Origin of the sequence: Mesorhizobium sp. B283B1A (assembly GCF_020165735.1) — a bacterium.
Taxonomy (GTDB): Bacteria; Pseudomonadota; Alphaproteobacteria; order Rhizobiales; family Rhizobiaceae; genus Mesorhizobium; species Mesorhizobium opportunistum.
Map to the genome: position 1 here is coordinate 57,672 of NZ_JAIUIQ010000003.1, position 115,343 is coordinate 173,014.

Below are 115,343 nucleotides of genomic sequence, written 5' to 3' on the forward strand. Positions count from 1 at the left end.
TCGAGGCAAGGAAGCTTCCCGACTAGGGCTGACGCTGACCCTCAATGAAAGGCGTCAAGAGGAAAAAGAGCATGAACACGATCCCGACCTCGGGCCACCTCTTCGTCGTCCGCGACAGTTTTGCCCGAAAGCTGCTTGAGCTGGCCAGACGAGCGCTCGTCTACGATCAGATGATCCCGTATCTCGGTCCGGGTCTGCTGCGGCTAAGCTCAGCGGAGCCGCCTGTACCGTGCACCCCGGAGGCCGTCGCCGCCGCACTCAACACCCGTGCCACAGCTCCCTCGAAGATCCGCACCAACATGTGGTCGGTCGCGCAATTCATCGAGCAGCGCCGGCATCGCCGCACACTTCAAGCCTGGATGGCAGATATATTCGCGGGGCCGACGGCGCCGACGCCCCTCCACAACTGGCTCGCAAAGCTCCCGCTCTCCCTCATCGTCGACAGCTGGTACGAAGGCGCCATGAGGGCGGCGCTGGCTGAGGCCGGCCGAACCGACGTCGCCGAGATCCAAGGCGTCACCCGGGCGAACGAAACTCGCGACATTTGGACCAGAACCTACGACTTGTTCGGGACGGAGCTCGAGCCCGGAGCAGCGACAAAGACGACGGTTCTCTATGCGCCTCATGGCAGTATCAGGCCGGCCGCAAATTTCCTCATAGCCGATTCCGACTATGTCGAAGCCCTGACCGAGATCGACATCCAGACCCCTATCCCTGACGTGGTCAAGGAACGGCGCACCGACCGGGGGTTTTTTTTCGTCGGCTGCCGCTTCAATGATCAGATGCTGCGTACTTACGCCAGGCAGATCATGAAGCGCTCAGAAGGCCCACGTTACGCGATCATGGACGGACAAACGCTGACCAGAAACGAAGCGCGTTTCCTTGGGGCAAGCGGGATCACGGTGATTGACATGCCAGACAGCGATGCCGTGGCGCAACTCGCCGGGTCAACGACTTGAGCCAATGCCCTGGATCAACTTGAGGACCTCGTTGGTGTGAGTCGACGGCTTGCTTTTGAAGGCGCTAAGTTCAGTTAGGGACACACTGTGAGCAGTGATGCTGTTGGCACGACCTCTCTCAAATCGTCCGCGCATGTGAAAGCGGCCGGGTGGGGCCGGGGCTTGAGCACGCTGCTGCGCATCACGCGCATGAATCTGAGGCATCCGCGCCAAGCCGCGCTTGCGATCGGGTCGACAATCGCAGCCGTAATCCTGCAGGTGCTCATTCCTCAGCTTCTCGGCGACGCTATCGACCAGACCAAGGTAGTCCTCGGGGGCGGTGCCACGGGGGCGGCTGCAGAACAAGCGCTCTGGATTCCGGCTCTCCTGCTGCTCGCCGCGAGTACGCTACGCGGCCTTTTCACGATGGCGCAAAACTATTTTGCCGAGGCCGTCGGACATCACGTCGCGTACGAACTGCGGCTGGCTTGTTACGACAAGGTCCAGCGCCTCAGCTTTTCCTTTCACGACCGGGTGCATTCAGGCGACCTGATCACCCTCGGCATCCTCGATCTCGATGGTGTGCGGATGTATTTTTCCACCGCCCTGGTTCGCTTGCTTCTGCTCACCATGCTGATCGGGATCGGCGGCTACAGGATGATCTCAACCGACACGCTGCTCGGTCTCATGGCGCTGAGCTTCGTGCCTTTCGTAGCCTGGCGATCGTCGATCACGCAGGTCAAGCTACGCGCCATCTGGCTCCACCTGCAGGAGCGGCTTTCCGTCCTCGGCCGTGTGATGGAGGAAAATCTCGCGGGTATCCGCGTTGTCCGGGCCTTTTCGGCACAGGCCTACGAGATGGCAAAGTTCGACCGCGCGTCGAAAAACGCGCTCGAAGTCGCTCACCAGCAGGTTGACGTGTACGTGCCAAATACGTCGGCAATGACCCTGGCCTTCTTTCTCGCCATGGGGTTGGTCCTCTGGCTCGGTTGCAACAAGGTCATTGTCGGGCAGATCAGCGTTGGGACGCTCACCATGTTCCTGGCCTTCATGACGATCCTGCAAATGCCCGTCCGGCAGATTGGCCTGATGGTCAACGGCTTCGCCCGCGCTTATACTTGCGGTTCGCGCCTCTTCGGTCTGCTCGATCATGACAATACGATCAGGGATGTTCCCACCGCCCGACCACTTGAGATCGGTGAAGGCACTCTGCGCTTCGACAATGTCTCGTTTGCATATCCCGGCACCGGAAACCGGGCCGTTCTGGAGAATGTCACTTTTTGTGCCCGTCGGGGCGAGACGATCGCGATCGTGGGTCCGCCGGGTTCGGGCAAATCGACAATCGCTCACCTGATCCCCCGCTTTTACGACGTCACTGGCGGCGCCATCATGCTTGACGGGCAGGACATCCGTGGGATCACCCTCGCCACGCTTCGCAAGGCGGTCGCTGTCGTACAGCAGGATGCATTCCTGTTCACTACCACGATCGAGAACAACATCGCTTATGGCGACCCTTGGGCAAAGGAACAGCGGATCGAGCGCGCTAGCGAATCCGCCCAGTTGCACAACTACATCCTGGACCTCCCCGCAGGTTACAAGACGGTCGTCGGCGAACGCGGCACTTCTCTGTCTGGGGGCCAGCGGCAGCGCCTCACCATAGCTCGCACCATGATGTTACGTCCATCAGTCGTCATTTTCGACGACTCAACGGCCGCGATCGACGCCGCCACCGAACAGCGCATTCGCGTGGCGATACGGCGTTTCGCCAAGGATAGGGTGACGATCATCATCGCCCACCGGCTAAGTTCGCTCAAGCACGCCGACCGGATCCTGTTTGTCGACAACGGCAAGATCGTGGAACGTGGTACCCATCAAGAGCTTTTGGCCAAGCAAGGACGCTACAAGGCCCTTCATGATCTGCAGTTGCGCCCGGGAGATGACATTGTGACGAAGTATAGAGGCGCGCCCTGATGGCCCAGGAGCACGCCAGCGAAATCGAAATCGAACCCAATGACGGCGGCAGACGTCCCCCGCGCGCGGTCGTTGGTTCCCATCGCGCCGAGGAGGAGATATTCGGCCGGGCCTTTGACCAAAAGATCATTCGGCGCATCTGGGCCTTCGTTCGTCCCTACCGGGCCACGGCAGCCATCTCCGTCGCCGCATTGCTGATTTTCACTGGCACGCAGCTTCTCATCCCGCTGATCATCCGCTACGCGATCAACGAGGCCATAACCCCGGCAGGCGTTGATCGCTCCGCCCTGCTTGAGGCCGCCGGCGCGTTTGCGCTCGCCATTCTGGTTAATTTCGGCGCCGCTTACGCACAGGAAGCCGTGATCGGGAAAATGGCCGGAAACGTCCTCTTCGACATCCGCCGCGCCATGTTTGCGCATCTGCAGATGGTATCGCTCTCCTTCATGGACAAGACCGAGATCGGACGCCTGATGTCCCGCCTCCAAGGCGACGTCAACTCTATCCAGGAATTCCTCGAAAGCTCAATCTACTCTGTAGGCGACATAACGCTTCTCTTCGGCATCATTGTCGTTATGCTGTGCGTCAACTTCAGGCTCGGCCTTCTGACGCTCTCTGTCTTGCCGGTCCTGTTGATTATCCGCATCGTCTGGCTGCCGCGTGCTCGCGACGCCTTCACTGCTGCACAAGACACCAATTCAGTTGTTAACGGCGCGTTGGCCGAAGCCATTCACGGCGTGCGCACCGTTCAGTCCATGGACCGCCAGCAGGTAAACTTCGCATTGTATGACGACAAGGCACATGCTGACCTCACAACCCACCTGATCGCTGCCAGGTATACACAGATAATGGTGCCGATCGTGGATGGCCTCACGGGCCTCGCCATGGCTGTCGTAATTGTGGTCGGCGGCTCCATGAATGGTCGCATCGAAGTAGGAACGTTGGTTGCCTACATATTCTATATCCAACGCTTCTTTGACCCAATTCGCTCACTTACCCTGCAATATTCGGTCATGCAGAGGGCGATGGCCTCCGGCAAGCGCCTGACCGATGTGCTCGACGTCAAGGTCGAAATCCAGGACAAACGGGATGCGAGTGTCCTTTTGCCGGAAATGGCCTGCTCAGTCGAGTTCAGGGACGTCACGTTCGGCTACGACCCCAAAGATCCGGTGCTGAAGAATGTCTCCTTCGAGGTCAATCCCGGCGAGACGGTCGCCTTGGTCGGGCCGACTGGCTCTGGTAAATCCAGCGCGATGGCCCTCGTCCACCGCTTCTATGATGTTCAGCAAGGTCAAGTGCTGGTCGGCGGACATGATGTGCGCGATCTCACACAGGAATCGCTCGGCAACCAGATCGCTATGGTGCTGCAGGAGCCGTTTCTGTTCACCGGAACGGTTTTCGAGAACATCCGCTACGGCAACACGGAAGTCTCGCGCGAGAAGGTGATTGAGGCCGCCAAGGTGGTCGGAGCCCACGACTTCATCATGAACCTTCCCGACACGTACCAGACTCAACTCGGCGAACGCGGCGGCAATCTTTCTCTCGGCCAGCGTCAGCTTGTCAGTTTCGCCCGCGCTCTCGTCGCCGACGCCAAGATCCTTGTTCTTGACGAGGCCACCGCCAGCATCGACAGCTACACGGAAATGCTGATCCAGAAGGCACTCGGAAAGCTCCTTGAAGGCCGTACCGCGCTTGTCATCGCTCACCGTCTCGCAACAATCCGGGGTGCCGATCGCATCATCGTGCTTCAGAACGGCCAGGTTATTGAGACCGGCAACCATGACAAGCTGATGGCTATGGGCGGGCTCTATTCCAAACTCTACAATCTGAACTACTCGTCATTCGACGACATTCCCGATGAGGAGGCCGATCCGACTGGACAAGCCGCCTCGCGTACCTGATGCATGCATCGCCGGCAGTATCCGCTTTAGGCGCGTCGGCGAACGCCGCGGATGAAGCGGGCAGCGAAAACCGCTCGCACTCAAGGAAGCCAACTGCGTGACGGCCGTATGATGAGCGGGATAACCCTGTCCGTTTCCAATCAGACGAACGCTGCCTGGCCTCCAGCAAGCCCTGGACAAGAGGCCGTGCGAACGAGACCGATCAGAAAACGGCGGCAACCATTGGCTCCAAGCGTTGAAGAAACGCTGATAGACCTGACGCAGGGGCCATAAGCCCCGACGGGTGGGCAATTGTCCAGCGGATGATGTTTGATCTGCGGTCACTTCAGGTTTTTCCCCGGTAGCATACTGTCCCGCAACAGGCGTGTAGCTCTGGTCTAGGCAAAAACCGGCTGCCGCGCGCCGAGCGTGTGGCGCGTGGCATCGACGGTCCACGCTTCCAAGATCCCACCTCTTCCTGTTCCACACCAAGGCTCGCAAAATCGTATCAACTCACCCATCGACCCGACATTCGTTTCCAACAGTTAGCCTAAGCCCCAGAAAAGAAAGTGCCTAAACCAAGAGGTTTGTCGCGGCCCCGACAATCCCCACACTCCGTGTCGGACGGCGATCATAAACGCTATCGTACTCGGATACCGGAAAAGTGGGGCAGCGAGTGGGACGCGATTGAGCACGAGACCGCTGGAGGCCATTCGGATAGTCGGTTCGGATGCCATTGATCCCGCGGATCCGGCGCCCAGCCGTCTGGTGCAATGCACCTCCCGCTGCTTGTGGGACGCATCAATCGACGAACCCGCGACCAGTCTATGTTCGCGCCAGCCGCGTTCCAGTAGCCGCGTCGCTCAACCATCATTGCCGAAGCTGGCCGTCTTCGACGTGTTCATCGCCAGTTTCTAAGTTCTGCCTGCTGGACACTCGACACAGCCGTCAGGCCAATATCGAGGCCAGCCCGCCTTTTCCAAGTTCGGCGACGGCCGCTACGACTCACCCGGACGAGGCCGGCAAGTCTGCAGGCGTCAGTGTGAGAACTCATTCTTCGGGCATAGTTCGAGCACTCCTTCGCAAGAGATCGCGACAACAGCAGACGGCACGTGTTGTGCAGCATTGGCGAATGCGGTCCGACTACCGGCCTTTCGTTAAGGGCGGGGCGTTCCCGACCATGGCAGGAGCACCAATTGCGCAATCCCCTCGCCTTTTTCCTCTCGAGTGCCACAGATGCGATCGCTCCGTCTCGCCGGCGTCTCCATCTAAATGCTGGGCGCGAGTTGACGATCTCGCGCAAGCAGGCGCTCGCTTTTCCGGCCGATCCCCACGCCTACCTCAACGAAAAGCCGCTATGTGCTCGATGATACCTCAGCGCTACGAATACGAGACCTTCGGGGCACAGCATCATCCCTCGCGGAACGTGGCCACGGCGCTCTGGCCTACGCCAGCAAGGGCCAACTCAGATAGCAACCCAGAGACGAAAACCACGTGAACCTGCACACGCTACAGCCGGCGACGACTGCGCAATCGACAAATGACCTGCACGCCCGGCATTTTGCTGTTGTCGGCGCTCTCCTTGGCACGAGGATTGCTCTGACCGTCACCGAACTAGCCAGGAATTCGAAACCGTTAACAGGAGTAAAGATGGATACCGCACAATTGGACCGGGAGATCCACAAGATCGCCAACCAATGCGTGAGCGAGGCCAGGGCAGTCGTCACGAAACGAGGGCTCCAGCCCCAGGAACTAACCGCGAAAACCGTCGCTGCCGGCGTCGACACTGTCGAGATCGTGTGCTCGGCCGACGCGGCCATGAGCAAGGTTGACGAGGGGACGTGGCTGTGACGACGATCGCCTACAAACACGGCGTAATGGCCGCCGACAGCCGTGCCTACGGCGCCGGCCTGGGATCAATCGGCTCCAAGCTCAAAATCCGCCGTCTTCCGGATGGACGCCTGATTGGCGCAACGACTCCCCAGGTTGGCGCCGGTGAGGCCATTCTGGACTGGTACGCCGCTGGCGCTGACGTTCACAACACGCCAGAGGGTGTAAAAGGCTCCAACGTCGGTCTGCTGGTCGTTCATCCCGACGGGCGCGCTCAAGTGGCGTCTGGCGCCTGGACACTGACCGGCATGCTCGAAAGCCCCTATTTTGTTATCGGCAGCGGCTCCCATTACGCGGAGGCCATTCTCGAATCCGGCGGGACCTCACAGCAGGCTGTAGAGATCGCCTGCAAGTTCGATTGGTGCTCCGGGCTCCCGGTCGTGTCCCTGATGCACGGAGCGCCCTGCCCTTCCCCGCGCCACCCCAGGCGGGCCAAGTGGCTGTCGTGGGTCGGCAGGAGGTTCAAGATTTCGGGCTAGCTATCGTCGCAGCTGCCGGCCGTGACAATAGGATGAAGGGAGTTTGATGGGGTACAAACCGACGCGGCACAAGCCGCGCGAGGCAGCCCTGATCCGCTGGATCATCAACGGGTTCGGCGGCCCAGCGCCGGCCCCGCTGGTAGCGATCGCGCTGCTGGCGACGTCGGCCATCCAGTTCGCCGGGGTACCGGTCTCAATCGTGGCGCTATTGTTCTTGCGCCGCCAGCTGGAGGAATCTTTCAGTTAAGGGCCCAAACCGTCAGTGGGCCGCTGCAACGATCCATTGCTCTGCGAGCACCGATCCACCGCACAAGTCCTCGTCAATAAGGAGTGCGGCCTGCCAAGGATTCTCTTCGATCCTGGTCGGCACGCCCTTCCAGATTTTCCTTTCAAAAGACATCGTGGGCTCCTGCGAAAAGGCGGCCCGCAATTTACAGGAGTTTTTAGCATGGACGTGTTGTACACCAAAAACGATAACGAGCGCACAGAGCTCATGTCGGGTGGTAGCACCGGTTCCTCGTTCTATTTTGCTTTACATAAAGGCCGCCTGTCGTTGGGGCCAACTAGGTCGAAACAGCTTAAAATTGGCCTCCTGCCTGCCAATCTCATTGCTAGGTAGCAAAGCGTCATCTCGGGTGAGGCCCCATGTTCTTGCCTGGGTCGAACGAATCGAAATGGCGACGCGGGGACCCCACATCGCTCGTCTCAAGGCGCCAAAGCAGCAAGGCTTCATCGGGTTCGGTTGACTCTTCACAGACGCTTGATCTCAATGCCGTACTTCCTCAGCGTGTAGCCAATCTGGCGCGGCGTCAGTCCAAGCAGGCGTGCCGCCTTTGCCTGGACCCAGCCACATCTTTCCATGGCCGCGATGACAGCTTCAGCACCGGTCGTTCTCGTACCGTTCAAGTGAGCTATCCTGCTCAGTGGCGGCTCCCCTGTGGTCTCAGGCGGGACTGCGACGGAGGGAGACGTACCGGCAGCAGCCGGCGTTATGGCCGCACCCCCTGGCGCCGGCAACATCGGCCGCGATTGCAGCGCCAGGCTGTCGGATCTGACCTTATGCAGCGCCGCTGCGAAGCATTGGCCTTGGCAGCATGCAAAGTCGCCTCTCCCTATCGATGCACCCATCGCCAGAACCGCTGTCCGATACACGCAGTTTTGGAGCTCGCGAATGTTGCCGGGAAAATCACAGTTCATCAGCACTTCAACCGCACCGGGATCGAGGGTCATCGTAACGCCGTTCTCATCATTGAAATTTTTGAGAAACTCGGCTGCGAGGAGCGGAATATCACTGCGCCTTTCGCGCAGCGCCGGCACCCGCACCGTAAACACATTGATGCGGTAATAGAGGTCCTCCCGGAACTCATTTCTGGCAACTGCCTCTTCCAAGTTCTTGTTCGTGGCAGCGATGATCCGAACATCGACTTTGACGGTCTGGTTGCCGCCGACGCGCTCGAACTCCTGCTCCTGCAGCACACGCAAGAGCTTTGCCTGGAACGATGGCGAGATCTCGCCGATCTCGTCCAGGAACAGCGTCCCTTTGTCGGCGAGCTCAAAGCGCCCCTTGCGCGAGTTGAACGCGCTTGTGAACGCGCCCTTCTCGTGACCGAACAATTCGGATTCCAGGACTGTCTCGGATAGCGCAGCGCAATTGAGCTTGATGAAGGGGCGTTTGGCGCGCGGCGACAAATCATGGAGGGCCTTGGCGACCTTCTCCTTCCCGGTACCCGACTCGCCTCGCAACAGAACCGCAATCTTGAGCTTGGCTACGACCTGGATATTCTCAATCAGACCGCGAAACGGCAAACTGTCGCCAATCATCCCCTCGATGTGAATCTTGTTACGCGGCCGCGCCGGTTGGTTCTGCTTTGGCTGCAAGTCGTGCTGGGCCAGGGGTTGCTGGCGACTGCCCCCTAGGGAGCGACGAAACTTGACTGTCTGACCTACCAAGTTAGCGATTTGGTTGAGCAGATAGAGGTTGTGATCGAGCCAAGCTCTTGGGTCTTCGCCCAGTACGTGGTCGATGGTCAGTGTGCCCACGACATCCGCATCGACGCGAATGGGAACGCCGATGAAGGACACTGCTGCGTTGTTGGAGACCCCGAGCACGTCCGTGTCGGCGGCGGTGAAAGCCGAATGAAAGGCGATGTTCTCGGTGACCAGGGGCGTGCCCGCCCTCATAATCTGGTCGATCGCCTTCTGCGGCACACGGCGGCTCTCGCTCGAGCCGGCGCCGAAGATTTCCAGTTCGCCATGACTGTTAAAGAGAGAGATGATGCCGTGCCGCATCGGCAGAAACGATCGCAGAATATCTACGACCTTTGTCAACGTGACATCGAGCGCGGAGGGGGCGGCAAGTGCTGTAGTAAATATTTCCACTACGCCGGCAAGCTCGCTCTCACGTGACGGCAGAGTAGCGGATTCAACGTCGTCCCTTTTGGCGTCGTGAAGCGATGGGCAGCATGACGGCGTCTGCTCAGCACTTTCTTCAGATTGGCGATTGTTGTCCTGATTTAGCATGTCATCCTCCATTCCGGGCCGCGACAGCAACGCCGCGCCATGTGGGCCTGCGACCTCGCCGGGCGTAGAGGCCCTCGTCAAATGGCATCGGCGCCCCAGCCACCGTTGGCCGGGACCGGCATGAGTTTCTTCGCCCCGTAGGCCGCCGCAGATTGGCGCACTTGCTCGCGCGTCGGAGCCACGAGTGTTTGGGACGTCGATAGAAACAATCGTGACGCGGGGTTGGCGGCAGCACGCCGGAGTTCCGCAGGAGGCATAAGACGAAAAGTAGGTCTCGGTTTTTGGCTTGGGTCAGGGCCCGATGAAAGGCAGGCGCAAAAAATGCGGGAGGCGATGCTCGATGCATGGCTGGACTATCCTTACTGAATCGGGGCGCTCTACAGGCTCTTTCCGGTGGCCACCACTGCTGCTCGGAACGAGATGGGCAGTCAACAGCTGCTCGGAACGAGGTGGCCAATCAACCGAACTTCCTTGCATTTCTGAAAGGATGAGAGAGGCTTTGATAGAATCCATCATTCAGATTCTTGCCAGGAGATCGATTCGGAACGGCAAAGATGTTTGCCCCGGCGTCTCGAGGGTGCCTGGCGCGCTGAGCGAGCCGACGCATTGCGCGCTTCTATCGCCGGCAATCGCTGCCGACGTCCTCCTGGCTCGAGTTGATCGCGACAATCGTTCATTCCTCGCTATTTGATGCCTTCCCTCGAGAGCAGGCGGCGCGTGCCGTGGCGCGAAGTTGTCGTCGTGCGGGGCTGCAGTGTTCGTGCTGCAAAGTATCTCCTCAATCACACGGTTGCACCAGGACCCGCGGGATCAATAGGTCTGTCGACGGCCCCTTCGAGACGCTCTGCTTCGGCGGGAGCACGGCAGAGCACGCTCGTGTAGGTGATCCTCCACTCCGGTGCGCGGTCGGTCGCAAATACGACAAGGAAGCGGGGACATCGGGGCGCCAGAGACACAACCGGCGGCCGCTCTGCCAGGCAAAGCAATTACTGCACGGCGCCCTGTCAATCCTCTTTCTTCACCGGACCGTATTGCTTCGACCCGGCACAATTCCGAGCCTAAGTGCGGGATTTCGCCCAGGATGAAGGCAGCCAGTGCGGAAACCCGCACAAACGTCAGGGACACCGGTTGACCGAGCGTCTGAACCTGCACGATTGGGCGCGGGATTTCCACTTGGCACGACGCTTGCAGCCGAGACGACAGCAGCGCTCGACCGGAGCGCCGCGATGGGAGAAGCGCGGGAAGGGAGGAGGCCCACCCCGATCCGGTCAGGGAGAGAAAAGCTGTTGGCTCCACCGATTCGAAGCGCCGGTCCCCCAGCCCGCAAGGCCTTCTACGCCCAACTGTACGTGCAGGTGCTTACCGCCATCGCCCTCGGTGTCGCAGTCGGCTATTTGTATCCGGGCACCGGAGAGGCTCTGAAGCCGCTGGGCGATGCTTTCATCAAGCTCGTGAAGATGATTATCGCACCTGTGATCTTTCTAACCGTAACGACCGGCATTGCGGGCATGAACGATCTCAAGAAGGTCGGCCGGGTCGCCGGCAAGGCGATGATCTATTTCCTGACCTTCTCGAGCCTCGCATTGATCGTCGGTCTCATTGTCGCCAATGTCGTTCAACCCGGCTCTGGCCTCGATATCGATCCGGCCTCGCTCGATGGCCAGGCCGTGCAGGGCTATGTGGCCAAGGTCCACGATCAGTCGGTGACCGGCTTCCTCATGAACATCATCCCGTCAACTATCGTTGGTGCCTTCGCCGAAGGCAACATCCTGCAGGTCCTGTTCTTCTCGATTCTGTTCGGCAGCGCTCTGGCGATGGCCGGAGACACCGGCAAGCCTGTGCTTTCCTTGCTTCAAGCGCTCCTCGCGCCGGTGTTCAAGCTGGTCGGCATCCTGATGCAGGCCGCGCCCGTCGGCGCTTTCGGCGCCATGGCCTTCACAATCGGCAAATATGGCATCGGTTCAGTGGTCAACCTCGCCATGCTGGTCGCGACGTTCTATTTCACCGCATTCGTCTTCGTGTTCGGGATTCTCGGCGCGGTGTGCCGATACAACGGTTTCTCAATCTTTTCTCTCGTGCGATACATCAAGGAAGAGCTGCTGCTGGTCCTGGCAACGTCCTCCTCGGAGGCTGCGCTGCCCTCGCTCATGGAGAAAATGGAGAAGGCAGGCGCCAAGCGTTCCGTCGTGGGTCTCGTCATCCCGACGGGATATTCCTTCAATCTGGACGGTACCAATATCTATATGACGCTTGCCGCCCTGTTCATCGCCCAGGCAACGAACACGCATTTGTCGGTTGCCGATCAGATTCTCCTGTTGGTCGTCGCGATGCTTTCCTCGAAGGGTGCCGCAGGTATTACGGGGGCTGGCTTCGTCACGTTGGCCGCCACGCTTTCCGTAATACCAACTGTTCCCGTTGCTGGGATGGCTCTGATCCTTGGTGTGGACCGCTTCATGTCCGAATGCCGAGCGCTGACGAATGTAGTGGGTAACGCGGTGGCTGCGCTCGTCGTCGCCCGCTGGGAAGGCGAATTGGACGAAGCGCGCATGAAAGCCGCCTTCTGCGGGAGCTTGCCGAGAGATTAAACCGGCCACCCCGCCCCAGCAAGATTGCTGCAGCGCGACCAATCAAGTCGCCGCGCTGTCATCAGCAGGAAAGAATCGGCTCGCGGCTCTAAACAGCGCGTCGCGAGACACAAGATCAGAAGCGCCAATGCGGTGAATCAAGAAACATGGATGCCTTACGCAAACGAAACCGAGAGCGACGAATGCTCGGTTGCTCCTTGAGCGCTGTTCATTGGATAGGTTGCCGATCGTGGAGCATGTCGAAATCTTCATGTTGCCGCCCGGAACCGTCGCCGGGACAGGGCCGATGACACAGGGACAGCCGATCAGAATTGGCGCGACGGCCAAGCGCCCCACAATTGCCGATCTCGCCCGCGAAGCCGGAGTGAGCGTAGCAACGGTCGATCGCGTCCTGAACGATCGTCTTCCGGTGCGGGAGCGGACCGCGCGGCTGGTCCATGAAGCCGCCCACGCGATCGGCTATCATGCGGCGGGCCTCATCAAACAGCGCTTGCAACGGGACCTGCCGCAGTACCGGCTAGGCTTCATCCTGAGAAAGCCGGCCCAGCATTTCTACCAAGATTTCGCGCGCGAGGTCAAAGCAGCGGTTACTTCGGCCGAGACCTTCTATGGCATTCCGGTTATCGAATTCGCGCCTTCGCATTCGCCCGGGGAGCTGGCGGCTAGCCTCAAGAATCTTGGTAGGCGCTGTCACGCGATCGGCATGGTGGCGCCAGACCACCCTAAGATCACGGCGGCAGTCGAGGAGCTCAAGGCAAAAGGCATCCCGGTTTTCTCGCTGCTTTCTGACTTCGCCGCTGGCGTGCGCGAGGGCTACGTAGGTCTCAACAACCACCGGGTCGGGCGCACGGCAGCTTGGATGTTCTCCAAAGCCGCTAAACGGCCTGGCAAAGTGGCGGTGTTTGTGGGCAGCCACCGTTTCCAGAGTCATGAGCTGCGGGAAAGCGGCTTCCGTTCCTATTTCCGTGAGAACGAGCCAGCATTCGAGGTGCTCGATACGCTCTTGAACTTTGAGAAACGACAGATCACTTACGAGGCGCTACTGCATCTTATGCAGCGGGAACCTGAGCTCGTCGGGTTCTACGTGGCCGGCGGTGGCATGGAGGGTGCCATCTCCGCGCTCCGGGACGAGTGCAACGGTCAGGATCTCGTCGTGATCGTGAATGAAATCACGCCGGAGTCACGGGCGGCTCTCGCGGATGACATCGTCACGATGGCGCTCGCCACACCACTGCGCCGACTTTGCCAGGAGCTGATGCTGCTGATGGGCCGCGCCCTCAAGAACGGCACGGCGGAGACATCGGGCCAGACATTTCTGCCGTTCGATATCTATGTGCCGGAGAATATCTGAATGATGTGATTCCATCAGTGCGTGCCAATTTCCTATCATAAATGCAAGAATCGCTCGATTGACTAGCCTGCTCTAATCAGCTTTGTGCATCCGCCTGCGGTGGGGCGCGCGGAGAAGCCAGACAAGACTGGCGCCGCACTTGTTGAAGGAAAAGCCAAGCCCATGCGCCAGGTATCTCCCCGCTTTGCGCTGCAAGACATGGCGGCGCCTTCTGTCGACGTCAGTGCCATTTTCGCAATTGCGCGTGATCAGGGCCTGACCGATGTTCAAATCCGTGACCATCGTTTCAGCAATCCTGTTGCACGCGCCATTCCGGCTGCTGAGGTCCGCTCGGCCGCTACCGAAGCCGGCGTCACGATAATTTCGATGAACGCTTTGCAGCGCTTCGACGACTGGACTGCCACCCGCCGGGCGGAGGCGAGCAAGCTGGCCGACTACGCTGCGGCCTGCGGGGCCAAGACGGTCGTGCTGGTGCCAGTCAACCACGGCTCGCGCGCCAGCGCTGGCGAGCGCCATGACGGTCTCCGCCTCGCTCTAAACGCGCTCAAGCCGATCCTCCAATCGCGCGGCCTTATCGGCCTGATTGAGCCGCTGGGCTTTCGAACCTGCTCGCTCCGATCAAAGCGGGAAGCGGTCGAGGCCATTGCCGCGGTTGACGGCCAGACCGTGTTTCGCCTGATGCACGATACGTTCCACCACACGCTCGCCGGCGAGACCTCCTTGTTTGGCGAGCTTACCGGACTGGCGCACATTTCAGGCGTGAACGACCCGATGTTCTGGATTTACCCGGATCGCCTTCCTGGAGGTTCTGACAATGCCAGTCAGATCCAGGCGCTGCTTGACCATGGCTATGCGGGACCCTTCTCGTTCGAACTGGTAGAGGAAGTGTGCACGATGGACGAGCTCGCTGGCGCGCTTGCCGCCAGTATTGCTTTCATCCAGCGCGTGCTGTCGACGCGAAAGCAGTTGGTCGAAGAGGTAGAAAGCGAAATGGACGTGTAAAGCCTTGCGTGTTGTCACAGCGGAACAGCCATGCGAGCTGCCTCCTGCATCATTACCTCGCGCATCCAGACGCTTGCCGGATCGGTATTATGGAGTGCTGGCCATTGGACCGCTTCGGTGAAAGCAGGAAGCGGCAGCGGAAGTTCCACAATCTGAAGGGGGAAGGTTTTTTCGAAGTACTTAACCAGCCGGAAGGGCATGGTCGCAATACGAGCCGTGCCGGACACCATGGGTGGGATCATGCTGAAGCCCTGCACGGCCACCTCGACACGTCTTTTAAGACCATGCTCGAGTAAGAACCATTCCTCGACGGACGGCATCAGCGAACGTCCGAACCTGACCGAGACGTGCCTCATCGACAGGTATCTCTCGAATGTAAGCTGCCGTCTCAGCTGCCTGTTCGTGGGACAGCCGACGCATACGAGCCTCTCGTCGAACAAGGCCACGCTCGAATGCGCGCTCGACGTGAACAAATCTGGAAGAACTACAAAATCGACGTCGCCGCGCCCGAGGAGCTCATCGGGGCTATCGTTGACAGGCAGCAATTCGAAACTGACGGCGGGGGCTTCCCGGGCAACACGCTCCACGACTTTCTCAAAAAAAACGAGCGTGGCGAAATCGGAAATAGTGACCCTGAAGCGACGATCGGATCGAGCCGGGTCAAACGGATCGGAAGAAATAATCGTACGTTGGATGTGCAGCAGAGCGTCGCGGACTGCGGGGCCAAGTGCTGCCGCACGTGACGTCAGAATACGTTCGCGGCCGTTCATGCTGAACAGTTCATCGCCGAAAAAATCGCGCAGTCGGGCGACGGCCGCACTCATCGCCGGCTGACTGAGATTGATCCGGCGTGCCGCCGCCGAGAGATTGCGCTCGGCCAGCAATGCGTCCAGCACGACGAGAAGATTGAGATCAAGCCCCCTGAAACGCATTTCTGCGGCTATCCATCGAGTGGATACCTTCCATCGAAACAAACGATTTTATCATTGTGCTGAAATCTCGCATGGACAAACACCTGACGCACCGATCACCCGCTGCCTCTATGCCGTGATGAGCGTCTTAAGGACAACCCGAAAGGAGAAATTCTTCCATGCGCTCTGCCGTGCAGTGGAGGTTATGCTGGGAAAATAACTTGCAAGTGGCCGACCATGTCGAGCTCTCCGATTTCTTCCGAAAGACCTATGGACGAAACGGGGCCTTCGGCGCAAAGCCATTCGAAGGTAGCCGCAGTTGGGCCGGCGCAAGACCCGAACTCCGCCTTATTGCCAGCGACCCTGAGGGCGTAGCGGCACACATCGGCATACTGCGCCGCTTCATCAAGGTTGGCGACGTCGATGTTCTTGTGGCTGAGTTGGGCCTGTATGGCGTTCGTCAGGATCTTGAGAAGCTTGGAATCAGCTTTTCTATGCGCGCCGTATATCCCGTCCTGCAGCAGATGGGGGTTCCCTTCGGTTTCGGCACGGTTCGGCACGCCATGCGGAATCATGTTGAGAGGTACTGCAGAGAGGGCATAGCCACCATTGTGCCAGGTGTCCGGGTCCGTTCGAGCCGCGCAAATGTGCATCACGACCTACCGTCCACGCGCCTGGATGACGTGCTCGTGTTGGTATCGCCAATTGGACGCTCGATGGACGAATGGCCTTCTGGCACGCTGATCGACCGCAACGGTCCGGAGCTGTGAACTTCGGGGCTGCATATCCGTCCCGAGTGGCTACGGCCTCCCAGCAACATTCTTCGCCATCGCAGCCTGCGCCGCAGGCCAGCCGGACTTATCCGGCTCTATGGGCGTTAAGCTTCTTCAGTTGCAGAAGTTTAATGGCTGGTTCCCCGACGCGCGGCTTAAGGAGTTATGTCGCGCCACGTAAAAAACAAGCTGAAATGGAAAGAAACAAAATGTCTGATCAACTTATAACGGAAGTCATTGAGATAATCAGGAAGCGCATCGAATCGGAGAACGCCGAGGGAACGACTGCAGCATCCGTCGGCGAAATAACCACTGCGACGGAAGTGACTTCGCTCGGGATCGATTCACTGGGGTTGGCGGACGTGCTCTGGGACCTCGAGCAGGCGTACGGCATCAAGATCGAGATGAACTCGGCCGATGCGTGGTCTGATCTCCAAACTGTCGGGGACATGGTGGAAGCCATCCGCGGCTTGCTCAACAAGGCGGCTTGAATGGATCGCCGGGTCGTCATCACTGGACTAGGCGGGCTGTGCGGGCTGGGCACCGATGTCGGCTCCATCTGGCAAGGCATGCGCGAGGGCCGATCGGCCATCGGTCCGATTATCAATGCACAGCTTCACGGGCTAGAGGGCGCGATCGGCGCCGAGATCAAGACGCTGCCTGAGCACGACATTGAGCCCCGGCAGCTGCTCTCCATGGGACGTTTCAGCCTGCTTGCCGTGCTTGCAGCACGCGAAGCCATGCGACAGTCCGGACTCTCCTGCGATGAAGGCAATGCCCATCGCTTTGGCGCAATAGTGGGTGCCGGCTTCGGCGGCTACGATGCGACCGAGAAAGGCTACCGCGACGTCCTTTTGGGGGGAGCGTCCCGCGTTGAACTGTTCTCGGGAGTAAAGGCGATGCCGAGCGCGGCTGCGTGCCAGGTCAGCATGAGCCTCGGCCTTCGCGGGCCGGTCTTCGCCGTCACCACCGCCTGTGCATCGGGCAATCATGCGATTGCCTCGGCCGTAGACCAGATCAAGTATGGCCGAGCCGACGTGATGCTTGCGGGAGGCAGCGACGCGGCGTTCGTGTATATGATGATGAAGGCATGGGAAGCCATGCGCGTGCTCGCTCCGGACACTTGCCGGCCCTTCTCCGCGGACCGGAAGGGAGTGGTGCTGGGCGAAGGTGCGGGCATGGCCGTACTGGAAAGCTATGAGCATGCTACCGCCCGGGGTGCAACGATTCTTGCCGAGGTCGCGGGCATCGGTCTGTCTGCCGATGCCTCCCACATCGCCGCGCCGGCAGTTCACGGGCCGGAAGGCGCGATGCGCGCCTGCCTTGCCGATGCGAAACTGAATCCAGAGGACGTCGAGTACCTGAACGCGCACGGCACCGGCACCAAGGCCAACGATCAAATCGAAACGGCGGCGATCAAGCGAGTCTTCGGTGAGCATGCTCATTCGATGTCCGTCTCTTCCACCAAATCCACCCACGGTCACTGCCTAGGTGCAGCCAGCGCGATTGAAATGATCGCCTGTGTGATGGCGATTCAGGAGGGCGTGGTACCTCCGACCGCCAACTATCGCGAGCCAGACCCCGATTGCGATCTCGATGTCACGCCCAACGTGCCGCGCGAGCGTAAGGTGCGTGTGGCCATGAGCAACGCGTTTGCCATGGGGGGCACGAACGCAGTTCTAGCGTTCAAGCACGTATAGTGAGCGTCCATGTCGCCGCAAAGTCCTTCCGCGCGCCTTGCTGGACAGTCTGAACGCTCTCCCAGTGTCCACCAGTCAGCTCCAGGTGGTCAGATCGGTCGAGCCGCGTCTGGTCGTGCGGCCGATGCCGCCGCAACCCAATTGGTGCGTGAACTCACCAAGGCCGTTTGGCCAGGAAGCCAACCATCGAGCCGTTCCGGAAAAGGCGAAACCGAATTCGCCGGCCTGAAGAGAAGAGGACAAGATATGTTCGAACTGACCGGCCGCAAGGCGCTCGTCACCGGGGCATCGGGAGGCATCGGCGAGGCGATCGCCAGGATACTGCATGCGCAGGGCGCCATTGTTGGCCTGCATGGTACGCGCATCGAGAAGCTGGAGACGCTGGCCGCCGAGCTTGGGGACAGGGTCAAGCTGTTTCCGGCCAACCTTTCGAACCGCGACGAGGTCAAGGCGCTTGGCCAGAAGGCGGAGGCCGATCTCGAAGGGGTTGACATCCTGGTCAACAATGCCGGCATCACCAAGGACGGCCTGTTCGTGCGCATGTCGGACACAGACTGGGATACGGTGATGGAAGTGAACCTGACCGCAGTGTTCAGGCTGACCCGGGAACTGACCCACCCGATGATGCGCCGCCGCCATGGCCGCATCATCAACATCACTTCAGTTTCGGGTATCACCGGTAATTCGGGCCAGACCAACTACTCAGCTTCCAAGGCCGGCATGATCGGTTTCTCCAAATCGCTGGCGCAGGAGATCGCCACCCGCAACATCACGGTCAACTGCGTCGCCCCCGGTTACATCAAATCAGCGATGACCGACAAGCTCAACGACAAGCAGAAAGAGGCGATTATGGCAGCGATCCCGACCCGGCGCATGGGCACCAGCGCTGAAGTCGCGTCCGCGGTCGCCTACCTCGCCTCCAACGAAGCCGCCTACGTCACCGGCCAGACCGTCCACGTCAATGGCGGCATGGCCATGATCTGAGCACGGGGTAACCGGAGCCTACCTTGTCGTAGGCATCGCGCGACAGGCCTCACCGCCGGGGTTTGCAGGGCAAGTGCTGCTGCATGCGGATCAAAACTCTGCGGCGCTTGTCGTAGACGGTTTATCCCGCAGCCGGGCCACGGCTGCACTCATGGCCGGGCGAATGAGTTTGATACGCGTGCCGCGGCAGCGCAACAGGGACTCAAAGCCAGGCCACAGGCCTTTCCGGTCGGCATGGCGACCAAGATCCTTGCGCTCACCGATCCGCTCGGCACTTGTGTGCTTCGTCCCCCCTGTCAGGAGGCCGCTTCGATACGGGGTTTCGCCCGTCCATCGAGGGCGTCGCCTTCGGCGATCCGACGCCGACAAGGGTTCAACATCAACACCATCATTGCCGATCTGAACGACCGCGTCGCCAGGATCGTAATCCAGCACGATCCGAGGCGCGCCTTGCCGCCTCCTCTCGATCTGGAAGCGTCTGATCGAGAACTTCTTCTGCACCCAAGCGTATGCCAGGACAACTCCAACCAGAGCTTCGAAGCGAGCATCGACCGCAACCGCGGCATAACCCACCATGGGGCTCAGCAAACCTAGACCAAGGCCAGCCAAGCTGCGAATCCGGATGAGGTACCGACCCAAAACATGCACTTCGAGCTCCGCTCCTCGCTTCGGGCGTCTCACAGTCTGCAAGCGCAACACCTGCCGATCAGCTGACGATCCGTCGCCTCAGGCAACATGAGTGTGGGCGGTAACGGCCGACACAAGTCCAGGAGCGCTGGGGGCCTCTCGTGGATTCGCAGGAGTAGCAAGCCGGGATGCTTCCTGCACCATTATCTCCCGCATCCAGATGCTGGCCGGATCGCTGTTGTGGTTGGCCAGCCATTGGACGGCTTCGGTGAAAACGGGAAGCGGCAGTGGAAGTTCGACGACCTTAAGGGGGAACGTTCTTTCGAAGTGCTTAACCAGCCGGAGGGGCACGGACGAAATACGAGCTGTGCCGGACACCATTGGCGGCACCATGCTGAAGCCCTGCACCTCGACTTCGACACGTCTTTTTAGGCCGTGCTCGAGCAAGAACAGTTCCTCGATAGAGGGCTTGCGCCAACGTCCGAACCTGACGCAGACGTGCCTCATCGACAGGTATCTCTCAAATGTAAGCTGCCGTGGCAGTTGCTTGTTGGCGGCACAACCCACGCATACCAGCTTCTCATCGAAAAGCGCCACGCTTGGATGCGCGCCCGACATGAACATATCCGGAAGAATTACAAAGTCGATGTCGCCGCGCCGGAGGAGCTCGTCCGGGTTGTCATCGAGTGGCAGCAATTCGAACGTGACGGCGGGGGCTTCACGAGCGACACGCTCCACGACTTTTTCAAAAAAAACGAGCGTGGCGAAATCGGAAATAATGATCCTGAAGCGTCGATCGGATCGAGACGGGTCAAACGGATCCGAAGAAATAATCGAGGACTGGATACGCAGGAGAGCGTCGCGGACTGCGGGGGCAAGTGCAATCGCTCGTGAGGTCAGGATGCGCTCTCGACCGTTCATACTGAACAGTTCATCACCGAAAAAGTCGCGCAGCCGGGCGACAGCCGCACTCATGGCCGGCTGGCTTAGGTTTATGCGGCGTGCCGCCGCCGAGAGATTGCGCTCGGCCAGCAATGCGTCCAGCACAACGAGAAGGTTGAGATCAAGCCCCTTGAAACGCATGCCTGCGGCCATCCATAGAGTGGATACCTTTCATCGAAACAAACGATTTTACCAGTTTTGCGGAACGTCGCATAGGGACCTCACAAGAGATGTAAGCAAGCCCTAAAGGAACTTGATGCTTGCGTGGGTGCCGGACAGCATTTCTGGCGTACGCCTTCCGGTGTCGACCGGATCGCATGTCCAGTGCGGCTAAAGTTCACCGTGACCTGCGAAAGCCATATCGCGCCGGCTCGACGCGACAAGCTCCCCGTCATTACGCGCTTACCTCAGGAAAACAGGAACGGACAGAGGTCTTTCCATGCGCTCTGAAGTGCAGTGGAGGTTGTGTTGGGAAAACGAGTTGCAACGGCATGAGCATGTCGAGCTCTCAGACTTCTTGCACAAAACCTATGGAGGGACTGGCACCTTCTCCGCAATGCGATTCGAAGGCGGGCGCAGTTGGTTCGGCGCGAGGCCAGAGCTCCGAGCAATTGGTAGGGACACGCACGGTGTAGCGGCACATCTCGGTCTACTGCGCCGTTTCATCAAAGTTGGCGCAATCGACGTGCTGGTGGCCGAACTCGGATTGTACGGGGTGCGTCGGGATCTTGAGGGCCTCGGCATCAGCTCGTCCCTGCGCAGTCTGTATCCGGCGCTGCAGCAGATGGGCGTTCCATTCGCTTTCGGCACGGTTCGGCACGAAATGCGAAATCACATCCAGAGGCTCTGCAAGGTGGGGCTTGGGAAGATTGTGCCGGACGTTCGCATCCGCTCAACCTTGGCAGACATGCATCCCGACCTGCCGCCCACGCGCTTGGAGGACGATCTCGTCTTTGTCTCGCCGATTGGGCGGTCGATTGACGAGTGGCCGTCCGGCACCTTCATCGAGCGGAACGGTCCGGAGCTATGAAACATCTGGACTGCATATGTGAAATGTCCAGTCACTGCGCAGACGGCACCCAAGAGCGCAGCGTCTATCTCACGTTTGACGACGGTCCCGATCCCGTTTGGACACCGGAGGTCCTCGACGTGCTGGCGCAACACCGGACACCGGCGACATTCTTCCTGATCGGTGACGCGGCTGTAGACCGGCCGGAGCTTGTCCGGCGAATTATTGCGGATGGGCATGAAGTGGCCAATCACACGATGACTCATCGGGATCTGTCCAGATGCGAACCCGGCGAAGTTGAACGTGAAATAATTGAGGCCAACAGCGCCATCAGGATGGCGTGCCCGCAAGCTGCGGTGCGGTACTTTCGTGCGCCCTATGGGAGCTGGACCAAAGAAGCTCTCAAAGCCTCGGCGAGCACTGGATTGGCACCCCTGCATTGGTCAGTCGATCCGCGAGACTGGGCTCGCCCCGGAGCGGACTTGATTGTCGATGCAGTTCTCGCCGGGGTCCGCCCGGGCGCGATTGTGCTCCTTCACGACGGGTGTGAGTGCTCTCGAAGCGATCCGCGCGACCAGACCGTTGTGGCGCTGTCCCGCCTGATCCCAGCGCTCCACGACCGCGGATTCACAGTCCGACCCCTTCCTCAACATCATTGAACAAACGAGATCCTATGGACCCGCTTACCACAGCCAGTACCGTCGCCGTTTCGTGTTACGCGCTGCTCTCGACCGTTTATAAAGGCATGCAAGCGGTTTATGCGCAGCCGGGACACGTTGCCTCGAGCTCGGACGACTTGCTCGCCTTCGACCTTTGGCCGAGCGTGGATGTCATTATCCCCTGCTACAACGAGGAGCCGCGCACACTTTCGGCCTGTCTGGCTTCGGTTGCAAACCAGGAATACGCCGGAAAGCTGCATGTCTATGTGGTTGATGACGGTTCTGGAAATCGCAACGCCCTCATGCCGGTGCATCACGCCTACGTGGACGACCCCAGATTCACCTTTATTCAGCTCCCCCACAACGTCGGCAAACGCAAAGCACAGATCGCCGCGATCCGTGGTTCGTCTGGAGATTTCGTGCTCAGCGTCGACTCTGACACGACTCTAGAGCCCGACGTGATCGCGAAACTTACGGCACGGATGCGGGATCCAGCGATCGGCGCCGCCATGGGCCAGCTGACGGCATCCAACCGGAGCGACACTTGGTTGACCCGGTTGATTGACATGGAGTACTGGCTCGCTTGCAACGAGGAACGGGCTGCGCAGGCCCGCTTTGGTGCGGTCATGTGCTGTTGCGGCCCCTGTGCAATGTACCGCCGCTCTTGTCTGATGTCGCTGCTGGATCAATACGAAACCCAGCTGTTTAGGGGCAAACCTAGTGACTTCGGCGAGGACCGCCATCTTACCATCCTGATGCTGAAAGCAGGCTTTCGGACCGAGTACGTTCCGGACGCCGTCGCAGCGACAGTCGTTCCGGACAAGATGGGGCCCTATCTGCGCCAACAACTACGCTGGGCACGAAGCACTTTCCGCGACACGCTGCTGGCACTGCGCCTGTTGCCGGGCCTCGATCGCTACCTCACGTTGGACGTGATTGGACAGAATGTCGGTCCATTGTTGCTCGCGGTCGCTGTACTAGCCGGGCTCGCAGAGCTCGCATTGACAGATACGGCGCCTTGGCCAACGGCAATTATCATTGCCGGCATGACGATCATTCGATGCACCGTGATAGCTTTCCGTGCACGCCAAGTCCGATTCTTCGGCTTTTCTCTGCACACGTTCATCAACATCTTTCTCCTACTTCCCTTGAAAGCTTATGCGTTGTGCACCTTGAGCAACAGTGATTGGCTGTCGCGCAAAAATGCCATCCAGCCCCATGTGAGCAAGAAGCCGATCATCGTCGCAAACCCGATCACCAGGGCAAATGGTACAGGCAGTCCGGGAATTGCCGGCTCGAATCGTACGGATCGTTCTCGCGATTCTGCACAGCTGGTTGAGCCTGGCGTTCTTCACAGCTCCGAGTGACCGAGTACTTGGGTAGAGAATACGTCGTGAGCTTAGGCATACATCCACGATCAGACCGAGAACCAGCCGAAAGCGACCGTAGCCTTCGACCCTATTTTGCGCGGCTGCGACACTCGTTTTCTCTCATTCCTCAAGGACCAGCACAGGTACCAGCTGCTCTGGACCAGAACCTCGAAAGTAAGCTGCCGGCCGGCCGATTGGCCTGTTTTCAGCCTGAGATAGACGTATGTCCAATGTAGCAATCGACCTTGACCAGGTAACCAAGTCATTTGGCAGCAAACTCGTTGTGAACGGGTTGTCCTTCACTGTGGGTACGGGAGAGTGCTTCGGCCTGCTGGGGCCGAACGGTGCAGGCAAGAGCACCATTGCGCGCATGCTCCTCGGCATGACCCGGCCCGACTCCGGTAAGATCACGGTGCTCGGAGTGCCGGTGCCGGGTCGAAGTCGCTTGGCCCGCAAGGGCATAGGTGTCGTTCCGCAGTTCGACAACCTGGACCTGGAATTCACGGTCCGCGAGAACCTGATGGTGTTCGGGCGGTACTTCGGCATGAGCACACGGAAGATTCAAGAGGTCGTTCCATCTCTCCTTGAGTTTGCCCGCCTTGAGAGCAAGGCGGACGCACGTGTGGGCCAGCTATCAGGCGGCATGAAGCGGCGTCTAACGTTGGCGCGCGCGCTGATCAACGACCCCCAACTTCTTATAATGGACGAGCCGACTACCGGCCTCGACCCGCACGCCCGCCACCTGATCTGGGAGCGGCTCCGTTTTCTGCTGGCGAGCGGAAAGACAATCATTTTGACCACCCACTTCATGGAAGAGGCTGAGCGGCTATGCGATCGGCTGTGTGTACTGGAGCGGGGACGCAAGATTGCCGAGGGCAGCCCTCATGCTTTGATAGACGAACATATTGGATGCAATGTGATCGAGATCTTTGGCGGCAATCCGCAGGAGCTGACTTCGCTAATCAAGCCGTACGTTCAGCGCATTGAGGTAAGCGGTGAGACCCTCTTTTGCTATGCGCCCGATCCAGAGCAGGTGCGTGTCCAGCTTCGCGGGCGCGCAGGTCTGCGGATTCTGGAGCGTCCACCAAGTCTGGAGGACGTCTTCTTGCGGCTAACCGGACGCGAGATGGAGAAGTGAAAAATGCGTGAAGGTCTTGCGGCGGCACTGCCCGCCAACGCGTGGAACTGGATTGCGGTGTGGCGCCGTAACTATCTGGCGTGGAAGAAGGTCGCATTTGTGTCGCTTCTCGGCACTCTTGCCGATCCTATGATTTACCTTTTCGGGCTCGGTACGGGGCTTGGACTGATGATAGGTCGGGTTGAAGGCGCCTCGTACATTGCCTTCTTGGCAGCCGGGATGGTCGCGACAGGCGCGATGACCGCATCGACGTTCGAAACAATATACGCGGTTTTCAGTCGCATGCGCGACCTGGGCACCTGGGAAGCAATCCTTCATACACAACTCACCCTGGGCGACATCGTTCTTGGTGAATTGGCATGGGCAGCCACCAAGGCCTTTCTGGCAGGTACCGCAATCACCATTGTTGCTGTTATGCTGGGCTATGCCGATTGGACGTCCCTGCCCTATGTGCTGCCGGTAGTCGCTCTCACCGGCTTCGCCTTTGCCAGCCTGGCAATGGTCGTCATCGCGCTCACCCCCAGCTATCACTATTTTATATTCTATCAGACGCTCGTCATCACACCTATGCTGTTCCTGTCTGGCGCGGTCTTTCCAGTCGGCCAGTTGCCAGGCGCCTTTCAGCGCGTGGCGGCCTTCTCCCCCCTGGCGAACTCTATCGACCTGATCCGCCCGGTAATGCTTGGCCATGTGGCAGACAACGTCGGGCTGCATATCGGCGCACTTTGTATGTACACGGTTTTGCCGTTCTTCCTCTCTGCTGCGCTCTTTCGCCGACGCCTGATGCGTTGACGCTGCTTACGACGGCACGAGAACGAGGGCCGCAATGCATCTTGAATTGGCCACCATCAAAGCTGTAGCCGAATTGAGTCCGCGTTCAAGACATAGCAGCCGAATTTCTGGTGCCCTGGTCTGCCCTAACCTTCGCGACCGCTACTAGCTGGAACCATATAGCAATGACACACCGCACGCCGATGCCTCAGCCTTTTGTTATCCTTGCGATGCCAAGGACTGGCACACATTATTTGGAGGAACTGCTAAACGAGCATCCGACCGTGCTGAGCAACGGTGAGTTGCTCAATGAGTACGACACCAATTGGCCCGGAAAGGATCGCCTGCTACGCACGGATCGTGAGCTCCTCGAACAAGCTTATTGGCGTTATCCCACGCCAGACTACAAGAACGTGACGCATATTGGCTGCAAGATCAACGAGCCCCAATTTCACGAACGTCCAGGTTTTTTTGCTGAACTGACTCGTTGGCCAGCACTCAAGGTCATACTCGTAACTCGAAACATATTGGAATCGCTTCGGTCCTTTGCACAGGCAAGGCAAAGCGGCCAATGGCTGAAATTCAGTTCGGACGCCGCTCGGCCGCCGCGCGTAAGATTGTCAATCGCTGATTGCGAGGCTTACTTCAAAGCCGCGGACAATTTCCACGCTCGCATCGAGCACTCCTTCACGACGAGCCAGCTGCTTGTAGTCGAATACGAGAGCCTCCTTCACGAACCCGCTGCTTGCTTGGGAAAGGTTTGGCATTTTTTGGGCGCACCGGCCGTTGGGCTATCTGATCGCGCCGTCCTTCAGCGCCAGGAAACGCGAGCGCTGGACCAGACAGTGCAGAATTTTGATGAGTTGCAGCTCCACTTCGCGCATGGACCATACGCCCGGTTCTTTGACGTGGGTGGTCTGTGATTGGCCCGCTCCGCCGACGGCAGTTCGCTTGCTGCGGGGCCACTCGATCCCTTCCATTGAAGGTTGAAATTACGAACCACCCGATGGCGCCTGCCGCAGTTCTCAACAGGAATGGCGGCCTTAGCGGGTGCCTCCCTTCCTTGGGCATACCGCGTCGGCACCACGCGGCTTTTTCTCGTCAGTGGGCCACGCTGGCAATTTCGAAACGTTGGGCCGGATTTTGGCACAGACGACACCCCTGCCAGAGTTTGACGATGTCTGATTGCGGTTGCAGGCGAGAAAGATAATGGAGCCCGTTCTAAGTCGAACGGCCTTGAGCCGGGCCAGCTGGTCCTTTTTGTCATAATAACATGGAGATCGAGATGTTGTGTCTAGGAGTGAGTGGCGGATTGGACAAAGTCCATGAAAACCGATTCCAGTTTGCGAATACATTTTTGCACGATGGTGCTGCGGTGCTCGTCCGAGACGGAGACGTAATAGCGGCCGTTGAAGAGGAGCGCCTCAACCGGATCAAGCACTCCAACAAGCTCGCGAGTGGTGCGATTCAATACTGCCTTTCAGCCGCGGGAGTTCAGCTCAAAGACATCGATCGTGTAGCGTTTTACGCTACCGAAGCCTATTGTAACGCCGCCCTGGAGAAGATGCTTATTTCCCAGCCGGACGCCTCCATCCCTGTGGACGCTAAATTGATGGTACAGAAGCTGTTCGCGCAGGAGTTCGGCACCGAACTGGAGGCTTCGCGTATCTCATTCGTAAGTCATCATCAGGCGCACGCGGTAAGTGCTTTTGCAATGTCGGGCTTCGAACAAAGCCTGATTTTCGCGATTGATGGCTCTGGTGATTTCTTGTCGGGCCTCTTGGCGGTCGGGTCTGGCACAGAAATCCGGCAGATCGAAAGTTTCCCAGAGAATAACTCTCTAGGCCTGTTCTATATAGAAACTATTCGGCATCTGGGCTACGGCATGTTCGACGAATATAAGGTAATGGGGCTTTCCCCATACGGCGATGCAGTTCCCTATCGCGAGCTCTTCGAGCAGTTCTATGAACTCTTGCCCAACGGTGGCTACCGCGTCCATCTGGACCGCATCGGCCCGACGCTGCTCCGCAACATCAGTGTCAGGCGAAAGGGAATGCCATTCACACAGCAACATCGTGATGTGAGTGCCTCATTGCAGGAAGCGCTGGAGCGGATCGTGTTCCACATTCTCCGCCATCATCGTGAGGCGACCGGGATGAAGCGGCTGTGCCTGGCTGGAGGCGTAGCCCACAACTGCTCGATGAATGGCAAACTGCTGTATTCAGGGCTTTTCGAAGATATTTTTGTTCAACCCGCAGCGCATGATGCTGGGTGCGCATTGGGCGCCGCACTCATGGCATCTGCTGAGCTGGGGCACCCTGCGCCTCGCAAGCGGTTGCGGGAGGTCTATTGGGGGCCTGATCTCGGAAGCGACCAGGCCGTCGAGCAGGAACTTATTGCATGGGCCGGGCACATCGAGGTCGAACGCACCGATGATGTGGCCAGCAGTGCAGCCGACTTGATGGCCAATGGCGCGGTGATCGGCTGGGTGCAGGGCCGTTCGGAGTTCGGTCCACGTGCGCTTGGCAACCGAAGCATTCTTGCAGATCCACGCCCTGCCGCAAACAAGGAGCGGATCAACGCAATGGTTAAGAAACGCGAAGGGTATCGGCCCTTCGCGCCATCGGTACTGGAGGAGGATGCGGCCGAATTTTTCGACCTGCCGGACACTGAATGCGAATTCCCTTTCATGAATTTCGTCGTTCGTGTGCGCGACTCTATGCGTGGCTTGCTCGGCGCCATCACGCACGTCGACGGTACCGCGCGGCTGCAAACCGTATCGCGCAAAGCCAATCCGGCCTACTGGGACCTCATTAATGCTTTCAAGGAGCGGACGGGCATCCCAATTTTGCTGAACACATCATTCAACAACAACGCCGAGCCGATCGTGGATTCAGTTGCAGACTCGATTGCGACCTTTTTAACGACAGAATTGGACGGACTTGTGGTCGGCCCGTTCCTCGTCAAGAAACGGGCTACCGCGCTGGAGGATTGGACTGCGCTCGCGGTTTCATTGCCTCCTCAGTTTAGTCTGCATCAAGTACGTGCTTATACAACGCAAGATCGCCAAGAGACGGTCTGCGAGATTCGCGCAGTCCACTCCCCTCGCGACCGTGTGCGCATTTCAAGTGAAGTGTACGCTCTGCTCATTCAGATCGAGGGCGAAGCCGTGCTGGGGGATCTCCTCAATCCAATCACGCTAGATGAAGCTAAGCGTCAAGCTCTCACAAAGGAGCTTCGTCAGTTGTGGGAGCAGCGCTGCATTCGGCTGCACCCCTCACAAGCTGCTCGCGTCCGTCAAGGCCCCGATCGTTTGCTGGAGCAGGCATAACAGGCCCACCAAAATGGCTCTTTTGGCTCCATGCCTTGGTCTGAACAGGAGCGGTGCGTTGTCCAGAATCGGACTGCTCACCAATGGGTGAGGCGACACCAAAGCCGGTTGGGGGTCAGTTTTTAGTGCCGTTTAACAGCAATGCTTGCTGATGCCTTGTGAAGGCGTCCGTGGTCGCCGGGTTGCCGGAGAGGCAACCAGGCGCGCGTCCTTCAGCATTCCCAAGCCCGACCGTCGACATCAACGCCAATCGGCCTTGAGAACGCGCCATCGATCGAACGCGAAAAGCGGGCTGGCCGGCCTTCAGGAGAAGGCCAGGGTAGCAAACTCGCACAAGAGGTGAAGCGGACGGCTAAAGGCTCAGGGAATTCATGTGCGTACCATGCCACTAAGTGAATCCGCAAAATTTCCTCGGTCAATACCGGGACGACGTTCCGACCAGATGACCGCCGCGGTACTCATTGGAAGAAGGATTGGCCCCAGCGGTGGCCGCGGCGAGGAGTAGCTCCGGTCAACGCTCTGCCGCTGCCGGACGAAGCTCGATGCGAGTTCGACTCGGCTCGTGCCCTCCACTCTCCATGCGCGCCATTCTGCGCAGCTGTCCGCGTTTCGCCGCCAACTCAAGTCGGTTCACGTTTTGATAAGCCGGGCTAGCGTCGCTAGCACCGGCCTTTCGGATGTAAGCCGTCCTGCACTGCCAGCGCAGATTGGATCGGCGCCCTTGAGCAGCTCCTTTCAGTCCGGATGCCAGCCGTCGCTGCGTCGAAAACAAGGAAGATGGCTTTTGCATGCTGCGAGGAAGCACCACCTCCTCGGTCTCGAGATGAAATAGCCTGCTTGCTTTTAGGTGCTCGTAGGCTGTTTTAGGATGTGCGTCGCCAGCAGGGCTTGCTCAAGCGATCGGATGCATATAGCTCGGCTACAGAAGAGCCGGCCAGACCTTCATTCCGTCGTCTGCCGCGACTTCCTGTACAATTCGTCTTCAACAAGGAACGACCTATGAGGCGGCAGCCCCGAGCATTCACGGTGGAGATCAGACAGAAGCGCAGTTCTCAAAAACGGAGTCTTTCAATCTGGAGCGATGTCGATCTCACCGCAGCAATGGCCGAGACAAGAAGGGAACTCGAGAAGATGGAGTTGCCAAATGGTCGCCCTGTTGACTCGAGTGTAGTATCGCTCAATGCTGAACACATGCACAAACCGCGAGCGGAGCATCTCATGACGAATTCCCTGGACGCAGGATCAGGAACAACTGCAACGCAACCGGCAGCCAAAGTGGAGACGCCTCTGAAGAAGAAAGCACAACGGTCGCCGAGAGCTAAGGCTGAGCCCAGGCCGCCTGCTCGGAAGAACGCGCCCAATGCGGCGTCGCAGGCGCAGCAAATACCAGCGGCGGCCGTGCGGACCGGACGCAAGATCTACTCTCAAAAGGAGCGCGCTCAGATGCTTGCCCTTATACAGAAGTCTATCAGTGGCGGCGCCACCCATAAGAGCGCGGTCAAGCAGGCCGGCATCTCGGAACAGACCTACTATCAATGGAAGAGAGCTGCGCTGCCTGCATCGGTTGGTGATGATCTGAAGGACCTCGTCGCGCTTGAGGAAGAAAACAAGCGACTGAAGAGCCTGCTCGCAGAACGGCTGCGCAAGGAGAACGCGGAACTGAAGAGGAAGCTGGAGCTTGAATAACGCTGCGGTTGGGGTGGGCCACTCGCCCTTGGTCCGCCATCAGTTGCTCTTCGTCCGAAAACCGATAGCTCGCCGCCCTCCGCATCAGATCCGATCTTCGCCTTGCCGCCCATCGAACTGCCGCGGCCGCCCAAGGCGGTCCAATGGCCAGTTTTGACAATGGTGATGCGGCAAGCGCCTGCATCAGCGAAATACAGCGATCTCAAATGACTTCTCGGCTCAATCGCCTGCGCGAATTAGACTGGCACTCGCCTGAGAAGCCCGCGTCGGATGAGATCGATGCTGGAGGCAAATGCGCCTGCAAAGTCATTTAACGCATGGACCTCCTCCACAAGCTCAAAGGAGAAGGGGCCCGAATAGCCGCCATCGAGTAGCGTCCGGATTTGGCTGCAATTGTCCGAGCCGCCCAGGATGCGATCCGGGCGAATCCAGAAGGTTGGATCGTTTATGCTCGAAATGTGCACGAGACCGGTCAAGTCGCAGAAGAAGGACGTCTCGCGGGCAAGCGTGTGGTGGAATGTATCGTGGACAAGCCGGAAGGCGGACTGGCCATCAACCGAGGCAATGGCGATAGCCGCTTCTTTCTTCGACCGAAGTGAGGAGGTCTGGAACCCAAGCGGCTCGATAAGCCCAACAAGACCTCGCGACTGAAGTATTGGCTTTAGCGCCTTTAAGGCGACGCGGAGATTGCCTTGGCGCTCGGCATTGGCGGACCGCGAACCGTCGTTCACCGGCACCAGCATGAGCGCCTGGGCGCCGCAGGCGGCCGCATAATCGGCGAGCTTGCTGGCCTCGGCTTTGCGGGCGGGAGTCCACTCGTCGAATCGCTGCAAGGCGTTGACTGAGATAATCGTGACTCCCGCTTCGGCAGCGGCAGCCCGGATATCCGCCGACGGCTTGCCGCGCACAACAGCCTTACTGCAAGGATTAGTCCGGACTTGCACGTCGGTCAGACCGAGATCGCGGGCGAGTGCGAGGAACGTCATGACGTCAAGCCCAGGTGTCGCCATATGGTCGAGTGCAAACCGAAGCGGCGCCAGGCGCACGGAGTGGCGTTCTTTCATCAAGGCGGCCGCCATTCGCGGCTCACTGGCCGTTTGTCGATTTTCAAGACCGAAATGTTCGGCATAGGGAGGCGAGCCGGTCGAAGTCACCCGCTCTTTATTCATAGGATTGTCTATCATTGTGAGCCGACTTTCACGCAACGGGCACCACCGCGCCTCTTGAGAATTCATCTGCTAAGCGAAATGACCGAAGATGGATCCAGCCTACCCAGCCGCTTCTGCAGAGTGAGTACCAGGCCGCAAGGATGCTGAACCGCTCCGGAGCCAAACTGATGTGGCCGGCTGCTCCGCCGTAGCGAGGTGGACGGCCAGTGCAATCATAGCGCCTCCCCGACCAGAGTCGCCGAGCACCTGGCGTTATGGCCAGCCCAAAAGCCGCCGCAAGGCGTAGGGCGAGTTGCGTCAAATTTGTCATGGTGGTCGATACCAACGAAGTTTATGTTGCTAAGGGATGAAGGAGGCGACCTCACGGTCAGATGCCCGCTCGCTCGCTGCGAGGCCCGCAGCCACTCCGGCACGGTCGGCCGCGTTCCGATTCTGGCTCATCTTGCGCTTGCCCTCGATCCTCGTGATCGACATGCGCATACCCACAATTCCGCGGAGTTGGGCCTGCACGAAATCCGACGGCGCATCCGACACCGCCCAGGGCGAGACGCGCTCACCCTCGTGGTGGTCGGTCAGGCGATTCACGGCCTCCAGCAGCCTCCCGGTGTCCTCGAAGAACTCGACCGGGCCATAGGCGTGGACGGTGACGTAATTCCAGGTAGGCACAACCTTCCCGGTTTCCTGTTTGGTCGCATACCACGCCGGGGTCACGTAAGCCTCCGGCCCCATGAAGATGGCCAGACCGTCGCCAAGCGGGGGAACACGGCACTGTGGATTGGCCTTGGCGAGGTGGCCGTAGATCACGCCGTGCTCGCCCTCGCTTTCATCAAGCAAGAGGGGCAGCGGCGAGGCGAAGAGTCCTTCGGCCGTCGCGGTGACGAAGTTCGCCAGAGGAGATGCGCGGACGCTCGCCCGCAGGAAATCCATATCATCATCGCGGAAGGCGGGAGGGGTGTACATCGGGAACTCCGTGTGTGCGCTGCGGGTCGGGATACCGGCAATCTGACCCTCAGGAAACAGCCAGTTAATTACAATTGAAGTCGTCCAGTTGGTGAAGTGACTTGGCGAGCCCAGATCATCGGGCCAACTATCTTATTGGCCCAACAGTCGTAGGGGCCGTGTGTCCAGCTTGCGTAGCCCAGCAGGACCTGTGTGACGCCGAGCGCGCCATCCTCCCGGGTTGGCGAAATTATGACACAGCTGTGCCGCCGAGCCGCTGGCGGGGTCGGCGGCAAGCTCGCGACCCGCAGATATGGCTGCGTACAGATCTGCTCGGGAAGTTAGCCTTCGAACGAGGCGGAGAGCTCCCCCGACGGGTGGGCATGCGCCTCTCGATCGACATCTCTGATAGGCTTCCGTGCTGCCGGCCTGCCTATCAGGCCGCGCATGCAGGCCAGCTCAGCCTCGGCAGCTGAAGGTCACTTCAACGATCGAGCGCGCCACATGGTCGGTCGGGTACAGCAACTGCTGTGGTCGTCACACAGATAAGGAAGGCGGAAAAGACATCAACATCCGCATCCGCCCTTGGCGGAGAGTCACGCGTGTCTCGCGACCGGTTCGATCGTTTCCATCCGGCTTTCGCCACGCGATGACGGCACGTTCCTCAACCGACCCGCCTGGCGGAACTGGCGACCGAGGCTTTAGCGGTGCTGATTTCCTGTTCGTAGACCTTACACCCTGGTGCAAGCTCTTTCAGACCGCTCACGAGCATCTTAGCTGCCTCCTCGAGCGCTCCTTCCGGCATCGCTGCTAAGCTTTCCAAAATAAACCACATGCGGCCGCCCACCGTCTCCAACCGGGTGCGCGTGCCCTGCCGCCAGTTCCAGCGGCGACATGTAGCTGCCAGATCGTCGCGCCAGATGACCTCGCCCTTGGAAGGCTTTTCGACGACCGCTTCCCCATTCAAAACAGTGTGGAAGCACTCCGTTCCTTCCGCAATTGTGAGCCGTGGTTTGCCGACATATGCATCGAAATTTTCGCCGCCGACGGGTATTGCGAAACGCAGGCTCACTGCATTGTAGAGGTCAACGACAGGATTTATCGATGGGATGCGGCCGTCCCTCTCCACCCGTTTTTTCAATGCGTGCGCCGAGCACGGCGTCCGGTTTGGTTTCGCTCCGAATCGGACGTATGCCTCCGCCCAATTGGCCAAGTGCGCTTCTCCCCAGGAGGGTCCTCCCGCTCGGACGAAATCGCAAGCCTCTCCCAACACGTCTCGAGCCATGACGCCTCGTGCACTGTCCTGTGCATCAACAAGAATGCTGATAGCGCGAAAGTCAGGTGCGATCTCTGCTATTTCCTCGTCGATCAGCGGAAAATCCATCAACGCTTTCTCCTTTAAGCCGGCCGCACGGCGCCTTGCTTCCACTGGATGTAAGAGTCTCGTCGAGAACTCTCTTCGCCAGGTCGCAGGGTCAGAGTACTGCCCGGGACCCGGACTGGCCGACAGGGCCAGTCATGGCAAGTCTTGCTGATCCAGTCTGCGATCGCTGCCGGCGTGACTCTGGGGTCACGAGCCAGGCCTGTGCACCGTCAGGCCGGTTATTGAGGATGATGCCGAGTGCTCGCAAGGCTTTTTACCCGTTGGACAGCGCCAGTAAGGAGCCGAACGCCATTCTCGATCTGCCGAATGGTCAGGGCGGAATAGCCCATCACCAGTCCAATCCGGTCAGCACGGCCTTCATCTCGAATGTACAGTGATGAAATCGGATGGATGCCCACCCCGACCCGCCGCGCCTCTTCAACCAGGATGTTCTCCAGCGACCGAGAAAGATCCTTGAACCAGACGACGACATGCAGCCCTGCATCAGCACCCTCGATGACAATAGTGTCTGCGAACGCGCGTTGAAGGACGGCAAGCAGCGCCTCTCGGCGCTCGCCGTTGAGACGGCGGACGCGTCGCACATGGCTTTCATAACCACCGCTCTCGATAAGTGAGGCCAGGGCCTCCTGTTCGGCAACCGGAGAATGCCTGTCGAGAAGCTGCTTGGCCGTCGCAAAGACATCTTGCAACTCGGCCGGAACCACCAGGTAGCCGATGCGCAGCATCGGCGACAGTGTCTTGGAGATCGTCCCAACATAGATCACGGAACTGCGGTCTTCCAGCTTGTGCAACGGGGGCACCGGACGAATGTCGTACCGGTACTCGCCATCGTAATCGTCCTCGATGATATAGGCGTCGTTGCGCCGAGCCCATTCGAGGAGTTGATAGCGCCGCGAAATCGACAAGACGCCGCCGAGCGGGAACTGGTGCGACGGGGTGACATAGGCCAGCCGCGCCGGAATTTCCTGCAGCAGCTCCGTCTTCATGCCCTCGCTATCGACGGCGACGGCCACTGGAGTGGCTCCTGTGCTGGCAAAGACTAGGCGCGCCATTCTATAGCAGGGATCCTCGATCACGAAGCTGTCAGCAGGATCCAGCAGCAGACGCGCGCAAAGGTCCAGGCACTGTTGTGATCCACTCACGACGAGGATCTGCTCGACCCGGCAGGTAAGCGTTCGGGCGCGCCACAAATATCCCTGCAACGCCTGGCGCAAGCGATGCGAGCCGCGTGGATCGTGATAGGCCAGCCTTCCGGGACTTTGTGACATCGCCGCGTTCATCGCGCGCTTCCACGTCAATGCAGGGAAATCAGATGGTGCGAGGTCGCCGTAGCGGAAATCGACCTTGAGACGGTTCGGGAGGTAGTCGGGCCGTGGCGGACTGGCGCGCAGTCGCTCGCCGTAACTGGAAAGGTGAATCGGGCCAGTCCGTTTCGGCACCGCGCTGGTCGCTTTACTCCCGACTAGCGAAGCTGCAACGCGAGGTCTTGCGCCTTGGATGACCTCAATGAAACCCTCGGCGACCAGCTGGTCATATGCCACCGTCACCGTGGTTCGCGACACACCGAGTTCATTTGCGAGGCCCCGGGACGACGGCAGCTGGCTGCCCGTTTCATAGATGCCGCCCAGGATCTGCTCGCGAAGAGCTTCGCAGATCTGGCGCGCGCCCAGACCTTGAGGGCGAGCTGTCGAAGGGGCAGGAGAAGGCTGGACCATTTCTTCATCGCCAACTGAACGTTCCATCTGAGTTAGTGTGACGGCATTGTCCCCGAAATCAAGAGGGCTAAAGCCGATGGCCAGCGCCGGAGATCCGCTTGAAAACGAGGCAATATCAATGCCGTTCCGGAACGAGGTCGACCTCGCATTTGCCACCCGGGCCATCCATCACGGCTACGATCCGGCCGGCTTTTCCAATTCCGTTCAGACGCCTGTGTTTCTTACATCGACCTCCGGATTTGAAAGCGTGGCAGCAAACGAAGCCGCCGCAGCCCTTGGCGGAAGACTCTACGCACGCGAATACAACCCGACGACTGAGGTCCTCGAAACGGGGCTTGCCAATCTCGAAGGAGCCGAAGCTGGGCTGGTACTCGCCTCGGGGATGGCGGCCTTCGGCACGCTGATCCTTTCGCTGCTTTCGCAAGGTGACGAACTCATCGTCCACAACGCCGTTTATGCCAATACACTCGCCATGGTCGAACAGGGCCTGCCGCATTTTGACTAAGGTCGTTGCCCTCGACCTCTCAAAGCCCAGTAATCTCGATGGGGCCATCACCGAAAAGGACTCGGCTCGTTTTCTTCGAGACGCTGATCAACCCGTTGAGCCGTATCCTCGACATCGCTGCCATTGCCGAACACGCCCACTGTCGCGGCGTGAAGGTCGCGGTCGACAGCACCTTCGCCTCGCCCGCCCTCCAGCGTCCACTGGAACTCGGAGCTGACATCGTGATCCATTCGCTGACCAAGTACCTCAACGGACATGGCGATGCGCTGGGCGGTGTCACACTCGGCGATGCGAAGACATTGCACCTGTTGCGCGAAACTGGCCTGCGCTATTGACCCGGGCAGCGCTCTCGCCCATGTCCGCGTTCCTGATCTTGCGCGGGCTGAAGACACTCACGCTGCGTATGGAGCGTCACAGTGCCTCTGGGCTCGCGGTCGCCCAGGCGCTCGAGGCGCACCGGGCTGTGGCTTGGGTTAGCTATCCGTTTCTCCGCTCTCATCCCGGCCATGAGATCGCGCGCAGACAGATGTCGAACGGCTCAGGCATGTTGGCTCTCGGCCTTCAACGGGGTTCGAGGGCGCGCGCCCAGCGCGCTCACCGTGTGTGCCGAGGGAGCGCAGCACCTCCCGTCCCTCGGGATATGTGACCACATCCTTGCTCAGCGGCTTGCGAGGCCAGCTCTCACTGCGGCACAGTACCGGCAAAATGTCATCGTCCGAGCATGCTACTCCTCCTAATGTGTCAAGTTTAAATCAAATTGTCCTATGTATATTGACCGTTGCGCGACACTGACCTCGTAGAGGGCTGACGCGGCGGCTACTGAGAGGTTAAATGAAGAGCGATTTTTCCGCGGCCCGGGTGCATTTAGATCGGGCGTACCACTATCTTGGTGGTGATGACCCGATGAGCCAGACGGGGCGTGAAGCCTTGGACGCTATAATTGAGGCGGTCGCCTTCGAAGAATTCAAACAGCCCCGCCGACAGGCGGAGGTGATACCATTTCCGGATGTGCGTCGCTTCTGAGACGATCGCCCTAGCTATTAACCCGGGAGCAAATCCTCCCTGCTCCCCAGGCATAACCCGATGGGTAATAGCCATGAAGGCCTGGGGCGCGCATCCACGATGCCGGGCAGGCAGCGAACTCCATGGCCCGGGACCACGCGGTCGATTGGGCCAAGGTCCTGTCCGAAGCGCAGTGTTACGGCCCCGCGTTAGCCACGCGGTCGGCGATTTTTCTGTCTTGAACTTTACTATGCTTCCGGCGAGCGCCGAGATCGAGCGTTCAACCCGTAGGCCAAACTTCATCTTGGTGTTCGCTCCAAAAAGAAGACGGAGCGCCCCATGGATGCGCCGCCTGTATTGCGTTCGGAAAACGCCATGTGAACTGCTGGGCTAGGGACTGCACGGGTCTCGTAGATCGTCGATGTTAGGACTTCCTCTTCGGTTGTGGAGCGCGGGGCTCACAGCTGCGTAGTCGTAGGCATTGCGATGAATACGAATATTTTTGAGCAGCGCCGTCAGATTCTCATATGCGGCCTGCGTGTTGGACCAGATCGTGTCGCCCTCCGCCGCCGGAATGACGGCGCCACGTAGGACCGAGAATTTCGAATAGGCATCGACGAAAGCGCCCGAAGGCCGTGTGATCCATGTGATGGCCCCGCCTCATCGACTCCACAAGTCCCGTTGTCGGTAACGCGGGTGCGAGCCTTCGTCCCGTCATTGTCCAGGGGGCAGCCCGTGATCTTTCCGGCCGGCGCGTCGGATGAATTCGAAGTGCGCATTTGGCTCGATGCGCCGCCTAACCAATTGGCACAGTAGCTCAGATGTACTGAACGTTCCACCACAATGGTTGGGTCCGCAGCCCCGCCCCTCCAGATGACCGGCGGGGCGTCTCGTTGGTCCGTTTGGCGGCGACCTCGCCTCCGGTCTTCATGCGTATGCCGCGTAAGGCATAGCCAGATCGACGATTTCCTGCCTGGCTACGTCAACGAGCCCGAACTCAAGGCTTGGCCCTGAGAACCGCGTTACGGTGGATCGCCACGCGCGACAAGGTGATCGAGGCCGCCATGGCGGTTGGCGCACCACTTCGTCATGAATCTAACCGGCGGGTATGAAGCCCGGACCGAACAGAAGCTCCAGATTATTGAGGAGAGTTTCCTTTCGGGCGAGACCGTGACGTCTGTCGCCGACGAGGGGTGGTGCGCCGGCGAGCCTCGGCGTGGCGCGCCGAAGCGGTGCCGTACGTCGTTCGGCGGCCTTGTTCGTTGAGAATGCCGGCGATGACGGCGTCGGGGGTATGCGGTGCCAGCCCCCGCAGCAGCACCAGCGTATGCTCGTCCGTACGACGAGGAGCGGGCCAGCGGGCCGACGCACATATCTACTTTGAACGCTCCGGCTGGCCCCCGGTCTGGACAGATTCCCGAAAATTGGCGCGATCGAAGCTTTTGAGCGGTGTTCGCTATAACCTTCACATCAATCACCGCGCCAATCCGTCAGGCGCGAGATGTTGCATTTAGTTAATCCTCCGGGGAAACCGCAAAAGCGCCGGCAGCAACAGCAGCAAAAGTGAGCCAGAGCCACATCTCAGTGGAAACCGCCGGTCAGCTCTCGTCGAAATTCGACTGCAATGTCTTCAACCAGCTCTCTTTCGTATCCCCGGCACGAAGATTACCCTCCAGCACAAGCACGGGGACGGTTTCAATTATCGCACTGAATTGCCGACCAATATTTTCGATCGCCCCATTTTTGTCTCCTTTGTCAAGAAGCTCTACAAGCTGTCTCACATCACTTATAATACATGATAGACGCTCCGGCCGTTGCAAATCCAAAAGACGTACATATCTCGTTCGGATGTTGAACTCATGAACGAGATCCAGCATTTTTCCATTGTTTCCACCCTCTGCGATCTTCTCATAAAATACCTCGAGGAACTCCCCAAACAAAATACAGTCGTTTGAGCTGGGGATCGTAGGAAGCTTCGACCACAGCTTGGAATGCTCATCTGGACCTTCCCTGAAAACACCCTGAAGTATTGCGTTGACAACACCATACTCATCTGATAATTGCTTTGTATCCAGCTTTCTTGTGTAGTAACCATTGCGAGGAGATCCGACGATGTACTTTTCGGCTTCGATCTGAATCAATGCCTCGCGTAACGGGGTAACGCTCGTTTTCAGGGTAAGGCTGATTAGACGTGGGTCGAGTCGCGTATCGGGGGGCACCTTAAAATCAACGATAAGCTTCTTCAATGCTTTATAGAGTCGATTGGCCTTGGACCGATCCCATCCTGGTGTATCTTCGTGCTGCCTATACATGCCTTCTCCTGGGAGAATGGTGTCTGCTATTCAAAGAAGCTTGGGCTGCAGCCCCACTCCTGGTGTCCCTCGCCCGCCCGATCTGCCCTTACAACCCGGGGGAGCCGGTTAGATGGGGCTGATCCTCGTGCGTGCAAGTGACATTTTTGCCCCACGGGGGACATTTGAACCTCGCCGCCACATCAAACGGTGAGCCAAAGCGGCCGCTTCAAAGCTGGCCTCAGCGAGCTTCGCCATGCCATCGGTATCGTTCTTGTTTCGTTAAGTTTCGCTGAAGGCGCACAAGAACCTGGTCGTCGCCGGCCAGACCGGGATCGAAAGTCATGGCTGGCCTGTGCCTTCGACCGTCAGGCGGCACGGCTCGATCATTCCGTGATCTACCTGCGCGTTTTACGGCCCTCCGAGGGCCTGGCGTTCGCCCGCATTGATGGCCGCTGCCGCCGCCTCATCTACAAGCTCACGCGCGTGCGGCTCCTCATCCTCGACGACTTCGGAACGCACTCCCTCATTGAGGAGCAGCACTTCCATCTGTTCGAAATCGTCGAGAAACGCTATCGGCAAACCACCCTGATCACCGCCTGTGGCCAGATGGCATCATCGCCGAGCTAAATATCAGGGGCCGCCGCCATTCTCGACAGGCTCGCTCACAACGCCCACCGCAGCGCTCCAGTGCGAAAGCAAAGCCGCTGCGTCTCCTCATGAGTCAGTGCGTGTCGCAGCCTCACTTTGCCAGAACGCCGCCTCTATTCACTTCCTATGGTATCTTAGTGAACAAATGTCCGCCTACTTAGCATCTCGTCGTTCCCTGCCTGCGGTGCCTGCCCGTCACCTTCCGCCCTCCATTGTGGAGAATCTGATCCAAGTGGCCAGCCGAGGTGTTCATGGGGCGCGCGATTGCAGGGACGAACGATGCCATGCCGGCGAGGCATCCGCGCAGCATGCGCCACGACCTTCGCCGCAGCGGGAACTGGCTTCATGTACATGCGCAAATTAGCCCTAAAGAAGATTGAGCGCGCGATCAAAATCATCGTTGCCACCAGACGCGGGCACCAATCGCTAGATTCCTTCCACCGACATGATTGCTGACAACGGCCTTTGGCGTAGAAATTGGCCCGCCACTCGATCGGCGATCGAGACACTTGGACTGCGGATATCAGGTGCAACGCCTGCAGCAGGTCCAGGAACAGATACTCAGCCCGATCCCGGAATGAACCGGCGCCCGCTCAGCAGGTCGGATTCAGGACTACGTCGATGCCGTCATGGATGCGATGTTCGAAGGCCAATGTCAAAACGCCAGGCCTCCCTACGCTCTTGCTTATGCCCGTGACGCAGCAGAAATCGCGAAGATGTTCATGCGCTCGCGTCAATATCTGTCGCACGACGGGACTACACAGGCGATCAGGTCGCGCATGGCTTCGTGATCGTTATGGGCACCCAGACGGAGGGTCAACTCTCCGGCCCGATTGCGGCGGGCGAGCATGGTGGCATCGCGACGGTTTATCTTCACCCGATCGCCAGGCCGCCTCGGAATCAGCGATGACGCCACCACGTCGCAGCGATGACCCAGGCTTGTGAGTTGGCGATAACGGCCATAACCGCACGCGCCGGTCTCATAGCCAAACGCCAGCGGCTTGCCGGGATGCCTAGACGGTTGCAGAGCTTTTTGATGGCATCAGCGTCATTGGGAATCTCGCCGAATATTCCAGCGACCCGCCGCGTCAGCTCGCTGCCACCGCGATCGAAATCCGCTCCTTGTGAATATCCACATAGGGCCCGCCTCTTGTGCATGAGGCACTGCGCCGGCCAGCTGGCTTAACCCTCGGCCGTTGCTTATCGGATGACGCCCCCCCCTCAGGCCCAGCAGTCATAAGGAGTACGTGGAGTCGCCGCGGCTCCCGACACCGTCACATCAATCCAGAAATTGAACAATAAGTCAGACTATATTATTAAATATATGTTCGTATACCTCTTCACCTGTGGGCGACATGCCCGATTGCATCATGTTCCCGCAAAATACTCGGATATATTCGGAAATATACTTATATTCTCTTGCCTTCTAACTGGCACAAACCTATCTGGTGCAAATGCCGGTTCTACTGATCCAGGCATTCCACTCGACCAACATTCAAAGGAATATGTTTATGGCCGAACCTGAACCCGCTGCGTGGCAGAAACTTCGTCACCATTTCTCCCGCACTCCGAAGTCGAAGAACTGGGGCAAGCGCATCGCAATCGGCGGCATTGCGGTCGTCACGCTTGCCAGCGTCGGCGTCTCTGGCGCGCTCAGCCAGGGTTACGGACGCGTGCAGCGCTTCGACGTCGGCGGCGGCCACGGCGGACCCGACATGCACATGCAGACCAGCCTCCGCCATGGGACGGGCTACTGCGCGCATGACTTAGAGTCCAAGCTCGCTGAGCTTGACATCACGCCCGAGCAGGAAGAAGAGTTGGCGGCGATCACCGACGAGGTCCATAACCATATTCGCCTGATCAAACAGGGCTTAATCCAGGCGCACAATGATCTCGCCGAGCTGCTCAGCGCGCCAACCCTCGACCCCGACGCAGTGGAGGAGGTGCGCGCCGAGATTGTCGAGTGGGCCGACGAGGCTTTGCGCGCGCTGACGACCGATCTGCTGGATGCCGCCGAGGTCTTGACGGCCGAGCAGCTTGAGCAGTTGCTCGACGATTTCGAGGATCTCGAAGATCGCGAATAAGCTCTGTACGAGCGCAGGTTCGAATCGGAGCGGACAAACGAGCATGGCGGACCAGGTCCTCATCGTCGTTGAGGACAGGCGCCTGTCCGCCATGCTCGCGGAATATCTGACGGGTTACGGCTTTCGTGTGCTAACGGCGGACACGGCGGGGTGGGCATTGCCGACATCGCGCGGCAGTACCCCCCAAGCCGTAATTCTCGATGTCAGGCTGCCTGACATGGACGGCTTAGAGGCGCTCAAGCGCAGCCGCGCGAACAACGACGTGCCGGTTCTGATGCTGACGGCGCGGGCCGACGAAACCGACCGCATCGGGGCTGGAAACAGGCCCGGGCGACATTGGAGGCGCAGGCCAAGTAGACCTGTGGAAGGTTGTAACTCTCATCTGCATCCTGAAACGCCCACCTCAGAGGGAAAGCTGATCCGAGCCCTCATGCGGCGCGGCGATCAGGATGAGATTCGACCTGTCTCCCAGATAGTCTCGCCATGGAGCGCTCAAGCTCAACCTGCAACGCGAATAGTTTTCGACAGAATCGGAAAATAAGGCAAATATCTGATGCAACGGCTGTTTCTGACATCTGTGGCGCTTTGTGGCATGACAGCGGGCGCTACCGCCGCAGTGCCGGTGAACGCCGAGTCCGCGTCTATAGCCTGGGCAGCGGCCCCTCCAGTTTTTTCCTTCGAAGGTGGCCAGCGCTATTTCTACAGTACCGGCAAAACATCGAAGGACCTTTACAATCATGAAGGCTCGTCACTGCTCTCGCGGCTTACCTATGACGATTTAGACGCGTATTCAATTGACGTCTTCTTCAACGCGATCCACAATCCGACTGGCATTTTCGTCAAGGGCCTCGTCCGGGCGGGCTGGATTACCGAGGGTTCTCTCGTCGACGAGGACTTCAGCAACGGCTCCTTATAATGCGGATAGAGTTGCGTGTACCGCGCCAATGCAAAAAAGGCGGTTCAAAACATCCGAAAGTCGGCTTCTGTTACTACATTGTCAGCTATTAGACATCGCCGAAGGCGCCGGCCGACAATCCCAGCGAAGAGAGGGGCCGAGTCGTTCTCGGCATCAACCTGGCCCGTGAACAGGTACCAGCCCACACATCGTAAGCAAGGTGACGGCGGCTACACGGAACGTTGGCAGCCTGACGTATCGCGCGGACTAGCACGCCGGCACGAACAAGGGTCTGGCCCGGATACGCCGCCCCATAAACGTTGATCTCATCAATGCGCTATGGAGCTCAGCATTCCTCGGAGAGCCGGTCGACGGCGGGGAGTTCCCGCGAAAGACGACCGACATAATCGCGCAATTCCTCCTTCGCCAGTTCGAGCTCAGGTTTTCATGCATGGCCACAAGACCGCACATGCTCGACGGCGCATTGCTGAATGTCGTTGGAGCGATCGGATACCGAGCAGGGGCGTGCCGGCTTGTGCCATTTCTCCGAGCCGGTGCCCCCGGCGTGAACAGCCTCGGTAGATGAACAACAGATCAGCTCCCGACAGTCTGGTCCGACCAACTATTCGATTCTCCATTTTTTACTCAGTAAGAGTTTCTCGAAAATCGACGCAAATCAGCAGCACTTCCGTATCGCTGGTCGGTAATGTCAGGCTTGCCCTTGGCAAGTTGTGGCGGGCGGAGGAGCTATCATGAAGACTAGTGAAACTCATAGCAAAGCAGCGTACTCGAAATCCCGGAACCAGTCGGTGTTTTCAGATGAAGACGCCTTGCTCTCTAGAAAAGGTAGAAGCCAGATTGAAGCCGAAAATGCTTCTGCAAGCGCGTGCGGCAGATAACGATCCACGCGCGACCTTTTGCGACCGGTGGATCAATGATCGGGGCCTGCTTCTTGACGATGGTGCCATCGATCTCGCCAAGGCAGCCTACCTAGCACTTTTTCAGCAAGAACAACTCGTATCCGTCGATTATGAGGTTCGAGCACGAGCTGGTGACCATGGCACTCGAGTTGTCACGCGAGGCCAGAAGCCGTTGGAAGCCTTATTGCATCGGGTTGGAGGGCATCGAGCATGGCGGCGGCTTGCCTTCATGTGCCTGTCCGGCCGTCGGGACAAGGTCGATCGGCCGGCCTTCGGCATCGACGAGCGCGGGGATTCTTGGTCGCGAGGCCGCCGCGGGAACGTCCCATGCAGCCATCGTCAGCGCCCCTTTTTTTGCCGTGGCAGCGTGCTGGTGAACGCGGACACAGGAGCTGTCGATCATGATGATCTCGCCGTCAAACTTGGAAACCGCCGCCAGAAGCCGATCCCAGACCGCGGCTTTGCGCCATCGTACGAACCGGTTGCAGCAGGTGGTGTAGGGGCCATAGCGTTCCGGCACATCGGCCTAGGGTGAGCCGGTGCGGAAGCGCCACAGGATGCCGTTGAGCACCTTGCGGTCGTCAACGCGTGCCATGCGCGGACCTTGGTGGGGAGATGAGGCGCGATGATGCCCCATTCAAAATCGCTCAATTCATACCGACGGATCAAAGCCTCCAAAAGAAGCCTTGAATCAGAACTTACATCAGCACGATACCCAGTTTATGAGTTTGCGGCCTAGCGCTGTCGAACAGCCGATCGGCGCGTTGAGGCGCCAAGGGCTGCTGACCGGCAGTTGCCAACAACCAAATGCTGAAGGTGGCGTGCGGGTCGCCGTCACGAGAGGACGCAGACGGCAAGCTTGGCTCGGGTGGCTTGCTCAACAGAGCGCTGGGGCTCCGTGTCCACCATCTTCTAGATCACGCGGCAGACCTGATCATTCATCGCGCGGATGCCTCATATCCAAACAATCTAATTTACCGGTCCCGCATCATAGCGCATAGCGCGACATCAAAACCCACGACTATGTTTCCCAGCCGTTTTCAGCGGTTGCTCTACGGTCACCTCGACAAGGATCTACTATGCGCATTTGCGGTATTAAGCTGACGCACGACGGCGGAATTGCTGTCGTGGAAGACGGCAGATTAATCTTTTGCGTCGAGCAGGAGAAGCTTGATAATAACCCACGGTACCAACATATCGAGCGGCTTGAGACGGTCGTAGATGTTCTGGCTGAAAACGGGCTGGCTCCGGGCGATATCGACCGCTTCGTCATTGACGGATGGGACGGTGAGATCCAGTCGGAATTCCATGTTTTGAGCAAGGGCTCCCCGATCACTCTCAATGGCGCGCCATATGTGGAGTGGGACGCCGAAAACCCACTGAAGGCCTATGAAGGTTCCGGTCTCGTGCTCGACAACGGGGTATTTTCCTACGAAAGCTACCCGCATGTTCTTGGGCACGTGGCTTCTGCATACTGCACCAGTTCATTCGCGAAAGCAGAAGAACCGGCGCTTTGCCTGGTATGGGACGGCTGCATTTTTCCGCGGCTTTACTACGTCGAGCCAAGTGGAGTGAGATTTGTTGGCAGCCTGTTTCCAATGATAGGTCATGCCTATGCCGCCGCGGGTCAACATTTCGGTCCTTACAGGCAAGAACTGCGGGCTGGCTGGAATCTGGGCATCGCCGGCAAGTTGATGGCTTATATCGCGCTTGGAGTAGTCCGTGAACACATCGTGAATGTGTTTCAGGAGCTTTACGACGACCGTTTCGCCGGGGATACAGACCACGCGTCGGACTACAGGAACAACACTCACAGCGAAGAGGCGCTGCTCACTGCTGTACACGACTTCTTCGATGCTAGCGCCTCGGCGTTGATTTCCGAAACTCCCGAGGATATACTTGCTTCTTTCCATGCCTTTGTAGAGCGTCTTCTCGTCCGGGAACTGAAAAGCGCACTGCGTCGGTACTTGGTTCCGGAAACCCGTAACCTGTGCATCGCCGGCGGATGCGGGCTGAATATCAAATGGAATAGCGCCCTTCGGGCGAGCGGTTTGTTCGACGCAGTCTGGGTACCTCCGTTTCCAAACGACAGCGGATCGGCGATTGGTGCCGCTTGCTGCGCGCTGGCCGCCGATAAAGGTTTCGTGCATCTTGACTGGTCAGTCTACAGCGGGCCGAATGTGGGCCATGGCAAGATTCCCCCCGGTTGGCAATCTGCTGCTTTCAGCCTGAAAGACCTTGCCGGTTTGCTCGCCGACAACAAGCCTGTGGTGTTCCTTGCAGGCCGCGCAGAGCTTGGTCCACGTGCCTTGGGAGGCAGAAGCATTCTGGCGGCTGCGACTTCGCCGGAAATGAAGGACCATCTCAACAAGATCAAAGTGCGAGAGCCCTTCCGGCCGGTAGCGCCAATATGCTTGGAGGATCGTGCACCTGACATGTTTGACCCCGGCACGCCGGATCCTTATATGCTGTTCGACCACCGAACCCGTTCGGAGTGGAAAGAAATAATCCCGGCGGTCGTCCATCTGGACGGAACTGCGCGACTTCAGACGGTTTCGAGAGCTTCCGAACACCCAATTGCAGAACTTCTCACAGAATACGAGAAACTCACGGGCATTTCGCTGCTCTGCAACACGAGTGCAAATCTCAATGGACGTGGTTTTTTTCCGGATGCTGCTGCCGCCTGTGAGTGGGGCTGCGTAGACCACGTTTGGTGCGATGGGTTGCTTTTGACCAAGACAAGTCAATTCGAGGGTTGACCGAGCCGCAGCCAGGTTCCTGCGTCGCCGGCGTGGAGCGCGGCTGCGACAATCATCGGATCGCACATCCATGCGGAGCCTTGTTGGAGAAAGCGTGAGCCGCCACCTCCAGTTCGGCACTAACGTCGGCAGCTGTTGCTCCTTGGCTGGCGTCGATCACGACAAAGGTCAGGTGGGCACTAAGCTAAAGCGCGCCGTCTCCTTTTGAGCCGTGGGGTGACTTGCGACCGATCATTCCAACGTCGTAGTCAGCGTCATCGCAAGACAACCCAGCGGCCTGGATCTAGATCACAGCCTCCTCGAGGAACGGTTCGTTGCGCGAAATTCGCTGGTAGGAAAATGGCGACAGGTCGAGTGTCTGAAACCCGCCGTGGATGATCAGCTCCGACACTGCCCGGCCCACGCGGGGGGCTGCTGCAGCCGTGGCCTGAGAAGCCATTGGCGAACATGAAATTCGTCACCTCAAGGTGGAAGCCGACGATGCCCGTTGTGGTCGAGCATGTTGTACTCGCTAAGGGCCGGTCCAACTGGTTTGCACTTTTAGAGCAGCGAGGGCCGGAATGCGGTGCCACAGCGCCGGCCAGATATACTCGTCGAACTCATCGAAATGCATTTCGAAGTCGTCATAGCCGGCCGGGCCATCGCCCTGTGGCGTGTTGCCGGCGAGGAAAAGCTCGCCTTCCGGACGCAGGAATGTGCCGGAAAGATCGATGGCAATGGGCATTCGGCCTGGGATCGCATTGGGCTGGCGAAGACAAAGCTGTAGCGCTTATGAGGCGCTACGGGGATAGAGAGGCCGGCCATAGCGGCGACCTGCTGGGCCCGCGGGCGGCAGCGTTGACCAACGTTCCGCAGGTCACCGTTTCGCCCGTCGCCAGCCGGACCGACATGACTCGCCCGCCAATGACATCCAGCGCGGTCACGGCATTGTCGATAATTCGACGCCGCTGGCACAGCTTGCGCGGCGGAGCCATTCAGCATCCCCATGGAATCGAACCAGCCCTCATCGCGAGCGCCCCACGAGCCGCCGCCAAGACCACGCACGTTCAGCCACGGAAACTGTTGCTTTAAAGCGCCGGGCTCGAGGAACACGGTGTGGGCACCGAGGCTGCGCTGCAAGTTGACCCGTTCGCGCGCCGCTTGCACGCCTCCTGGCGAGCAGCAGTAAAGATATCCGTGTTCCTTGAAGCCGAGATCGGGCACCGGCACAGGCGTAGAATGGCGCCATTCGCTCCTGGAACCTCCGGATAATCTCGATGCCGAACTGGCTGATCTTCACGTTGATCGGATTGGAATATTGCTGGTGGATCGCACTGGTGGAAAGCGCCGTCGAAGAGAATTCATAGCTGCTGTCCCGTTCGACGACGAGGATCGAGGCGTCCTTGCCCAGTGCCTGGTTCAGCCAATACGCCGTCGACGAGCCGACTACCGCGTCACCAACGATCACGATATCATAGGCATTGCGCGAAGGAGCTGTGTAAGGAGGGATTGCCATGACTGCTCTCCGTTTTCGAGGTTGAAGACGGCGATCAGACCGTCCGGGTCCGCGCCAGCAGGCCGACATCAGGATCCATCCGAAGAAGGCGCACGAAGGCGCGTGACGGTCCGTCGGTGGCCATGCGTGTCCAGCGTTCGACTTCCTCGCAGCAGTCTGGCCGTCTACTTATCTGGGGTGGCGGTGGATCACCCTGCCCTGGATCAGTTCGCGACCCGCCTTGCCCGCCTACCGTTCGACGCTTAAGCAGGGACGGTACTTTCTTCCACAGATAGCCAGTGACATGACAGTGGCTCAGGAAGAGAAATTCAAGGCCGCTCAGCTCCCGTCATTCGCTTCGAGTATGGAGAGCAGGTCGTGCGTCACGCCAATGGCACGATTTACCGGGTTGCCGCCCAAGAACCGTATCCGTCCTGTGGCGGAAGCTTTGGAACAAGGGAGTTGGGATCAACACCGAGCGAATGTCTTCAAAGCAACTCCGTTGGTGGTACGAAGCAGGCGGTGTCGGGCGCGAGGGTGTCCGCCATGCGTCGAGGTGATCTTCAAATGAACCCTCTGCACCGGTCGAGGCGCCCTTCGGGAGTTCCAGGCGGCATTTCTGTTCAATAGCTGAGCCAAGTCTGCGGGCGTTGGAAGCTGTTAAACCTAGATCACCGGAGGCATGCTCCGCGCCATCCTGCTTGATCGCGCCATGATCACGCAGAGGGACTTCCCATTCTATGCTTCGATCGGGAGGAGGATTGAACCTGAATGGATATCCGGCCGACCTTCGCGCTAGTCTAATCGCCGCGTAGAATCTTCGCCTCGAGCGCGGCCGCAACGAATGCCCGCCTTGCAGTTGGCGGATGAGCCTCACCACGCAACACGTGCAGACAGGCATCCATCGCTGCATTCCGCTTCTTGGTCTGAGAACGAAGATCCCGCATCAAAATAGTTGCCGCGTCATTCACCTCAAGCACGATGCGTTCAGAGCTGTTACGGTTGACCTGAACGACGACTGGTCTCTCAAACCTGCTTAAGCCCATCGCCACGCTCCCCTCCACCCGGCGACGACAGGCCGCACTGTTTTCCTCAACCGAAATCCGCCTGAATCACCGCAGCTAATTTTCGGTCCCAGGCGACCCCTGCCTGGCCGTAAAGTCTCGAGAATGGTCGGTTCACGCTGAATAAAGTAGAGTGGGATAAGCAAGCCGAATGCAGCGACACTAGAAACAGGTATATGGTCATATAGCCCCCCGGCCATTTTCATAAACCATACAGCCACGCAAGTTCGCTAAAAGCAAGCGACCCCGGCGCGCGCACCTGCGTATACACGGCAATGTCATGTCGCCTCGTTCACAGCCGGGCGCGGCATGCTAGCCAGTGCCTACAGCACTCGTGATCTCGGACCGCGCCCATGCGTCGCGGACGCCCGATAACCACGGATGTGCGGTGCGGCACATTGAGGCCGAGCCTGCACAACATTCTCGCGGCAGCGCGAATGTAGATTGGCCGGGTGAATTCGCCAAAGTACCTCATGCTCCGTCATCAGCGGAAACTGAGCTCGAACAAAGGCAAGTCCGAACGGCCGCCCATCCTGCAGGATGTGGTGACGGCCAGTCGCCACAACATGATCATCGATGAGTTGGGATTCGGCGCTATCCGCGCGACATTGGACCAGACGGCCCCGGGCTGACATCACTCGATCCGGAAGTGTCCCCGCACAGAATAAATCCGCCAGCCGCCACTAGGGCATTTCTATCGGACACGCTGAGTGTTGCTGACGTCCCGCCGACGCAACTTTCCGAGCAATCGTAGATCCGAGCGATCGGCGAACGACAACATAAATCCTCCGCCCCCCAACGCGGCCGACCGGACGCGCTGCGGCCTTGGGGAGCGGTTACATCTAGCGGCATCCCCGAGCGCGAGGTGTCGTTCTCAGTGAACAGTTACGATTTGAAAGCGCGCCGGCTCTAAATGCCGGAGTTCGTGCGATTATCACGAAGCTCAAGGGAATCGGCGCGCTAGGACGACAGGTAACGGGAAAGAGCTGGGACTTCAGAATGTCGGTTTCGTACAAAGCTGAGTTTGGTACGTTTCCCACTCTGACATACTTCTCGCGTCTTTTGTAATCACGCGGCGGGGGCTCGCCGTGCATCGATTCGCATTCCGCTGTCATTGTCGTACCAAGGCGCGTAGTGTCACAAGATCGTCTGCACGTTTTTACGGGCGCGGACGGCAAGGAGATTGGAATGCTCTTGCCCCAAGTGGGATTGAGCCATGACCAATCCAGTGAATGCTTCCTACAAAAACGAATTGCTGCGACGGCTTAACGCGGACGACCTCGCGCGTTTGGAGCCGCATTTTGAGCGATGTGCCCTTGATCTGAGAATGCCGTTGGAGACTGCCGGTTCAAGGATAGAGGCGATTTACTTCCTCGAGGAAGGCATCGGCTCTGTTGTCGCGATGACTTCGGACGGCAAGGATGCCGAAGTTGGCCTCATTGGCTTAGAGGGAATGACTGGTTCCGCGCTGGTGATGGGTGCCGACTATGCCGCGCACGATTGTTACGTGCAATTCGCAGGCAATGCAGTGCGAATCGGAGTTGAGCCATTCAAGACGATTCTGGTGGACAGCCCGACGTTGCGTCTCTTCCTCTTGCGCTATGTCCACTATCTTCACATTCAGGCGAGCTATACGGCCCTTATGAACGCACGGGCGAGTCTTGAAGAGCGCCTGGCGCGGTGGCTGCTGATGTGTGACGACCGAATTCACGACAAACGCATTACGATCACACACGAGTTCTTGTCTGTTATGCTCGGCGTAAGGCGGCCGGGGGTCACCGTTGGGCTCCAAGTGCTCGAGGGCCGTGGCCTCATCCGTTCGCGACGAGGTGAAATCGTCATTCGAGACCGCCATGGCCTCGTTGCCCAAGCAGCTGGCACATATGGGCAACCGGAAGGCGAATATGTTCGGCTGATTGGGGAAATCGCCCGACGGTGACCATGGGGTCTGTCGGGGTCCGCAAGCTCGGTCCTCGCTAGCAGCTAAGCAGAATCTTGCTTCGAGTGCGGTCAGATGGTGTAAGGGATTCCTGGCTTGGACGAGCGTGCGACGGTTTTGCATTCCCAAGAATGGCTTGCCATACAGGAGAGCAGCCCTCCATCGTACACGGATTCCCAGTTCCGTTTTTTGCCAGCGCAGGTTGCGATTGGCAGCACGAATCGGGACGCCGACCACTAGGAGAAGGAGAAACCATGCCTTCGTATCTACTCGACGGGCCAACTCATTGGACGCAGAGACGGTCGCCCGTTTCATTCACGCGCTACTCGATGAACTCTCTGGCGGGAAAGCGCCCACGCCTGACTTCGTCGGCGACAGTGCTTGCCAACGCTGGCGCGGTCGCTGTAATCGCAAGTGAAGGTGGCGAGCCGGCCGGCATAATCGTACTGAATGAGTGCACAGCGATCTATGCAGGAGGCAAGTTCGGCCAGATCTCGGAGCTGTATGTTCGACCCGAGATGCGCTCCAAAGGGATTGCCCCTTGTCTGCTCGAGGTCGCCTTGCAGGAAGGCCGCGCTCGTGGTTGGAAGCGACTTGAGGTTGGAGCACCCGCGCAACCAAAATGTAAACGCACGCTCGATTTCTACTTACGGGAGGGGTTCGAGGAAGTCGGCCCTCGGCTCCGCCGGACTATTTAGAAAATCTGTCCCCAACCTACGCCAACTACACAGGTGTAATGAGGGTCACTTCGCCAGAAACGGTCGCGTGGGCGAAGTTCGAAGCCGGCATGTGGCAGATCAAGTTCGGCTGCGCATCTTCACCCTTGGACGAGGCGCGCTGCCTCGCGTACCGATGTCACTCGCGAGCCACTCCCAGACCTGTTCCTGGCGCCCCTGATTGGTTGGAGTTGAGAAAGGTCAGCCACCGTCTGGTCTGGCCGACGGAGCCGATCCTACCGGGGCGGCTCTAGTGTGAATCGACCGCGCCATGTCCATTCTGAGGGCGTCGGGTGCCGCGGCAGATTGAGCGCACCTGATGAGCTTGGCAGCGACAAAACCGCTTGCCGACTACCAGCACTGCGAGTGGGTTTGTTCTCGCATGGACTTCCTCGCGAAGCGCACCTGTGCGCAGGTGCGGTGATGCGGCGACAGCCGTGGTGGGCTGGCCGACCTAAGTTAAGCGGCAGCAACCCCTGCGTCCTGGTTTTGAGCAAACCACAAGCGAGATACGCCTTCAATCCGAATGCCTCCTGGCCCAAGCAGTTCGCAAGTCTCGCTGCCTGATCAGCCCCCCGCGCAGCATGCAGGCGTTGCAACGGATTCTTCAAAGAAATTCACAGGCTCTTAGCACTCCAAAGCCGCTGGGAATGGTAGGCGAACATAAATTGTCGAAACTTGTCGCACTGCTGAGAATGCCAAATGACGAAGTCAGCAGGAGTGTTCAACTGTTTCAATCGGCGGATGGGCAGATCACAATGGGCACGAACAATCCGCCGCTTTCGCCCGAGGACGTCGAACGCTTCGGGCCTAATCCCCTTACCCGCTTCCGCACCAATCTGGCGTCGGTTGAAGAGCGCATCACGCTTGCTTGCGCACGGGCCGGGCGCGACCGAGCCTCCGTGCGTTTGCTGCCAGTCACCAAGACGGTGCCGGCCCAGATCCTGCGATATGCCTTCCAGGTCGGCATCAGCACCTTCGGCGAAAACAAAATCCAGGAGGCAATGTCAAAGTGCGAGGCGCTTCACGATCTCGCCATCGACTGGAGCATCGTATGTACCGAGGCGGTTGTCGCGGCTGTCGAGATCGGCGTCTGCCAGTTGGCCGTCCCCTGCTTCTGCAACGGCTCGGCTGATGTTGCGGCGCCTATTCAGGCGCGCTTGTTTCCTTTGAGGAATCTCCGGCCGGCTGATGCCAGCTTCGCTCACGTGCCGTGGTCCCTTGCCTGAGAGCTTGATGAACTTTTGCTCGTTCGCCTGCCCTATTTCGTCTTGACTATCTCCGGCTTACCCCTTAATCCCCTCGTTGTTAGCACTCACTCGTGATGAGTGCTAACAACGGGTCCGGCAAAGCCGGGCTTTGCAGTTTGTCCGGCGTGGGCCGGACGGTGTTTCTCACCGCTCTCACCGAGGAAGAAAAAATGGCAAAGTCGAAGTTCCGCCCGCTTCATGACCGCGTGGTCGTTCGCCGGGTCGAATCCGAATCCAAAACCGCGGGCGGGATCATCATCCCGGACACGGCAAAGGAAAAGCCGCAGGAAGGCGAGATCATTGCCGTCGGTTCCGGCGCCCGCGACGAAGCCGGCAAGCTGGTCCCGCTGGACGTCAAGGCTGGCGACCGCATCCTGTTCGGCAAGTGGTCGGGCACCGAAGTCAAGCTCAATGGCGAAGACCTTCTGATCATGAAGGAATCCGACGTGATGGGCATCATCGGCTGACACGCCGTCGCCTTTCATCACATCCAATCTGAATTTAGGCCGAATTGCCCAGGAGCAAAAAAATGGCTGTGAAGCTCGTCAAATTCTCCCGTGATGCCCGCGAACGCATGCTGCGCGGCGTCAACATCCTCGCCGACGCGGTGAAGGTCACGCTCGGCCCCAAGGGCCGCAACGTCGTCATCGACAAGTCGTTCGGCGCCCCGCGCATCACCAAGGACGGCGTCACCGTCGCCAAGGAAATCGAGCTTGAAGACAAGTTCGAGAACATGGGCGCGCAGATGGTCCGCGAAGTTGCTTCGAAGACCAACGACATCGCCGGCGACGGCACGACGACCGCGACCGTTCTGGCGCAGTCGATCGTCCAGGAAGGCCACAAGGCCGTTGCCGCCGGCATGAACCCGATGGACCTGAAGCGCGGCATCGATCTGGCTGTGACCGAAGTCGTCGCGACGCTGATCAAGAACGCCAAGAAGATCAAGACCTCCGAGGAAGTTGCCCAGGTCGGCACGATCGCCGGTAATGGCGACGAGTCGGTCGGCAAGATGATCGCGGAAGCGATGCAGAAGGTCGGCAACGAAGGCGTCATCACGGTTGAGGAAGCCAAGACCGCCGAGACCGAACTCGAAGTTGTCGAAGGCATGCAGTTCGACCGCGGCTACCTCTCGCCCTACTTCGTCACCAACGCCGACAAGATGGTTGCCGAGCTCGAGGACGTCTACATCCTCCTGCACGAGAAGAAGCTGTCCAACCTCCAGGCCATGCTGCCGGTTCTCGAAGCCGTCGTGCAGACCTCGAAGCCGCTGCTCATCATCTCGGAAGACGTCGAAGGCGAGGCTCTGGCCACGCTGGTCGTCAACAAGCTGCGTGGCGGCCTGAAGATCGCTGCCGTCAAGGCGCCGGGCTTCGGTGATCGCCGCAAGGCCATGCTGGAAGACATCGCCATCCTCACCGGTGGCCAGGTCATCTCGGAAGACCTCGGCATCAAGCTCGAGAACGTCGGCCTCAACATGCTCGGCCGCGCCAAGAAGGTGTCGATCTCCAAGGAGAACACCACCATCGTCGACGGCGCCGGCAAGAAGGCCGAGATCCAGGGCCGCGTTGCCCAGATCAAGCAGCAGATCGAAGAGACCACTTCGGACTACGACAAGGAGAAGCTGCAGGAACGTCTGGCGAAGCTCGCCGGCGGCGTTGCGGTGATCCGCGTCGGCGGTGCGACGGAAGTCGAAGTCAAGGAAAAGAAGGACCGCGTCGATGACGCCCTCAACGCGACCCGCGCGGCCGTGGAAGAAGGCATCGTTGCTGGTGGTGGCGTCGCACTGCTGCGCGCTTCGCTGAGCATCAACGTTGTCGGCGTCAACTCCGACCAGGCCGCTGGCATCAACATCGTTCGTCGTGCGCTGCAGGCTCCGGCCCGCCAGATCGCGGCCAACGCCGGTGCGGAAGCATCGATCGTTGCTGGCAAGATCCTTGAGAACAAGGGCGCGACGTTCGGCTACAACGCCCAGACCGGCGAATATGGCGACATGATCGCCATGGGTATCGTCGATCCGGTCAAGGTCGTGCGCACGGCTCTTCAGGACGCGGCCTCGGTCGCCGGCCTGCTGGTCACCACCGAAGCCATGATCGCGGAGGCTCCGAAGAAGGAGTCGGCTGGCGGCGGCGGCATGCCTGGCGGCATGGGCGGCGGCATGGGCGGCATGGGCGGCATGGGCGGCATGGATTTCTAATCCACGCTACCTGCGCAATACGGAAAGGGCGGCAGCGATGCCGCCCTTTTTTTGCACAACTTCGCGGAACCACAGCTACATCGTCGTACTGGCCGCTTGATACCGCCTATTACCTCATGTCCATTTCCAGCACCCATCTCGTCCTTTGACGCTCTTCTTGATGCAGTCAGCAACAGCTGGTACCGGTCACAACTCTTTCGCGTGCTCCTTTACTGCAAATTCAAGTGATTGGGGCAGAGGGACCCCCGCTGAGAATAGGAAGCCCTGAGCGGTTCTGCAGCCAAGCTTGTGCAGAATTTGTCGGCTGCCTCTGTCTCCACGCCCTCGGCCATGACCTCGATCCCAAGCACAAGCAGCCGGTCGTCTCGAGACCTTGCCAGACCGCGAACGAAGCCTGCTCGCCGCATCACTGCTGTGAAGGGCGGGCCATTGGACGGTCAGCGAATCCTCCTGTGTCATCTAGGACCGGATCGACTCGGCCAGAGGCTTCTGACGACTTTATGCATGCGATTCCCACTTTTGTTAGCATTCGGCGCGAACCCGCCCCCTGCACCAAACCTGCGAAAGGACCTGATTCTCGCCTAAAGCTTGTTGTCATCGACTTGAGCGTTCTCTGCTTCTCATGGAAGATGCTAAATCCGCTCGTGCGTTATCGCCGGCCAGCAAAGGCTGCGGGTCGGCGGTGAGGGTGTCGGGAGACGGCAGTTCACCTTGACTCATTGGTGCCGCCGGCGCCTGGATGGTTTCCACGACGCCGCCCCCGCAATCATAGCGGTTGGGACGATCATCGTGCATGCGCTGCGCTGTTGGGGGCATGCTGATGGCGGTGCCGGAAGCACCGGAGACATGTGACATCTCGGCAGCGGGCGTCAGGGCGGCTTCTCTCTCCCTGCTGCACAGAAAATCGTGGAGCGCCTCCACGCAAATGCCGGCATTCTTCTTGTCTTTTCTAAAGGTCGGGACCACCTTGATATCGGCCTGTTGGTAGTCTGGCCCGCGCTTTTCTAACATGTTTTCGAGCTGCTGCTTTATGTCGGGGCCTTGCAGCAGCGGCCGGCCGGTGTCGCCCGTGGAGCGCTGCTGCAGGTGGAGGCGCCTGCCGATCTCATCCAGGTCGGTGTTGAGCCAGATTGACACCGCCTTCTCGCGGATCAGGTCTCGATTGGGCTGCTTGACAAAGCCGCCGCCGCCGGTTGCGATGACCATGGGGCCTTTCTTCAGCTGCTCGGCGAGCTCTCTAGTCTCCAACTCCCTGAAGTAGGGCTCGCCACTGCGCTCGAATATATCCTTAATATCGCCGTGCCCTTTGATGATAAGCTTATCGATGTCGACAAACTCCACCCCCAGCTCCCTGGCAAGGCGGGGGCCGATGCTCGACTTGCCGCTCGCCGGCATGCCGACGAGCACGACCGGCCTCGTACCGAGGGCCGCGAGGATCTTGCCGGCATGCGGCGAGAGAATGACCGCACTCTGTTGTCTTGCGACGGTGGGCGACCTGGAGGTCCCTGCCGCCCTCGACCTGCTTTCTCCTGACGAGCCCCAGTGTAATATGTCCCAGGCACCACGGGGAATGGGGACCAGCTCGCATTCGCTCTGCGCGCGCTGCGCGAGCTCGGCCCGGTAACTGGCCGGCGTATGGAACTCGACCTCGAAGCGATAGTTCTGTGCGGTTGTGAACGCCGTGTGAACGCCGCGTAACCCCTGCGTGTCCATCCTGATGAACCAGTTGGTGGTCTCGACCTCGCTGCAGTCACGCTCATCGAAGGCCAGTGCCGCCTTCCTGAAGGCGCGCGTAAAAGCCTCGTCCGGGATCTCAAAGACATGGCGCACTGCACTGGTGACCAGTTGGGCCTCCGGCGCCGCGCTCACGCCCTGGCCGGTCAACTCGTTGGCTGTCCAGATCTGCCCACGCGACCGTTGATCAAGATGCGGCACCTTCACCTCGATGCCGTCCTGCCGCAAAAGCTCGGCAACCGCATGCACAGTTTCGGTAATCGCGCTTTCTTGCGCTTCGGCGAGGGCGGCTTCGAGCCTGGCGCGCTCCACGGCCTGTTCGCTGTTCAGCGCTATCCTGCTGGCGGGGTCGTCGTAGGCCGGAATTGCTAAGGCGCTGGGCAGTATTCGGTTTTCGACGGCGAGTCTGATCGAGGCCTCCATGACCGAGGCCGCCAGCGTGGGGTTGTCCTTCAGATCCGCCAGGCTGCCATCGACGTCGAACCGGCCCTGGTGGAGCTTTGCCGCCTGCGACTTGACATAGGGCGCCGACTTGAAGCCCGGCCTCTGCTCTATGAGCCGCTGCAATTCGGTGGTTTTTTGCATGAACACTCGCGCACCGGTTTCGGACTTGTAGGCGTCCGTGCCGACCTTGATGCCGACGCTCAACAGATTGATCGCGCTTTCATGCAGATCGACCGGGTTGTAGCCGTCGGGCCGCGGATCAATGCGCGCCTGATAGCGGTTGAGCAGGAAGTCGATGCGTTTCCTGGCATCAGCGGTTGCCGGATAGGATTCGCTGAGTTTCGGGAAGAGCGCGGCGGCCTCGGCGCTGACTGCAGGCTTCGCGCCGGTTGAGGCCACGGATCGCGCAAACTTCTGCTTGACGTCCGACTGCTCATGAGCCGGCTCGCTATTGAGCTGCAGGTTCCAGTCCTGGAGCTCGGCCACTAGCAACGCGGCCAGTTCGCAGGCCACCGGATGCCGGGCGGCCTTGCTGTCTTCCCCCGCCCTGGCGATCAGCTCATGGAGGGTCTGGCCATTCGGCCGATCTTCCTGCAACAATGCACGGATGTCGGCCTTGAGCTCTTGATGAATGCCCTCGTAGGTGCCGAAGATGGCACGCTCAGCAAACCAGCGTTGCGCCTCCAGCGGCTGCGCCAGCACGTTGCGCTGCAGGCAGCTGTAGGTCTCCAGCACCAGCCCGGTGGCCGACAGGATCTGCTTGGACCGGCTGAACTGGTAGCCGCCTTTCTCAATGGCCGGCGTGTGCGACTTCGGCGGCTTCATCGAGGCGATGCCGCGCGCCTGCAGCTGCGCGTCGAACTGGCGCACATGCTCGTAAAGGCGAGGCTGGTCGCCGATGATGATGACGGCGTCGCCATCAAAATCGCCGTCGAGCATTTTTTGTTGGGCGGTCGGAACCGCAACCAAAGAGCCGGGCGCGAACACCTCCGTCGCCTGCAGGATGCCGACGCACTCGAGCGCGGTGTCGGTCTTGACCCGGTCCTTTTCCTCCAGCCAGCGCGAATGGCACTTTACGTCCTCGGCAGACATCACAATCCCGCGGTCGGCGAAGTCCGCCGGCCACATTTCGTCGGGCACAACGATCAAGACGCCTTTGGCAAAGAAGGTCGGATCGTCGGCGGCGAGCCTAGCCCCCGACCTGTGCGCGACGTTGAAGCTGTATTGGAAGGCCACGCACCGATCCAGGAACGCCGCGGTGCGGTCGCCATCGCGCGCCGACCTGACCCGCTCGGCGGCGAACGGGCGCAGGTTGGGCTTGTCATAGGGGGAGCGTCCGACAAGTACGCCAGCGTCACGGGTCAAGGTCTTGCTCTTGCCCGTCGGCACATACAGGCATTCGTCACTGGACGGCACGGCGATAGCGTTCGAACCCTCGATATGCCCGCCCGTGACCGTCCGAAACAGCTCCTCGGTGGTGAGGCTTTGATGGGTTTCCAGCCATGCCAGAGCCTTCTCGCGGGTCTCCTGTGCCACCTCGACGCTGCGCGGATAATGTTGCAGCGCCGTGGGCGGTACCGCCGATTGCCTTTTATCGGCAAAGGCAGGCATCCGCTCGGGAGCGTCGTGGCGAGCCCGGGCAACGGACGGCATGCGCTCGGCCAGCGACGCCCTGATGAAGCCGCAGCCGTCATGCGGCCGCAAGGCGATCTCGCCGTCTCGCCCCTCGAACCGGAAGGGATGCACCGCGCCTGCGGGGCGGTCGGGCAGAAGGGACAGCTTGAAGCACCCTTCCAGCGCATAATCATGCGGGCCAACGTCGGGGACGCCCGGCGGCGCGGCAAATCCGCGGCGCTGGGTATAGTAATAGGCTTCCTTGAACGGCGCCCAGGCCCGCGACAGCTGCTCAAAGGCCGTACCCGGAGCCGTCTCGGCATAGGGGATCGCCAAAAGCTTGCCGCTTGGGGCCTCTGCGGCCGTGAAGGGCAGGTCAGAGGCAAGCTGGTTAAGGCTCCTTTGCGGCGGCTTCAGTTTGCTGCCGCCGAACAGGTCCATGCGGTAGGGCACGCCCTCCACGGCCACCGTGCGTGTCAACATGGCGCCAGTCGGAGTTCCCTTTAGCTGCACCGCCACCACCTTCACCGCGCCCGAGGTCAAGCGATGGAAAATGGAATAGCGCAACTCGGCTTCGCTGGGCAGCGGCTGGCCTTGCATGTCGACCACCGGCAGCCGCATTAGTCCGGCATCGCCTTGCGGCGGTCTCGGGTCTTGATCCATGGCCTGAAGCACCCGATGAACATCGAAGCTGGCGGCTGCATGCTGGGCCTGGATCATCGATGCGTTCTGCGCCATGAAGGTGTCGAGCGCTTCGAGCGGTTCCTTCGCCTCGATATGGGCGATCACGTTCCAGCTCTTGTAGGAAAGGTCGGCGTCGATGAGGGTGCGGGCGCTCTTCAGTATCTGCCTAGTCTTGCCATGCAGCTCTTCCTGCCTGGCCCGCAATGCGAGCTCGTCGCCGTCGACATAGGGCCGCCGGTAGAGCGTCTCCAGCACCGCCCGGGTCTTGAGCACCTGATGGATCGAAAGCGCCGGGCTGCGGCTTGCATTGGCGCCGCTGGTACGCTCGGCCTGGCCTGCTTTGAGATAGGCATCGATCTTGTGTTCCACCACCGGCTGGATGGCGTTGAGCAGGTTCAGCGCCGACTTGCGGTGCCAGCGCAACGCCGGCTTCGGGCTGCGAGCTAGTGGCAGCAGGGAGCTGCAAAGATTGCCCATCGTCTCGAGGTTGTTGTCGAGCTTAAACCCGGGAGCGGCACGTAACACCTCGAGCCTGTCCAGCCCCGGCTGTGCCAGCATACCGAGATCATCCAACAACTGCGCCTTGCCCAACGCCTTGAATATACTCGCGACGGCATGGACATCGGCCTGCTGGAGCCGATCCTCGGCATATTGCAGGTAGTGCGCCAGCTGATGCAGCCGGTCCTTCAGCAAGGCCGGTTCGGCGACCTCGCCGGCGGTCTCTCCCGCCTCGATACCCCGCGACAGGCCATTGGCGATCCTGACTAGTGCAGGCGTGCCGAAAGCACTGAAGCGACGGCCCTTGGAACCGAGTTCGCTGGCGATGGCAACGATCGCCTTGCGTGCTTTTTCTTCTTCCGGCCACTTGCCGAAACCGTTCACCAGATTGGCCAATTCTTGGTCCGAAAGTCCGTCGAAATTGCCGTCGCGGGCAACCACCGCGCCGGCGATGGCAAGCGTCGCTTCGCGCGTCTCCTGCTGGTCCGGCCATCTGCTGAAGCCGTTCACCAAATTGGCCAACTCTGAATCCGAAAATCCGTCGAGATTGCCGTCGCGGGCAACCACCACGCCGGCGCTGGCAAGCGTCTCTTCGCGCGTCTTCTGCTGGTCCCACATTGCGTCGGAGACGCGGTGCGGGCCTTCTTCGCTATCAGGATGCCCTGCTTGTCCGACTAACTCTCCGGTGCTGCCCATATTCCCTCTCCGATCCAGCAAAACGCATCGCCTAAGCCTGTCAACAACAGGGCGTCATTGGTTGAGTGCGGTCACGCGAACCTGCAACGGCATGCTTGAAAGCTGCGGCATTCACGCGGCGGCAACTGCCTCGACAACGCCCCAGTGAAAAGCTTCCTCACCACTCGTTCTTCCGACATAAAGCGGAAGCACAAAGGGCTGAGCCCTGTACAAAATGCCAGTAAATCACTATGATCCCATGGGGGGATCTACGGTTCCTTCATTTGAGCGATCTCGATCAGGCAGCGTTCGAAATCCAGTTCAAAAGAGCTGTCTTCGGTTTGGCGCCGACCGAGAAATCGGCCACTTCGCCGCCCTTGAAGATCGCAAGCGTCGGAATGGAGCGCACGCCCAATTGGGCGGCGAGTTCCGGGTTTTCATCGATGTTAAGCTTGGCGACCTTGATCTTGCCTTCCATCTCGACGGAGATTTCCTCGAGGCTCGGAGCAATCATCTTGCAGGGATCGCACCATTCGGCCCAGAAATCGACGACGACGGGTGCTGCGGATTCCAGAACTTCCGACTGGAAGTTATCGATATCGACTTTCACGGTAGCCATGGCTGCTCCTTTGACCGAAGAAGATGTTAAATCAAATGTGACGGTTTCCGGCTTAGCCGAACGCTGTTTCCACTTTGACTGAGCCCGAGTGAGATGATGTAAGTTTTGCGAGCGGCAAATGGACCTTCGTTCAACATCGAATGCGCCGATTGGAGCGTGTCCTGCAATGAAGATCCAAAGTTCTGAAGCGTCAACGTCGAAACGGGTTACATTCGTAATGTGGATAGATCGGACATGCTGGACCGGCTCGCAAGCATGGGATCTCCGAAGCGACGATCTACAATTGGAAGCCAAATTCGGCGGCATGGAAAGCGACGCACATCCCAAAGGCCGCGCAAATTGCGCATCACGCCGCGTTGCTCAGCGAGCGGCAAGGCCTGGCAGATAGTCTGCCCCTGTCGCCGGACGGCATCGCGCACCATAACCATGACGTGACAGCGCAACCCGACGGTGCGACCAGATGATCTGCGAGGGGAAACGCCACGCCGGCTTGGCTTGCCAATACTTCAATGCCAACCCACGGCATAGAGTGGTCCGCTAAGCTTGGCGCCATTGTCATTGGGGAAGCCGTCGGCGAGCACCACGATTTCGTCGAGGACCGGTCGCGATAGCCCGCTCTATCGGAGTGGAACGCAGGGCAGCGGCGTTGCGACAAAAAAAGCTCGCGGCCTGCGGCCCGCGCCCGTCTCCCGTTCTGCCAAGCGAAATGTCGTCGAGATCCTCTTCGAACACCCCAGCCGCGTATAGCTGATCGAGCAGGTCGGGACGGCAAGGACCTCGCTGCGTCCGTGACCCCCATAACCAGCTCCGAGGCTGTACAGTTCCCGCTCGCGATTAGATGACCAATGGGAATCGGAACCACCCCGTCGAGCACTCGATGCTCAAGGTTCCGTGAGCGGAGATGGAAGCAGTGGTCCCCCGCCTCGTGTTGCAGGTCTCCGCGGAAGCGAATTGGCCGGTTGGGAGGCGGGTTTTCGAGCATATTCTCGTCGACGATGCTATCGAGACCCTCCCGGAACTCGTCGGGCGTGCTGAAGACACGTTGAGACATTATTCGGTACCCGAGAGGCCAGCGTTCGTTACCCGGTACCGGCGTCACCAGTTGTAAACGTCCCTGCCGCATACTTACCAGAAGGCCAGAAACACAGGCGATAGTCGTGGGACAGCCCTCCGGCACGGCGATTGCGGCATCTTTGCCGGACGCCCTTCTCCGCGCGCGTGGGCGCCCGGTGAAAGCCTTTGCGATCGGCCCGTCCTTGCCCTGCAGGATGAATTCGACCCCATCAGGTCCTCGGGCGAAAACGCCGCGTGTATCTGATTAAGGTGGTCCGTGCTTAGCACCGAGAAACGATTGGTCACGCGACCGTGGCGTTCAAACAGTTCGAGCACGCGGTTGGCAGTTCGCCCGTGATTGATGGTAGTCGAACAGAAAACGGTCATACTCCGAGTTGTCGATCGGGTCTGTGGCCCAGCAACAGAATCCAGCGCGGCACGCGACATGGGCCGAATTGCTGCCGATCACCATCACCATCGCAACGCGAGTTGGCGATCAGGTTGATCGTCAGGGAAAGTACGGCTCGAGTGAGGCGTTAGGCACTTCGACATCCCAGGTAAGAGCCGTCCATTGCCGAATTTGGTCTACGTGTCCGCGTCCAGGTGACCAACAGCCTCACTTTAATGGCTGCGATGAGGGGCGAAGCAGTCGTTCAGAATTTTGTCCGCAGGGGACACTCTGTCCAAGTTGCAACATCGCATGGCAAATACATGTGACCTGATTGTCGATGGATAGGTGATAAGTCGCTGCGATGCTCGACTGCATCTAAGGTCCGGTGGCGTCGGACCGAAAGGCAATGTTCGGGAACCGAACCAATCCACAGAAATATTTTGTTGGTATTTATGTTGGTCAGCGCTGCTGCTGCTTCATAGCTAGGCGATTGAGAAACCAAGTGCTATTTTCTCTGCTTGGATTCCGCCTCTGGGCACCATTTTTCCAAGCAAATTCAGGCACTTATCTCACCCAGAGCAGCCACCCTGGGTTTGGTTTCGTGTCGCCCTTGAGAAGGCACAGATGCAGGATCGCAGCTGAGCCTTCCCGTTTGGTCCCCGGGGCCGGTCGCGAAGCACCTGCCGGTACATCAAAGTTAAATGCAGAGACTGCCGCGGTAGTGTATGCAAGCTTCGGGGGGCTGCTCGGGAGGAGCGCCCATGGAGATACGAGATTTCGTTTCCAAGCTGTCGGCCGCGCTGCGCAAGCGTCAGGCTGCTGCCGTGCCATCGCTGCCCGGCAAGCCGGTGCGGGTATCGCTGGCAGATATTCCGCTCAAACCACGGCAGAGGCCGGAATATCGACCTCGGCCACCCATCAGGCCAGCTTCAAATATGTAATTCGCCATCCGTGATCAGTCGTTGTCGGAACCAACGCGATCAGCTGCGATTAACGAAGCGAAGGGACCGCAACCCAAATGGGAGCGGAAGAATGGATCTGCTGGAGATGGAACTGGCCAAGGCCAGGCAGAGTGTCAGCCGGGCGAAGCTGGATCTCGAACGCGCTGAAGAATTGCTCGGAGACGATTGCGGCGTCGGTATCAGCTTGGCGTTGTGCGGTCGGATACGGTCTGCTCAACGCCGGGTGAGCGAGGCCAAGCGACAGATGGTGAAGATCGATCCGCCAGCCCGGAAGGCTTCGGCACGACTCGGCGCAGGAAGTCGAGCACGCACTGGCAAAGCTGGCTGAGGCAACCATGGCCGACCGCGTGCAGCGGTTGGCCGGCGTCACGACTGTCGACCTTCTCCCCAAGATCTAGTTACGGCTTCGCCCGTGATCTGGCGGAACGGCTTTGCTCTGATCGGCCCGTATCCGGATTCAATTTGCTTGGCGCCCCCTCAACCCTAGGGCAAACTTCCCATGGGGCCGCAGGAGGTGAAATGAGAGCACGCGCAGCTACGCTCGGCGATCTCGAGGACGTCTTTCACGGCCTCTCCAAGCGGATGTCGGACGAATACGTCGCCGCCGGCAAGGACAGCAAGATCGCCTATGACAACCTGATGATGAATTTGAAGGAGGGCCGCGCGCACGCGCTGGCCGAGGGCGAGAAGACCGTGGCAATCATTGCCTGGCATGAAAGCAGCGACGCCGCCGATACGCTGTTCGCCGCGCAGGATGATTTCTTCCGGGCGTCGACCGTCCGTTTCTGCAAGCGGCATATAAGGCATATCCAGGCTCTCGCCGGTAACCTTCCCATCCACTCGCGCAGCTGGCTCCAAGGACCCGATGTCGCCAAGTGGTTTCACATCATCGGCTATGTCGAGCGCGGCAAGGAGAACGGCGCCAATCTGTTCGAACTGCCGCCGGCCCGCGCCGGCTAAGAAACCTGTCTGGCGGCAGGTGTCCTCCTTATCGCAAACGCCGCCTGCACCTCGCCAAGCCCGCGCAAATTCGTCGTCATCGCCTTCGGCTCCAAGCCCTTTAACTAGTGGCCTTGCGAGTTGTACACTACGCCACCTTTGGACCGCCTCAGCAAGCGGCTTGCGCAGGGCGACGATTGGCGGGATGTTGCGGGAGGGCAACCGGGGCCACACCGGCAGGCCGGGATCGATATGGCTGCTGGAAAATGTCGCGAGCTTGCTTCGCCTTTCTTGTCTTTGTTGCCTTGCTGACGCCGGTAGTGGCAAGCGAGCGTATGTCTCATCTGCTTGACCGCTCCAATATGGCCATCGCCTATTTTCGCGAACCGGATCTTGTAACCGCGTACACGACTGCAATGGCGCATTTCCGTCTGCAGTTCGCAGGGCGTGCCGGCGAAACCAATCTTGCGGTCCCTCTCGAACCATCGCTTTTGCGGACGGAATTCCGTGCGCGGACATGGCGCTCGGCGGATGGCAGCTTGTTGCAAGGCTTCGCCGGCAAGGGCGGCTTCCGGCTGACGATCGGTAACTGCCTGGCGCGCATCTGCGCCGCCAGCGAATGCAGCGATGCCGGTTGGCCGGTCTACGCCTGCAGCGACGGACGCCAGCGCAGGATGTCCGTAACGGATTTTGTGACGGCAAGATTCGATGGCATCCCCTATCGTCGATTGAGCGCGCCCCCTTCACAGGAATGACGGCGCCTCTTGCCGAGGCAGGCGTTCGGCAGCGGCGATATTCCCTTGCCGCACCGCGAACGCCGCCTGCACAGCTCGGTTGACGTCACAGGCAGGATCGACATGTGGCTTTTCACCGGCGTGCATTGCGTCAGCCGGCCGAACCATGGTTGCGGCCAAAGGCAGCACGAACAGCGCAAGTGCGCCGCGCCGGGTCATCCGACCGCAGGGGCGATCGGCTGCCTTGCCCAGCCGGTTATCCTGATCTGCTTTCAACGTGCGATGCCTGTCTGCGGACCCTGGCCTAGAGCGACCAATGCCGGTTGACTGTGAAACATGACCTTCATAGCCAAGATTTAAGATGCTCAGGAGGCCACCATTCCGGCGACAGACCCGGCGCTGCGACTCGCGGCCGCAGTCGCGAAGAGCGGAAAACGAATTCGTCCCTGGCATTGCCCAACGCGGGCGCTAATTGCCAGATCGTCAAGTCATGTGCCCGAAAAGACAGTGACGAGCGCCGCTGGAACGTGTTGAAGATGGCATTCAGCACCTAGGGGGACATACGATCGGGTTGCGCTCGGCAAGTGTTGATGGTTTGTTGCCGGTCAGCGGAGAACGAGTGATGCGAGAATCCTTAGGTCAAGACGAGTATGGGTCGGCCAACCCTTTCGATCCGGACGACCTGCCAAATCTGAACGCGATCGGGCCGGGGATCGGTAACAACGATTTCGAGAAATACGCGGTCGCCGTGATCATCGTGTTCGGCGCCCTGATCATTGGCGGGCTGATGGCCGCATCGATGACCTTCGGCCACCGCAACGGCTTCCTTTTCGCGCTGGGCGGCGCCACATCGGCGTGGATCTCCGGAAACGCGCTTCTGCTCGACCGGCCGCGCATCTACGCGCTGTTCGTCGCCATCGCCGCCCTGATGTTGATCGCATCGACCATCACGCTGGTGACCTGACGGCGGTTACTTGACGGCCGGGGCCGGGCCGCAAACCAGAGCGCAAACCCGAAATGCGAACCCGGTTTCGTCCGGGACGGGACAGGCCGCGGGCCTGTCAATATCCCAGCGCCTCGCCTGACACGGCACGGCTGTCGATGGCGCCATTATAGCGCGCGCCGCCGCCCTTCTCGATTTCCGCCAGGCTCTTGCCGCCAACGAGAATGCCGGCGGCCTGGCCCCAGGTCTTGTCGCTCAGATCGAGGTGATAGCCCATGCCGGCCAGCAACCTTTCGGTGTCGGGCGAAAGGCCGAATGGTTCGATGTAAACCGTGTCGGGCAGCCACTGGTGGTGGATGCGCGGCGCGTCGATCGCCTCCTGGATGTTCATCCCGTGGTCGATGACGTTGACGATCGCTTCCAGCGTGATGGTGATGATGCGCGAGCCGCCCGGGCTGCCGATGACCATGAACGGCTTGCCGTCCCTCGCGACGATGGTCGGGCTCATCGATGACAGCGGCGTCTTCTTCGGCTGGATCGCATTGGCCTCGCCCTGGACCAGCCCATAAAGGTTGGGCACGCCGGGCTTCTGGGTGAAATCGTCCATCTCGTTGTTGAGCAGGATGCCGGTGCCGTCGGCGACGACGCCGGCGCCGAACGAGCCGTTCAGCGTGTAGGTCACTGCGACCGCATTGCCGTCATTGTCGATGATGGAATAATGCGTCGTCTCCTTCGACTCGCCAAAGCCCTTCGGCATCAGATCCTGCGAGACGCCGGCGCGGAACGGATCGATCTTGTCGCGGATGTCCTTGGCGTAAGCCTTGTCGAGAAGCTTGGTGACCGGGTTGTCGACGAAATCAGGATCGCCAAGTGCCGAATTGCGGTCGACATAGGCGTGGCGCATGGCCTCGACCATGACATGAACCGTCTCGGCCGAGCCGGCGCCGAGATAGGACAGCGGATAGCCCTCCAGCACGTTGAGGATCTCGCAGATGATGACACCGCCCGAGCTTGGCGGCGGCGAGGATGTGATCTCATAGCCGCGATAGCTGCACGTCACCGGTTTGAGTTCGCGCACCGCATATTGCTCGAAATCTGGTTTGGCCAGGATGCCGCCCTTGGCGCCGCTTGCCTTGACGATGGCGTCGGCGATGGCGCCTTTGTAGAATGCATCAGGACCTTTGTCGGAAATCGCCGAGAGCGAGGCCGCAAGATCAGGCTGGACCAGCCGCTCGCCGATGCCATAGGGCTTGCCATCGGGCTTCAGGAAAATGGCGGCCGCGGCGGGATCCTTGGCCAGCCGCTGCGCATTGCCGGCAAGGGACGCGGCATCGCCCTGGTTGAGGACGAAGCCGTCCTTGGCATAGGTGATCGCCGGCGCCATCAGGTCTTGCCGGGACAGCGTCCCATATTTTTCACGCGCCATCTCGAAGCCGGCCACCGAGCCCGGCACGCCAACGGCGAGGTAGCCATCGAGGCTCGCGCCCTTCACCGGTTTGCCGTCCTTGTCGAGATACATGGTCTTGGTCGCCGCCAGCGGCGCGCGCTCGCGGAAATCGAGGAAGGTCGATTTGCCGTCCTTGAAGCGGATGGTCATGAACCCGCCGCCGCCGATGTTGCCGGCATTCGGGTAGACAACGGCGAGCGCATAGCCGACAGCGACCGCCGCATCGACGGCATTGCCGCCCTTCTTCAACACCTCGACGCCGACTTCGGATGCCAGGTGCTGGGCCGTCACCACCATGCCGTGTTCGCCCTTCGCCGGTGCGGGTGACGCGGCGAAAGCCGCCACCGACTGAAGGGTAAGCATCAACGATAGACCGACGGCGATCAGCATTCTGCGGGTGAGCGGCATGGCGTGCCTCCGGGAGCGTGAGGGGTGCGCCTAGAAGAGCCTCTTGGGGTGGGTTAGTCCAGCCAATAATAACGGGTGGCGATCCTTCACACCCCCCTCTGTCCTGCCGGACATCTCCCGCAAGGGGGGAGATCGGTTGTTGTCCCTGCTTTCGCCAATCTCCGTGTTGCAGGAAGAGCGCCGCCGATGAAGCGGCCAATCTCCCCCCTTGCGGGGGAGATGCCCGGCAGGGCAGAGTGGGGTGCTCAAGTGCTGTCCTCGCCCCTGTCGGATCGACTGAAACGTCGAATATGGGCTATACTATCCCGCCGCTCCCGCCGGCGATCGGCGGACGCTCTCCCGCGACCTTGGCGCGGTAGCCTGCCGCTCGGTAGGCGGCGACGGGATCGATGGCGCCGCCGGTCTTCAGCCGCGCCATGGCGAGGATCGGCTCGACGTCGGTGCGGTAGGCCGCTTTCAGCGTCTGCGTCGCCATCAGCGCGTCATTGGCCTCCTGGAAGCCTTCGAGCGCCTTGCGGTCGACCAGCAGCGCCTGCGCATAGGCGCGCTGCACCTCGACCGCCGACAGCATCAAGCTTTCGATCGGATCGGTGACGTTGTGGCTCTGGTCGAGCATATGGGCGGGGTCGAAACCTTCGGCGCCGGAGATCTCGGCATCGACCAGTTCGTTGAAGACCAGGAACAGCCGGTAGGGGTCGATCGAACCGGCATCGAGATCGTCGTCGCCATATTTGGAATCGTTGAAGTGGAAGCCGCCGAGTTTCCGGAACTGGATCAGCCGCGACACGATCATCTCGATGTTGACGTTGGGCGCGTGGTGGCCAAGGTCGACCAGGCAGAAGGCCTTGTCGCCCAGCTCCCTGGCGATGATGTAGTTGGTGCCCCAGTCCTGCACGACGGTGGAATAGAAGGCCGGCTCGTACATCTTGTGTTCGCTGAACAGCTTCCAGTCCGCCGGCAGCCCGGCATAGATTTGCTTCATGGCGTCGAGATAGCGCTCGAACGCTTTGGCGAAATTCACCTGGCCCGGGAAGTTCGAGCCGTCGCCGATCCACACCGTCAGCGCCTTGGAGCCCAGCGTCCTGCCGATCTCGATGCATTCGAGATTGTGCTCGACCGCCTGCCGGCGGGTGCCGGCATCGGCATGCGACAGCGAGCCGAATTTGTAGGACAGCTTCTGGTCCCTGGCATCCGAGAAGGTGTTGGAGTTCATGGCGTCGAAGCCGAGACCGAAGCGTGAGGCCGCCTGCTTCAGCCGGTTCGGGTCGGCCTTGTCCCACGGAATGTGCAAAGAGACGGTCGGCGTCGCCTGTGTCAATTGCTGGATGACGGCGCAATCCTCGATCTTGTCGAAGATGTCGCGCGGTTCGCCGGCACCGGGAAAACGGGCAAAGCGCGTGCCGCCAGTGCCGACACCCCAGGAAGGGATGGCCACGGCGAATTTCTCGACCTTGTCGCGGATGGCGTCGATGGCGATGCCGCGACGATCAAGACGTTCGCCAAGCGAGGCGTAGTCACGCTCGAGGTTGGCTTTGCGCGCGGCGTTGTCCTTTTCGACGATTTCGGCGGAGATGATGGTTTCGGACAACTGCTATTCCTCCCAAAATGCGTTCCGTCAGCGCTGCCCCTCATCCGGCCCTTCGGGCCACCTTCTCCCCGTGAACGGGGAGAAGGAAGAAGGCCTAACGCGTAAAGCTCTGCGCGTTGCCGGCGTCGACGTTGACGATGTTGCCGGTCGACTTGGCCGACATGTCGGAAGCGAAGAAGTAGATCGCTTCGGCGATGTCTTCGGGAAACACCGAACGCTTCAGCATCGAGCGCGAGCGGTAGTGCTCTTCCAGATCGTCGGTCGACATCTTGTAGGCGGCGGCGCGCTGTTCCTTCCACTCGCCGGTCCAGATCTTCGAGCCACGCAGCACCGCATCCGGGTTGACGACGTTGACCCTGATCTGGGCTTCCGCGCCTTCCAGCGCGAGACACCTGGCGAGATGGATTTCGGCCGCCTTGGCAGTGCAATAAGCGGCGGCGTTGGGCGATGCGGCAAGGCCGTTCTTGGAGGCGACGAAGACGACGTTGCCGCCGATCTTCTGCACCCTGAACAGCCGGAACGCTTCCCGCGAGACCAGGAAATAGCCGGTCGACAGGATGTCCATGTTCTTATTCCACAGCGCCAGCGTGGTTTGCTCGATCGGCGCCGAGGAGGCCAGCCCCGCATTCGACACCAGAATGTCGATGCCGCCGAACTCGACCGCTGTCTCGGCAAAGCCCGCGACGACCTGGTCCTCCGAGGTGACGTTGATCACCACGGGCCGGACGAAATCCTTGCCGTAGGCCTTGGCCAGTTCCTCATTGGCGCTGGCGAGCGCAGCCTCGTCGATGTCGGCCAGCACCACGCAGGCGCCTTCGCGCAGCAGGCGGTTGGCCGTTGCCCGGCCAATGCCGCCGGCGCCGCCGGTGACCAGCGCGATCTGGCCGGCGAGCGACTTCGGTCTGGGCATGCGCTGCAGCTTCAGATCCTCGAGCAGCCAGTATTCGATGTCGAAGGCTTCCTGCGCTGGCAAGCCGACATAGGAGGAGACGGTCGACGCGCCGCGCATGACGTTGATGGCGTTGACGTAGAATTCGCCCGAGATGCGCGCGGTGGCCTTGTCGCCGGCGAAGGTGAACATGCCGACGCCGGGCATCAGGTAGACGACGGCGTTGGGATCGCGGATGGCGGGCGAGTCCGCATGCTTGCAGCTGTCGTAATAGGCCTGGTAGCCGACACGATAAGCGGCAATGTCGTCGGCGAGGCGGGCGATGACGGCATCGACATCGGGCTTGGCCGGATCGAACTCGATGACCAGCGGGCGGATCTTGGTGCGCAGGAAGTGGTCCGGGCACGAGGTGCCAAGTGCGGCCAGCGAGCGCAAATCCCTGGAGTTGACGAATTCGAGCACGGCGGGTTGGTCGTCGAAATGGCCGAGCTTGTGGCTCTTCTCCGAGATCAGGCCGCGGATTTTCGGCATCAGTTTCGCCGCGATGGCGCGGCGTGCGGCGGCGTCGAGCGACTTCACCGCTTCGCCGCCGAATATGGCGAGGCCCTCGGAGCGGCGCTCGAACCACTCGATCGCCTGATTGATCACCGAGATCGTCGTTTCGTAGCATTCCTTGGGTGTGTCGCCCCAGGTGAACAGGCCGTGGCTTTCCAGGATCACGCCTTTGGCCTCGGGGTGTTCAACGCAGAATTTCTCCAGCCACAGGCCGAGTTCGAAGCCCGGCCGCTTCCATGGCAACCAGCCGATGGCGTCGCCGAATATCTCTTTCGTCAGCGCCTTGGAATCCTTCGCGGCGGCAATGGCGATGATGGCATCGGGATGCATGTGGTCGACAAAAGGCTTCGGCACATAGGCGTGAAGCGGCGTGTCGATCGAGGCCGCGCGCGGATTGAGATTGAACGTGCAGTGCGGCAGGAAGCCGACCATCTCGTCTTCATGCTCGACGCCGCGATAAAGGCTTTTGAGCGCGCGCAACTTGTCCATGTAGAGCGTGGCGAAGCCATCGAGCTTGATCGAGGCGCTGTCGCCGCCGGAGCCCTTGACCCAGAGCACCTCGACGGTCTCGCCGCTGAGCGGATCCTTCTGCCAGATCTTGGAGGAGGTGTTGCCGCCGCCATAGTTGGTGACGCGCTTGTCGGAGCCGAGCGTGTTCGAGCGATAGACCAGAAGCTCGGGATCGCTCATCCCCTCGGCTTTCGCATCATCCCACAGATTGGCCAGGCGCGAGCCGGAGCGCTTGTCGAGCATAGGTATCCTCCCTGGGACGCAAAAGGGCGCAGTCCATTTTGCCGGGAATGTCTACGCAAGCAGGCCGATTGTCAATCATAAACGATCAAGATCGATCATATTGCACTGCACAATGAAATTATATGATCGGAAATGATTGACACTGCTCGTTTTGAGTGCCTAGATGGCCAGGCAGGGAGGAACCATGCACGAAAAAGAGCGCCACAGGATCATTCTGTCCGCCGTCCAGGAAAAGCCTGTGGTGACGGTGCAGGAGATGGTCGACCTGACGGAGTCCTCCGAGGCGACGATCCGGCGCGATATCGCGGCACTGCATGTCCAGAAGCGGCTGCGGCGAGTGCGCGGCGGCGCCGAGGCAATCTCGCCGCCGCAGTTCATCGGGCTCGCCGGCCGGCCCTTTTCCGTGAACGAAACGATCAACGCTTCGCAGAAGCGGGCGATTGCGCGTGAAGCGGTCGAATTGTGCGGGGATGGCGAGCCGATCATCATCAATGGTGGCACCACGACGTTCCAGATGGTGCATTTCCTGACCGGCCGCCGCATGCCGATCTTCACCAATTCATTCCCGATCGCCGAGCATCTGCTCAAGCATTCCAAGAACACGGTGATGCTGTCCGGCGGCACGATCTACCGCGAGCAGAACATCATCCTGTCGCCCTTCGACAATGACGTGACGCGCAATTTCTACGCGCGCCGCATGTTCATGGGTGCTCAAGGGTTGGGGCCGCTCGGCCTGATGGAAGGCGATCCGCTGTTGATCCAGGCGGAGCAGAAGCTGATCGACCAGGCCGACGAGCTGGTGGTGCTGGTCGACTCCTCGAAATTCCGCAAGCGCTCCAGCCTGATCCTGTGCGGCCTGTCGCGCATCGCCACGGTCATCACCGACGACGGCATCGAGGATCGCGAAGCCAAGATGTTGGAGACCGCGGGCGTGACGCTGATCGTCGCCCGCAAATCGACAAAGGAAGAATCTTCGCTGCAGGCCTGAGACCAACTCACGCCGGCAGCGGCGATGGAATGCAACGCTCAAGGGAGGAAATTCGATGAGCTTTCTGAAGAAATTGATGGTTACGGCGGCGTTTTCCGCCGCCATGTTCGTGAATGCCGCCTACGCCGAGAACGTCAAGATCGCGCTGGTGGTGAAGTCGCTCGGCAACGGCTTCTTCGATGCCGCCAACAAGGGCGCCGAAGAGGCGGCCAAGGAACTCGGCGATGTCGACATCATCTACACCGGCCCGACCAAAGCGACCGCCGAAGCGCAGATCGAAGTGGTCAATTCGCTGATCGCGCAGAAGGTCAACGCCATCGCGATTTCCGCAAACGACGCCGACGCGCTGGTGCCGGTGCTGAAGAAGGCCATGGAGCGCGGCATCACCGTCATCTCCTGGGATTCGGGCGTCGCCAAGGAAGGCCGCCAGCTTCACCTCAACCCCTCCGATACCGGCCTGATCGGTGAGACCATCATCAAGCTTGCCGCCGACTATCTGCCGGAAGGCGGCGACGTCGCCATCCTGTCGGCCTCCTCGACCGCGACCAACCAGAACGCCTGGATCGACGCGGCCAAGAAAATCCTTCCGGAGAAATTCCCGAAGATCAAACTGGTCGCCACCGTCTATGGCGATGACGATTCGGCCAAGAGCACCGACGAAGCAAAGGGGCTGTTGAAGTCCTATCCGAACCTCAAGGCGATCATCGCGCCGACCACCGTCGGCGTCGTCGCCGCCGCCCAGGTCGTCACCGACGCGAACCTGATCGGCAAGGTCAACGTCACCGGCCTCGCGCTGCCGTCCGAGTTCAAGAAGTTCATCGACAACGGCGCCAGCCAGGCGGTGGCTCTCTGGAACCCGATCGACCTCGGCTACTCCGCCGTCTACCTCGCCCATGACCTGGCGGTGAAGAAGGAGGAGGCCAAGCCCGGTGCGACGCTGTCGATCGGCCGCGTCGGCAAGGTCACGCTCGACGACTCGAACTCGGCTGCGATGGCTCCGCCCTTCCAGTTCGACAAGTCCAACATCGAGAAGTTCTCCAAGATCTATTGATCTCGGACGCTCGCACCACCCTCCCCCTTGTGGGGAGGGTCGGCGAGCTGGCTTCGCGAAGCGATGCAGGCGAGACGGGGTGGGGGTGGCGACATCTCCATGCACCAGGACCTTGATATGCTAGTAGACCCCCACCCCGCTCACATTGGGATCGACCCTCCCCACAAGGAGGAGGGTAAGGCAGCCCCACGCCTCACGCTGTCCGGCATCTCCAAGAGCTTTCCCGGCGTGCGGGCGCTGCACAATGTCAGCCTGTCGCTCTATCCTGGCCAGGTGACAGCGCTCATCGGCGAGAATGGCGCCGGAAAGTCGACGCTGGTCAAGATCATGACCGGCATCTACCAGCCCGACGCGGGCACGATCAGCATAGATGGCCAGCCGGTCACCTTGCCCAGCGCGCATGCGGCCTTCGGCCATGGCGTCACCGCCATCCATCAGGAAACGGTGCTGTTCGACGATCTGAGCGTTGCCGAAAACATCTTTCTCGGCCACGCTCCGCGCACGCGATTTGGCACCATCGACTGGCGTACGATGCGCAAGAATGCGCGCGAAGTGCTCGATGCCATGCATGCCGGCCATATCGACGCCGATGCAAGATTGAAGGATCTCGGCATCGCCAACAAGCATCTGGTCGCCGTGGCGCGGGCCATGTCGATCGACGCGCAGATCGTCATCATGGACGAGCCGACCGCCGCGCTCTCGATGAAGGAGATCGAGGAGCTGTTTTTGCTCATCGAGTTTCTCAAGGAACAAGGCAAGGCGATCCTGTTCATCAGCCACAAGTTCGACGAGATCTATCGGATCGCCGACCGCTACACGGTGTTCCGCGACGGCGAGATGGTCGGCGAAGGCCTGATCAGGGATGCCGCCCAGAGCCAGATCGTGCGCATGATGGTCGGCCGTTCGGTCGATCACATCTTTCCGCAGCGCAAGGCCCAGATCGGCGCGCCCGTGCTCACCGTCTCCGGGCTTTCGCATCCGACCGAATTCAACGACATCGGCTTCGAACTGCACAAGGGCGAAATCCTCGGCTTCTACGGCCTTGTCGGCGCCGGGCGCAGCGAGGTGATGCAGGCGATTTCAGGCATCACCCGCATTTCGAGCGGCACCATCACGCTGGACGGCAAGGCGATCGCGCCGAAATCCGCGGCGGATTCGATCGAGGCCGGCATCGTCTATGTGCCGGAGGAGCGCGGCAAGCAAGGCGTGGTGATCGGCCTGCCGATCTTCCAGAACGTCTCGCTGCCTTCACTCAAGCGCACCTCCAAATCCGGCCTGCTGCGGCTGGCGGAAGAGTTTTCGCTCGCCCGCTCCTACACTGAACGGCTCGACCTCCGTGCCTCCTCGCTCAGCCAGGATGTCGGCACGCTGTCGGGCGGCAACCAGCAGAAGATCGTCATCGCCAAATGGCTGGCGACCGCGCCCAAGGTCATCATCCTGGACGAGCCGACCAAAGGCATCGACATCGGCTCCAAGGCCGCGGTGCACGGCTTCATGGCCGAGTTGGTGGCGCAAGGCCTGTCGGTGATCATGGTATCGTCGGAGCTTCCCGAAATCCTCGGCATGTCGGACCGCGTCGTCGTCATGCGCGAAGGGCTGGTCGCGGCGGTCTACGACAACAAGGAACTGGACGCCGAGACGCTGGTCCGGACGGCAGCGGGGATCGCGGCATGAAGGCTTTGTTGAAATACCGCGAAATCTGGCTGGCTGCGGCGATCGTCGTTTTGATCGGGCTGATCTCGACGCGCTTCCCGGCCTTTGCCGATCCCGGCAATCTGCGCCAGGTGTTCAACGACACCTCGATCCTGATGATCCTGGCGCTCGGCCAGATGGTGGTCATCCTGACCCGATCGATCGACCTGTCGATGGCGTCGAACCTCTGCTTCACCGGCATGGTGGTGGCGATGCTCAACGCCGCGCATCCGGCGATCCCGATCCCGCTGCTGATCGTCATCGCGCTGGCCGTCGGGCTGGTGCTTGGCGCCATCAACGGTCTGCTGGTGTGGCGGCTGAACATCCCCTCGATCGTGGTGACCTTGGGCACGCTGACCATCTATCGCGGCGCCACGTTCGTCCTGTCCGGCGGCGCCTGGGTCAATGCCGACAAGATGAGCCCCGAATTCATCGGCTTCCAGCGTGCGGCCTTCATCGGCATACCGGTGCTGTCCTGGATCGCTATCCTGGTCATCGCGCTGTTCTTCGTTGTGATGACGCGCACCGCGCTCGGCCGCTCGATCTACGCCATCGGCGTCAACCCGACGGCGTCGGTCTATGCCGGCATCGATGTCGGCCGCACGAAATTCATCGTCTTCTGCATCTCCGGCATGGTCGGCGGGCTATCCGGTTATCTCTGGATCTCGCGCTATGTGATTGCCTCGGTCGAGGTCGCCAACGGCTATGAGCTCAACATCATCGCTGCCTGCGTCATCGGCGGCATTTCGATAGCCGGCGGCATCGGCTCGGTCGGTGGGGCGGTGCTCGGCGCGTTGTTCCTCGGCATCATCTCCAACGCATTGCCGGTCATCAACATCTCGCCCTTCTGGCAGATGGCGATCTCGGGCAGCGCCATCATCCTGGCTGTCGTGCTCAACGCGCGCGGCGAACGCCAGCCGGGCCGCATCATCCTGAGAAAGGCGGAGGCAATATGAGCGACGTCCCTGCCGCGCGCCACATTCCCGACCGGCTCGACAAGCCGTTCCGTTCGGCGATCTTTTCGTGGGAAGCGCTGCTGGTCGTGGTGGCGGTCGCCATCTTCGCCATCAACAGCTTCGCCTCGCCCTATTTCCTCGACCCCTATTCGCTCTCGGACCTGACCTTCAACTTCACCGAGAAGGGGCTGATCGCCTTTGCCATGGCGCTGCTGATCATTTCGGGCGAAATCGACCTGTCGGTGGCGGCGATCATCGCGCTGGCCTCGACCATGATGGGCATGGCGGTGCAGGCCGGTGCCGGAACGCCTGTGCTGGTGCTGATCGGCATCGTCGTCGGGCTCGGCTGCGGCGCCTTCAACGGGCTGCTGGTGACAAGGCTCGGCCTGCCCTCGATCGTCGTCACCATCGGCACGATGAGCTTGTTTCGCGGCATCGCCTTCATCATCCTCGGCGACCAGGCCTACAAGGGCTATCCCGAGAGTTTTGCCTTCTTCGGCCAGGGCTATGTCTGGTGGGTGGTGTCGTTCGAACTGGTGCTCTTCCTCATCGCCGCCGTCATCTACTGGTTCCTGCTGCATCGCACGAGCTTCGGCCGCCGCGTCTTTGCGATCGGCAACAATCCGGTCGCCGCGCAGTTTTCCGGCGTGCGCGTCGGCCGCATCAAATTCACCCTGTTCTGCCTGACCGGACTGATGGCGGGCATTGCCTCGGTGCTGATCACTTCGCGGCTCGGCTCGACAAGGCCGTCGATCGCGCAGGGCTATGAACTCGAAGTCATCACCATGGTGGTGCTTGGCGGCGTCAGCATCCTGGGCGGCGCCGGCAGCATCCTGGGCGTCGTGCTCGCCGCCTTCATCATGGGACTGGTGACCTTCGGGCTCGGCCTGCTCAACGTGCCCGGCATCGTCATGTCGATCTTCATCGGCCTGCTGCTGATTATCGTCATCGCGCTGCCGATCGTGTGGCGGCGGCTGCGCGGGGGACGCTGATGCCTGAGAAATACGCGTTCAAGATGAAGCTCAGGCCCGGCATGAAGGCCGAGTACCAGAAGCGCCACGACGAAATCTGGCCGTCGCTGGTCGCGCTGTTGAAGCAGGCCGGCGTCTCCGACTATTCGATTCACCTCGACGAGGAGACCAACATCCTGTTCGGCGTGCTGTGGCGGCGTGACGACCACGGCATGGACGATTTGCCCGGGCATCCGGTGATGCAGCGCTGGTGGGCTGATATGGCCGACCTCATGGAGACCAAGCCGGACAATGAACCGGTGGCGGTGCCGCTGGAAACCGTGTTCCATATGGCATGAGTGCGATGCGCCACATCGCCGTGATCGACATCGGCAAGACCAACGCCAAGGTGGCGCTGGTCGATCTCGCAACGCTGAGCGAGGTGGCACTGCGCCGCGCGGCGAATGCCCCGGTGTGCCAGGCGCCCTATCCGCATCACGATGTCGAAGCGCTGTGGGCGTTCATCCTCGACAGCCTGGCAAGCCTCAACCGCGAACAGCGCATCGACGCCATCTCCATCACCACCCATGGCGCGACCGGCGTGCTGGTCGATGCCGCGGGCGAACTGGTGCTGCCTGTGCTCGACTATGAGTTCGATGGCCCCGACAGGCTGGCGGCGGACTATGACGTTGTTCGCCCGCCGTTCGCCGAGACCGGCACGCCGCGCCTGCCGCTCGGCCTCAATCTCGGCGCGCAATTCTTCTGGCAGCAGAAAGGCTTCCCGGCCGAATTCGCAAAAGCCGCCGCCATGCTGATGTATCCGCAATACTGGGCCTTGCGGCTGACCGGCATCGCCGCCAACGAGGTGACCTCGCTCGGCTGCCACACCGATCTGTGGAGCCCGTGGAAATCGGATTTTTCGTCGCTGGTCGACAGAATGGGTTGGCGCGGGTTGATGGCGCCGATGCGGCCGGCCAGGGACCGTCTCGGCCCGATCCTGCCCGCGCTTGCGGCGCGAACCGGGCTCGATCCGCAAACGCCTGTTTTTTGCGGCCTGCACGATTCCAACGCATCGCTGCTGCCGCACCTTCTATCCGACGCGCCACCGTTTTCGGTTGTCTCGACCGGCACCTGGGTGGTGTCGATGGCGGTCGACGGCAAACAGGTCACGCTCGACCCGGCGCGCGACACGCTGGTCAATGTCAACGCGCTCGGCGATCCGGTTCCCTCGGCCCGCTTCATGGGCGGGCGCGAATTTTCGTTGTTGACGGAAGGCCAGCCGGAGAACTGGACCGAGGAAGATGTCGACGCCGTGCTGGCGCGAAGGACGTTGCTGCTGCCGTCGACCCAGCAGGGGTCGGGGCCGTTCCCACATCAGGCGGCGGCATGGCTTGATGCCGACGACATGAACAGTGGCCAGCGCTTCGCCGCCATCTCGTTCTATCTGGCGCTGATGACGGCGACCTGCCTCGACCTGATCGGCGCTGAAGGCCCGACCACCGTCGAGGGGCCCTTCGCCCGCAACCGGCTGTTTGTCGGCATGCTGGCGGCGGTCACGGGGCGCACCGTCATTGCCTCGGAGGCCGCCACCGGCACCAGCATCGGCGCGGCGTTGCTGGCAACGAAACAGGTGACAGCGCACGGCAAAGGCGAGCGAGTTGAACCGCCGACCAGCGCGGCCTGGGCCGGCTATGTCAATGCCTGGCGCGCGGCGGTCGAAGCGCGGGGATGATCATAGGATCCGCTTGCCGAAGGCCGACATGACGAAGTTGACCAGGTCGGCACCGATCCTGGGCTCCAGACCTGCCGTCAGGCCTGAAACGTCCATGGACAGCAACTTGCCGGACACCGCGATTGCCTCCATCGCCTGGTGCGTCTCGCGCACGGTCAATCCGCCGGAACCGGCCGCCCAGCCGGCAAACTCGGTCACCGTGGGCGAATAGCTGACATGAAAACCTTGCGTTCCCGAGGTGGCGATGCGGATCGCCTCGTGCATCAGGTCGCGCATGCCCATGGCATCGATGTCGGTCATGGTGAAGGCCGAGACGCGCGAATCCTTCAGCACCCGCGCCTCGGCCGGATCGGCATGGCGCAGGCCAATGATGACGACATTTTCCGGCGACAGCTGCGGCTGCATCGCACCCGCCTTGTGGTCGAGGCCGAGCGCACGCGCCAGCACCGAGCCCTCCGGCAGGTCGATCCCCTCTTCGTCCTCGGGCATCAAGGCAGCGACCGAGTCGATCCAGATAAGGCCAAAGGAATGCGTCGCGCGCGCCGTCGCGGTCAGCGCCTTGTGCGCAACGCGGCGGTCGGCGCCGGCGGCGAGCCGGATCAGCCCCGAGGGCGGCCGCTCGATGTCGGCGAGCTCGACGACGTCGAAACTGATCGCTTCCAGCCGCGCGCCAGTGCCTTCCCGGGCCAGGATGCCGGCGGCTTCCCGTTCCGCCGAGATCGACACCATCTTGCGGCCGGAAAAATCCTCGACGTCGTGCATCGGGGCCTTTTCGACATATTCCGAAGTCATCGCCAAAAGCATGGCGCCATAGCTCATGCGGAAGGCGACCCGGTCGCCGACGGTGGGGCGCGGATCGGCGTCCTGCACATCCAGCAGCAGATGATCGCTCGAAGCGCCGAGCACCCGTATTCCCTTGGCGATCGGCGTCAGGCCCTCGACCAGCACATCCTCGCGGCCGATATTGGCGATGGCGCGCAGCCTGTCGCCCTCATCGGGGAAAACAGGCTGGTTGCCGAAGGCGTCATAGCCGGACGATCCGATCGGCCGCGACGGCTTGAGCTTGACCTCGATGATGTCGCTGGTGAGCCGGCAGGCATCGGGCTCGAGTTCAGCCCATGGCACGTCGCGGAAGGTCTCGATGCCGCCCTGCAGGATCGCCTCGCCGACCCTGAGATTATTGATGCCAGCGGGCAGCTTGCCGTCAAGCAGCAGTTGCAGCGACGACGAGGCGCCGCCCGAGATCCAGTCGAGACTTTTGCCGGACAGGCGCTCGGTCTTGTAGGCATGGGAGACGAGCTGTCCGAGGTTTTCCGGCGTCGGCATGATGGCGCCGAAACAGCCGAGATTGGTGCCGATGCCGGCAATGCGCACGCCCTTGAATTGCAGGATCTGCTCCACCGTCGGGATAAGGTCGTTCGGCCAGATGCCTTCCCGTAGATCGCCGAGATCGATCATCAGCATGATGTCGTGGATACGGCCCATGCGCTCGGCGATGCGCGATATCTCGCGGATAGTGGCGAGTTCCGACTGCAGGCTGATGTCGACGGTGCGCACCACCTCCTCGACACGCGCCATCGGCGGGCTGCGCAAGAGCATGATCGGCGCGTTGATGCCGCTGTCGCGCAGCCGGCGGATATTTTCGAAGCGCGATTCAGCGATGCCGGCAACGCCGCCCCGCAGCATGGCGCGCGCCACTTGCGGCATGCCGCAGGTGCCCTTGGTGACGCCGAAAACCTTGATGTTGGACAGCGCGCAGCGGTCGACGATGGTGCGGGCGTTGCGCTCGATGCGGCCAAGGTCGATGGCGACTTGCGGTCCCGACATCTCTAGCCCCTGTAAACCAGCCCTTGCGGGTCGATCTCCGGCTTGCGGCCGGCGACCAGGTCGGCAAGGAATTTTCCCGAGCCGCAGGCCATGGTCCAGCCGACATGGCCGTGGCCGGTGTCAAGGTAGAGGTTTTTGTAGCGCGCCTGGCCGATGACCGGCACGGAGTTCGGCATCATTGGCCTGAGGCCTGCCCAGAGTTCGGCCTTCTTCTCGTCGAAGGCGCCGGGGAACAGATCCTTGCCGGTCCTGAACATGGTGGCGAAGTCGCTGGGTTTGTGGGTGCGGTCGAAGCCGGTGAATTCGGCGGTCGAAGCCAATCGCAACCGATTGCCAAGGCGCGAATACGCCATCAGCTGATCCTCGTCGGCGCCGCCCATGGTCGGCCCCTTGCTCTCGTCTTCCAGAGGAATGGTCGCGGTATAGCCCTTCACCGGGTAGACCGGCAGGTCGATGCCGTAACGGCGGCCGAGCAGACCACTTTCCGGTCCCATAGAGATGACCACGGCATCGCCAGCAATCGGTCCAGCCGAGGTCATCACCGCGCGCACCCGGTCGCCCTCGATGTCCAGCCCCTCGACCGCGGTGCCATAGAGAAATTTCACGCCAAGCTTCTCGGCGGCATGAGCGGCGAGTTTTTCGACGAACTGGCGGGAATCGCCGGTCTGGTCGATCGGCGAATAGACGCCGCCGGCGATCTTTTCCTTCACGCCGGCAAGACCCGGTTCAAGCTCCACCAGCCGCTCGCGGCCGACGATCTCGATCGGCAGGCCATGCTCGGCGAGATAGCGGTAATTGTTGGTGCCGGTGTCGAGACTGTGCTGCGAGCGGAAGAAATAGAGGATGCCCTTCTTGCGCTCGTCGTAGCCGATGCCCGTTTCGGCGGAGATGGCGTTGATGCAATCCCTGGAATAGAGCGCCAGGCGCAGCTTGACCTGGCTGTTGGCGCGCAGGCGCGCCACGGTGCATTGGCGCAGGAAGCGCAGGCTCCAGGCAAGGAAATAGGGATCGAAGCGCAACCGCACCTTGATGCCGAGATCGTGGTTGTAGAGCGCGCGCAGGAACGTCTTCAGCGCCGCCGGCGAGGCCCAGGCGGTGGCGTCGCCCGGCGACACCAGGCCGGCATTCGACTGGCTGGTGCCGCGCGCCGGCGCCGCGTGGCGCTCGATCACGGTGACCTCGTGGCCATCGCCGGCCAGGTAATAGGCCGCCGCCGTACCGACAACGCCGGCTCCGAGCACCGTTATCTTCATGCCATCTCCCAAGCTCGACACGGTGCAGCGCTTCCGCGCCCTCCGCGAATGCCTTCCATAGCGCTTCGCCGGGTGGCTTGCGAGCCCTTGGGGAGTGACTCAGCCGCGCGAGGAGTTCTTGCCGGTCAGGATGCGTTCCCAGGCGAGCGCGTCGGCAACGATCTGGTCGAGATCGTCGCGCTGCGGTGTCCAGCCGAGTTCAGCCCGGGCGAGATCCGAATTGGCAACCACCGCCGCGGCGTCACCGGGGCGGCGGTCGCCCATCTTCACCTCGAAGTCATGGCCGAAGGCACGGCGCACGCTGTCGATGACCTCGAGCACCGAATAGCCATGGCTGTAGCCGCAATTGGCGACGAGGCTCTTGCCCCCGGCGCGCAGCCGCTGCAAGGCCAGGCGATGCGCCGCCGCCAGATCGCTGACATGGATATAGTCACGCATGCAGGTGCCGTCCGGTGTCGGATAATCGGTGCCGAACACCTGCATGAAGGGCCGCTTGCCGAGCGCGGTCTCGCAGGCGACCTTGATCAGGTGGGTGGCGCCGGGCGTCGACTGGCCGGTGCGGCCCTTGGGATCAGCGCCGGCGACGTTGAAGTAGCGCAGCGCGGTATAGCGGATGTCGTGCGCGAGGCTGGCATCGCGCAGCATCCATTCGCTCATCAGCTTGGACAGGCCATAGGGCGATTCCGGCGCCAGGCGGGCATCCTCGCGCACCGGCTCCAGTCCGGCGCCGCCATAGACGGCGGCGGTCGAGGAAAAGATGAAATTGGGAACGCCTTCGCGCACCGCGGTTTCGATCAGCGTGCGCGTCTTCGAAGTGTTGTTCTCGTAATAGGCGAGCGGGTCGGAAACAGATTCCGGGACGACGATGGAGCCGGCGAAATGGATAATGGCGTCGACCTTGTTGTCCCTGATGATCGAACCGACCAACTCCTTGTCCGCGACATCGCCGACGACCAGCTTTGCCTCCGGCGCCACCGCCCATTCGAAGCCGGTGGACAGACGGTCGAGAACGACCACGCTGTCGCCGGCATCCAGCAATTCCCAGACCATATGGCTGCCGATATAGCCGGCGCCGCCTGTCACCAAAACCGCCATCCCAAGTCCTCGCTTACCCAAGATTTATCGGAAACTGTCTCAACAACCGCCTTACTGGAAAGCCTGGCGGATGGCCATTAGTACCCTAGGTAACCGGCGTTCACTTGATGTGGCATCGAGCTGAAACAAAAGTGATCCAAAGGGGTACCGTGGAGGGAATAGGCCACGATCCGGGATCGTTAGGAACAGGTGCGGGGCGTGGCATTTTGACCAAAGCGGCCCGGTGGACGGCCAAAAGGGCAATGACTATGATCCCGCGCAAAATTGGGAAGCCGACATGAACTACCAGCGGTTCTTCGAAGAAGCGATCGACCAGCTCCATGCCGAGCGGCGTTATCGCATCTTCGCCGATCTCGAGCGCATCGCGGGCAAGTTTCCGCGCGCCATATGGCGTTCCAACGGCCGCGCCGAGGAAATCACCGTCTGGTGCTCCAACGATTATCTCGGCATGGGCCAGCATCCCGACGTCATCGCCGCGTTCCAGGACGCGGCCGGCAAGATGGGCTCGGGCGCCGGCGGCACCCGCAACATTTCCGGCACCTCGAACCCGCTGGTCGAGCTCGAGCACGAGCTTGCCGACCTGCACGGCAAGGAAGCAGGCCTGGTCTTCACCTCCGGCTTCGTCTCCAACGAAGCCTCGATCTCGACCATCGCCCGGCTTTTGCCCAACTGCCTGATCATCTCGGACGAGCTGAACCACGCCTCGATGATCGAGGGCGTGCGGCGTTCGGGCGCCGAAAAGAAGATCTTCCGCCACAATGACGTCGCGCATCTGGAAAGCCTGCTGCAGGCGGCCGGCCGCGAACGCGCCAAGCTGATCGTCTTCGAAAGCGTCTATTCGATGGATGGCGACATCGCGCCGATCAAAGAGATCGTCGAACTGGCCGAACGCCATAACGCCATGACCTATATCGACGAGGTCCACGCGGTCGGCATGTACGGGCCGCGCGGCGGCGGCATCACCGAGCGCGAGGGCCTGGCCGACCGCATCGACATCATCGAAGGGACGCTGGCCAAGGCGTTCGGCACGCTGGGAGGCTATATCACCGGCACCAGTGCGGTGATCGACGCGGTGCGCTCCTATGCACCGGGCTTCATCTTCACCACGGCGCTGCCGCCGGCGATCGCCGCCGCGGCCACCACTTCGATCCGCCATCTCAAGCGCTCGCAGGCCGAGCGCGACGCCCAGCAGCAGCAGGCGAGCCGCACCAAGCAGATCCTGGCGGCCGCCGGCCTGCCGGTGATGGAATCGCCGACCCATATCGTGCCGCTGCTGGTCGGTGACCCCGAACTGTGCAAGATGGCCAGCGACCGCCTGCTTGGCGTGCACGGCATCTACATCCAGCCGATCAACTATCCGACCGTGCCGCGTGGCACGGAACGGCTGCGCATCACGCCGACGCCGTTCCATTCGGATGAGTTGATCGCGGGACTGCAGGATGCGCTGGTCGAGACCTGGGATGCGCTGGGCATTCCCTATGGTTCCGCCGGCCGGCCTTCTGTCACCAAGAGCGACCGGATCGTGCCGCTGCTGGTGCCCAAGTCAGGCGGCTGAAAGCCCGTTTGAAACTCAACTCCGGCGGCATCTGAGGCACCAGAGCGACTTCCAGTTCGGGCTTCGCCGCCTGCTCAGACAGTTCCCATCCACTTCGCCAGCCGATGCGCGGCCTCCTCGATCTGGTCGAGGCGGCGGTGGAAGCACAGCCTGAGGAAGGCTTCGCCGCCGGGACCGAAGGCGGTTCCCGGAGCCAGGCCGACATTGGCCTTGTCAACGATGTCGAAGGCCGCCGCGCGCGAATCGGTGATGCCGTCGACCGTGAAGAACAAATAGAAGGCGCCTTGCGGCACGGTAAACCGGGCGCGGCCGGTGGCGCCGAGAATGCCGCAGACCAGGTCGCGCGCCTTCCTCGCCCGCTCCACCTGTTCGGCGACGAAACCATCGCCCTCGTCGAGAGCTGCGACAGCGCCGCGCTGCATGAACTGGGCGACTCCGGAATTCGAATACTGGATCAGGTTCTCGAACACCTGCTGCAGGCTCGGATGCGTCTTGATCCAGCCGACGCGCCAGCCGGTCATTGCCCAGTTCTTGGAAAACGAGTTGACGAACAGGATGCGGTCTTCCGCCGTGGCTATGTCGAGGAAGGACGGCGCGCGGCCATGGCCATAGTGGAACAGCGAATAGATTTCGTCGGCGATGATCCACACGTTCCTGGCGCGGGCGAGATCGAGGATCGCCCGCAAGGTCTCGTGATCGGCGGTCCAGCCGGTCGGGTTCGACGGCGTGTTGATGAACAGCGCCTTGGTGCGCGGGGTGATCGCCGCGGCGATCTTCTCGACGTCGCAGGACCAGCCATTGCCGGAATGATCGAGCGTGACCGCCACCGGAACGGCGCCCGACAGGGCGGCGGCAGCGTCGAAATTCGGCCAGGCCGGCGACAGATAGATCACCTCATCGCCAGCGCCGGCGAGAGCGGTAAGGGACATCTGGATGGCATGCATGCCGGATCCGGTGACGATGAATTGCTCCTCCGGGAAGGTCTTGGCGAAATGCCTGGCGTAGTAGCGGGCCAGCGCCTGCCTGAGGTCGGGAATGCCCCTCTGCCAGGTGTAGAACGTCTCGCCGCCGGCCAGCGCCTTCGACGCGGCATCGGTGATGAAGGCCGGTGTCGGCAGGTCGCCCTCGCCGGCCCAGAGCGGGATCAGCCCCTCACGCAGGCGGCCGTAATTGACGACGGCGACAATGCCGCTCTCAGGTGCGGCACGGGCTTCGGCGCGAAAGCTGTCGATCAGGCTCATGGGCAAATCCGTTTTCGATTAGGGTTGCCGCTCTTTACCAGATGCTTGAACGGAAAACCCCGGCCGAGAACGGCCGGGGTTTTGGTCCAGCAACGGTTGGCTACGTTATCGCCTGGCGAGCAGATCGCGGATTTCGGTGAGCAACGCAACATCGGCGGGGGGCGGCGCGGCGGGGGCCGCAGGCTTCTCGGCCTCGAGCCGCCTGCGCAAATTGTTCACCGCCTTGACCATGAGAAAGATGATGAAGGCGAGGATGAGGAAGTTCAGCACCACCGTGATGAAGCTGCCATAGGCAAAGACCGCACCCTGTTTCTTGGCGTCGGCCAGCGAGGTGGCGTTCACGGCAGAGGACAATCCAAAGAAATAGTTGTTGAAGTCCAGGCCGCCGAAAATCGCACCGACGATCGGCATGATGATGTCGTTGACAAGGGAATCGACAATCTTGCCGAACGCAGCGCCGATGATGACGCCGACCGCCAAGTCCATCACGTTGCCCTTGGAAATGAATTCCTGGAATTCTCTCAGCATTCGACCCTCCTTGTCATGGCCGGCCGCGCTGCCGCTCCGTCCTTGCGGCGTCGACCCGACGGCAACATAACAAAAACCTGCGGTTGCAACATGGGCAAAAAGTGGAAAACAACCGCTTTCTCCTTAGGCAGCGCCCGGGCTCGCTTCGTCGCCCCGATCATGCTGCCAAAGCCGCGATGGACTCCAGAGCCAAGCTGTGATTGCGTTCGCACAAGCCGGATAAAAAGGCGGCAAAGGAGGAAATTCCAGGCGTGCAGGGCTTGTTCATCGTCATCATCGCGATCGCCTATGTGACGCTGCTGTTCGCCATCGCCAGCCTGGGCGACCGCCGCTCGGCTGTCTCCGGACCCGGCCGCGCGCGGCCCTTCATCTATGCGCTCAGCCTTGCCATCTACTGCACCTCCTGGACCTTCTTCGGCTCGGTCGGGCTCTCCTCCGAGCGCGGCCTCGAATTCCTCGGCATCTATACCGGCCCGGTGCTGGTGTTCGTGTTCGGCTTCCCGCTGCTTAACCGCATCGTGCGGCTGGCCAAGACCGAGAAGATCACCTCGATCGCCGACTTCCTTGGCGCCCGCTACGGCAAGAGCTTCACCGTCGCCGCGATCGCCACGCTGATCGCGACCATCGGTGCGGTGCCCTACATCGCGCTGCAGCTGAAGGCGATCTCCGGTTCGGTCAGCCTGATGGTCGAGCACTATACGGGATCGCCGCCGTCCTTCGATCCGTTCGTCAGCGACATCTCGCTGGTCGTCGCCATGCTCTTGGCGCTGTTCGCGGTGCTGTTCGGCACCCGCCACGCCGACGCCACCGAGCACCAGGACGGACTGGTGCTGGCGGTGGCGGTCGAGACCGTGGTCAAGCTTGCCGCCTTCCTGGCGATCGGCCTGATGGTCACCTTCCTGATCTTCGGCGGCCCTGGCGACATGTTCGCCAAGCTGGCGCAGAATGGGCAGGTGCGTCAGGCGATGGGCTATAACACTTCGCTCGCCACCTGGCTGGTGCTGACGGGCTTGAGCGGCTTTGCCATCATCCTGTTGCCGCGGCAGTTCTACGTCACCATCGTCGAGAACCGCGGCGAGGCCGAACTGCGCACCGCGACCTGGGTGTTCCCGCTCTACCTCGTGGCGATCAACCTGTTCGTGCTGCCGATCGCCTTTGCCGGCCTTTCCCTGGTCGGCACCGGCACCAGCAGCGATCTCTACGTGCTGTCACTGCCCTTGTTCAGCGGCCATGACGTGCTTGCCATGGCGGCCTTCATCGGCGGCTTGTCGGCGGCAACGGCCATGGTGATCGTTGAAAGCGTGGCGCTGTCGATCATGATCTCCAACGATCTCGTCATTCCGCTGTTCGTACGCCGGCTGCTCAAGACCTCGACCTCGGAGAACGAGGACTGGTCGACGCTGATCCTCAATGTGCGGCGCGGGGCGATCTTCATCCTGTTGTTCATCGCTTTCCTCTACTACCGCGAGAGCACCAACAGCGCACGACTGTCATCGATCGGCCTGATGTCGTTCGCGGCCATCGCGCAGTTCGCGCCGGCACTGGTCGGCGGCCTGATCTGGCGCGGCGCCAACGGCAGGGGCGCCGCGCTCGGCATGGTCGCCGGCATCCTCGTCTGGGGCTACACGCTGCTTTTGCCCTCGCTTGTCGCGCCCGATACCGACATGGTCGTGCACGGGCTGTTCGGCTTCGAAGCGCTGCGGCCGCAGGCCCTGTTCGGCACTGTGGCCGAACCACTGAACCACGGCGTGTTATGGAGCCTTTCGATCAACACGCTGTTCTTCGTGCTTGGCTCGCTGTCGCGCGCGTCGGTGCCGCTGGAGCGCATCCAGGCATCGATCTTCGTGCCAAGGGATGCCGGCCCGATGCCGAGCCTGCGCCGCTTCCGCACCGCCATCACCGTCAACGACCTCAAGGATACGATCGGGCGTTATCTCGGCGTCGAACGCACCGAGCGCTCCTTCCAATCATTCGAGAAGACCAACGGCACCACGCTGCTCGGCAAGGAGCAGGCGAGCATGGACGTGATCCGCTTCTCCGAGCAACTGCTGGCAAGTGCTGTCGGTTCCTCCTCGGCGCGGCTGATCCTGTCGCTGCTGTTCCGGCGCCACGACCGCGAATCCAGCGATGCCTTCCGCCTGCTCGACGACGCCACCGAGGCGCTGCAGCACAACCGCGACCTCTTGCAGATCGCGCTCGACCAGATGGAGCAAGGCATCACCGTCTTCGACCGCGATTTCAGGCTGATCTGCTGGAACCGCCAGTACCGGGCGCTGTTCGACCTGCCCGACGACATGGGCCAGGTCGGCGTCTCGCTCGACCAGATCCTGCGCCATCTGGCCGAACGCGGCGACATCCCCGCCGACCAGCGGGTGACGATGCTCAACCGGCTGACCAGTTTCGTCAGCCCCTGGCAGATGGAATTGAAGACCAGCGGCCGCATCCTGGAACTGCGGTCCAACCCGATGCCGGATGGCGGCATCGTCGCCACCTATGCCGACATTTCCGGGCGCGTCGAACAGGATCTGGCGCTGAAGCGCGCCAATGAATCGCTGGAGCAGCGCGTCAAGACCCGCACCATCGAACTGACCAGGGTCAATGAGGAGTTGGCGCAGGCGCAGATGCTGGCCGAGGAGGCCAATCTCGGCAAGACGCGCTTCCTCGCCGCCGCCGGCCACGACATCCTGCAGCCGCTGAACGCCGCCCGGCTCTATTGCTCCTCGCTGATCGAAAAAGCCGGCAAGGGGCCGGCCGGAAAGGCGGCCGTCAACATCGAATCCTCGCTGGAATCGGTCGAGACGATCCTGGGCGCCGTGCTCGACATCTCGCGCCTCGATGCCGGCGCGATGAAGCCGGATGACAGCGCCTTCACCCTCGACGGACTGCTGAGCCAGATCGGCAACGACTTCCGGCCGCTTGCCGCCGAAAAGAAGCTCGGGCTGACGATCATGCCATCGTCGCTGACGGTAATGACGGACCGCAATCTATTGCGTCGCCTGATCCAGAATCTCGTCTCGAACGCCATCAAATACACGCGGCACGGCCGCGTCCTGGTCGGCGTCAGGCGGCGCGGCGAATTGGCGGAGATCCAGGTGATCGACACCGGCATCGGCATTGCCGGTGACAAGCTGAACACGGTCTTTCGCGAATTCACGCGACTGGACGAGGGTGCGCGAGAGGCCGAGGGCCTCGGCCTCGGCCTCTCCATCGTCGACCGCATCGCCCGGGTGCTCAGGCTCGAAATCCGCATCTTCTCCAATCCAGGCAAAGGCACGCGCTTTTCCGTTGTTTTGCCGGTCGCTGCCATGCAGGAGCCGCGACGCGAGGTCGAAAAGACCAGAGGCCCTGCCCGGGCGGCGGCTTCGTTGGCGGGATTGCATGTGCTTTGCATCGACAATGATGCCCGCATCCTCGAAGGCATGCGGCTGCTGCTCGAAGGCTGGGGGTGCCATGTCGACACCGTATCCGGCTCACGCGATCTGGAGACCGCCGCGATCGGCCGCCCGGACATCGTGCTTGCCGACTACCATCTCGACGGCGAAACCGGTCTCGAGATGATCGTCAGGCTGCGGGCGGCCCATGGCAGCGACCTGCCGGCCGTGCTGGTCACCGCCGACCGCTCCAACGAGGTGCGGGCGGCCGCGAGCGAGCTTGAGATCCCGGTGATCAACAAGCCGCTGAAACCCGCCGTGCTGCGTTCGATGATGGCCAGGGTCAGGCCGCTGGCCTCGGCGGCGGAATAGGTCAGCTCGTCGGCTGCAGCGGGTCGCCGCCGATCTTGGATAAAAGGATCACCGCCTGGGTGCGACTGTCGACGCCGAGCTTCTGCAGGATGGCCGAGACATGCGCCTTGATGGTCGCCTCGGAGACGCCGAGTTCATAGGCGATCTGCTTGTTGAGCAGGCCTTCCGCCAGCATGCCAAGCACCCGGGTCTGCTGCGGCGTCAGCGCCTGCAGCCGCTTGATCAGGTCCGAGATTTCGGGATCGCGCTCGACGCCGAGATCGATGCCGGCGGGTGCCGCGATGTCGCCGGCAAGCACCGACTGCACGGCATTGCGGATCTCCTCCATGCTGGCCGATTTGGAGATGAAGCCGGAAGCGCCGAGATCGAGCGCGCGCCTGATCGTCGCCGGGTCATCATGCGCCGAGACCACGACCAGCGGCACCGACGGATGGACGCCGCGCAGCGAAACCAGACCGGAGAGACCGCTGGCGCCCGGCATCGACAGGTCGAGCAGCACCAGATCGACATCCTCATTGGCCACGACCAGCGCCTTGGCGCTTTCGAAATCGCCGGCCTCGTGGATGGCGGCGACATTGCCGATGCCGGCGAGCGCCTCGCGCAGCGCGCCGCGAAACAGCGGATGATCGTCGGCGATGACGAAAGAATAGCCTGACGGCAAATGTCCCTCCCCGAATCCCCGATGATTTTTTAGGCTTTTTCCGGGGCACGTTGGACGATTATGAGGGGCGGCGCGCTGTTTTCAAGCGGCAAAGCCAGCGCGCCGCGTTTTCCCTTGTCTATAGCGCTCAGGTCTTCTGCGAGTTGAGCTGGGCGCCGTCACCCTTGTCCTTGTCCATATCCTTGACGATGCCCATGAAGCCGCGCAGGAAGCGCTCCATGTAGCTCATCGTCTTGTTGAATTCCTCCTCGCTCGGCAGCTTCGATTCGAGCCGGGCGGAGAGCGAATTTTCCAGCTTGGTGACGCGCTCGTCCATCGCCTTCATCGAGGTCTGCAAGCGGTCGACCTCGTCCTGGAAAGCGGCGCGCTCGTCGGCCGCCATCTTGCAGACGAGCTGCCCGGAGCGTTCCTCGCAGATCGACATCGCGCCGGTCTGGGTGTCCATGCGGATATAGCCGGTGGCCGACTTTTCCAGCCGGTAGCGATCGGTTTCTTCCGAATATGCTGAAGCCGCGACCAGCGAAACGAGCGCGGCGGGGATCAAGATGTGCTGCAGACGCATGTTGTCCTCCATGGCCAAAGCCTAAAATATCGCATCTTTGCGCCGGAAATGGGGAAGACCCTTGGCGTGGCCTTTCCCGCACGGCTGGTTCGGATTCGTTTTGACGCAATTCCGGACGGAAAACCGTTTCACACTTGTCCTGGAATTGCTCTATAGCGCAACCATGTCTCAGTTTATCTATAAGATAACCCCGGAAGCGGCTTGGCGCGAGGCCGAAACCAATGGCCGTTTCACTGGTGCCGCGATCGATGTCGCCGACGGCTTCATCCACTTCTCCACGGCTTCGCAGGTCAGGGAAACAGCGGCAAAACATTTTTCCGGCCAGACGGATCTTCTGCTGGTCGCCATCGACGACGCCAGCCTGGGCGATGCCCTGAAATACGAAGTCTCGCGCGGCGGCGCACTGTTCCCGCATCTTTACGGCGTGCTGAACCTGAAAGCGGTCAAGTGGGTCAAGCCATTGCCGCTCGGCGCCGACGGCACCCACCAGTTCCCGCCGCTGGAGGGGCAATGAGCGTGCTCGACCGGATCGGCCAGAAGCTGCTGTTCACCTTCGATCCGGAAACCGCGCATGGCCTGTCGATCGCGGCGCTGCGCTGCGGCCTGCCGGTTGGCGCGCGTGCAACGCGCGATGCCAGGCTGAAGGTCTGTCTCTGTGGTCTCGATTTCCCGAACCCGCTCGGCATGGCGGCCGGCTATGACAAGAACGCCGAGGTGCCCGATGCGCTGCTTGGCCTCGGTTTCGGCTTTGCCGAGGTCGGCACGGTCACGCCGCTGCCACAGGCCGGCAATTCGAAGCCGCGGATCTTTCGGCTGACGGCGGATGAGGCGGTGATCAACCGTCTTGGCTTCAACAATGAAGGCCATGCGGCTGCCGAAAAACGCCTCGCCGCCCGCAAGGGTCGTGGCGGCATCGTCGGGGTCAACATCGGCGCCAACAAGGATAGTGCCGACCGCATCGGCGATTATGAGCGCGGCGTCGCCCGCTTTGCGGCCTATGCCAGCTATCTCACCGTCAACATCTCCTCGCCAAACACACCCGGCCTGCGCAACATGCAGGCACACGAACAGCTCGGCGAACTGCTGTCGCGGGTCATGGCCGCACGCGCCGCGGCGTCCGCGCAGCCGCCGGTCTTCCTGAAGATCGCGCCGGACCTGGTCGAGGCCGAACTGGAGGACATCGCCGCCGAGGTGACCGAGAAAAAGATCGACGGCGTCATCGTCTCCAACACCACCATTTCGCGACCGGCCTTGCGCAGCGGCGACGTTGCGCGCGAGACGGGCGGACTGTCGGGCAAGCCGCTGTTCGAACGCTCGACCATCGTGCTGGCGAAAATGCGCAGGCTGCTTGGCCCCGAGAGGACCATCATAGGCGTCGGCGGCGTCGATACTACGGACGCCGCACTGGAGAAAATCCGCGCGGGTGCCGATCTCGTCCAACTCTACACCAGCATGATCTACGCCGGACCGGCACTGCCAAGCCGCATTATTGCAGGGATGGTAAGCTTCATGGAAAAAGGGCGCCTCAAGTCCATCCGCGAATTGCGCGACAGCAATCTCGATCGGTGGGCGTCGAAGCCACTCAGCTGAACGCCGTGCGCATTCGCAGTTGTAGAATCGTCAGCAGGCTGAAGCCGCGCGCGAGCAGGAACACGTGCAGCGCCGCCCACAGGCCGTGATTGCCGAAGGCCGGCGCCAGGGTCAGCAGCGCGGCGGCGAAAACCAGGAACGACAAGAGCATCATGTTGCGCATGTCGCGCGACCAGGTCGCGCCGATGAAGACGCCGTCCATCTGGAACGCCAGCACGCCGCTCAGCGCGGTGAATGCCGCCCACGGCAGGTAGATGTCGGCCACGGAGCGTACCTCCTGCGATGTCGTGACGACGGCGACCAGATTGGCACCGGCCAACAGAAGCACCAGCGTCGCGGCCCCGGCCAGCCCGAAACCCCAGAACAGCGTCAGCCGCACGGCCTGACGGAAGGGCTGCTCCGCGCGTGCACCGACGGCGCGGCCGGCGAGCTGTTCGGCGGCGGTGGCGAAACCGTCGAGGAAATAGCCGGCGACAAGGAAGAAATTCATCAACACCGCATTGGCGGCCAGCGTCACGGTGCCGAACTGCGCGCCCTGGCGCGTGAACAGCGCGAAGGCGGCAAGCAGCGAGAACGAGCGGATCATGATATCGCGGTTGAGCGACATCATGCGCAGGAAGGCGGACATGTCGAGCAAGCGATGGCGGGGCAAGGGCGGCGCCGTCCGGAACCGCCTGATGACGATGGCCAGACCGAGCAGCATGGCCAGGAATTCGCCACTGACGGTCGCCCAGGCAACGCCGGCAACGCCCCAGCCAAGTTCCAGTCCGAGCAGGAAGCAGAGCGCGATGTTGATGCCGTTGAGCACCAGTTGCAGCACCAACCCAAGCCCGCCCTCGCCGCGGCCCAGCACATAGCCAAGGATGGCGTAGTTGATCAGCGAGAAGGGCGCGGCGAGCAGCCTGATCCTGACATAGACGCCCATCGCCTCGCTGACGCGCGGTCCGGCATCCATGAACCACTGGCCGCCGACGGCGATCAACGGCGAAAGTGCCGCCATTACGATGCCGGCGACGACCGCGATCAGCACGGCGCGCCAGAATACCGCCTGTTCCTCGGGCGCGTCGCCACGCCCGAAAGCCTGGGCGACGAGGCCGGTGGTGCCCGAGCGCAGGAAATTGAAGCCGGTGAAGACGACATCGAAGACCAGCGCGCCCGCCGCCAGGCCGCCGAGCAAGGCGGCATCGCCGAACTGGCCGATCACGGCCGTATCGACCAGGCCGAGCATCGGCGTCGTCAGATAGGCAAGCGTCATCGGCACCGCGATTGCGAGCACGGAACGGTTGGTGACGACGAAAGGTCTCGCGTCGGCTGTGGTCGCGCCCTTGTCCAAGGATTGCTGCCTTGCTGATTGCGGCTTGATCGAGCGTCCGATGTGCCCCATTTTCCTGCCACCGCGCAATCACCCTTGCCGCGACGGCCAACCGAAATCCCGGTCTGGCGCGAGCCCGCCGGACCGAGTCCATGCCCCTGCAGATCGTCCACCATCCCGACTACGACGCCGGCTTCGCCGTCAACCACCGCTTTCCGATGAGCAAGTATCCGCTGCTGATGGAGGCCTTGCACGCACGCGGCCTGACCAGCGCGCTCAACACAGCGGAACCCGCGCCGGCATCATGGCTGAAGCTTGCCCATGCGGCCGATTACGTCGATCAGGTCATCGGCTGTTTTGTGCCGGAAAAAATCGAGCGTGAGATCGGCTTTCCGATCGGCCCGCGCGTTTCGCGTCGCGCGCAGCTTGCCACGGGCGGCACTATACTGGCGGCGCGGCTCGCCTTGCGTCACGGCATAGCCTGCAACACGGCCGGCGGCAGCCATCATGCGCGGCACGCGCAAGGCGCCGGCTTCTGCACCTTCAACGATGTCGCCGTCGCCGCGCTGATGCTGCTCGCGGAGGGTGCCGCGCACAACGTCCTTGTCGTCGATCTCGACGTGCATCAGGGCGACGGCACGGCGGACATTCTGGGCGATGAACCGCGCGCGTTCACCTTTTCAATGCATGGCGAGCGCAACTACCCGGTGCGCAAGATCGCCTCCGACCTCGATGTCGCGCTGCCCGACGGCACCGGCGATGCACCCTATCTCGAAAGGCTCGCCGCGATCCTGCCGGAACTGTCGGCCATGCGGCATTGGGACATCGTTTTCTACAATGCCGGCGTCGACGTCCATGCGCAGGACCGGCTTGGCAGGCTGGCGCTTTCCGACAACGGCCTTCGCAGCCGCGACGAGATGGTGATCGGCCATTTTCGCGCAAACGGCATCCCCGTCTGCGGTGTCATCGGTGGCGGTTATTCCACGGACGTGCCAGCACTTGCCGCGCGCCACGCCATCCTGTTCGAGGTCGCCTCGGGCTACGCCTGACGAACTTTTTCGAGCATGGCCTACTTCCGGTAGTTGGCGATCCTGAGCAGGATGAAGGCCGGAACGACGATCGCGGCGCCGAGCAGGATATAGCCAAGGAAGCGGTCGACGGCGCGGAAGCCCAGGTTCCAGAGATCCATGAAGAACTTCTGGATGCCATAAAAGACATCCATCGGCGACCAGCCGAAGGCATTCATGACAAGGCCGACGAGGAACGAGACCACCAGCAGCTTCAGGATCACCCTGAACGGCGAGTCGCCGAGAAAACGCGTCAGTGCGGACAAGGCCGTCTCCCGATTGAGATGCCCAGACTCACAGGCACCGCCCAGAAATACGTGCTTGGCGGCCATCCATCAAGCCAGCGCGGCCCGCGTAGACAGAAGCTGCCGCATTGAACGCCGAGGGGCGTTATGTTCCGACGACCGTGGAAAGCCCGCACCGCTCAAGCACCTGACCGAGTGATGAATCCGGAGGAACGGCGCGGCGTGCTCGATAGCGTCCCACGCGTCACTGGAGACCTCCATCTCGAACAAGTGATCAAGGCTCCAGGAGAGTCACAATTCTTAAATATCGGTAAACGAATTCGCTTTAATTTATTGAAAATAAACCACAAAATCGTCATTTTCGAAGTTTGCGCAATGTGCTTGCAATTTTCAGCTGCGAGACACTTCACGTCTTTCACGTGACGGATCGCGCGGCGCCCTGCCCCCACCACAGCCGGTGAAAACGGTCTCCAGAACCGCCCAGCCATCCCTGAAAGACACCAATCGGAGCCTGACCGTCCCAACGGTCGCGCTCCCGGGAATTAACCTGCGTACCGATTGCCGGATACGCGTTCGTGTTGGAGTAATGCACGTGACCTCTCAAGCAAAGATCGTCCTGACGGCGGGTGCCCTCGCCTTTTGCCTTCTCGGGCCGGCGATGGCCGCCGACCTCACGCCCACCTACAACGATCCCCCAGCCTTCCAGTGGAGCGGCGCCTATGTCGGCGTCCATGGCGGCACGGCATTCACGGGGATGCCAAACCCGTTTGCGGGCCGCAATGGCCTCAGCGGCGGTGTTCAGGCCGGTTACAACCAGCAGATGGGCCCCGCAGTGCTCGGCGCCGAGCTCGAAGGTTCGTATCTTGGCGGAGCCGAGCACGATGTCCGGGGCGGCAAGATCAAGGGGAAATGGCGCGGTGCGGCCAAGGCCAAGGCGGGAGTGAGCCTCGACCAGACCCTGCTGTTTGGAACCGGCGGCGTTGCACTGACCAAGTTCGACAAAAGCGACAACGTCAGCAGCACCGACGGATGGAAGCTTGGCTATCTCCTGGGCGCCGGTATCGAGCAGGGCTTCGCCGGCGGACTTTCCGCCAAGGTCGAATACGATTATGTCCGCACCCCCGGTGTCGAGACGACCTCGGCCCTTGGAATATCCAAGACGACGATCGGCAGCCACGAGCTGAAGGCCGGCATCAACTACCGGTTCTAGCAACGAAACTTCCCCAAACGCGGTTGCGCGATGCGGAGTATCGCGCAACCGCGTTTTCAGGCGGCAGACCTGCCTCACGTGCTTCGTTGCAATGTCGATGCAATCTTCGCGATCTAGGTCCCGCGCATGAATTTTCACGATGGGAATCAGCTATGTTCGTGCACGGTGCGGACCATATCATTCGAACCTCGAAGGCGCTGTTCGTCGCAATCGTGCTGGTTTTGACAGGCTGCGCTTCCGACATCATGAAGAACTATGTCGGGCAGCCGGTTGAATCGGTCAGTCTGGATTACGGCCCGCCAACCACTGTCGTCGACCTCGGCCAGGGCGAACGCGCCTATCAGTGGCGTAAGGTTTCGACGTCAGCGGTTTCGGGGACGTCGAGCGGCGAGGTTCGCCACACAAAACACGGAACCGTCTATGAAGAGACCGAAACCCCCGCCTATATCGAGCGCCAGGAGTGCTTCTACACATTCTACGCCCGCACTTCCGGTGGCCGCTGGTTCATCACCAATTTCCGCCAGCCAAAGCTGGAATGCGAATGAATTGCCACGGCCGACGACCCCGTTCGGTTACGGGTAAAGGAGACCGTGCATGCGCATCCTGCTGATCGAGGACGAGCCGGAAATGGCCTCGGTGCTGAGGACCGCGCTCGAACGTCTGGATATCATTGTCGACCATGCCTCGACGCTGGCCGATGCAGAAGCGATGGCGCGCCTGGGCTATCATGACGCCGTGGTGCTGGACCGCCGGCTGCCGGATGGCGACGGTCTCGCCCTGATACCGCGGCTGCGGGCCTTGCACCTGGATGTGCCTGTCATCGCGTTGACGGCGATGAGCGGTCTCGAAGACCGCGTCGCCGGGCTCGATGCCGGCGCAGACGACTACATGGTCAAGCCCTTCGCCACGGTGGAACTGGTCGCGCGGCTTCATGCCCTGCACCGGCGCTCGTTCACCTCGCGCGCCAACCAGACGATGGTCGGCCGCCTCACCTATGATTTCCGACATCGCGAGGCATTGGTCGAGGAACAGGCGCTGGACTTGCCGCGGCGCGAGCGGCTTGTGCTCGAAACACTCATCCGTCGGCCAGGGCGAACGATCATGCGCAGTGCACTCGAGGAAGCTGTCTACGCCCTCGACGACGAGATCGGCTCCAATGCGCTCGATGCGCATATTTCGCGGCTGCGCCGCAAGCTCGACGATGTCGCCGCCGGCATCGAGATCCGGGCAATCCGCAACCTTGGCTATCTTTTAAGGGCGGCATCTTGAAGAAGGCGCGCACAGGCTCGCTGCAATGGATCCTGGTCCGGCGGCTGATCCTGCTGCAGGCGGCGACGCTGCTCATCTTCATTGTGCTTTGTGCGGCGGCGTTGTGGATCACCAATCCGCGGCTCCTGATCGACAACGAGGCGGCGGTTGCCGCCATTAAGGAAGCGGTCGGTCGCGACGGCAACGGCAAACTGGTCGTCCATGAGACCGAGGAGCTTGCCAGCTTTCGCGAGGGTTTCCCCAATGTCTGGTACATCGTTCGTGACGGCGGCCAGAGCGTGCGCTTCGGCAATGTGCCTGATGTCTACGCCAGGAATTTTGGCGACCTGCTGGGCGAGGCCGATCACGCCACCATCGGATTTTCCGAAGATGATTTGAGGCCGGAGGCTTATCTCGAAAAAGCGGCGACCAGGGCCGGCACTGTGCAGATCATCGCCGGGACGCGGTCGTCGCGAGAAACCGACGGCCTTGAGCTCAGCATTTCGGCCACGGTCGACGTCGCCAGGAACTCCGACGGCAGCAGGAACTGGGAGAAGGCACTGCCTGCGCTTGCGGTCATCATCCTCATCCTGCTCCTACCGATCATCCTAGTCATGGGAACCACCACACTGGTGACCACTCCGGCGGTAGTGCGCCGGTCCTTTGCCGGCCTTGTCGAAACCGTCCGTCAAGCCGCGCGCATCGATATCGGCACCCGGGCCATACAACTGCCGGTCAAGAATGTGCCGCAGGAGATCGCGCCGATGGTGCATGCCTTCAACGAGGCGCTAGCCCGTCTCGCGCAGGGTTACGACCGGCACAACCGCTTCCTCACCGACGCCGCGCATGAATTGCGCACACCGATCGCCATCCTGCGCACACGCGCCGAACTCTTGAAGCAGGAACCGCAGAGCGCGCGCCTGCTGCATGACATCGAGCGGCTGTCACACCTGGCGCAGCAACTGCTCGACCATCAGTTGCTCGACCGCCCGACGGACCAGCGCCAGGTCGTCGATCTCGCCGAACTCGTCAGCCGGGTCGCCGCCGACTTCGCCCCGTTGGCCATCGAGGCCGGCTATGACCTTGCCTTCGAGCCTGCGCCCAACAAGCCTCATGTCGAGGTCAACGTCCTGCAGGTGGAGCGCGCACTCGCCAATCTCGTGCGCAATGCAATCGAGCATGGTGGCGGCCGCGGCACGATCACGATAGCGATCGACGAGGCCGGAGGCATCGAGGTGCGCGACGAAGGCCCGGGTATTCCCGCGGAAGAGCGCGAAAACGTCTTCGAGCCCTTCTATCGCTTGCAGCCTCAGTCGCACGGTGCGGGGCTGGGATTGAACCTCGCCCGGCAGATCGCCCTGCTGCATGACGGAACGATCCGGATCCTGACCGGCACATGGCGCGGCGCCCGCATCCGCATGGAATTGCCGGTGCGCTCGTGACGGTGGCCGGCTGGCCGACGAACCACCCGGCTTATCTGTTTTCTAACCAATTGCCGCTATTGCCGTTCCAAGAGCGGGAGCCAGGCTTTGGCGGGAACAGGAAAAATCGGCGCGCACCGCACAGTCATGCTGTCGGTCGTGGTGCCATGCTACAACGAGCGTGACGGCGTGGCCGAGCTTCATCGACGCGTCAGTGCCGCATGCCTCGAGCAAAGCCGTTCCTACGAGATCGTGCTTGTCATCGACGGGGCGACCGACGGCACCCGCGAGGCCATTTTCGGACTGGCCGAAAAGGATGACCATGTGGTCGCCATCGACCTTGCCCGCAATTACGGCCATCAGATCGCGCTCAGCGCCGGGCTGGAATTCTGCCGCGGCGAGCGCATCCTCATTCTGGACGCCGACCTCCAGGATCCGCCCGAACTGCTCGGCGCAATGATGGCGAAGATGGATGAAGGCTTCGACGTCGTCTACGGCCAGAGGATGAAGCGCGACGGCGAGAGCTGGTTCAAGCTGGCTTCCGCCTCGATGTTCTATCGCTTGCTGGGCCGGATGGTCGATGTCGAGATCGCGCAGGACTCCGGAGACTTCCGGCTGATGAGCCGCCGCGCGGTGGACCATTTGAACGCGATGCCCGAACGCTACAGGTTCATTCGCGGCATGGTGAGCTGGATCGGGCTGAGGCAGGTCGCCTTCCCCTATGAAAGACACCGGCGCTTTGCCGGCACCACCCACTATCCGTTGAAGAAGATGGTTCTTCTGGCGGTCGACGCGATGACCAGCTTTTCGATCGTGCCTTTGCGATTCGCCTCGCTGCTGGGGATGATGTTCGGCGTGCTCGGGCTGGTCGTGCTCGGCTATACGCTGTTCGAATGGTCCAGGGGCAACGTGGTGCCCGGCTGGACGAGCCTTGCCGCGATCATGCTGATCATGGGCAGTGTGCAGCTTCTGGTGCTCGGCATATTCGGCGAGTATCTCGGCCGCATGTATATGGAGACCAAGCGGCGGCCGCTCTACTTCGTCAACGAAATCGTTTCGCGCGACCAGCCAGCCAAGGACAGCGACCTGCCCGTCCATCGCCTGCAGGAGATGGCGAAAAGAGCCGCGCGTGGTTAAGGCGAAGGTCGACCGGATGCAACGGGAACGGCATGGACAGGATGCGGTCGGCTCTTCCGTCTGATTTCTCGCGGATGCTGCGCTTTGCCGCCGTCGGGCTGCTCAACACGGCGCTTGGATACACGCTCATCCTGACCGGGCTGTGGCTGGGGCTGGGCGACATCGTTTCCAACGCGGCAGGCTATGCAGCGGGCCTCACCCTTGGCTTTTTCCTCAATCGCCGATGGACATTCACAGCCGCGGGCGGCTTTCGCCCCGGCACAGCCGTTCGATACGCGATCACCTTCATTGTCTCCTACAGCGCCAATCTGGGCATAGTGATCGCCGCAATGTCCGCCGGCATCATCGAAAACCCGTTCGCCCATCTGGCTGGAAACTGCCTCTACACCGTCATCTTCTATCTCGGCTCGTCCCGTTTCGTCTTCGTTAGCGGCGCGGATGATGCCGTGGCCGCAACGAACGCGAAATGGCCCGGAGTTGCGACATGACCGGGGCCGCAGCATCGCGACGGCAACACCGTCGCTTGGAGCCGTGATATGACACAAGCCGCAGCGATCTTGACGGCGACGCCGTCACCCGGAGTTGCGACATGAACCAGGCCGCTGCAATCGTGACGGCTACCCCGTCACTGAACGACGCGCAACGCATCAGGCTGATATTCTGCCTTCTCTGCGCCTGCGTCGTGGCCTATGTGCTCACCGCCTTCGCCGGCGCGATCCTGCAGGATCCCGACAATTGGTGGCAAGTGAAGGTCGGGCTGGACTTCCTGGCAAACCGGACGTTTCCAACCGTCGACCCCTATTCCTATACGTTTGCCGGCCAGCCCTGGATCGCCAAGGAATGGCTGGGTCAGGTGCTTCTGGCCCTTGCTTACAATGCGGGCGGCTGGAATGGCGTCGTCACGCTGATCATCGCCACCGTCGGCCTGACGGTCTTCCTGATGGGATGGTTCCTCAGCGCCTGGCTGAAGCCGATCCTGGCGATAGCCCTGGCCTTCACAGCGGCTTTCCTGGTCGCTCCGATCTATACGGCGCGCCCGCACGTTTTCACCTTGCCGATCATCGTCGTCTGGACGGCAATGCTGTTTCGCGCCGCGCATGAAGAGAAAGCTCCGCCTCTGTGGCTGCTCGTGCTTGTCATCCTGTGGGCGAACCTGCACGCCACCTTCACCCTGAGCTACGTCATCGCTGGATTCGCCGGACTGGAACTGCTGTCGCGGATCGGCCTGTCGAAGCCGGCGCTTCTGGCAAAATGGGTTGCGTTCGGATTGCTCTGCCCTCTGGTCAGCCTGATGCATCCCTATGGGGTGAAGGCCATCCTGGCCACGTTCACCGTCGCCTATGGCAACGAGGCGGTGCCGCTCATCCTGGAGTGGCGCCCATTCAATGCCCAGGAGCACCTCTTCCAGGAAGCGGTGATGCTGCTGGCGCTTTTCGGGCTTTTGGTATCGAGGCTCCGGATCGGCTGGGCCAAGGCGTTGTTCATCGTCTTCGCCGTGCATGTCTATCTCACCCATATGCGATTTGTGTATCTGCCTTTCCTGTTGATCCCCCTGGTGATCGCGGTCGAGGTCGCATGGCAGTATCCTTCGCTCTCAACCACGACCTGGTTGGCGGAAAAACGTGACGGACTGGAAAGGCTCTTCGCCAGCCGATTCCATGCGCTCTGCGGCACCATGGCTGTCTTGCTGGTCGGCGCGGTGTTGATCCTCGGCAGCGCCTATCAGGTCGCACCGAGCCCGAAGACATCGGCCAGCGGCGCCCTGGCATTCGCCGGGGATCACCACCTCACAGGCAACGTGCTGAACTCCTACAATTTCGGCGGCACGCTGATTTTCCATGACATCAAGACCTATATCGACGGGAGGACGGACCAGCTGTTCCTGGGCGGATTCACGAAAGCCGATGAGGCAACGGGCAAGAGCGACGGAAAGCCGCTGCTCGAGGCCCAGCTGAAAAAATACGCTGTTGGCTGGGCGCTGCTTACAGCCGACGATACCCGCATCCCGTTCTTCGCGGAATTGGGCTGGAAGCGGGCGTATGCGGACGACTATGCCGTGATCTACCTGCCCGGCGGCTGATTTTTACGGCGATTTTTCAACGCCGATCTTTCAACGCCTGGGCCAATCGGCTTCATCAATCGAACACCGGTTTGCCTTGACACCGATGTTGCAGTGCAGCAAAGTTGCGCGACAGAGGGTAGATCTGTGCGACCAGCAAACTGGGATTTTTCGCAATATCAGGACGTCGCCGCATGAGCGATGCAGCAAGCTGCGGCAAGCCAACACCGCCGACCCCATCATCCGGACCGGTCAAATGAACTACAGGCGCGACATCGACGGTCTGCGGGCGATCGCGGTGCTGCCCGTCGTGCTCTTCCATTTCGGCGTGTCCGCCATTCCCGGCGGCTTTACCGGGGTCGACATCTTCTTCGTCATATCGGGCTATCTGATCAGCGGCAGCCTGCTCGACGATCTCGAGCGCGGCCAGTTCTCGATCGGCCGCTTCTACTGGCGCCGTGCGCGCCGCATCCTGCCGGCGCTGACCTTCGTCATCGTGCTGGCGAGCATTGCTGCCTGGTTCATCCTTTTGCCGACGGATCTACACGAATTCAGCCTCAGCGTGATCGCGGCCTCGACCTTCTGGTCGAACATCTATTTCTGGAAGACGACCAACTATTTCTCCATCGATGCCGCACTGCGGCCGCTGCTGCACACATGGTCGCTTTCGGTCGAGGAGCAGTACTACATCTTCGCTCCGATCCTTGTGTATCTGATCTACCGCTATGCCTCGAAACGCTGGCTGACGATATTGCTGCCGATCGCCATCGGCAGCTTTGCCGTCGCGGTCATGGCAACCACGCTGGCGCCGACCGCCGGCTTCTATCTCTTGCCGACACGGATCTGGGAACTGGCGCTGGGCGCCATGCTGATGCTGAAAAGGCCTCCGGCGCTTGCCAGCCGGCTGGCGATGGAACTGATCGGCCTGGCCGGGTTTGTCCTTGTCGCGGCCGGTTTCCTGACGATTTCGGAAAGCGACCCGTTTCCGGGCTACAATGCCCTGTTGCCCTGCGTTGGAACGGCGCTGCTCATCTATGCCGGCACCGACCGCGCGGGCGCGGAAGGGCCGGCACCCATTGCCACCCGCGTGCTTCGGTTCGCCCCGCTGGTCTGGGTCGGCCTCATTTCCTATTCGCTCTACCTGGTTCACTGGCCGATCAACTCGTTCGTCCACTATCTCTCCCTGAAGGCCATCGGCGTGCCGACGATCGTCGCGATGACGGTGGCCAGCTTCGCCCTGGCGACGTTCTCCTGGAAATATGTCGAGCAACCCTTTCGCCAGAAACGGGCGTTCACCGCCCCCTTGCCCATCTTCGCCTTTTCAGCGACGGCGATCGCGCTGCTGTGCGCCGTTGGCCTGACTGGTGCGCTGGGCAACGGTTTTCCGCAACGGTTCCCGGATTTTTCGACCGAACGGATTCGCGTCGGCGACTGGCGCAACGGCGTCTGTTTCAATGAAGGCGAGACCCGGATCGAGACCTGGAACCTTGCCGACTGCACCCGCACGCAGGGCTTTGCCACCAATGTGCTGCTGTGGGGCGATTCCTTTGCAGCCCATTATGTTCCGGGGCTCGACGCCAACGCGCAGAAGGTCCAGGCCAACGTCATCCAATACACCTATGCCGGCTGTCCACCGGACCTGAGCTATTTTTCCTATGCCCGGCCGGCCTGCACCCGCTTCAACGAACGGGCCCTGTCGATCATCCGGGACGCCAATGTCCACGCGGTCATCCTGAGCGGCCGTTGGAGCGACTACCAGATCAGGGGCTTCGATGGCCTGCAGAAGACAGTCGACCGGCTTCGCGAAATGGGCGTCAAGGTCTATGTCATCGGCCAGTCTCCGGAATTCGTCGCCGACGTCCAGAAAATCGCCTTCTTCGCAACGCGGGAGCATGCCGCGAACACGTCCTGGCCGATGGCCATGGATCCCGACATCAACAAGCGAGTGCTGCCATTCGTCAAAGGCGCTGATTTCATCGACCCGCTGGCCTATCTGTGTGACGCGGCCGGCTGTTCCTACGCCGATGCAGGCACCAGGCAATTTCTCTACTTCGACTACGGCCATTTCTCGACCGCCGGAGCGGCGCTCGCCATCTCGAAATACTGGCCGAGCTTTGCCGCGAGCAACGAAGTCGCGAAGGCAAAAGTGCAATCCGCGGGCCATGGACCCGCTGAACCGCCGCAACTTGCGACAGGAGCCGGTTTGCGATTGCCCGGAGGCTAATCCTCATGGTAACGAGGCTGCTGCGCGGGTATGATGTAATGGTAGCCTGTCAGCTTCCCAAGCTGAACGCGCGGGTTCGATTCCCGCTACCCGCTCCAGCATATGCCGCAAGGGTTTGCGCCTGATTTGGAGCAAGCTAAAGTGGGTGGTTTTTACAGGCAGTTTTACCGCTTTCGTTCCGCTTTTGGTCGAGTCGCTCTCTTGGACGCTACAGCGCGCGTCCGACGACGACCGCACCCAGCTGGTGCTCGACTGGGCCGGCGGCCGGGCGTTTGCCGGCGAAATCATTGATCCTCGACGGCGAGATGATCGCGCCCGAGCCGGACGGCCGGCCGAACTTTCACGCCATGCAATCGCGCATTGGCATGGAATGCCGAGCTGCTTGCCTTCGTCGCCTTCGACATCTTGCACAAGGATGGCGAGGATCCGCGCCCGCTGCCGGTGATCGAGCGCAAGGTGATTCTGTGGGACCTGGTAAAGCCCGCCGACGGCGTCATCCAGTACAGCCAGTACCTTGAAGGCGGTGGCGCCGAGTTCTTCGCGGCGGCCGAGCGGATAGGCCTCGAAGGCATTGTGTCGAAGCTCCTACCGCAGCGGCGCCAGGGATGAGGCTTGGGTGAGGGAGTTCGGCCCCAATGTGCTGGTTTTCCGATCAGTGCCGCCCGTCAAATAAAACCGCCGTCGACCGGGCACAGAAAAGCCCGCCAGGGGGCCAGCGGGCTTAAGTGTCATAAGGCTGACGAGGAGTAGGGTTTGAATTCCCGTCGCAGGGCAAATTAGCTGGAACTCACATAAGGGCAATTAGTCCAACGGCGTATCACGCTTACCCTCCCCATTAGCCGCAGCTAAACTTATCTGGACTCACTGCCACTTTGGAAGCATTCTTCCTTTGGGAGCAAGGGGCGTGGGCAAAGTCCAGCGTCATCAAGGTGCCGACCAGGCTGATCGCTGGCGAAAGGACGCCAGGAAGCGGCGGCCAGGCTTCATCCTTCGAAGGTAACGTTCAGTATCAGGAACACTCTATGATGGACGTCAGCACGCTTCTAACAATTTTGCGTAGCCGCAAGGTGAACCTATGGGTAGAAGGGTCCCGGCTTAGATGCAGTGCTCCTGTGGGTGCAATCGACGCGGAATTGAAATCGGCACTTGTCGATCAGAAAGATGAGATAATTGCCCTCCTGCAAGCGGATACGCCGCCAGGTCATTTGGCTGAAGCGCCGCCAGCTAGATCCGAACAGCCAGCAAGCTCGACACTGCAGACGATTTGTCGCGAAGTTGCTGCACCGGTCCCGGTGGCACCTGAACGAATGACGCAATTTGTGAGCGAATTGCGCAGTTGCAGTTTTGACCTCGCTAGTTGCGCAAAGCGACTGGGGGTTTTTCCTCGCCTAGGTGTTAATTTCTGGGCCTCGATGAGACCCGACTGGGTCGCTCGTGCAAACGATCCCATCGACAATCTTATTTCGCTCTTTATTGATGGCCGTCAGGTCAACACGAACCTCTTTGCCAAACAGCTTACGTCGAGGTTCGTCGATACAGCGCTTGATATGGGCCTCTTGACCGACTGTGCGGGCGGAGTCCTGCAAGCGAACGCGTGTTTATTTCCTTGCTACGGCAGCTACATTGTAACGGACCATCCTGCCAAGAATTCCACAATCAATCAGGTCATGTGGTTGTGGGGAGAGAGCTTTGTTCTCGGCGGCTTGGTCAAAAGAAGTCCACGACGGCGGGCAGTCGATTTGGGGACAGGATCCGGTATTCACGCGATACTGGCCGCAGATCATTGTTCGTCGGTTATCGGCGCGGACGTCAATCCGCGCGCTGTTGAATTTGCAACGTTCAATGCAATGCTTAACGGCAAAAGCAACGCACAGTTTATTTTAAGCGATTTGTTCAACTCAATCGAGGGAACATGCGATCTCCTCTTGGCCAATCCTCCTTACGCTCCTGATAGTGCAGCGCAACCAGGAGACAATTTCTGGAGCGGCGGAGTGCAAGGGACCGACCTGCTTCGAAAAATTGTCGAATCGCTGCCTGCCAAGCTCGATCCTGACGGAACAGCCCATCTAATTGCCCTCTATCCGAATCCGCCCGCCACAAAGACTCGAGATCATTTTGATATGTGGCTTGGTGGGAAGATAGGCGACTGGGATGTGCTGGATCACACCTGGCCGGTGCCGCACTACGAAGATTTATTCTCCTTGCAGCCCTACCAGGGCGACAAGAGCGCGTGGCGTTTCGGCGTGGTCAGTCTGCGTCGCTCTGCCTCCGGAAATGGTTGGTGGAAAGAGGGGGCCGGCAGAGGTTTGTTTTTCGGGACGGATGGACGCTGCAACTTGGTTGCCGATCACGACGGCCACTGACCCCTTGCGCTGGGAAGAACCGCGGCATTCTAACCGTCCGACGGTTTTACATTTCTACGGTAACCCATTGATTTCAAACAAGCGCTATTTGCCCGAGTTTACACGAAAGTCGTTGGAATCCGGTCGAAAGGGCTAGCTTCCCAAGCTGAACGCGCGAGTTCGCTACCCGCTCCAGCATATGTCCGAAGGGTTTGCGCCTGATTTGGCTCCGGAAACCAGTGGGCGCCGCAGGCAAGTCTAAGCCTGGCCTATTCGCATCTGCTTCTTGAGAAGGAACCGGGTGAAGTTCTCGAAGTTGCGCGGCGCCACCTGTTCGGGGAGGTGGGCCAGCACGTCTCCCGATCGGGCGTCGTCCTGGAAACGCTCCACCCACTCTTCGGTATGCGTGTCCCGCTGCAACCGCAAATTCGTCTTGAACTCGCAGTCGGGCATCTCAACCGACAATTGCCGGGCAACCGATGCGACGTAGGGACGAGGATCATCCAGCAGATCTTCGTAGAAGAAATGGTCGTGGGGCAAATCGGCGAGGCGCAAGTAGGCCTCCCAGAAGGCATAGCTCTGCTCAATCAGGAAATAGGCCCGGCAGATACCGGCGAAGTCGTATTGCGGAACCAGATCCGCGCGGTCCATCGTGCTTCTCCAACCGCCAGACGCCTTTGCCCGGCAGTAGGAAATCGCCTGTCGAAGGCGGTCCCGCCGCTCCAGCAGGATCAAACCCATGGTATGGCGCCGGACACATTCGGCAAGGAAGTCGGCTCCATGTTTCGCCTGCGACCAGTGAAGGTGGCGTGGAAACAGTTTTACGGCGAACCTGCCATTCGCGGTCCCGCCGCGATCGATGACGGCAGACAGGAGTTCATCGAAGGATTTCGGCTTGAAACCCAGATTGGCCGTGTCGAGCCATTCGGCCGAGTTGCCTAACAATCCGGTGCTGTTTGCGAGGCTGCCAAGCCATTCGGAGCCGCTACGGGCCTCGGTCAGTATCGCCACACCTTTCATGCGTGCCGGTTGCCCCCTGCCTGTAAGCGTATGGCCGGCATTGCGGGATACGGTTCTGCGCCTCGATGGCTCCTCGGCATGGTCACCTCCGTCTAACAACAGGCCAATTAGTAGTCTCTAATATGATTCCGTCAATTCGATCTTCGGCTAAGCAGTCTTAGGCTAAACAGGCCGGCCAATTCCGTCGCTGGTGCGACACACAGGTCTGGCCCCTGCATACGTCCCCAATCAACAAGGCACCCGGCCACCGCAGCGGTGGCCGGCCTTCAACTCGCGGTCCGTTACAGCCAGATGCCGACCCAGACGCGCTCACGCCAGCAGCGGACACGGCGACGGCCATGGCGCCAATAACGACGGCAGACCCTTCTCCAGACGCGACGTCGTCCGCCATGGCGGTAACGGCGATAGTAGCGACGATGCCAACGGCGATGGGAGACCTGCTCCACCTCGATCTGGTCGTCGTTCTCGAAGACAGACGGATCCGGCTTGTCCAATTCATCGAGAATTCCGTTACCGTTGCCTTGGGGAATACCGGCAACCGCGCGGCCGGGTCCGGCGACGCCTGCAAACGCAACTGCCCCCGCAACGCCAAGCATTCCAGTGAGAAATAACCGACGTTCCATCAAAGCCTCCAGAATTGTTGACCGCCGGCGCCTCGTTCCCTCGCCCAAACGGGCTCCAACAAGCATGCCGACTGGATTGAACGCGCGAGCTCGATTCGCGTTCCATCATCCCACTTCGCGCAGGATAAAATCGTGCAGCATCTTGGCGGCCGGCGACAGCACGCGATTCCTGACCGTGATCAGGCTGTAAGGCCTGACCTCGATGTCGAACTCGGTCTGGACGACGTCGATAGCGCCGGCCAGACCGTCGGGATTCTGGATGAATTTCGCGACCTGTATCGAGACCGGGGCGATGGCGTCGGACTGCGCGACCATGACCAGCGTCAAGAGCAGCGAGCTGGTGTTGAGGATGCGGTCCGGAAGCGCGATGTTGCGGTTGAGGAAATTGCTCTCCATCGCCTGGCGCAAGGGCGAACCGCCCGATTGGAAGACCCAGTCATAGGCGGCGGTATCTTCCAGCCGCACCACGCTGCCCCTGGTGAGCGGGTGGCCGCGGCGCACGATCAGGCAGGCTTTCTCGACGCCGATGACACGGGATTCGAACAGTCGTGGGTTCAGGTCGTCAGGAATGCGCGCAATGATGAAATCATGGCGCGTGGCAATAAGTTCGCGCGCCAGCACATTCGACGTCTCGACCTGCATGGTGATCTCGATGCGCGGATAGATGCGGCGAATTTCGCGAATCGCCGGCACCGCCAGTTCGATCGCCGGCGCCGTCACGGCACCCAGGAACACCGAACCGCCCTTGCCCGCCTTGAGCTCGGAGATCTCGCGATCGACCTCGCGCATCTCCAGCAGGATCGAGCGCGCACGCCTCGCCAGCGCCTTGCCGTAGGGCGTCAGCGCGACGCCACGCGGCAGCCTTTCGCACAGCTTGACCTCCAGCACCGCCTCCATCTCGGCGATCATGCGCGAAGCCGCCGGTTGCGAGATGTTCATGACCTGGGCAGCCGCGCTCACCCGACCGTGATCGTCCAAGGCCACGATCATGCGCATGTGACGCAGGCTGAGACCGCTGCGCAGCAGGGTCTCGCCGTCACCGGGCAGCTCGTTGTAACCCTCTGAAATTCCACCGGGATTGCGCAATGTCGCCATGAATGCCCCTAACTCGCCAATATCGTGTTCCTGGATCCAACATATATCAGTCCCGGTATAGCAACCATCAAAGATCGCATTTGACAGTTATGGCAAAGAGCCACACCCTTCGCGCGTTCCGAGACGTGACAGTCGCCGACGATGAAATCGTATCGATTGAAATCAGCGGTTCGGGACCATGGGAGGATACCGGAGATCGATATGACGGCAGCAGTGCCTTGGCGCTTCTGCACGATTGCGCGGCCCGCGACCCCCGGGGTGCCGCGTCCATCAAACAGGGAGAGTTATGTGAAAATCATCAAGACACTGGCCGCAGTCGCGGCGCTTGGCATCGCTGCCATGACCTATTCGGCACACGCGGCCGACAAGGGTCTTGTCGGCGTGCTGATGCCGACCAAGACTTCGCAGCGCTGGATCAATGACGGCGATGCCGTCAAGTCCCAGCTCGAGGCTCTTGGCTACACCGTTGACCTGCAGTACGCGCAGGACGACATCCCCAACCAGCTCAGCCAGCTGGAAAACGAAATCACCAAGGGCCCGAAGGCGCTGATCATCGCCTCGATCGACGGCACCACGCTCTCGGATGCGCTGCAGAAGGCAGCTGACGCGGGCGTCGTCGTGGTCGCCTATGACCGCCTGATCAAGAAGACCGCCAATGTCGACTATTACACCACCTTCGACAATTTCGGCGTCGGCGTGATCCAGGCGAATTCGCTGGTCAAGGGCCTCAAGGAACGCTTCCCGAACACCAAGCCGTGGAACGTCGAGCTGTTCGGCGGCTCGCCCGACGACAACAACGCCTTCTTCTTCTACAACGGTGCGATTTCCGTCCTGCAGCCGCTGATCGACGACGGCTCGATCAAGATCAAGTCCGGCCAGATGGGCATGGACAAGGTCGGCACGCTGCGTTGGCTGGCAGCCACCGCCCAGGCGCGCATGGACAACCTGCTGTCGGCCAACTATTCGGACGGCAGCCGCGTCGATGGCGTTCTGTCGCCCTATGACGGCCTGTCGCGCGGCATCACCGCCTCGCTGCGCGCCGTTGGTTACGGCACCGACGCACAGCCCTGGCCGATCGTGACCGGCCAGGACGCCGAGACCGCCTCGGTCAAGCTGATCATCACGGGCGAACAGTACTCGACCGTGTTCAAGGACACCCGCGACCTGGCCAAGGCCACTGTCGGTCTGGTCGACAAGGTGCTCTCGGGCGGCAAGCCTGACGGCCTCGACACCAAGACCTACAACAACGACGTCAAGGTCGTTCCCTCGATCCTGTTGACGCCGCACGAAGTCGACAAGTCGAACTACCAGAAGCTGGTCGTCGACTCCGGCTACATCAAGGCCGAAGACCTGAAGTAATTTCGGTTGCAAAGCCAGGGGTCCTGCGCAACGCAGGGCCCCTTTTCGTTCACCAGCGACCCCGGTATTGTTGCGGACCTCGCAGGAGAAGTATTGCCCATGACCTCGACGATTTTGGAGATGCGCGACATCACCAAGACGTTCCCCGGCGTGAAGGCGCTGTCGAACGTCAACCTCAGCGTCGAGGAAGGCGAGATCCACGCCGTGGTCGGAGAGAACGGCGCCGGCAAGTCGACGCTGATGAAGGTCCTGTCGGGCGTCTATCCCGCAGGCACGTATGATGGCCAGATCATCTTCCAGGGCCAGGAATGCCAGTTCAAAGGCATCCATGACAGCGAACACAAGGGCATCGTCATCATCCACCAGGAGCTTGCGCTGGTACCGATGCTGTCGATCACTGAAAATATCTTCCTCGGCAACGAACACGCCAAATACGGCGTCATCGACTGGGATGCCAACGAGGCGCGCACCGGCGCGCTGTTGAAGAAGGTGGGCCTCAAGGAGGACCCCAAGACACTGATCACCAATATCGGCGTCGGCAAGCAGCAGCTGGTCGAAATCGCCAAGGCGCTGAGCAAGGACGTCAAGCTTTTGATCCTCGATGAGCCGACCGCGTCGCTCAGCGAAAAAGACAGCCAGGCGCTGCTCGATCTTCTGCTCGAATTCAAGCGGCAAGGCATGACCTCGATCCTGATCTCGCACAAGCTCAACGAGATCAACCGGGTCGCCGACAAGGTAACGGTCATCCGTGACGGACGCACCATCGAGACGCTGGCCAAGAAAGATATCAGCGAAGATCGTATCATCACCTCGATGGTCGGCCGTTCGCTCGATGACCGCTATCCGCCGCGCGAGCCCAAGATCGGCGAGGTCGTGTTCGAGGTGAAGAACTGGTCGGTCTATCACCCGCTCCACGCCGAACGGCAGGTGATCAAGGGCATCGACATCAATGTGCGCAAGGGCGAGGTGGTCGGCATTGCCGGGCTGATGGGCGCCGGGCGCACCGAATTCGCGATGAGCCTTTTCGGCCGCTCCTATGGCCGCCGCATCACCGGCGAGGTGCTGCTCAAGGGCAAGCCGGTCGATGTCTCGTCGGTAAGCAAGGCGGTCCAACACGGCATCGCCTACGTCACCGAGGACCGCAAGACTTACGGTCTCAACCTCATCGACCATATCAAGCATAACATAACGCTTGCCAATCTCGGCGGCGTGTCGCGCCACAGCGTCATCGACGACATGCGCGAACTCGCCGTTGCCAACGACTATCGCAAGAAGACCAATATCCGTGCGTCCAGTGTCTATCAGTTGACCGGCAATCTTTCCGGTGGCAACCAGCAGAAGGTGGTGCTGTCGAAATGGCTGTTTGCCGACCCGGACGTGCTGATCCTCGACGAGCCGACACGCGGCATCGATGTCGGCGCCAAGTACGAAATCTACACGATCATCGCGCGGCTTGCCTCGGAAGGTAAGGCGATCGTGGTCATCTCGTCGGAAATGCCGGAATTGCTCGGGATTACCGACCGCATCTACGTCATGAACGAAGGACGCATCGTGGGCGAAATGCCCGCGGCGGACGCGAGCCAGGAAAAAATAATGCGCGCCATCGTCCGGGGAGAAGGAAAAGCAGCATGAGCACCGATAGCGCCCCCGCCCCACAGGGCAACATCGCCGAAGAACAGCGTCCACGCATCGCCGTGTCGGCGCTGGCGACGAATTTGCGCGAATACGGCCTGATTATCGCGCTGATCGTCATCATGCTGTTCTTCCAGTTCACCACCTCGGGAACGCTGTTCAAGCCGGTCAATCTCAGCAACCTGGTGCAGCAGAACTCGTTCATCATCGTGATGGCGCTGGGCATGCTGCTGGTCATCGTCTCCGGCTATATCGACCTCAGCGTCGGATCGGTCGCCGGTTTCATCGGCGCGCTGGCGGCAAACATGATGGTCATCTGGCAGCTCGGACCGCTCAGCAATCCGCTGGTGGTTTCGATCGTCTGCCTCGTCGTGGGCGGCCTGATCGGCGCCGCGCAAGGCTACTGGATCGCCTATCACAGGATACCGAGCTTCATCGTGACACTAGCGGGCATGCTGATCTTCCGCGGCATCTGCCAGGCGCTGCTCGGCGGCGGCTCTTCGGTCGGCCCGCTTCCGGACGACTTCAAAATGCTCAGCTCCGGCTTTATCCCTGACGTGATCGGCCCGCTGACGCTTGTCCCGCCGGTAGTGAACGCGGCCGGCAAGACCATCCTGGGCAGCGGCGTGACTCTGCACATGACGACAGTCGTGCTCGGCCTGATCGCCGTGCTGGCCTATGCCTATTTCGGGGTAAGGACGCGGCGCAAGCGCGAACGTCATGGCTACGAGGCCGAGCCCTTCCCCCTGTTCATCGTCAAGACGCTGGTCGCCAGCGCGCTGGCGCTGTTCCTGGTCTATGAGTTCGCCAGCTACCGGGGCCTGCCGGTGGTGCTGCTCGTCATGGGCGTGCTGATCACGCTGTTCGTCTTCGTCACCAAGCGTATGACCATCGGCCGCCGCATCTACGCGATGGGCGGCAATCCCAAGGCGGCGCAGCTGTCGGGCATCAACACCGAGCGGCTGACTTTGCTGGTGTTCATCAATATGGGCGTGCTGTCGGCGCTCGGCGGCCTGATCATCGCGGCACGCCTCGGCCAGGCGGTGCCGGCGGCGGGCCTAGGCAGCGAACTCGACGTCATCGCCGCCGTCTTCATCGGCGGCGCCTCGGCGATGGGCGGCGTCGGCCAGGTCATCGGCGCCGTGGTCGGCGGCTTCATCATGGGCGTGATGAACAACGGCATGTCGATCATGGGCGTCAATGTCGACTGGCAGCAGGTGGTCAAAGGTCTGGTGCTGCTCGGCGCCGTGATCTTCGACGTCTACAACAAGAACAAGGCCTGACAGGAGCAATTCCAGAAAAAGTGCGTCGCGGTTTTCCCACAGGAATTGCGTAGGGACAAAAAAATACCGGGAGCGGGTCGAACCGCTCCAGCAAGGGCAACGAGGAAGGCATACGGGTCACATCGCGGCGCTGCCGGCAACCCGCCGGCATGAAGAAGTTCCCTCAAGGAACCAGGCCCCGCGAGCGCAATCCGAACGGAGAATTTCACCCGTGGCACGGACGACGTTCCGGCCGCGCTTGGGAAGG

93 protein-coding genes, 1 tRNA gene and 4 pseudogenes (1 of these 98 only partly in view) are annotated in these 115,343 nt (G+C 60.8%); 66 read left to right on the forward strand and 32 right to left on the reverse strand.

Annotation, left to right across the window (positions count from 1 at the left end; genetic code table 11):
- From nifT to LB577_RS02965, 7 genes are all read left to right on the forward strand, one after another.
- On the forward strand, positions 1–26 hold the 3' end of the coding sequence (gene nifT, locus LB577_RS02935; protein ID WP_224685492.1) for a putative nitrogen fixation protein NifT. 181 nt of this gene lie to the left of the window's left edge; only the last 26 of its 207 coding nucleotides appear in the window; the start codon falls outside the window, past its left edge; it ends in the stop codon at positions 24–26.
- Between the two features lie 45 nt (positions 27–71).
- Positions 72–959, forward strand: a complete 888-nt coding sequence (locus LB577_RS02940; protein WP_224685493.1) for an SIR2 family NAD-dependent protein deacylase — start codon at positions 72–74, stop codon at positions 957–959.
- Between the two features lie 87 nt (positions 960–1,046).
- Entirely contained in the window at positions 1,047–2,909 is a 1,863-nt protein-coding gene (locus LB577_RS02945) for an ABC transporter ATP-binding protein (protein ID WP_224685494.1), read from the forward strand.
- Positions 2,909–4,807, forward strand: a complete 1,899-nt coding sequence (locus tag LB577_RS02950; RefSeq protein WP_224685495.1) for an ABC transporter ATP-binding protein — start codon at positions 2,909–2,911, stop codon at positions 4,805–4,807. The genes LB577_RS02945 and LB577_RS02950 overlap by 1 nt, the downstream gene beginning before the upstream one ends.
- A gap of 1,473 nt (positions 4,808–6,280) precedes the next feature.
- A complete protein-coding gene (locus LB577_RS02955; RefSeq protein WP_224685496.1) occupies positions 6,281–6,637 on the forward strand; it encodes a hypothetical protein in 357 nt (118 codons plus the stop codon).
- The gene (locus LB577_RS02960; RefSeq protein ID WP_224685497.1) at positions 6,634–7,155 is read left to right on the forward strand and encodes a hypothetical protein; all 522 of its coding nucleotides are present in this window, start codon (positions 6,634–6,636) and stop codon (positions 7,153–7,155) included. The genes LB577_RS02955 and LB577_RS02960 overlap by 4 nt, the downstream gene beginning before the upstream one ends.
- A gap of 46 nt (positions 7,156–7,201) precedes the next feature.
- Entirely contained in the window at positions 7,202–7,402 is a 201-nt protein-coding gene (locus tag LB577_RS02965) for a hypothetical protein (protein WP_224685498.1), read from the forward strand.
- A 12-nt stretch (positions 7,403–7,414) separates the two neighbouring features.
- Here LB577_RS02965 and LB577_RS02970 read toward each other — a convergent pair whose 3' ends face one another.
- Together LB577_RS02970 and nifA are read right to left on the reverse strand one after the other, a co-directional pair.
- The gene (locus tag LB577_RS02970; protein WP_224685499.1) at positions 7,415–7,555 is read right to left on the reverse strand and encodes a trypsin-like serine protease; all 141 of its coding nucleotides are present in this window, start codon (positions 7,553–7,555) and stop codon (positions 7,415–7,417) included.
- A gap of 350 nt (positions 7,556–7,905) precedes the next feature.
- The gene (nifA, locus tag LB577_RS02975; RefSeq protein ID WP_224685500.1) at positions 7,906–9,675 is read right to left on the reverse strand and encodes a nif-specific transcriptional activator NifA; all 1,770 of its coding nucleotides are present in this window, start codon (positions 9,673–9,675) and stop codon (positions 7,906–7,908) included.
- Between the two features lie 1,283 nt (positions 9,676–10,958).
- Here nifA and LB577_RS02980 point away from each other — a divergent pair.
- From LB577_RS02980 to LB577_RS02990, 3 genes and pseudogenes are all read left to right on the forward strand, one after another.
- Positions 10,959–12,365 (forward strand): annotated as a pseudogene (locus tag LB577_RS02980) (dicarboxylate/amino acid:cation symporter); the annotation flags it as partial.
- Between the two features lie 181 nt (positions 12,366–12,546).
- Positions 12,547–13,611 carry a LacI family DNA-binding transcriptional regulator gene (locus LB577_RS02985; RefSeq protein ID WP_224685607.1) on the forward strand — a complete coding sequence of 355 codons (1,065 nt, stop codon included), beginning with the start codon at positions 12,547–12,549 and terminating at the stop codon, positions 13,609–13,611.
- 162 nt (positions 13,612–13,773) lie between these two features.
- Positions 13,774–14,613, forward strand: coding sequence for a TIM barrel protein (locus tag LB577_RS02990; RefSeq protein WP_013533525.1), 840 nt, complete (start codon positions 13,774–13,776; stop codon positions 14,611–14,613).
- Positions 14,614–14,627: 14 nt separating this feature from the next.
- On the opposite strand, the gene LB577_RS02995 is transcribed toward LB577_RS02990, so the two are convergent.
- Positions 14,628–15,545, reverse strand: a complete 918-nt coding sequence (locus LB577_RS02995) for a LysR family transcriptional regulator (RefSeq protein WP_224685502.1) — start codon at positions 15,543–15,545, stop codon at positions 14,628–14,630.
- 158 nt (positions 15,546–15,703) lie between these two features.
- Here LB577_RS02995 and LB577_RS03000 point away from each other — a divergent pair, with 158 nt between their 5' ends.
- The 4 genes from LB577_RS03000 to fabG all read left to right on the forward strand — a co-directional run bounded on the left by LB577_RS03000 (position 15,704) and on the right by fabG (position 18,981).
- Complete coding sequence (locus LB577_RS03000) at positions 15,704–16,294, forward strand: NodA family N-acyltransferase (RefSeq protein ID WP_013533527.1); 591 nt, start codon at positions 15,704–15,706, stop codon at positions 16,292–16,294.
- A 212-nt stretch (positions 16,295–16,506) separates the two neighbouring features.
- Entirely contained in the window at positions 16,507–16,788 is a 282-nt protein-coding gene (locus LB577_RS03005) for an acyl carrier protein (RefSeq protein WP_013533528.1), read from the forward strand.
- The gene (locus LB577_RS03010; RefSeq protein WP_224685503.1) at positions 16,789–17,997 is read left to right on the forward strand and encodes a beta-ketoacyl-[acyl-carrier-protein] synthase family protein; all 1,209 of its coding nucleotides are present in this window, start codon (positions 16,789–16,791) and stop codon (positions 17,995–17,997) included.
- 246 nt (positions 17,998–18,243) lie between these two features.
- Positions 18,244–18,981, forward strand: coding sequence for a 3-oxoacyl-[acyl-carrier-protein] reductase (gene fabG, locus LB577_RS03015; protein WP_013533530.1), 738 nt, complete (start codon positions 18,244–18,246; stop codon positions 18,979–18,981).
- A gap of 90 nt (positions 18,982–19,071) precedes the next feature.
- Here fabG and LB577_RS03020 read toward each other — a convergent pair whose 3' ends face one another.
- Both LB577_RS03020 and LB577_RS03025 read right to left on the reverse strand, forming a co-directional pair.
- Positions 19,072–19,557 (reverse strand): hypothetical protein, encoded by a 486-nt coding sequence (locus LB577_RS03020; RefSeq protein WP_224685504.1) that lies wholly within the window; start codon positions 19,555–19,557, stop codon positions 19,072–19,074.
- 150 nt (positions 19,558–19,707) lie between these two features.
- Positions 19,708–20,691 (reverse strand): LysR family transcriptional regulator, encoded by a 984-nt coding sequence (locus LB577_RS03025; RefSeq protein ID WP_013533532.1) that lies wholly within the window; start codon positions 20,689–20,691, stop codon positions 19,708–19,710.
- 298 nt (positions 20,692–20,989) lie between these two features.
- Between LB577_RS03025 and LB577_RS03030 the strand changes: the two genes are divergently transcribed.
- The 8 genes from LB577_RS03030 (at position 20,990) to LB577_RS03065 (ending at position 30,514) form a co-directional block, all read left to right on the forward strand.
- Positions 20,990–21,580: a NodA family N-acyltransferase gene (locus LB577_RS03030; protein ID WP_224685505.1), complete on the forward strand. Its 591-nt coding sequence runs from the start codon at positions 20,990–20,992 to the stop codon at positions 21,578–21,580.
- Positions 21,577–22,218 (forward strand): chitooligosaccharide deacetylase NodB, encoded by a 642-nt coding sequence (nodB, locus tag LB577_RS03035; protein ID WP_224685506.1) that lies wholly within the window; start codon positions 21,577–21,579, stop codon positions 22,216–22,218. Before LB577_RS03030 ends, nodB begins: the two co-directional genes overlap by 4 nt.
- Before the next feature lie 14 nt (positions 22,219–22,232).
- Positions 22,233–23,585 (forward strand): chitooligosaccharide synthase NodC, encoded by a 1,353-nt coding sequence (gene nodC / locus LB577_RS03040; RefSeq protein ID WP_224685507.1) that lies wholly within the window; start codon positions 22,233–22,235, stop codon positions 23,583–23,585.
- 226 nt (positions 23,586–23,811) lie between these two features.
- Complete coding sequence (nodI, locus tag LB577_RS03045) at positions 23,812–24,726, forward strand: nodulation factor ABC transporter ATP-binding protein NodI (protein ID WP_013533536.1); 915 nt, start codon at positions 23,812–23,814, stop codon at positions 24,724–24,726.
- Between the two features lie 3 nt (positions 24,727–24,729).
- Positions 24,730–25,518 (forward strand): ABC transporter permease, encoded by a 789-nt coding sequence (locus tag LB577_RS03050; protein ID WP_224685508.1) that lies wholly within the window; start codon positions 24,730–24,732, stop codon positions 25,516–25,518.
- A 164-nt stretch (positions 25,519–25,682) separates the two neighbouring features.
- Positions 25,683–26,420, forward strand: coding sequence for a sulfotransferase (locus LB577_RS03055; RefSeq protein WP_015319224.1), 738 nt, complete (start codon positions 25,683–25,685; stop codon positions 26,418–26,420).
- A gap of 362 nt (positions 26,421–26,782) precedes the next feature.
- Positions 26,783–28,828, forward strand: coding sequence for a carbamoyltransferase (locus tag LB577_RS03060; protein ID WP_224685608.1), 2,046 nt, complete (start codon positions 26,783–26,785; stop codon positions 28,826–28,828).
- Between the two features lie 999 nt (positions 28,829–29,827).
- A complete protein-coding gene (locus LB577_RS03065) occupies positions 29,828–30,514 on the forward strand; it encodes a transposase (RefSeq protein ID WP_224685509.1) in 687 nt (228 codons plus the stop codon).
- 236 nt (positions 30,515–30,750) lie between these two features.
- Here the strand turns inward: LB577_RS03065 and LB577_RS03070 are convergent, their stop codons facing one another.
- From LB577_RS03070 to LB577_RS03085, 4 genes are all read right to left on the reverse strand, one after another.
- Positions 30,751–31,593, reverse strand: a complete 843-nt coding sequence (locus LB577_RS03070) for a TIM barrel protein (protein ID WP_224685609.1) — start codon at positions 31,591–31,593, stop codon at positions 30,751–30,753.
- 429 nt (positions 31,594–32,022) lie between these two features.
- Positions 32,023–32,643, reverse strand: coding sequence for an FMN-binding negative transcriptional regulator (locus tag LB577_RS03075; RefSeq protein ID WP_224685510.1), 621 nt, complete (start codon positions 32,641–32,643; stop codon positions 32,023–32,025).
- A 643-nt stretch (positions 32,644–33,286) separates the two neighbouring features.
- Entirely contained in the window at positions 33,287–34,006 is a 720-nt protein-coding gene (locus LB577_RS03080; RefSeq protein WP_411969181.1) for a B3/4 domain-containing protein, read from the reverse strand.
- Between the two features lie 218 nt (positions 34,007–34,224).
- A complete protein-coding gene (locus LB577_RS03085; protein ID WP_224685610.1) occupies positions 34,225–35,721 on the reverse strand; it encodes a PLP-dependent aminotransferase family protein in 1,497 nt (498 codons plus the stop codon).
- Between the two features lie 118 nt (positions 35,722–35,839).
- Between LB577_RS03085 and LB577_RS33390 the strand changes: the two genes are divergently transcribed.
- The 4 genes from LB577_RS33390 (at position 35,840) to LB577_RS03095 (ending at position 37,249) form a co-directional block, all read left to right on the forward strand.
- The gene (locus tag LB577_RS33390) at positions 35,840–36,226 is read left to right on the forward strand and encodes a PLP-dependent transferase (RefSeq protein WP_411969182.1); all 387 of its coding nucleotides are present in this window, start codon (positions 35,840–35,842) and stop codon (positions 36,224–36,226) included.
- A 95-nt stretch (positions 36,227–36,321) separates the two neighbouring features.
- Positions 36,322–36,561: a PLP-dependent transferase gene (locus LB577_RS33395; RefSeq protein ID WP_411969183.1), complete on the forward strand. Its 240-nt coding sequence runs from the start codon at positions 36,322–36,324 to the stop codon at positions 36,559–36,561.
- Positions 36,562–36,581: 20 nt separating this feature from the next.
- Positions 36,582–36,872 carry a PLP-dependent transferase gene (locus LB577_RS33400; protein ID WP_411969184.1) on the forward strand — a complete coding sequence of 97 codons (291 nt, stop codon included), beginning with the start codon at positions 36,582–36,584 and terminating at the stop codon, positions 36,870–36,872.
- A 185-nt stretch (positions 36,873–37,057) separates the two neighbouring features.
- Positions 37,058–37,249 (forward strand): hypothetical protein, encoded by a 192-nt coding sequence (locus LB577_RS03095; protein ID WP_224685512.1) that lies wholly within the window; start codon positions 37,058–37,060, stop codon positions 37,247–37,249.
- Between the two features lie 1,577 nt (positions 37,250–38,826).
- On the opposite strand, the gene LB577_RS03105 is transcribed toward LB577_RS03095, so the two are convergent.
- Positions 38,827–39,540, reverse strand: coding sequence for a GntR family transcriptional regulator (locus tag LB577_RS03105; RefSeq protein WP_224685513.1), 714 nt, complete (start codon positions 39,538–39,540; stop codon positions 38,827–38,829).
- Positions 39,541–39,729: 189 nt separating this feature from the next.
- Here LB577_RS03105 and LB577_RS03110 point away from each other — a divergent pair, with 189 nt between their 5' ends.
- The 4 genes from LB577_RS03110 to LB577_RS03130 all read left to right on the forward strand — a co-directional run bounded on the left by LB577_RS03110 (position 39,730) and on the right by LB577_RS03130 (position 43,170).
- Positions 39,730–40,149, forward strand: a complete 420-nt coding sequence (locus tag LB577_RS03110; protein ID WP_283257906.1) for an ATP-binding protein — start codon at positions 39,730–39,732, stop codon at positions 40,147–40,149.
- Between the two features lie 1,532 nt (positions 40,150–41,681).
- The gene (locus LB577_RS03120) at positions 41,682–42,254 is read left to right on the forward strand and encodes a Spy/CpxP family protein refolding chaperone (RefSeq protein ID WP_224685514.1); all 573 of its coding nucleotides are present in this window, start codon (positions 41,682–41,684) and stop codon (positions 42,252–42,254) included.
- Positions 42,255–42,297: 43 nt separating this feature from the next.
- Positions 42,298–42,795 carry a response regulator gene (locus LB577_RS03125; protein ID WP_224685515.1) on the forward strand — a complete coding sequence of 166 codons (498 nt, stop codon included), beginning with the start codon at positions 42,298–42,300 and terminating at the stop codon, positions 42,793–42,795.
- Between the two features lie 12 nt (positions 42,796–42,807).
- Positions 42,808–43,170, forward strand: a complete 363-nt coding sequence (locus tag LB577_RS03130) for a hypothetical protein (RefSeq protein WP_224685516.1) — start codon at positions 42,808–42,810, stop codon at positions 43,168–43,170.
- A gap of 1,125 nt (positions 43,171–44,295) precedes the next feature.
- Here LB577_RS03130 and LB577_RS03135 read toward each other — a convergent pair.
- Positions 44,296–44,735 (reverse strand): annotated as a pseudogene (locus LB577_RS03135) (IS5 family transposase); the annotation flags it as partial.
- A 413-nt stretch (positions 44,736–45,148) separates the two neighbouring features.
- On the opposite strand from LB577_RS03135, the gene nodU reads away from it, so the two are divergent.
- Positions 45,149–46,828: a nodulation protein NodU gene (nodU, locus tag LB577_RS03140; RefSeq protein WP_224685517.1), complete on the forward strand. Its 1,680-nt coding sequence runs from the start codon at positions 45,149–45,151 to the stop codon at positions 46,826–46,828.
- Between the two features lie 511 nt (positions 46,829–47,339).
- Here the strand turns inward: nodU and LB577_RS03145 are convergent.
- The 4 genes and pseudogenes from LB577_RS03145 to LB577_RS03155 all read right to left on the reverse strand — a co-directional run bounded on the left by LB577_RS03145 (position 47,340) and on the right by LB577_RS03155 (position 49,348).
- The gene (locus LB577_RS03145; protein WP_224685518.1) at positions 47,340–47,552 is read right to left on the reverse strand and encodes a hypothetical protein; all 213 of its coding nucleotides are present in this window, start codon (positions 47,550–47,552) and stop codon (positions 47,340–47,342) included.
- Between the two features lie 86 nt (positions 47,553–47,638).
- Positions 47,639–48,037 (reverse strand): annotated as a pseudogene (locus tag LB577_RS33405) (FAD-dependent oxidoreductase); the annotation flags it as partial.
- A gap of 22 nt (positions 48,038–48,059) precedes the next feature.
- Positions 48,060–48,392, reverse strand: a pseudogene (locus LB577_RS33410) (FAD-dependent oxidoreductase); the annotation flags it as partial.
- Positions 48,393–49,102: 710 nt separating this feature from the next.
- Positions 49,103–49,348, reverse strand: a complete 246-nt coding sequence (locus tag LB577_RS03155; protein WP_041163934.1) for a DUF982 domain-containing protein — start codon at positions 49,346–49,348, stop codon at positions 49,103–49,105.
- A 1,234-nt stretch (positions 49,349–50,582) separates the two neighbouring features.
- Here LB577_RS03155 and LB577_RS03160 point away from each other — a divergent pair.
- The 5 genes from LB577_RS03160 to groL all read left to right on the forward strand — a co-directional run bounded on the left by LB577_RS03160 (position 50,583) and on the right by groL (position 55,465).
- The gene (locus LB577_RS03160) at positions 50,583–51,305 is read left to right on the forward strand and encodes a Crp/Fnr family transcriptional regulator (protein ID WP_224685520.1); all 723 of its coding nucleotides are present in this window, start codon (positions 50,583–50,585) and stop codon (positions 51,303–51,305) included.
- 329 nt (positions 51,306–51,634) lie between these two features.
- Positions 51,635–52,003, forward strand: a complete 369-nt coding sequence (locus LB577_RS03165) for a GNAT family N-acetyltransferase (protein WP_224685521.1) — start codon at positions 51,635–51,637, stop codon at positions 52,001–52,003.
- A 686-nt stretch (positions 52,004–52,689) separates the two neighbouring features.
- Complete coding sequence (locus tag LB577_RS33415) at positions 52,690–53,250, forward strand: alanine racemase (RefSeq protein WP_224685522.1); 561 nt, start codon at positions 52,690–52,692, stop codon at positions 53,248–53,250.
- 191 nt (positions 53,251–53,441) lie between these two features.
- Entirely contained in the window at positions 53,442–53,738 is a 297-nt protein-coding gene (groES, locus tag LB577_RS03175) for a co-chaperone GroES (RefSeq protein ID WP_013533567.1), read from the forward strand.
- Between the two features lie 62 nt (positions 53,739–53,800).
- Positions 53,801–55,465 carry a chaperonin GroEL gene (groL, locus tag LB577_RS03180; RefSeq protein WP_224685523.1) on the forward strand — a complete coding sequence of 555 codons (1,665 nt, stop codon included), beginning with the start codon at positions 53,801–53,803 and terminating at the stop codon, positions 55,463–55,465.
- 594 nt (positions 55,466–56,059) lie between these two features.
- Here the strand turns inward: groL and LB577_RS03185 are convergent.
- Both LB577_RS03185 and trxA read right to left on the reverse strand, forming a co-directional pair.
- Positions 56,060–61,135: a shikimate kinase gene (locus LB577_RS03185; RefSeq protein ID WP_224685524.1), complete on the reverse strand. Its 5,076-nt coding sequence runs from the start codon at positions 61,133–61,135 to the stop codon at positions 56,060–56,062.
- 277 nt (positions 61,136–61,412) lie between these two features.
- A complete protein-coding gene (gene trxA / locus LB577_RS03190; RefSeq protein WP_013533570.1) occupies positions 61,413–61,733 on the reverse strand; it encodes a thioredoxin in 321 nt (106 codons plus the stop codon).
- Positions 61,734–64,209: 2,476 nt separating this feature from the next.
- Here trxA and LB577_RS03195 point away from each other — a divergent pair.
- The 4 genes from LB577_RS03195 to LB577_RS03210 all read left to right on the forward strand — a co-directional run bounded on the left by LB577_RS03195 (position 64,210) and on the right by LB577_RS03210 (position 66,776).
- Entirely contained in the window at positions 64,210–64,467 is a 258-nt protein-coding gene (locus LB577_RS03195; protein WP_023769324.1) for a hypothetical protein, read from the forward strand.
- 191 nt (positions 64,468–64,658) lie between these two features.
- Entirely contained in the window at positions 64,659–65,099 is a 441-nt protein-coding gene (locus LB577_RS03200; RefSeq protein WP_224685525.1) for a hypothetical protein, read from the forward strand.
- A 341-nt stretch (positions 65,100–65,440) separates the two neighbouring features.
- Positions 65,441–65,833, forward strand: a complete 393-nt coding sequence (locus tag LB577_RS03205; protein ID WP_224685526.1) for a hypothetical protein — start codon at positions 65,441–65,443, stop codon at positions 65,831–65,833.
- Between the two features lie 601 nt (positions 65,834–66,434).
- Positions 66,435–66,776: a hypothetical protein gene (locus tag LB577_RS03210; protein ID WP_013897228.1), complete on the forward strand. Its 342-nt coding sequence runs from the start codon at positions 66,435–66,437 to the stop codon at positions 66,774–66,776.
- Positions 66,777–66,873: 97 nt separating this feature from the next.
- On the opposite strand, the gene ggt is transcribed toward LB577_RS03210, so the two are convergent.
- The 3 genes from ggt to LB577_RS03225 all read right to left on the reverse strand — a co-directional run bounded on the left by ggt (position 66,874) and on the right by LB577_RS03225 (position 72,395).
- Positions 66,874–68,610 carry a gamma-glutamyltransferase gene (ggt, locus tag LB577_RS03215; RefSeq protein ID WP_224685528.1) on the reverse strand — a complete coding sequence of 579 codons (1,737 nt, stop codon included), beginning with the start codon at positions 68,608–68,610 and terminating at the stop codon, positions 66,874–66,876.
- 295 nt (positions 68,611–68,905) lie between these two features.
- Positions 68,906–70,198 (reverse strand): L-rhamnose catabolism isomerase, encoded by a 1,293-nt coding sequence (gene rhaI, locus LB577_RS03220; protein ID WP_224685529.1) that lies wholly within the window; start codon positions 70,196–70,198, stop codon positions 68,906–68,908.
- Positions 70,199–70,292: 94 nt separating this feature from the next.
- Positions 70,293–72,395: a bifunctional rhamnulose-1-phosphate aldolase/short-chain dehydrogenase gene (locus LB577_RS03225; RefSeq protein ID WP_224685530.1), complete on the reverse strand. Its 2,103-nt coding sequence runs from the start codon at positions 72,393–72,395 to the stop codon at positions 70,293–70,295.
- Positions 72,396–72,579: 184 nt separating this feature from the next.
- Here LB577_RS03225 and LB577_RS03230 point away from each other — a divergent pair, with 184 nt between their 5' ends.
- The 7 genes from LB577_RS03230 (at position 72,580) to LB577_RS03260 (ending at position 79,764) form a co-directional block, all read left to right on the forward strand.
- A complete protein-coding gene (locus tag LB577_RS03230) occupies positions 72,580–73,383 on the forward strand; it encodes a DeoR/GlpR family DNA-binding transcription regulator (RefSeq protein ID WP_224685531.1) in 804 nt (267 codons plus the stop codon).
- A gap of 55 nt (positions 73,384–73,438) precedes the next feature.
- Complete coding sequence (gene rhaS / locus LB577_RS03235) at positions 73,439–74,434, forward strand: rhamnose ABC transporter substrate-binding protein (protein ID WP_023769316.1); 996 nt, start codon at positions 73,439–73,441, stop codon at positions 74,432–74,434.
- 117 nt (positions 74,435–74,551) lie between these two features.
- Entirely contained in the window at positions 74,552–76,108 is a 1,557-nt protein-coding gene (locus LB577_RS03240) for a sugar ABC transporter ATP-binding protein (protein ID WP_224685532.1), read from the forward strand.
- On the forward strand, positions 76,105–77,082 hold the full coding sequence (locus LB577_RS03245; RefSeq protein WP_224685533.1) for an ABC transporter permease: 978 nt from the start codon (positions 76,105–76,107) through the stop codon (positions 77,080–77,082). Before LB577_RS03240 ends, LB577_RS03245 begins: the two co-directional genes overlap by 4 nt.
- The gene (locus tag LB577_RS03250) at positions 77,079–78,074 is read left to right on the forward strand and encodes an ABC transporter permease (RefSeq protein WP_224685534.1); all 996 of its coding nucleotides are present in this window, start codon (positions 77,079–77,081) and stop codon (positions 78,072–78,074) included. The genes LB577_RS03245 and LB577_RS03250 overlap by 4 nt, the downstream gene beginning before the upstream one ends.
- Positions 78,074–78,391 carry an L-rhamnose mutarotase gene (gene rhaM / locus LB577_RS03255; RefSeq protein WP_224685535.1) on the forward strand — a complete coding sequence of 106 codons (318 nt, stop codon included), beginning with the start codon at positions 78,074–78,076 and terminating at the stop codon, positions 78,389–78,391. The genes LB577_RS03250 and rhaM overlap by 1 nt, the downstream gene beginning before the upstream one ends.
- Complete coding sequence (locus LB577_RS03260; RefSeq protein ID WP_224685536.1) at positions 78,388–79,764, forward strand: FGGY-family carbohydrate kinase; 1,377 nt, start codon at positions 78,388–78,390, stop codon at positions 79,762–79,764. Before rhaM ends, LB577_RS03260 begins: the two co-directional genes overlap by 4 nt.
- On the opposite strand, the gene LB577_RS03265 is transcribed toward LB577_RS03260, so the two are convergent.
- The 3 genes from LB577_RS03265 to galE form a co-directional block, all read right to left on the reverse strand.
- Positions 79,765–81,591 carry an alanine racemase gene (locus LB577_RS03265; protein WP_224685537.1) on the reverse strand — a complete coding sequence of 609 codons (1,827 nt, stop codon included), beginning with the start codon at positions 81,589–81,591 and terminating at the stop codon, positions 79,765–79,767.
- Between the two features lie 2 nt (positions 81,592–81,593).
- Positions 81,594–82,844 carry a D-amino acid dehydrogenase gene (locus tag LB577_RS03270; RefSeq protein WP_224685538.1) on the reverse strand — a complete coding sequence of 417 codons (1,251 nt, stop codon included), beginning with the start codon at positions 82,842–82,844 and terminating at the stop codon, positions 81,594–81,596.
- Between the two features lie 99 nt (positions 82,845–82,943).
- Positions 82,944–83,939: a UDP-glucose 4-epimerase GalE gene (gene galE / locus LB577_RS03275; protein WP_224685539.1), complete on the reverse strand. Its 996-nt coding sequence runs from the start codon at positions 83,937–83,939 to the stop codon at positions 82,944–82,946.
- Positions 83,940–84,216: 277 nt separating this feature from the next.
- Between galE and hemA the strand changes: the two genes are divergently transcribed.
- Entirely contained in the window at positions 84,217–85,494 is a 1,278-nt protein-coding gene (gene hemA / locus LB577_RS03280; RefSeq protein ID WP_224685540.1) for a 5-aminolevulinate synthase, read from the forward strand.
- Between the two features lie 74 nt (positions 85,495–85,568).
- Here the strand turns inward: hemA and LB577_RS03285 are convergent, their stop codons facing one another.
- A complete protein-coding gene (locus tag LB577_RS03285; protein ID WP_224685541.1) occupies positions 85,569–86,735 on the reverse strand; it encodes a pyridoxal phosphate-dependent aminotransferase in 1,167 nt (388 codons plus the stop codon).
- Positions 86,736–86,840: 105 nt separating this feature from the next.
- Complete coding sequence (gene mscL / locus LB577_RS03290) at positions 86,841–87,263, reverse strand: large conductance mechanosensitive channel protein MscL (RefSeq protein WP_224685542.1); 423 nt, start codon at positions 87,261–87,263, stop codon at positions 86,841–86,843.
- Between the two features lie 251 nt (positions 87,264–87,514).
- Between mscL and LB577_RS03295 the strand changes: the two genes are divergently transcribed.
- Positions 87,515–91,006 carry a PAS domain-containing hybrid sensor histidine kinase/response regulator gene (locus LB577_RS03295; protein WP_224685543.1) on the forward strand — a complete coding sequence of 1,164 codons (3,492 nt, stop codon included), beginning with the start codon at positions 87,515–87,517 and terminating at the stop codon, positions 91,004–91,006.
- 1 nt (position 91,007) lies between these two features.
- Here LB577_RS03295 and LB577_RS03300 read toward each other — a convergent pair whose 3' ends face one another.
- Both LB577_RS03300 and LB577_RS03305 read right to left on the reverse strand, forming a co-directional pair.
- Positions 91,008–91,667, reverse strand: coding sequence for a response regulator transcription factor (locus LB577_RS03300; RefSeq protein ID WP_023768333.1), 660 nt, complete (start codon positions 91,665–91,667; stop codon positions 91,008–91,010).
- Between the two features lie 127 nt (positions 91,668–91,794).
- Entirely contained in the window at positions 91,795–92,229 is a 435-nt protein-coding gene (locus tag LB577_RS03305; protein ID WP_023768334.1) for a hypothetical protein, read from the reverse strand.
- 163 nt (positions 92,230–92,392) lie between these two features.
- On the opposite strand from LB577_RS03305, the gene LB577_RS03310 reads away from it, so the two are divergent.
- Together LB577_RS03310 and LB577_RS03315 are read left to right on the forward strand one after the other, a co-directional pair.
- Positions 92,393–92,743 (forward strand): DUF952 domain-containing protein, encoded by a 351-nt coding sequence (locus LB577_RS03310; RefSeq protein WP_224685544.1) that lies wholly within the window; start codon positions 92,393–92,395, stop codon positions 92,741–92,743.
- Positions 92,740–93,819, forward strand: coding sequence for a quinone-dependent dihydroorotate dehydrogenase (locus tag LB577_RS03315; RefSeq protein WP_224685545.1), 1,080 nt, complete (start codon positions 92,740–92,742; stop codon positions 93,817–93,819). The genes LB577_RS03310 and LB577_RS03315 overlap by 4 nt, the downstream gene beginning before the upstream one ends.
- Here the strand turns inward: LB577_RS03315 and LB577_RS03320 are convergent.
- Complete coding sequence (locus tag LB577_RS03320; RefSeq protein ID WP_224685546.1) at positions 93,812–95,152, reverse strand: MATE family efflux transporter; 1,341 nt, start codon at positions 95,150–95,152, stop codon at positions 93,812–93,814. The two genes, LB577_RS03315 and LB577_RS03320, sit on opposite strands and share 8 nt — an antisense overlap.
- A 131-nt stretch (positions 95,153–95,283) precedes the next feature.
- Here LB577_RS03320 and LB577_RS03325 point away from each other — a divergent pair, with 131 nt between their 5' ends.
- The gene (locus LB577_RS03325) at positions 95,284–96,180 is read left to right on the forward strand and encodes a histone deacetylase (RefSeq protein WP_224685547.1); all 897 of its coding nucleotides are present in this window, start codon (positions 95,284–95,286) and stop codon (positions 96,178–96,180) included.
- Between the two features lie 20 nt (positions 96,181–96,200).
- On the opposite strand, the gene LB577_RS03330 is transcribed toward LB577_RS03325, so the two are convergent.
- Positions 96,201–96,464: a DUF6460 domain-containing protein gene (locus tag LB577_RS03330; RefSeq protein ID WP_224685548.1), complete on the reverse strand. Its 264-nt coding sequence runs from the start codon at positions 96,462–96,464 to the stop codon at positions 96,201–96,203.
- A 571-nt stretch (positions 96,465–97,035) separates the two neighbouring features.
- Between LB577_RS03330 and LB577_RS03335 the strand changes: the two genes are divergently transcribed.
- The 11 genes from LB577_RS03335 (at position 97,036) to LB577_RS03385 (ending at position 108,105) form a co-directional block, all read left to right on the forward strand.
- On the forward strand, positions 97,036–97,653 hold the full coding sequence (locus LB577_RS03335) for an outer membrane protein (RefSeq protein ID WP_224685549.1): 618 nt from the start codon (positions 97,036–97,038) through the stop codon (positions 97,651–97,653).
- Between the two features lie 152 nt (positions 97,654–97,805).
- Positions 97,806–98,198, forward strand: coding sequence for a hypothetical protein (locus LB577_RS03340; RefSeq protein ID WP_224685550.1), 393 nt, complete (start codon positions 97,806–97,808; stop codon positions 98,196–98,198).
- A gap of 49 nt (positions 98,199–98,247) precedes the next feature.
- The gene (locus LB577_RS03345; protein WP_224685551.1) at positions 98,248–98,922 is read left to right on the forward strand and encodes a response regulator transcription factor; all 675 of its coding nucleotides are present in this window, start codon (positions 98,248–98,250) and stop codon (positions 98,920–98,922) included.
- On the forward strand, positions 98,919–100,343 hold the full coding sequence (locus LB577_RS03350; protein WP_224685552.1) for a sensor histidine kinase: 1,425 nt from the start codon (positions 98,919–98,921) through the stop codon (positions 100,341–100,343). Before LB577_RS03345 ends, LB577_RS03350 begins: the two co-directional genes overlap by 4 nt.
- Before the next feature lie 87 nt (positions 100,344–100,430).
- Positions 100,431–101,459, forward strand: a complete 1,029-nt coding sequence (locus LB577_RS03355) for a glycosyltransferase family 2 protein (RefSeq protein ID WP_411969185.1) — start codon at positions 100,431–100,433, stop codon at positions 101,457–101,459.
- Between the two features lie 32 nt (positions 101,460–101,491).
- Entirely contained in the window at positions 101,492–101,947 is a 456-nt protein-coding gene (locus LB577_RS03360; protein ID WP_224685553.1) for a GtrA family protein, read from the forward strand.
- A gap of 101 nt (positions 101,948–102,048) precedes the next feature.
- Positions 102,049–103,539 (forward strand): hypothetical protein, encoded by a 1,491-nt coding sequence (locus LB577_RS03365; protein WP_224685554.1) that lies wholly within the window; start codon positions 102,049–102,051, stop codon positions 103,537–103,539.
- A 235-nt stretch (positions 103,540–103,774) separates the two neighbouring features.
- Positions 103,775–105,742, forward strand: coding sequence for an acyltransferase family protein (locus tag LB577_RS03370; protein ID WP_224685555.1), 1,968 nt, complete (start codon positions 103,775–103,777; stop codon positions 105,740–105,742).
- Between the two features lie 24 nt (positions 105,743–105,766).
- Positions 105,767–105,840 (forward strand) — tRNA-Gly (locus LB577_RS03375).
- Positions 105,841–106,102: 262 nt separating this feature from the next.
- Positions 106,103–106,351 carry a hypothetical protein gene (locus LB577_RS03380; protein ID WP_224685556.1) on the forward strand — a complete coding sequence of 83 codons (249 nt, stop codon included), beginning with the start codon at positions 106,103–106,105 and terminating at the stop codon, positions 106,349–106,351.
- 413 nt (positions 106,352–106,764) lie between these two features.
- Positions 106,765–108,105 carry a methyltransferase gene (locus LB577_RS03385; protein ID WP_224685557.1) on the forward strand — a complete coding sequence of 447 codons (1,341 nt, stop codon included), beginning with the start codon at positions 106,765–106,767 and terminating at the stop codon, positions 108,103–108,105.
- Between the two features lie 237 nt (positions 108,106–108,342).
- Here the strand turns inward: LB577_RS03385 and LB577_RS03390 are convergent, their stop codons facing one another.
- The 3 genes from LB577_RS03390 to LB577_RS03400 form a co-directional block, all read right to left on the reverse strand.
- Positions 108,343–109,104: a Stf0 family sulfotransferase gene (locus LB577_RS03390; RefSeq protein WP_023768346.1), complete on the reverse strand. Its 762-nt coding sequence runs from the start codon at positions 109,102–109,104 to the stop codon at positions 108,343–108,345.
- 281 nt (positions 109,105–109,385) lie between these two features.
- Positions 109,386–109,727 carry a protamine-2 (modular protein) gene (locus tag LB577_RS03395; protein ID WP_224685558.1) on the reverse strand — a complete coding sequence of 114 codons (342 nt, stop codon included), beginning with the start codon at positions 109,725–109,727 and terminating at the stop codon, positions 109,386–109,388.
- Positions 109,728–109,832: 105 nt separating this feature from the next.
- Positions 109,833–110,822, reverse strand: coding sequence for a LysR family transcriptional regulator (locus LB577_RS03400; RefSeq protein ID WP_224685559.1), 990 nt, complete (start codon positions 110,820–110,822; stop codon positions 109,833–109,835).
- 288 nt (positions 110,823–111,110) lie between these two features.
- Between LB577_RS03400 and chvE the strand changes: the two genes are divergently transcribed.
- The 3 genes from chvE (at position 111,111) to mmsB (ending at position 115,096) form a co-directional block, all read left to right on the forward strand.
- Positions 111,111–112,181, forward strand: a complete 1,071-nt coding sequence (gene chvE, locus LB577_RS03405) for a multiple monosaccharide ABC transporter substrate-binding protein (protein ID WP_023768349.1) — start codon at positions 111,111–111,113, stop codon at positions 112,179–112,181.
- 99 nt (positions 112,182–112,280) lie between these two features.
- A complete protein-coding gene (gene mmsA / locus LB577_RS03410; protein ID WP_023777192.1) occupies positions 112,281–113,813 on the forward strand; it encodes a multiple monosaccharide ABC transporter ATP-binding protein in 1,533 nt (510 codons plus the stop codon).
- Complete coding sequence (mmsB, locus tag LB577_RS03415; RefSeq protein WP_224685560.1) at positions 113,810–115,096, forward strand: multiple monosaccharide ABC transporter permease; 1,287 nt, start codon at positions 113,810–113,812, stop codon at positions 115,094–115,096. The genes mmsA and mmsB overlap by 4 nt, the downstream gene beginning before the upstream one ends.
- The last annotated feature ends 247 nt before the right edge of the window (positions 115,097–115,343 follow it).

What these genes read in the sequence shown, in the direction of transcription:
- LB577_RS02940 (WP_224685493.1), top strand. Translation starts at nt 72, where the DNA reads ATGAACACGATCCCGACCTCGGGCCACCTCTTCGTCGTCCGCGACAGT.
- LB577_RS02950 (WP_224685495.1), top strand. Translation starts at nt 2,909, where the DNA reads ATGGCCCAGGAGCACGCCAGCGAAATCGAAATCGAACCCAATGACGGC.
- LB577_RS02965 (WP_224685498.1), top strand. Translation starts at nt 7,202, where the DNA reads ATGGGGTACAAACCGACGCGGCACAAGCCGCGCGAGGCAGCCCTGATC.
- LB577_RS02970 (WP_224685499.1), bottom strand. Translation starts at nt 7,555, where the DNA reads ATGTCTTTTGAAAGGAAAATCTGGAAGGGCGTGCCGACCAGGATCGAA.
- nifA (WP_224685500.1), bottom strand. Translation starts at nt 9,675, where the DNA reads ATGCTAAATCAGGACAACAATCGCCAATCTGAAGAAAGTGCTGAGCAG.
- LB577_RS02985 (WP_224685607.1), top strand. Translation starts at nt 12,547, where the DNA reads ATGACACAGGGACAGCCGATCAGAATTGGCGCGACGGCCAAGCGCCCC.
- LB577_RS02990 (WP_013533525.1), top strand. Translation starts at nt 13,774, where the DNA reads ATGCGCCAGGTATCTCCCCGCTTTGCGCTGCAAGACATGGCGGCGCCT.
- LB577_RS02995 (WP_224685502.1), bottom strand. Translation starts at nt 15,545, where the DNA reads ATGCGTTTCAGGGGGCTTGATCTCAATCTTCTCGTCGTGCTGGACGCA.
- LB577_RS03000 (WP_013533527.1), top strand. Translation starts at nt 15,704, where the DNA reads ATGCGCTCTGCCGTGCAGTGGAGGTTATGCTGGGAAAATAACTTGCAA.
- LB577_RS03005 (WP_013533528.1), top strand. Translation starts at nt 16,507, where the DNA reads ATGTCTGATCAACTTATAACGGAAGTCATTGAGATAATCAGGAAGCGC.
- LB577_RS03010 (WP_224685503.1), top strand. Translation starts at nt 16,789, where the DNA reads ATGGATCGCCGGGTCGTCATCACTGGACTAGGCGGGCTGTGCGGGCTG.
- fabG (WP_013533530.1), top strand. Translation starts at nt 18,244, where the DNA reads ATGTTCGAACTGACCGGCCGCAAGGCGCTCGTCACCGGGGCATCGGGA.
- LB577_RS03020 (WP_224685504.1), bottom strand. Translation starts at nt 19,557, where the DNA reads ATGGTGGGTTATGCCGCGGTTGCGGTCGATGCTCGCTTCGAAGCTCTG.
- LB577_RS03025 (WP_013533532.1), bottom strand. Translation starts at nt 20,691, where the DNA reads ATGCGTTTCAAGGGGCTTGATCTCAACCTTCTCGTTGTGCTGGACGCA.
- LB577_RS03030 (WP_224685505.1), top strand. Translation starts at nt 20,990, where the DNA reads ATGCGCTCTGAAGTGCAGTGGAGGTTGTGTTGGGAAAACGAGTTGCAA.
- nodB (WP_224685506.1), top strand. Translation starts at nt 21,577, where the DNA reads ATGAAACATCTGGACTGCATATGTGAAATGTCCAGTCACTGCGCAGAC.
- nodC (WP_224685507.1), top strand. Translation starts at nt 22,233, where the DNA reads ATGGACCCGCTTACCACAGCCAGTACCGTCGCCGTTTCGTGTTACGCG.
- nodI (WP_013533536.1), top strand. Translation starts at nt 23,812, where the DNA reads ATGTCCAATGTAGCAATCGACCTTGACCAGGTAACCAAGTCATTTGGC.
- LB577_RS03050 (WP_224685508.1), top strand. Translation starts at nt 24,730, where the DNA reads ATGCGTGAAGGTCTTGCGGCGGCACTGCCCGCCAACGCGTGGAACTGG.
- LB577_RS03055 (WP_015319224.1), top strand. Translation starts at nt 25,683, where the DNA reads ATGACACACCGCACGCCGATGCCTCAGCCTTTTGTTATCCTTGCGATG.
- LB577_RS03060 (WP_224685608.1), top strand. Translation starts at nt 26,783, where the DNA reads ATGTTGTGTCTAGGAGTGAGTGGCGGATTGGACAAAGTCCATGAAAAC.
- LB577_RS03065 (WP_224685509.1), top strand. Translation starts at nt 29,828, where the DNA reads ATGAGGCGGCAGCCCCGAGCATTCACGGTGGAGATCAGACAGAAGCGC.
- LB577_RS03070 (WP_224685609.1), bottom strand. Translation starts at nt 31,593, where the DNA reads ATGGCGGCCGCCTTGATGAAAGAACGCCACTCCGTGCGCCTGGCGCCG.
- LB577_RS03075 (WP_224685510.1), bottom strand. Translation starts at nt 32,643, where the DNA reads ATGTACACCCCTCCCGCCTTCCGCGATGATGATATGGATTTCCTGCGG.
- LB577_RS03080 (WP_411969181.1), bottom strand. Translation starts at nt 34,006, where the DNA reads ATGGATTTTCCGCTGATCGACGAGGAAATAGCAGAGATCGCACCTGAC.
- LB577_RS03085 (WP_224685610.1), bottom strand. Translation starts at nt 35,721, where the DNA reads ATGGTCCAGCCTTCTCCTGCCCCTTCGACAGCTCGCCCTCAAGGTCTG.
- LB577_RS33390 (WP_411969182.1), top strand. Translation starts at nt 35,840, where the DNA reads ATGCCGTTCCGGAACGAGGTCGACCTCGCATTTGCCACCCGGGCCATC.
- LB577_RS33400 (WP_411969184.1), top strand. Translation starts at nt 36,582, where the DNA reads ATGTCCGCGTTCCTGATCTTGCGCGGGCTGAAGACACTCACGCTGCGT.
- LB577_RS03095 (WP_224685512.1), top strand. Translation starts at nt 37,058, where the DNA reads ATGAAGAGCGATTTTTCCGCGGCCCGGGTGCATTTAGATCGGGCGTAC.
- LB577_RS03105 (WP_224685513.1), bottom strand. Translation starts at nt 39,540, where the DNA reads ATGTATAGGCAGCACGAAGATACACCAGGATGGGATCGGTCCAAGGCC.
- LB577_RS03120 (WP_224685514.1), top strand. Translation starts at nt 41,682, where the DNA reads ATGGCCGAACCTGAACCCGCTGCGTGGCAGAAACTTCGTCACCATTTC.
- LB577_RS03125 (WP_224685515.1), top strand. Translation starts at nt 42,298, where the DNA reads ATGGCGGACCAGGTCCTCATCGTCGTTGAGGACAGGCGCCTGTCCGCC.
- LB577_RS03130 (WP_224685516.1), top strand. Translation starts at nt 42,808, where the DNA reads ATGCAACGGCTGTTTCTGACATCTGTGGCGCTTTGTGGCATGACAGCG.
- nodU (WP_224685517.1), top strand. Translation starts at nt 45,149, where the DNA reads ATGCGCATTTGCGGTATTAAGCTGACGCACGACGGCGGAATTGCTGTC.
- LB577_RS03145 (WP_224685518.1), bottom strand. Translation starts at nt 47,552, where the DNA reads ATGCCCATTGCCATCGATCTTTCCGGCACATTCCTGCGTCCGGAAGGC.
- LB577_RS03155 (WP_041163934.1), bottom strand. Translation starts at nt 49,348, where the DNA reads ATGGGCTTAAGCAGGTTTGAGAGACCAGTCGTCGTTCAGGTCAACCGT.
- LB577_RS03160 (WP_224685520.1), top strand. Translation starts at nt 50,583, where the DNA reads ATGACCAATCCAGTGAATGCTTCCTACAAAAACGAATTGCTGCGACGG.
- LB577_RS03165 (WP_224685521.1), top strand. Translation starts at nt 51,635, where the DNA reads ATGAACTCTCTGGCGGGAAAGCGCCCACGCCTGACTTCGTCGGCGACA.
- groES (WP_013533567.1), top strand. Translation starts at nt 53,442, where the DNA reads ATGGCAAAGTCGAAGTTCCGCCCGCTTCATGACCGCGTGGTCGTTCGC.
- groL (WP_224685523.1), top strand. Translation starts at nt 53,801, where the DNA reads ATGGCTGTGAAGCTCGTCAAATTCTCCCGTGATGCCCGCGAACGCATG.
- LB577_RS03185 (WP_224685524.1), bottom strand. Translation starts at nt 61,135, where the DNA reads ATGGGCAGCACCGGAGAGTTAGTCGGACAAGCAGGGCATCCTGATAGC.
- trxA (WP_013533570.1), bottom strand. Translation starts at nt 61,733, where the DNA reads ATGGCTACCGTGAAAGTCGATATCGATAACTTCCAGTCGGAAGTTCTG.
- LB577_RS03195 (WP_023769324.1), top strand. Translation starts at nt 64,210, where the DNA reads ATGGATCTGCTGGAGATGGAACTGGCCAAGGCCAGGCAGAGTGTCAGC.
- LB577_RS03200 (WP_224685525.1), top strand. Translation starts at nt 64,659, where the DNA reads ATGAGAGCACGCGCAGCTACGCTCGGCGATCTCGAGGACGTCTTTCAC.
- LB577_RS03205 (WP_224685526.1), top strand. Translation starts at nt 65,441, where the DNA reads ATGGCCATCGCCTATTTTCGCGAACCGGATCTTGTAACCGCGTACACG.
- LB577_RS03210 (WP_013897228.1), top strand. Translation starts at nt 66,435, where the DNA reads ATGCGAGAATCCTTAGGTCAAGACGAGTATGGGTCGGCCAACCCTTTC.
- ggt (WP_224685528.1), bottom strand. Translation starts at nt 68,610, where the DNA reads ATGCCGCTCACCCGCAGAATGCTGATCGCCGTCGGTCTATCGTTGATG.
- LB577_RS03225 (WP_224685530.1), bottom strand. Translation starts at nt 72,395, where the DNA reads ATGCTCGACAAGCGCTCCGGCTCGCGCCTGGCCAATCTGTGGGATGAT.
- LB577_RS03230 (WP_224685531.1), top strand. Translation starts at nt 72,580, where the DNA reads ATGCACGAAAAAGAGCGCCACAGGATCATTCTGTCCGCCGTCCAGGAA.
- rhaS (WP_023769316.1), top strand. Translation starts at nt 73,439, where the DNA reads ATGAGCTTTCTGAAGAAATTGATGGTTACGGCGGCGTTTTCCGCCGCC.
- LB577_RS03240 (WP_224685532.1), top strand. Translation starts at nt 74,552, where the DNA reads ATGCTAGTAGACCCCCACCCCGCTCACATTGGGATCGACCCTCCCCAC.
- LB577_RS03245 (WP_224685533.1), top strand. Translation starts at nt 76,105, where the DNA reads ATGAAGGCTTTGTTGAAATACCGCGAAATCTGGCTGGCTGCGGCGATC.
- LB577_RS03250 (WP_224685534.1), top strand. Translation starts at nt 77,079, where the DNA reads ATGAGCGACGTCCCTGCCGCGCGCCACATTCCCGACCGGCTCGACAAG.
- rhaM (WP_224685535.1), top strand. Translation starts at nt 78,074, where the DNA reads ATGCCTGAGAAATACGCGTTCAAGATGAAGCTCAGGCCCGGCATGAAG.
- LB577_RS03260 (WP_224685536.1), top strand. Translation starts at nt 78,388, where the DNA reads ATGAGTGCGATGCGCCACATCGCCGTGATCGACATCGGCAAGACCAAC.
- LB577_RS03265 (WP_224685537.1), bottom strand. Translation starts at nt 81,591, where the DNA reads ATGTCGGGACCGCAAGTCGCCATCGACCTTGGCCGCATCGAGCGCAAC.
- LB577_RS03270 (WP_224685538.1), bottom strand. Translation starts at nt 82,844, where the DNA reads ATGAAGATAACGGTGCTCGGAGCCGGCGTTGTCGGTACGGCGGCGGCC.
- galE (WP_224685539.1), bottom strand. Translation starts at nt 83,939, where the DNA reads ATGGCGGTTTTGGTGACAGGCGGCGCCGGCTATATCGGCAGCCATATG.
- hemA (WP_224685540.1), top strand. Translation starts at nt 84,217, where the DNA reads ATGAACTACCAGCGGTTCTTCGAAGAAGCGATCGACCAGCTCCATGCC.
- LB577_RS03285 (WP_224685541.1), bottom strand. Translation starts at nt 86,735, where the DNA reads ATGAGCCTGATCGACAGCTTTCGCGCCGAAGCCCGTGCCGCACCTGAG.
- mscL (WP_224685542.1), bottom strand. Translation starts at nt 87,263, where the DNA reads ATGCTGAGAGAATTCCAGGAATTCATTTCCAAGGGCAACGTGATGGAC.
- LB577_RS03305 (WP_023768334.1), bottom strand. Translation starts at nt 92,229, where the DNA reads ATGCGTCTGCAGCACATCTTGATCCCCGCCGCGCTCGTTTCGCTGGTC.
- LB577_RS03310 (WP_224685544.1), top strand. Translation starts at nt 92,393, where the DNA reads ATGTCTCAGTTTATCTATAAGATAACCCCGGAAGCGGCTTGGCGCGAG.
- LB577_RS03315 (WP_224685545.1), top strand. Translation starts at nt 92,740, where the DNA reads ATGAGCGTGCTCGACCGGATCGGCCAGAAGCTGCTGTTCACCTTCGAT.
- LB577_RS03325 (WP_224685547.1), top strand. Translation starts at nt 95,284, where the DNA reads ATGCCCCTGCAGATCGTCCACCATCCCGACTACGACGCCGGCTTCGCC.
- LB577_RS03340 (WP_224685550.1), top strand. Translation starts at nt 97,806, where the DNA reads ATGTTCGTGCACGGTGCGGACCATATCATTCGAACCTCGAAGGCGCTG.
- LB577_RS03345 (WP_224685551.1), top strand. Translation starts at nt 98,248, where the DNA reads ATGCGCATCCTGCTGATCGAGGACGAGCCGGAAATGGCCTCGGTGCTG.
- LB577_RS03360 (WP_224685553.1), top strand. Translation starts at nt 101,492, where the DNA reads ATGGACAGGATGCGGTCGGCTCTTCCGTCTGATTTCTCGCGGATGCTG.
- LB577_RS03365 (WP_224685554.1), top strand. Translation starts at nt 102,049, where the DNA reads ATGAACCAGGCCGCTGCAATCGTGACGGCTACCCCGTCACTGAACGAC.
- LB577_RS03370 (WP_224685555.1), top strand. Translation starts at nt 103,775, where the DNA reads ATGAACTACAGGCGCGACATCGACGGTCTGCGGGCGATCGCGGTGCTG.
- LB577_RS03385 (WP_224685557.1), top strand. Translation starts at nt 106,765, where the DNA reads ATGATGGACGTCAGCACGCTTCTAACAATTTTGCGTAGCCGCAAGGTG.
- LB577_RS03390 (WP_023768346.1), bottom strand. Translation starts at nt 109,104, where the DNA reads ATGAAAGGTGTGGCGATACTGACCGAGGCCCGTAGCGGCTCCGAATGG.
- LB577_RS03395 (WP_224685558.1), bottom strand. Translation starts at nt 109,727, where the DNA reads ATGGAACGTCGGTTATTTCTCACTGGAATGCTTGGCGTTGCGGGGGCA.
- LB577_RS03400 (WP_224685559.1), bottom strand. Translation starts at nt 110,822, where the DNA reads ATGGCGACATTGCGCAATCCCGGTGGAATTTCAGAGGGTTACAACGAG.
- mmsA (WP_023777192.1), top strand. Translation starts at nt 112,281, where the DNA reads ATGACCTCGACGATTTTGGAGATGCGCGACATCACCAAGACGTTCCCC.
- mmsB (WP_224685560.1), top strand. Translation starts at nt 113,810, where the DNA reads ATGAGCACCGATAGCGCCCCCGCCCCACAGGGCAACATCGCCGAAGAA.